81 protein-coding genes, 7 tRNA genes and 1 pseudogene are annotated in these 89130 nt (G+C 72.3%); 22 read left to right on the top strand and 67 right to left on the bottom strand.

From position 1 onward, the window contains the following. Positions 1-251 precede the first annotated feature (251 nt). The 14 genes from nusB to ACIQGV_RS27820 form a co-directional block, all read right to left on the bottom strand. Positions 252-680, bottom strand: coding sequence for a transcription antitermination factor NusB (nusB, locus tag ACIQGV_RS27885; protein ID WP_402498885.1), 429 nt, complete (start codon positions 678-680; stop codon positions 252-254). 2 nt (positions 681-682) lie between these two features. Then, a complete protein-coding gene (gene efp, locus ACIQGV_RS27880; protein ID WP_402498883.1) occupies positions 683-1249 on the bottom strand; it encodes an elongation factor P in 567 nt (188 codons plus the stop codon). A gap of 59 nt (positions 1250-1308) precedes the next feature. Continuing rightward, entirely contained in the window at positions 1309-2415 is a 1107-nt protein-coding gene (locus tag ACIQGV_RS27875; RefSeq protein ID WP_402498881.1) for an aminopeptidase P family protein, read from the bottom strand. Between the two features lie 157 nt (positions 2416-2572). Then, positions 2573-3379, bottom strand: coding sequence for a Pro-rich N-terminal domain-containing protein (locus ACIQGV_RS27870; RefSeq protein ID WP_402498879.1), 807 nt, complete (start codon positions 3377-3379; stop codon positions 2573-2575). Between the two features lie 151 nt (positions 3380-3530). Further along, positions 3531-4613, bottom strand: a complete 1083-nt coding sequence (aroB, locus tag ACIQGV_RS27865; RefSeq protein WP_402498877.1) for a 3-dehydroquinate synthase — start codon at positions 4611-4613, stop codon at positions 3531-3533. Then, positions 4610-5125 (bottom strand): shikimate kinase, encoded by a 516-nt coding sequence (locus tag ACIQGV_RS27860; RefSeq protein WP_402498875.1) that lies wholly within the window; start codon positions 5123-5125, stop codon positions 4610-4612. Before ACIQGV_RS27860 ends, aroB begins: the two co-directional genes overlap by 4 nt. Continuing rightward, positions 5122-6306, bottom strand: coding sequence for a chorismate synthase (gene aroC, locus ACIQGV_RS27855; protein WP_402498872.1), 1185 nt, complete (start codon positions 6304-6306; stop codon positions 5122-5124). Before aroC ends, ACIQGV_RS27860 begins: the two co-directional genes overlap by 4 nt. A 173-nt stretch (positions 6307-6479) precedes the next feature. Continuing rightward, positions 6480-6836 carry a hypothetical protein gene (locus ACIQGV_RS27850; protein WP_402498870.1) on the bottom strand — a complete coding sequence of 119 codons (357 nt, stop codon included), beginning with the start codon at positions 6834-6836 and terminating at the stop codon, positions 6480-6482. Positions 6837-6878: 42 nt separating this feature from the next. Then, positions 6879-7706 carry a shikimate dehydrogenase gene (locus ACIQGV_RS27845; RefSeq protein ID WP_402498868.1) on the bottom strand — a complete coding sequence of 276 codons (828 nt, stop codon included), beginning with the start codon at positions 7704-7706 and terminating at the stop codon, positions 6879-6881. Continuing rightward, positions 7706-9553 (bottom strand): endolytic transglycosylase MltG, encoded by a 1848-nt coding sequence (gene mltG, locus ACIQGV_RS27840; RefSeq protein WP_402498865.1) that lies wholly within the window; start codon positions 9551-9553, stop codon positions 7706-7708. Before mltG ends, ACIQGV_RS27845 begins: the two co-directional genes overlap by 1 nt. 122 nt (positions 9554-9675) lie before the next feature. Beyond that, complete coding sequence (ruvX, locus tag ACIQGV_RS27835) at positions 9676-10140, bottom strand: Holliday junction resolvase RuvX (protein ID WP_402498864.1); 465 nt, start codon at positions 10138-10140, stop codon at positions 9676-9678. Between the two features lie 15 nt (positions 10141-10155). After that, positions 10156-12828 carry an alanine--tRNA ligase gene (gene alaS, locus ACIQGV_RS27830; protein ID WP_402498862.1) on the bottom strand — a complete coding sequence of 891 codons (2673 nt, stop codon included), beginning with the start codon at positions 12826-12828 and terminating at the stop codon, positions 10156-10158. Further along, positions 12828-13172, bottom strand: a complete 345-nt coding sequence (locus ACIQGV_RS27825) for a hypothetical protein (RefSeq protein ID WP_402498860.1) — start codon at positions 13170-13172, stop codon at positions 12828-12830. The genes alaS and ACIQGV_RS27825 overlap by 1 nt, the downstream gene beginning before the upstream one ends. A gap of 9 nt (positions 13173-13181) precedes the next feature. Further along, on the bottom strand, positions 13182-13625 hold the full coding sequence (locus tag ACIQGV_RS27820; protein ID WP_402498858.1) for a DUF948 domain-containing protein: 444 nt from the start codon (positions 13623-13625) through the stop codon (positions 13182-13184). Positions 13626-13789: 164 nt separating this feature from the next. Between ACIQGV_RS27820 and ACIQGV_RS27815 the strand changes: the two genes are divergently transcribed. Continuing rightward, complete coding sequence (locus ACIQGV_RS27815; protein WP_402498856.1) at positions 13790-15982, top strand: ATP-binding protein; 2193 nt, start codon at positions 13790-13792, stop codon at positions 15980-15982. A gap of 31 nt (positions 15983-16013) precedes the next feature. Here the strand turns inward: ACIQGV_RS27815 and rpsD are convergent, their stop codons facing one another. From rpsD to ACIQGV_RS27790, 5 genes are all read right to left on the bottom strand, one after another. Then, positions 16014-16628 carry a 30S ribosomal protein S4 gene (gene rpsD, locus ACIQGV_RS27810; RefSeq protein ID WP_402498854.1) on the bottom strand — a complete coding sequence of 205 codons (615 nt, stop codon included), beginning with the start codon at positions 16626-16628 and terminating at the stop codon, positions 16014-16016. 290 nt (positions 16629-16918) lie between these two features. Further along, complete coding sequence (locus ACIQGV_RS27805; protein ID WP_402498852.1) at positions 16919-18274, bottom strand: replication-associated recombination protein A; 1356 nt, start codon at positions 18272-18274, stop codon at positions 16919-16921. Between the two features lie 44 nt (positions 18275-18318). After that, complete coding sequence (locus tag ACIQGV_RS27800; protein ID WP_402498850.1) at positions 18319-18975, bottom strand: vitamin K epoxide reductase family protein; 657 nt, start codon at positions 18973-18975, stop codon at positions 18319-18321. Positions 18976-19199: 224 nt separating this feature from the next. Next, complete coding sequence (gene hisS, locus ACIQGV_RS27795) at positions 19200-20462, bottom strand: histidine--tRNA ligase (RefSeq protein ID WP_402498848.1); 1263 nt, start codon at positions 20460-20462, stop codon at positions 19200-19202. A gap of 12 nt (positions 20463-20474) precedes the next feature. Next, a complete protein-coding gene (locus ACIQGV_RS27790) occupies positions 20475-21182 on the bottom strand; it encodes an MBL fold metallo-hydrolase (RefSeq protein WP_402498846.1) in 708 nt (235 codons plus the stop codon). Positions 21183-21323: 141 nt separating this feature from the next. On the opposite strand from ACIQGV_RS27790, the gene ACIQGV_RS27785 reads away from it, so the two are divergent. Together ACIQGV_RS27785 and ACIQGV_RS27780 are read left to right on the top strand one after the other, a co-directional pair. Beyond that, complete coding sequence (locus tag ACIQGV_RS27785) at positions 21324-22139, top strand: peptidylprolyl isomerase (RefSeq protein ID WP_402498844.1); 816 nt, start codon at positions 21324-21326, stop codon at positions 22137-22139. 135 nt (positions 22140-22274) lie between these two features. Then, complete coding sequence (locus ACIQGV_RS27780) at positions 22275-23504, top strand: DUF349 domain-containing protein (protein WP_402498842.1); 1230 nt, start codon at positions 22275-22277, stop codon at positions 23502-23504. Between the two features lie 163 nt (positions 23505-23667). Here ACIQGV_RS27780 and ACIQGV_RS27775 read toward each other — a convergent pair whose 3' ends face one another. The 15 genes from ACIQGV_RS27775 to pgsA all read right to left on the bottom strand — a co-directional run bounded on the left by ACIQGV_RS27775 (position 23668) and on the right by pgsA (position 39433). Next, positions 23668-26205, bottom strand: a complete 2538-nt coding sequence (locus ACIQGV_RS27775) for a RelA/SpoT family protein (RefSeq protein WP_402498839.1) — start codon at positions 26203-26205, stop codon at positions 23668-23670. Between the two features lie 238 nt (positions 26206-26443). Continuing rightward, complete coding sequence (locus ACIQGV_RS27770; protein ID WP_402498837.1) at positions 26444-26983, bottom strand: adenine phosphoribosyltransferase; 540 nt, start codon at positions 26981-26983, stop codon at positions 26444-26446. Beyond that, on the bottom strand, positions 26980-28089 hold the full coding sequence (secF, locus tag ACIQGV_RS27765; protein ID WP_402499089.1) for a protein translocase subunit SecF: 1110 nt from the start codon (positions 28087-28089) through the stop codon (positions 26980-26982). The genes ACIQGV_RS27770 and secF overlap by 4 nt, the downstream gene beginning before the upstream one ends. A gap of 2 nt (positions 28090-28091) precedes the next feature. Continuing rightward, positions 28092-29852 carry a protein translocase subunit SecD gene (gene secD, locus ACIQGV_RS27760; RefSeq protein ID WP_402498835.1) on the bottom strand — a complete coding sequence of 587 codons (1761 nt, stop codon included), beginning with the start codon at positions 29850-29852 and terminating at the stop codon, positions 28092-28094. Between the two features lie 131 nt (positions 29853-29983). Then, positions 29984-30466 (bottom strand): preprotein translocase subunit YajC, encoded by a 483-nt coding sequence (gene yajC / locus ACIQGV_RS27755; RefSeq protein WP_402498832.1) that lies wholly within the window; start codon positions 30464-30466, stop codon positions 29984-29986. Between the two features lie 164 nt (positions 30467-30630). After that, positions 30631-31701 (bottom strand): Holliday junction branch migration DNA helicase RuvB, encoded by a 1071-nt coding sequence (ruvB, locus tag ACIQGV_RS27750; RefSeq protein ID WP_402498830.1) that lies wholly within the window; start codon positions 31699-31701, stop codon positions 30631-30633. 25 nt (positions 31702-31726) lie between these two features. After that, positions 31727-32332, bottom strand: a complete 606-nt coding sequence (ruvA, locus tag ACIQGV_RS27745; protein ID WP_402498827.1) for a Holliday junction branch migration protein RuvA — start codon at positions 32330-32332, stop codon at positions 31727-31729. Then, positions 32329-32868: a crossover junction endodeoxyribonuclease RuvC gene (gene ruvC / locus ACIQGV_RS27740; RefSeq protein WP_402498825.1), complete on the bottom strand. Its 540-nt coding sequence runs from the start codon at positions 32866-32868 to the stop codon at positions 32329-32331. The genes ruvA and ruvC overlap by 4 nt, the downstream gene beginning before the upstream one ends. A gap of 108 nt (positions 32869-32976) precedes the next feature. Continuing rightward, positions 32977-33729 (bottom strand): YebC/PmpR family DNA-binding transcriptional regulator, encoded by a 753-nt coding sequence (locus ACIQGV_RS27735; RefSeq protein ID WP_402498823.1) that lies wholly within the window; start codon positions 33727-33729, stop codon positions 32977-32979. A gap of 48 nt (positions 33730-33777) precedes the next feature. Continuing rightward, complete coding sequence (gene pdxT / locus ACIQGV_RS27730; protein WP_402498821.1) at positions 33778-34386, bottom strand: pyridoxal 5'-phosphate synthase glutaminase subunit PdxT; 609 nt, start codon at positions 34384-34386, stop codon at positions 33778-33780. 6 nt (positions 34387-34392) lie between these two features. Beyond that, positions 34393-35298: a pyridoxal 5'-phosphate synthase lyase subunit PdxS gene (gene pdxS, locus ACIQGV_RS27725; protein WP_402498819.1), complete on the bottom strand. Its 906-nt coding sequence runs from the start codon at positions 35296-35298 to the stop codon at positions 34393-34395. Between the two features lie 165 nt (positions 35299-35463). Next, positions 35464-36006, bottom strand: coding sequence for a hypothetical protein (locus ACIQGV_RS27720; RefSeq protein ID WP_402498817.1), 543 nt, complete (start codon positions 36004-36006; stop codon positions 35464-35466). Positions 36007-36501: 495 nt separating this feature from the next. Continuing rightward, complete coding sequence (locus tag ACIQGV_RS27715) at positions 36502-37674, bottom strand: glycosyltransferase family 4 protein (RefSeq protein ID WP_402498815.1); 1173 nt, start codon at positions 37672-37674, stop codon at positions 36502-36504. Beyond that, complete coding sequence (locus ACIQGV_RS27710) at positions 37671-38615, bottom strand: phosphatidylinositol mannoside acyltransferase (protein ID WP_402498813.1); 945 nt, start codon at positions 38613-38615, stop codon at positions 37671-37673. The genes ACIQGV_RS27715 and ACIQGV_RS27710 overlap by 4 nt, the downstream gene beginning before the upstream one ends. After that, entirely contained in the window at positions 38612-39433 is an 822-nt protein-coding gene (pgsA, locus tag ACIQGV_RS27705; RefSeq protein WP_402498810.1) for a phosphatidylinositol phosphate synthase, read from the bottom strand. The genes ACIQGV_RS27710 and pgsA overlap by 4 nt, the downstream gene beginning before the upstream one ends. A 284-nt stretch (positions 39434-39717) precedes the next feature. Here pgsA and ACIQGV_RS27700 point away from each other — a divergent pair, with 284 nt between their 5' ends. Beyond that, positions 39718-41916 carry an elongation factor G-like protein EF-G2 gene (locus ACIQGV_RS27700; RefSeq protein ID WP_402498808.1) on the top strand — a complete coding sequence of 733 codons (2199 nt, stop codon included), beginning with the start codon at positions 39718-39720 and terminating at the stop codon, positions 41914-41916. 185 nt (positions 41917-42101) lie between these two features. Then, positions 42102-43763 carry a hypothetical protein gene (locus ACIQGV_RS27695; protein WP_402498806.1) on the top strand — a complete coding sequence of 554 codons (1662 nt, stop codon included), beginning with the start codon at positions 42102-42104 and terminating at the stop codon, positions 43761-43763. Positions 43764-43827: 64 nt separating this feature from the next. Here ACIQGV_RS27695 and ACIQGV_RS27690 read toward each other — a convergent pair whose 3' ends face one another. Then, positions 43828-44385, bottom strand: a complete 558-nt coding sequence (locus ACIQGV_RS27690; RefSeq protein ID WP_402498804.1) for an HIT family protein — start codon at positions 44383-44385, stop codon at positions 43828-43830. Positions 44386-44452: 67 nt separating this feature from the next. Here ACIQGV_RS27690 and ACIQGV_RS27685 point away from each other — a divergent pair, with 67 nt between their 5' ends. Continuing rightward, positions 44453-45112, top strand: coding sequence for a potassium channel family protein (locus ACIQGV_RS27685; RefSeq protein WP_402498801.1), 660 nt, complete (start codon positions 44453-44455; stop codon positions 45110-45112). A 100-nt stretch (positions 45113-45212) separates the two neighbouring features. Here the strand turns inward: ACIQGV_RS27685 and thrS are convergent, their stop codons facing one another. The 3 genes from thrS to ACIQGV_RS27670 form a co-directional block, all read right to left on the bottom strand. After that, positions 45213-47189, bottom strand: coding sequence for a threonine--tRNA ligase (gene thrS, locus ACIQGV_RS27680; protein ID WP_402498799.1), 1977 nt, complete (start codon positions 47187-47189; stop codon positions 45213-45215). Between the two features lie 91 nt (positions 47190-47280). Beyond that, complete coding sequence (locus tag ACIQGV_RS27675) at positions 47281-48492, bottom strand: hypothetical protein (protein WP_402498797.1); 1212 nt, start codon at positions 48490-48492, stop codon at positions 47281-47283. Then, positions 48489-49055, bottom strand: coding sequence for a DUF4365 domain-containing protein (locus tag ACIQGV_RS27670; RefSeq protein ID WP_402498795.1), 567 nt, complete (start codon positions 49053-49055; stop codon positions 48489-48491). Before ACIQGV_RS27670 ends, ACIQGV_RS27675 begins: the two co-directional genes overlap by 4 nt. A 168-nt stretch (positions 49056-49223) precedes the next feature. Here ACIQGV_RS27670 and ACIQGV_RS27665 point away from each other — a divergent pair, with 168 nt between their 5' ends. Further along, a complete protein-coding gene (locus tag ACIQGV_RS27665; protein ID WP_402499088.1) occupies positions 49224-49961 on the top strand; it encodes a 3'-5' exonuclease in 738 nt (245 codons plus the stop codon). A gap of 40 nt (positions 49962-50001) precedes the next feature. On the opposite strand, the gene ACIQGV_RS27660 is transcribed toward ACIQGV_RS27665, so the two are convergent. Together ACIQGV_RS27660 and ACIQGV_RS27655 are read right to left on the bottom strand one after the other, a co-directional pair. Further along, positions 50002-50073, bottom strand: a tRNA-Val gene (locus ACIQGV_RS27660). A 39-nt stretch (positions 50074-50112) separates the two neighbouring features. Further along, entirely contained in the window at positions 50113-50565 is a 453-nt protein-coding gene (locus ACIQGV_RS27655) for an SRPBCC family protein (protein ID WP_402498792.1), read from the bottom strand. A 96-nt stretch (positions 50566-50661) separates the two neighbouring features. Here ACIQGV_RS27655 and ACIQGV_RS27650 point away from each other — a divergent pair, with 96 nt between their 5' ends. Next, complete coding sequence (locus ACIQGV_RS27650; protein ID WP_402498790.1) at positions 50662-52992, top strand: SCO7613 C-terminal domain-containing membrane protein; 2331 nt, start codon at positions 50662-50664, stop codon at positions 52990-52992. Positions 52993-53073: 81 nt separating this feature from the next. Here the strand turns inward: ACIQGV_RS27650 and ACIQGV_RS27645 are convergent. Beyond that, positions 53074-53343: pseudogene (locus ACIQGV_RS27645) on the bottom strand (Tat pathway signal sequence domain protein); the annotation flags it as partial. A 62-nt stretch (positions 53344-53405) separates the two neighbouring features. Between ACIQGV_RS27645 and ACIQGV_RS27640 the strand changes: the two are divergent. Beyond that, positions 53406-53876, top strand: coding sequence for a hypothetical protein (locus ACIQGV_RS27640; protein WP_402498788.1), 471 nt, complete (start codon positions 53406-53408; stop codon positions 53874-53876). 735 nt (positions 53877-54611) lie between these two features. Here the strand turns inward: ACIQGV_RS27640 and ACIQGV_RS27635 are convergent. Both ACIQGV_RS27635 and ACIQGV_RS27630 read right to left on the bottom strand, forming a co-directional pair. Further along, positions 54612-54683 (bottom strand) — tRNA-Val (locus ACIQGV_RS27635). A 76-nt stretch (positions 54684-54759) separates the two neighbouring features. Further along, complete coding sequence (locus tag ACIQGV_RS27630; RefSeq protein ID WP_402498786.1) at positions 54760-55215, bottom strand: TIGR02611 family protein; 456 nt, start codon at positions 55213-55215, stop codon at positions 54760-54762. A 191-nt stretch (positions 55216-55406) separates the two neighbouring features. Between ACIQGV_RS27630 and ACIQGV_RS27625 the strand changes: the two genes are divergently transcribed. Beyond that, a complete protein-coding gene (locus ACIQGV_RS27625; protein WP_004002642.1) occupies positions 55407-55820 on the top strand; it encodes an SsgA family sporulation/cell division regulator in 414 nt (137 codons plus the stop codon). Between the two features lie 555 nt (positions 55821-56375). Next, positions 56376-56933, top strand: coding sequence for a CGNR zinc finger domain-containing protein (locus ACIQGV_RS27620; RefSeq protein WP_402498784.1), 558 nt, complete (start codon positions 56376-56378; stop codon positions 56931-56933). A 100-nt stretch (positions 56934-57033) separates the two neighbouring features. Here ACIQGV_RS27620 and ACIQGV_RS27615 read toward each other — a convergent pair whose 3' ends face one another. Beyond that, positions 57034-57186 (bottom strand): hypothetical protein, encoded by a 153-nt coding sequence (locus ACIQGV_RS27615; RefSeq protein ID WP_402498782.1) that lies wholly within the window; start codon positions 57184-57186, stop codon positions 57034-57036. Positions 57187-57353: 167 nt separating this feature from the next. Next, the gene (locus ACIQGV_RS27610) at positions 57354-57803 is read right to left on the bottom strand and encodes a hypothetical protein (RefSeq protein WP_402498779.1); all 450 of its coding nucleotides are present in this window, start codon (positions 57801-57803) and stop codon (positions 57354-57356) included. A 187-nt stretch (positions 57804-57990) separates the two neighbouring features. On the opposite strand from ACIQGV_RS27610, the gene ACIQGV_RS27605 reads away from it, so the two are divergent. After that, positions 57991-58518 carry a DsbA family protein gene (locus tag ACIQGV_RS27605; RefSeq protein WP_402498778.1) on the top strand — a complete coding sequence of 176 codons (528 nt, stop codon included), beginning with the start codon at positions 57991-57993 and terminating at the stop codon, positions 58516-58518. Positions 58519-58615: 97 nt separating this feature from the next. Here ACIQGV_RS27605 and ACIQGV_RS27600 read toward each other — a convergent pair whose 3' ends face one another. From ACIQGV_RS27600 to ACIQGV_RS27590, 3 genes are all read right to left on the bottom strand, one after another. Next, on the bottom strand, positions 58616-59440 hold the full coding sequence (locus tag ACIQGV_RS27600; protein WP_402498775.1) for a GNAT family N-acetyltransferase: 825 nt from the start codon (positions 59438-59440) through the stop codon (positions 58616-58618). A 62-nt stretch (positions 59441-59502) separates the two neighbouring features. Further along, entirely contained in the window at positions 59503-60324 is an 822-nt protein-coding gene (locus ACIQGV_RS27595) for an aminotransferase class IV (RefSeq protein WP_402498773.1), read from the bottom strand. Positions 60325-60327: 3 nt separating this feature from the next. Then, entirely contained in the window at positions 60328-61365 is a 1038-nt protein-coding gene (locus ACIQGV_RS27590) for a chorismate-binding protein (RefSeq protein WP_402498771.1), read from the bottom strand. 178 nt (positions 61366-61543) lie between these two features. Between ACIQGV_RS27590 and ACIQGV_RS27585 the strand changes: the two genes are divergently transcribed. The 5 genes from ACIQGV_RS27585 to ACIQGV_RS27565 all read left to right on the top strand — a co-directional run bounded on the left by ACIQGV_RS27585 (position 61544) and on the right by ACIQGV_RS27565 (position 62013). Beyond that, a tRNA-Gly gene (locus ACIQGV_RS27585) sits at positions 61544-61616 on the top strand. A gap of 37 nt (positions 61617-61653) precedes the next feature. Continuing rightward, positions 61654-61727, top strand: a tRNA-Cys gene (locus tag ACIQGV_RS27580). 1 nt (position 61728) lies between these two features. After that, positions 61729-61800: transfer RNA gene (locus ACIQGV_RS27575), tRNA-Val, on the top strand. A 34-nt stretch (positions 61801-61834) separates the two neighbouring features. Next, positions 61835-61906: transfer RNA gene (locus ACIQGV_RS27570), tRNA-Val, on the top strand. 35 nt (positions 61907-61941) lie between these two features. Then, positions 61942-62013 (top strand) — tRNA-Val (locus ACIQGV_RS27565). Positions 62014-62118: 105 nt separating this feature from the next. Here ACIQGV_RS27565 and ACIQGV_RS27560 read toward each other — a convergent pair. The 3 genes from ACIQGV_RS27560 to ACIQGV_RS27550 form a co-directional block, all read right to left on the bottom strand. After that, positions 62119-62406: a zf-TFIIB domain-containing protein gene (locus tag ACIQGV_RS27560; protein WP_402498769.1), complete on the bottom strand. Its 288-nt coding sequence runs from the start codon at positions 62404-62406 to the stop codon at positions 62119-62121. 80 nt (positions 62407-62486) lie between these two features. Further along, positions 62487-63464, bottom strand: a complete 978-nt coding sequence (locus tag ACIQGV_RS27555; protein WP_402498767.1) for a phosphotransferase family protein — start codon at positions 63462-63464, stop codon at positions 62487-62489. Positions 63465-63719: 255 nt separating this feature from the next. Continuing rightward, positions 63720-63926: a hypothetical protein gene (locus tag ACIQGV_RS27550; protein ID WP_402498765.1), complete on the bottom strand. Its 207-nt coding sequence runs from the start codon at positions 63924-63926 to the stop codon at positions 63720-63722. Between the two features lie 584 nt (positions 63927-64510). On the opposite strand from ACIQGV_RS27550, the gene ACIQGV_RS27545 reads away from it, so the two are divergent. Next, complete coding sequence (locus ACIQGV_RS27545) at positions 64511-65938, top strand: protein kinase (RefSeq protein ID WP_402498763.1); 1428 nt, start codon at positions 64511-64513, stop codon at positions 65936-65938. Between the two features lie 23 nt (positions 65939-65961). Here the strand turns inward: ACIQGV_RS27545 and ACIQGV_RS27540 are convergent, their stop codons facing one another. The 9 genes from ACIQGV_RS27540 to ACIQGV_RS27500 all read right to left on the bottom strand — a co-directional run bounded on the left by ACIQGV_RS27540 (position 65962) and on the right by ACIQGV_RS27500 (position 78708). Continuing rightward, on the bottom strand, positions 65962-66780 hold the full coding sequence (locus tag ACIQGV_RS27540; RefSeq protein WP_402498760.1) for a TrmH family RNA methyltransferase: 819 nt from the start codon (positions 66778-66780) through the stop codon (positions 65962-65964). Positions 66781-66859: 79 nt separating this feature from the next. Next, entirely contained in the window at positions 66860-68092 is a 1233-nt protein-coding gene (gene cobA, locus ACIQGV_RS27535; protein ID WP_402498758.1) for a uroporphyrinogen-III C-methyltransferase, read from the bottom strand. Between the two features lie 170 nt (positions 68093-68262). Next, positions 68263-72429: a nicotinate-nucleotide--dimethylbenzimidazole phosphoribosyltransferase gene (gene cobT / locus ACIQGV_RS27530; RefSeq protein WP_402498756.1), complete on the bottom strand. Its 4167-nt coding sequence runs from the start codon at positions 72427-72429 to the stop codon at positions 68263-68265. Positions 72430-72777: 348 nt separating this feature from the next. After that, positions 72778-73995, bottom strand: a complete 1218-nt coding sequence (cbiE, locus tag ACIQGV_RS27525; protein WP_402498754.1) for a precorrin-6y C5,15-methyltransferase (decarboxylating) subunit CbiE — start codon at positions 73993-73995, stop codon at positions 72778-72780. A gap of 118 nt (positions 73996-74113) precedes the next feature. Continuing rightward, entirely contained in the window at positions 74114-74752 is a 639-nt protein-coding gene (locus ACIQGV_RS27520) for a GNAT family N-acetyltransferase (protein ID WP_402498752.1), read from the bottom strand. A 149-nt stretch (positions 74753-74901) separates the two neighbouring features. Beyond that, entirely contained in the window at positions 74902-75732 is an 831-nt protein-coding gene (locus ACIQGV_RS27515; RefSeq protein ID WP_402498750.1) for a MetQ/NlpA family ABC transporter substrate-binding protein, read from the bottom strand. 130 nt (positions 75733-75862) lie between these two features. Beyond that, positions 75863-76600 carry a methionine ABC transporter permease gene (locus tag ACIQGV_RS27510; protein WP_402498748.1) on the bottom strand — a complete coding sequence of 246 codons (738 nt, stop codon included), beginning with the start codon at positions 76598-76600 and terminating at the stop codon, positions 75863-75865. Then, entirely contained in the window at positions 76597-77640 is a 1044-nt protein-coding gene (locus ACIQGV_RS27505) for a methionine ABC transporter ATP-binding protein (RefSeq protein ID WP_402498745.1), read from the bottom strand. Before ACIQGV_RS27505 ends, ACIQGV_RS27510 begins: the two co-directional genes overlap by 4 nt. A 420-nt stretch (positions 77641-78060) precedes the next feature. Beyond that, positions 78061-78708, bottom strand: coding sequence for an HAD-IA family hydrolase (locus tag ACIQGV_RS27500; RefSeq protein WP_402498743.1), 648 nt, complete (start codon positions 78706-78708; stop codon positions 78061-78063). A gap of 89 nt (positions 78709-78797) precedes the next feature. Here ACIQGV_RS27500 and ACIQGV_RS27495 point away from each other — a divergent pair, with 89 nt between their 5' ends. Both ACIQGV_RS27495 and ACIQGV_RS27490 read left to right on the top strand, forming a co-directional pair. Further along, on the top strand, positions 78798-79157 hold the full coding sequence (locus ACIQGV_RS27495) for a hypothetical protein (RefSeq protein WP_402498741.1): 360 nt from the start codon (positions 78798-78800) through the stop codon (positions 79155-79157). Position 79158: 1 nt separating this feature from the next. Beyond that, a complete protein-coding gene (locus ACIQGV_RS27490) occupies positions 79159-79578 on the top strand; it encodes a hypothetical protein (RefSeq protein WP_402499086.1) in 420 nt (139 codons plus the stop codon). Positions 79579-80054: 476 nt separating this feature from the next. On the opposite strand, the gene ACIQGV_RS27485 is transcribed toward ACIQGV_RS27490, so the two are convergent. The 3 genes from ACIQGV_RS27485 to ACIQGV_RS27475 form a co-directional block, all read right to left on the bottom strand. Beyond that, positions 80055-80552 (bottom strand): GNAT family N-acetyltransferase, encoded by a 498-nt coding sequence (locus ACIQGV_RS27485; protein ID WP_402498738.1) that lies wholly within the window; start codon positions 80550-80552, stop codon positions 80055-80057. Positions 80553-80596: 44 nt separating this feature from the next. Continuing rightward, the gene (locus ACIQGV_RS27480; protein ID WP_402498735.1) at positions 80597-81103 is read right to left on the bottom strand and encodes a sigma-70 family RNA polymerase sigma factor; all 507 of its coding nucleotides are present in this window, start codon (positions 81101-81103) and stop codon (positions 80597-80599) included. A gap of 75 nt (positions 81104-81178) precedes the next feature. Next, the gene (locus ACIQGV_RS27475; protein ID WP_402498732.1) at positions 81179-82345 is read right to left on the bottom strand and encodes a glycerophosphodiester phosphodiesterase; all 1167 of its coding nucleotides are present in this window, start codon (positions 82343-82345) and stop codon (positions 81179-81181) included. A gap of 363 nt (positions 82346-82708) precedes the next feature. Between ACIQGV_RS27475 and ACIQGV_RS27470 the strand changes: the two genes are divergently transcribed. Continuing rightward, on the top strand, positions 82709-83380 hold the full coding sequence (locus ACIQGV_RS27470) for a lysophospholipid acyltransferase family protein (RefSeq protein ID WP_402498730.1): 672 nt from the start codon (positions 82709-82711) through the stop codon (positions 83378-83380). Between the two features lie 119 nt (positions 83381-83499). Here the strand turns inward: ACIQGV_RS27470 and ACIQGV_RS27465 are convergent, their stop codons facing one another. The 4 genes from ACIQGV_RS27465 to argH form a co-directional block, all read right to left on the bottom strand. Beyond that, positions 83500-85023, bottom strand: coding sequence for an MFS transporter (locus ACIQGV_RS27465; RefSeq protein ID WP_402498728.1), 1524 nt, complete (start codon positions 85021-85023; stop codon positions 83500-83502). Further along, positions 85020-85571 carry a TetR/AcrR family transcriptional regulator gene (locus ACIQGV_RS27460; RefSeq protein ID WP_402498726.1) on the bottom strand — a complete coding sequence of 184 codons (552 nt, stop codon included), beginning with the start codon at positions 85569-85571 and terminating at the stop codon, positions 85020-85022. Before ACIQGV_RS27460 ends, ACIQGV_RS27465 begins: the two co-directional genes overlap by 4 nt. Positions 85572-85695: 124 nt before the next feature. After that, on the bottom strand, positions 85696-86667 hold the full coding sequence (locus tag ACIQGV_RS27455; protein WP_402498725.1) for an aldo/keto reductase: 972 nt from the start codon (positions 86665-86667) through the stop codon (positions 85696-85698). A gap of 156 nt (positions 86668-86823) precedes the next feature. Continuing rightward, on the bottom strand, positions 86824-88257 hold the full coding sequence (gene argH / locus ACIQGV_RS27450; RefSeq protein ID WP_402498723.1) for an argininosuccinate lyase: 1434 nt from the start codon (positions 88255-88257) through the stop codon (positions 86824-86826). Positions 88258-88425: 168 nt separating this feature from the next. Here argH and ACIQGV_RS27445 point away from each other — a divergent pair. Beyond that, the coding region (locus ACIQGV_RS27445; protein WP_402498721.1) for a hypothetical protein at positions 88426-89130 on the top strand (705 nt) is incomplete at its 3' end.

Genomic DNA, 89130 nt, shown 5'->3' with positions numbered 1-89130 from the left:
GGGGGTGCCCCGGCCGCCCCGCCCCCGCCGGGGCCCCCCCCGTCGTATTCGGGCGCGCCCCCCCCCCCCCCCACCCCCGGGCGGGGGGGGGGGGGCCCCCGCGGGGGCCCCCCCCCCCCCGGCGGTGTTTCGCCTGCTGTGCGCCGATCGGCGTGGTGCGCGAGGACGCCGAAGGGGCGCGGGGGACCGGGACCGGTGGGCGGCTGTGGGCCGTCCGTGGCCGGTCACGCAGTTCCCCGCGCCCCTTCTCGCTACGCGCGACGCAGTGTCGGCTTGAGCTCCTTGAAACGGCCCAGCAGGCCGTTGACGAACGCCGGCGACTCGTCCGTCGAGAACTCCTTCGCCAGCTGCACCATCTCGTCCAGCACGACCGCGTCCGGCGTCTCGTCGACCCAGATCAGCTCGTACGCGCCGAGGCGCAGGATGTTGCGGTCGACGACCGGCATCCGGTCGAGCGTCCAGCCGACCGAGTACTGGGCGATCAGCTCGTCGATCCGGGCCGCGTGCTCCGCGTACCCCTCGACCAGCTGCATCGTGTACTCGCTCACCGGCGGCTGCCGGGTGTCGGTCCGGGAGAGCCGGATCCAGTCCGCGAGGACCGTCAGGACGTCGGCGCCGCGCTGGTCGCCCTCGAAGAGAATCTGGAAGGCACGCTTGCGGGCCGTGTTGCGGGCAGCCACGGTTAGCTGTTCACCCGGCCGAGGTAGTCGCTGGTGCGGGTGTCGACCTTGATCTTCTCACCGGTGGTGATGAAGAGCGGGACCTGGATCTGGTGGCCGGTCTCCAGGGTGGCGGGCTTGGTGCCACCGGTGGAGCGGTCGCCCTGGACGCCGGGCTCGGTCTCCTGGATGACCAGCTCGACGGCGGCGGGAAGCTCGACGAAGAGCACCTCGCCCTCGTGCTGGGCGACGACGGCCGTGAAGCCCTCGATCAGGAAGTTCGCGGCGTCGCCGACGGTCTTCCGGTCGATGTGCAGCTGGTCGTACGTGTCCATGTCCATGAAGACGAAGTACTCGCCGTCCATGTACGAGAACTGCATGTCGCGCTTGTCGACAGTGGCCGTCTCGACCTTGACACCGGCGTTGAAGGTCTTGTCGACGACCTTGCCGGAGAGCACGTTCTTGAGCTTGGTGCGCACGAAGGCCGGGCCCTTGCCGGGCTTGACGTGCTGGAACTCGACGACGGACCACAGCTGGCCGCCATCGAGCTTGAGCACCATGCCGTTCTTGAGGTCGTTCGTGGAAGCCACGGTTGCGGAATCTCCTGGACTGACGTGGACGACCACGGGGCAGGCGCACAGCTCGAAGGCTAGAGCGCGAGCAGCTCCTTGGTCGTGATGGTGAGTAGCTCGGGTCCGCCGTCCGCCTCAGGGCGCACGACGAGCGTGTCATCGATCCGGACGCCGCCCCGGCCCGGGAGGTGGACCCCCGGTTCGACGGTGACCGGCACGCAAGCGTCCAGTTTACCCATGGCCGCGGGGGTCAACTGAGGGTCCTCGTCGATTTCGAGTCCCACACCGTGCCCGGTGAGCGGAGGAAGGCCCTCCGCGTACCCCGCGGAGTCCAGTACCTGGCGTGCCGCGCGGTCCACGTCCCGGTACGTGGCACCGGGGACGAGAGACTCCCTTCCGGCCCGCTGGGCGGCGAAGACGAGGTCGTACAGCTCGATCTGCCAGTCCGCCGGTGTGGTGCCGATGACGAAGGTGCGGCCGATCTCGCAGCGGTAGCCGCGGTAGGTCGCGCCCAGGCAGACCGAGAGGAAGTCCCCCTCCTCCACACGACGGTCGGTGGGGCGGTGGCCGCGGCGGCCGGCGTTCGGGCCGGTGGCGACGGAGGTGGGGAAGGCCGGGCCGTCGGCGCCGTGGTCGACGAGCCGGCGCTCCAGCTCCAGGGCGAGATGGCGCTCGGTGCGGCCGACGAGGATCGACTCCAGCAGCTCGCCGAGGGCCTGGTCGGTGATCTCCGCGCCGATGCGCAGACAGGAGATCTCCTCCTCGTCCTTCACGACCCTGAGCTGTTCGACCGTGCCGCCGAGGTCCGCGAGGCGGAGGCCGGGGGCGACGGAGCCGATCGCCCTGTGCCGGGCGACGGTGAGATGGTGCTCCTCGACGGCGAGGGAGCCCGCGCCCTGCGCTCCCGCGAGGTCGGCGGCGGCCACGGCGGCGTCGCCGGTCCGGCCGGGGAGCAGATGCGTGCGCAGCGACTCGTCGGGGCGGCCGTCGGCGGGACGGTCGTCCGGGGGGCCGGTGCAGACGAGGACGTCCTCCTGTCTTCCGAGCAGGAGTACGGCGCCTTGCGGGGCCGCGCCCGCGAGGTACCGCACGTTGGCCGGGCGGGAGATCAGCGCCGCCGCGCTGCCGGCCGCGTTGCAGCGTTCTTTGAGCCGCGATCGACGGAATGCGTGCACCTCGGACATGAACCGAGCGTACGAGGGGTGGCTGGATGTCGCCGGTCGGCAGCGCCATCCGGGGCGCGAGGAGGTCTCCGCGATGCCGGTGGACGGCCGCTCTGCCGGGGACGGCCGTCCCGTCACCGTGCCTGCGCGGCCGCCCTCGCGGACGGCGTGGCAGGTGTCACCACTTGGGCGGGCTCGCTATGGAGCGGGCCAGGACCTCGTCCAGGACCCGGGCCGTGGCGGGGACGTCCAGCTGGGAGTTGTCGATGATGGGCAGGCCCGAGCCGTACCAGCCGGCCATGCGGCCGTGGATGCGGGCGACCTCCTCGTCGGAGAGGCGGCGATTGCCGGAGCGTTCGGCGTTGCGCTCCAGGACGATCTCCAGGCCCGGCAGGAGGACCACGGGGAGGAGCCCCGGACCGACATGGCGTTTCCAGCCACCGAGGCCGACGACCGGGCGGTCGGGGAAGACGGCGTCGTCGAGGATGCAGGAGATGCCGTTGGCGAGGAAGTTGCGCGCGGCGAAGCCGCAGGTGCGGCGGGCGAGGCGGTACTGGGCCTCGGAGTGGTCGTTCCACCCGGACTGCGGGTCGGCGAACCCGGAGCGCACCCACTCGCGGACGTCGTCGAGGCTGATGTGGGCCGTGGGCACCCGGCGATGACCGGCCCAGTACTTGGCGACGCTGGTCTTGCCGGCCCCCGCGGGGCCGATGAGCAGCACGGCCATGGTGGTGGCGAGGGGGTCGGGCGCGCTGGTGGCCGGAGGCGGTGGGCCGGGCACGGGCACCGGGCCGCCGGGCGGCAGGGTGACATGACCGGTGACGTCCGTCGGGGGCGGAGGCATCTGTCCCGGGGGCGGCGCGGTGAAGCCCGGCGCCGGGGGGACCGGTTGGCCCTGGTGTTGTGCGGCCGGCGACCAGCCGGCGGCCGGTCCGTGCCCCGGCTGGTGGGGCGGCGGCAGCGGAGACCCCACTGCGTGCTGCATCCGGTGCCACTCCGTCTCGTACAGGCAATTGGCGGTTGCGGCGGGGCGGACCCGCTCCCTACCGAACGGTACCGCCCCCGGCCGTCCTTTGGTGAACGGCCGGGGGCGGTCCGAAGTGCCCGAGGCGGAAGGCGAATCGGGCGAAGGGCGCTTACTGGCCCACTTCGCCGTACGCGGCGAGCAGTACGGCGGGGTCCGGGCCCTCCAGGACGGTGGGTCTGGCCAGACCGTCCAGCACGATGAAGCGCAGCAGGTCGCCGCGGGACTTCTTGTCGACCTTCATGGCCTCCAGCAGCTTGGGCCACTGGTCGTAGCGGTAGTGCAGGGGCAGCCCGACCGCTTCCAGGATCGTGCGGTGGCGGTCGGCCGTCGCGTCGTCCAGCCGGCCCGCCACACGGCCGAGTTCGGCGGCGAAGTGCATGCCGACGGAGACGGCGGCGCCGTGACGCCACTTGTAGCGCTCGTTCTTCTCGATGGCGTGGGCGAGCGTGTGACCGTAGTTGAGGATCTCCCGCAGGCCCGACTCCTTCAGATCGGAGGAGACCACGTCCGCCTTGACCTTGATGGAGCGCTCGATCAGCTCCGCGGTGTGCGGGCCGGCCGGGGTACGGGCGGCTTCGGGGTCGGCCTCGATCAGGTCCAGGATCACCGGGTCGGCGATGAAACCGGCCTTGATGATCTCCGCGAGTCCGGAGACGTAGTCGTTGGCCGGGAGCGAGTCCAGCGCCGCCAGGTCGCACAGGACGCCGGCCGGGGGGTGGAAGGCCCCGACGAGGTTCTTGCCCTCGGCGGTGTTGATGCCGGTCTTGCCGCCGACGGCCGCGTCGACCATCGCCAGGACCGTGGTGGGGACGGCGATCCAGCGGACCCCGCGCAGCCAGGTGGCGGCCACGAAACCGGCGAGGTCCGTGGTGGCGCCGCCTCCGACACCGACGACGACGTCGGTGCGGGTGAAGCCGGACTGGCCGAGCGCCTTCCAGCAGTAGGCGGCGACCTCGGCGGTCTTGGCCTCCTCCGCGTTGGGCACCTGGATCGCGACCGCCTCGTAGCCCTGCTCCGCGAGGTCGGCGCAGAGCGCGTCCCCGGTCTCGGCCAGCGCCTCGGGGTGGACGACCGCGACCCGCTTGGCCTTCGGGCCGATCAGCCCGGCCAGCTCGCCCAGGAGCTGACGGCCCACCAGCACGTCGTACGGGTCGCTGCCGCCGACATGGATCGTCGTGACCGTCTCGCTCATGCTTCCTTCAACTCCAGTGCGTCCAGGGCGGCCCGGGTGACCTCTTGCGGCGTACGGCCGTCGGTCGCGACGACCGCCGTGGCGACCTCCTCGTACAGGTGCCGCCGTGCCTCCATCAGCTCGCGCCACTGCTTGCGCGGGTTCACCGCGAGCAGCGGCCGGGCCACGTTCAGCCCGGTGCGCCGGACCGCCTCCTCGACGTCCATGGAGAGGTAGACGACGGGGTGGCCGGCCAGCAGCGCGCGGGTGTCCGCGTCGAGGACGGCGCCGCCGCCGAGCGCGAGGACGCCCTCGTGCCCGGCGAGCGCGTCGGCCACGGCCTGCTTCTCCAGGGCGCGGAAGGCGGGCTCGCCCTCCTCGACGAAGATGTCGGAGATCTCGCGGCCCCGCGCGGCGACGATGTCGTCGTCGGTGTCCCGGTAGCCCACGCCGAGGCGCTCGGCGAGCAGCTGCCCGACGGTGGACTTGCCCACGCCCATCGGGCCGACCAGGACGACCAGCGGACCGGTCATCGGATGTGCAGGTTGTCGAGGTACGAGGTGACGTTGCGACGGGTCTCGGCCACGCTGTCGCCGCCGAACTTCTCCGCCACCGCGTCCGCGAGGACGAGGGCGACCATGGCCTCGGCGACGATGCCGGCGGCCGGGACCGCGGAGACGTCGGAGCGCTGGTGGTGGGCCTGGGCCGGCTCGCCCGTCTGGACGTCGACCGTCTGCAGGGCGCGCGGCACGGTCGCGATCGGCTTCATCGCGGCCCGCACCCGCAGCAGCTCACCGGTGGACAGGCCGCCCTCGGTGCCGCCCGCCCGGCCGGAGACGCGCTTGATGCCCTCGGGGGTGTTCACGATCTCGTCGTGGGCCTTGGAGCCGGGCACACGGGCCAGCTCGAAGCCGTCGCCGATCTCGACGCCCTTGATCGCCTGGATGCCCATGAGGGCGCCGGCCAGGCGGGCGTCCAGCTTGCGGTCCCAGTGGACGTGCGAGCCGAGACCCACGGGGACGCCGTAGGCGAGGACCTCGACGACGCCGCCGAGGGTGTCGCCGTCCTTGTGCGCCTGGTCGACCTCGGCGACCATCGCCTTCGAGGTGTCGGCGTCCAGGCAGCGCAGCGGGTCGGCGTCCAGCTTCTCCACGTCGGCCGGGGTCGGGTAGGTGCCCTGCGGCGCCTTCACGGAGCACAGCTCGACGACGTGCGAGACGATCTCGATGCCGGCCGTCTCCTTGAGGTAGGAGCGGGCGACGGCGCCGAGCGCGACCCGGGCCGCGGTCTCCCGGGCGGAGGCGCGCTCCAGGATCGGGCGGGCCTCGTCGAAGCCGTACTTCTGCATGCCCGCGAGGTCCGCGTGGCCGGGGCGGGGCCGGGTCAGCGGCGCGTTGCGGGCCAGCTGGGCGAGCTCGGCCGGGTCGACCGGGTCGGCCGCCATGACCTGCTCCCACTTGGGCCACTCGGTGTTGCCGACCATGACCGCGACCGGGGAGCCGAGGGTGAGGCCGTGCCGGACGCCGCCGAGGAAGGTGACCTCGTCCCGCTCGAACTTCATCCGGGCACCGCGTCCATAACCGAGCCGGCGCCGGGCCAGGTGGTCCGCCACCATCTCCGTGGTGATCGGCACGCCGGCGGGAAGGCCCTCCAGCGTCGCCACGAGTGCGGGACCGTGGGACTCCCCCGCGGTCAGCCAGCGCAACCTGCTCAACGGTGCTCCTCAGTGCTCGCGCCCCGGTACTGCCCTGCGTACGCGTGTGCGCGTTCGCAGACGGCGGGGCCAGGTGCGCGGCCTGGGGCCCGCCACCTCCGATCCTCCCATGTCCGCGGCCTTCCCCCGGCCGCCGGTCCATCAGGCGGACGGTTCGTGGACGGCGGCGGAGATCAGGCCGTGCCGTCCTGGCGGGTCTGCGGGGGCGCGTAGGAGCCCAGGAAATCCGCGCCGCTCGGCTGTCCCTGCGGAGCCGGGGCCTGCGGGGACTGCGGCTGAGGAGCCTGGGCCTGCGGGGCGTACGGGCCCAGGTGGTCGGCACCGCTGCGCTGCGCGGGGACCGGGACGGGAGCGCCCGAGCGCAGGGCGCGGCGGCGGTCGATCCTGCGCTTCAGCTTGACGGCCCAGGAGGCGAGGACAGCCAGGATCACCAGCGCCAGCACGGTGATCTGCACCCAGTCGGGCATGAACTTCAGCAGCGCCTCGAATATCTCGCTCTTGCCGGACGCCAGCGGCACACCCACGGACATGTCTCCCCTCCCGGCCCCGCCCCCTGCGGAGCCGAGGGGATCTTAGCGTTCCGCGAGGGCCCGCTCGCCCGCCCTGCGCATGGCGTCCAGCGGCGCCGGGGAGCGTCCCGTCATCCGCTCGACCTGGAGCACGGCCTGGTGCACGAGCAGGTCGAGTCCGCTGACCACGGCGCCGCCGTACGCCGACCAGCGGGCGGCGAGCTGGGTGGGCCAGGGGTCGTAGAGGACGTCGAAGAGGGCCGCCGGGCGTTCGGGCAGGTGCGGGGCGAGCGCGTCGGTGGCGCCGGCCGGGGTGGTGGCGACGACCAGCGGGGCGCGCAGCGCCTCCTCGGCGTCGGCCCAGTCGGCGATGCGCACCTCGACGTCCAGCCGTTCGGCCCACTCGCGCATCTCGGCGGCGCGGGCCTGGCTGCGGACGTAGACGGCCACCTCGCCGGTGCAGATGCGGGCCAGTGCCGCCAGTGCGGAGGAGGCGGTGGCGCCCGCGCCGAGGATCGCGGCGGTGTCGACCTTGTCGATGCCGTGCTCGCGCAGGGCGGCGACCATGCCGGGGATGTCGGTGTTGTCGCCGGTGCGGCTGCCGTCCGCGCCGAACACGACGGTGTTGACCGCGTCGACGGAGGCGGCGGTGTCGCTGACCGAGTCGAGCAGCGGGATGACGGCCCGTTTCAGCGGCATGGTCAGCGACAGCCCGGCCCACTCGGGGCCGAGGGTGCCGAAGAAGCCGGCGAGCCCGTCCTCGTCGACCTCGAAGCGGTCGTACGTCCACCCCTCCAGGCCCAGCTCGGTGTACGCGGCGCGGTGCAGCACCGGGGAGAGGGAGTGGGCGATCGGGGATCCGAGCACGGCGGCCCGGCGGGGTGCGGCCATCAGTTGTTCCTAGAGGCGTTGAACTGGTCGACCAGCTTCTGGTGCTCGGCGTTCGTCCTGGTGAACTTGCTGGTCTTGCCGTCGAGCGAGATGAAGTAGTACCAGCCGTCGTCGGTCGGGTTCAGCGCGCCCTTGAGCGCGTCCTCGCCCGGGTTGCTGATCGGTCCGGGCGGCAGACCCCGGTAGTAGTACGTGTTGTACGGGTTGTCGTAGTTGCGCAGCTCTTCGAGCGTGAGGTCGATCTTGCTCTGGTTCTTGATGTAGTTGTACGTGGAGTCGAACTCCAGCTTTCCGTACGTCTGCGGGTTGCCGGACTTCATGCGGTTGTAGACGACCTCGGCCATCTTGCGGAAGTCGTCGTGGCTGGTGCCCTCCGCCTGGACGAGGCTGGCTGCCGTGACCAGCTGCCAGGGGTCGTCGAGCCCGAGGCTCTCGGCCTTCTTCTCCACGCCCATCTTCTCGTACGTGGAGGCGGCCCGGGACACCATCTGCTTGAGGACGTCCTTGGGCTTCTGCCCCTTCGCGACCGCATAGCTGGAGGGGTACAGGAAGCCTTCGAGCGGGTCCTTGACGTCCTTGTGGTTCTGCGCCCACCCGGGCAGGCCGAGGCTCTTCCAGTCCTCCTTGGCGATCTTCGCCGTGGTGCCCTCGTCGAGCTCCAGGCGCTGGTCGATCAGCGCGTAGACGTCGACGTTGCGCTTGCCCTCGGCGATGATCAGGTTGCTGCGGCTCTCGTCGCTGAGCATCAGCTCGACCGCGCTGTCGGCCGACATCTCCAGCTGGAGCGTGTAGACGCCGTCCTGGATGCTCTTGCCGTCGGGGTTGCGCTGCTGGGCGGCGACGAAGGCGTCGACGCTCCTGACGACGCCGGCCCGCTTCAGCTCCTGGCCGATGACGGCGCCGGTCGCGCCCTTGGGGATGGTGACGGTGACCTGCTTGCCGTTGCCCCCGCCGGCAAAATCAGGCGCGCTGCCGAAACGATCCTGGTAGAACTGGTAGCCGAAGTAGCCGATACCCGCGAGGCCGCCGCCGAAGACGAGCACGACGACCAGGCAGGCCAGGCCGCTGCGGCTCTTCTTGTCCTTGCCGCCCTTGCCGTCCCGGCCCTTGCGTCCACGCCGGTCGTCCGGCTCGTCACCGAGGTCGTCTGCGCCCTCGGCGCCGTCTTCGTCGTCACCGTTCCCGCCCGCGAAGAAGTCGCCCTCGCCCCGGTCGGGACCGGGGTCCCAGTCGGTGTGCGGCTCGGGCTCCGGCTCGGGGCGCCGCCGGGCAGGCGGCTCGGGCGGAGGGTAGGCGTCCGGTGTCTGGTAGAAGTCGGGCTGCTGTCCGCCGTAGGCCGCGGTCTGCTGCCCGTAGGGGTCGGCGGCGTCGCCGGGGTAGGGGGCGTGCGGTTGGCCGCCGGTCTGCTGCCAGCCGCCGTTGCCGTAGCCCTGCTGACCGCCGTCGGTGCCGTACGCGTGCTGCTGCCCCGCGCTGCCGCCGTACCCCTGCTGCTGACCGGTGTTGCCGTAGCCCTGCTGACCGCCGTCGGTGCCGTACGCGTGCTGCTGCCCCGCGCTGCCGCCGTACCCCTGCTGCTGACCGCCGTTGCCGTAGCCCTGCTGACCGCCGTCGTACTGCTGCGGGTACTGCTGCTGCGGGTACTGCTGCTGTGACTGACCGTAGCCGTTCTGACCGGTGCCCCACTCACCGTAGTGCTGCTGCGGCTGCTGCGGATAGTGCTGCTGGCCGCCGTGGGCAGCGTCGTGGCCCGGCTGGGCCTGCTGCCCTTCCCATCCGCCGTCCCCGTACAACGGGTCCTGCGGATGCCACGGTTCGGAGCCGGGGCTCCGGCCATACTCAGTCATCGATCCCCTAGAGCCGCGAGGTGGAAGGGTCGGGGCTCGGGGGGCCCGGTTCCGTTCCGTCTCTTGTTGTGCGGTGGCTGTTCGAACGCCGCCACATCGCGCGGAACGTTACCGTATCGCGATCAGATGACCACTTCGACGCCCTCGCCGGGAGCTTTACCTGACACCCGTTCGGATTCGAGAGCCTGCTGAAGGATGATCACAGCGGCTGCCTGGTCGATGACGGAACGGCCCTTCTTGGACTTCACACCCGAGGCGCGCAGTCCCTGACTGGCTGTCACGGTCGTCATCCGCTCGTCCACGAGTCTCACCGGAATCGGCGCGATCATGCGTGCCAGTTCCTGTGCGAACCCGCGGACCTTGACCGCGGCGGGCCCCTCGCCCCCCTTGAGGGAGCGAGGGAGTCCGACGACGACCTCGATCGGCTCGTACTCCTCGGCGAGCTGCTTCAGCCGGCGCTGGGCTGCGGGGACGTCCCGGCCGGGGACGGTCTCCACCGGTGTGGCGAGGATCCCGTCGGGGTCGCACGAGGCGACCCCGATGCGGGCGTCCCCGACGTCGATCGAGAGCCGACGTCCTCTGCGCATCTTCTGACCGCTTCCCTACTTGGCGGTCTCGGCGACGAGCCGCTCGACGGCGTCGACGGCCTCGCCGACCGCGGCCGGGTTCTGGCCGCCGCCCTGGGCGACGTCCGGCTTGCCGCCACCGCCGCCGCCGAGGGTCTTGGCGGCCGTACGGACCAGGTCACCGGCCTTGAGACCGCGCTCGCGGGCGGCGTCGTTGGTGGCGATGACCGTCAGCGGCTTGCCGTTGTTGACCGTGAACAGGGCGACCACGGCGGCCCGGCCGCCCTGGATGCGGCCACGCACGTCGAGGACCAGCTTGCGCAGGTCGTCCGGCGTGGTGCCGTCCGGGACCTGACCGGTGACCAGGGCGACACCGTGGACGTCCTTGGCGGACCCGGCGAGACCGGCGGCGGCCTGGAGCACCTTCTCCGCGCGGAACTTCTCGATCTCCTTCTCGGCGTCCTTCAGCTTGCCGAGCATGGCGGAGACCTTCTCCGGCAGCTCCTCCGGACGCCCCTTGATCAGCTCCTGGAGCTGGGCGACGACCGTGTGCTCACGGGCGAGGAAGTTGTAGGCGTCCACCCCGACGAGGGCCTCGATACGGCGGACACCCGAGCCGATGGAGGACTCGCCGAGCAGCTTCACCAGACCCAGCTGGGAGGTGTTGTGCACGTGGGTGCCGCCGCACAGCTCCTTGGAGAAGTCGCCGATGGTGACCACGCGGACGCGCTCGCCGTACTTCTCGCCGAACTCGGCGATGGCGCCCTGCTTCTTGGCCTCGTCGATGCCCATGACCTCGGCGTGCACGTCCAGGTCGCGGGCGAGCACCTCGTTGATCTTCTGCTCGACGTCGGTCATCACGGCCGTCGGAACGGCGGACGGGGAGCCGAAGTCGAAGCGGAAGCGGCCGGGCTGGTTCTCGGAACCGGCCTGGGCGGCCGTCGGGCCGAGGGCGTCGCGCAGGGCCTGGTGGGTGAGGTGGGTGGCCGAGTGGGCGCGGGCGATGGCCGTGCGGCGGCGGGAGTCGATCGAGGCGTGGGCCTTGCCGCCCACGGTGACCTCGCCGAACTGGACGACGCCCTTGTGGACGTACACACCCGGGACCGGCTTCTGGCAGTCGCGGACCTCGATCACGGCACCGGAGTCGACCTTGATGCGGCCGGTGTCGCCGATCTGGCCGCCGCCCTCGGCGTAGAACGGGGTGCGGTCCAGGACGATCTCGACCTCGTCGCCCTCGGTGGCGGCCGGGGAGGAGACGCCGTCGACGAGGATGCCGACGATCGTGGACTCGCCCTCGGTGTCGCCGTAGCCGATGAAGTCGGTCTCGCCGACCTTGTCGGCGATCTCCCGGTAGGCGCCGGCACCGGCGTGCCCGGTCTTCTTGGCCTGGGCGTCGGCCTTGGCGCGCTCCCGCTGCTCCTTCATCAGACGGCGGAAGCCGTCCTCGTCCACGGAGAGGCCCTGCTCGGCGGCCATCTCCAGGGTGAGGTCGATCGGGAAGCCCCAGGTGTCGTGGAGCAGGAACGCCTTGTCGCCGGCCAGCACGGCCGAACCGGCGGCCTTGGTCTCGGTGACGGCGGTGTCGAGGATGTTGGTGCCGGCCTTCAGCGTCTTGAGGAAGGCGTTCTCCTCGGCGAGGGCGACCTTCTCGATGCGCTCGCGGTCGGTGATCAGCTCGGGGTACTGCCGGCCCATCATGCCGATCACGACGTCGATGAGGTCCATGACGACCGGACCGGTGGCACCGAGCAGACGCATGTTGCGGATGGCGCGGCGCATGATGCGGCGCAGGACGTAGCCGCGGCCCTCGTTGCCGGGGGTGACGCCGTCGCCGATGAGCATCACGGACGTCCGCATGTGGTCGGTGACCACGCGCAGGGAGACGTCCGAGCCGTGGGCGTCGCCGTAGGCGACACCGGTCAGCTCGGTGGCCTTCCTGATGACGGCCATGGAGGTGTCGATCTCGTACATGTTCTGCACGCCCTGCAGAATCATGGCGAGGCGCTCCAGGCCGAGGCCCGTGTCGATGTTCTTGCTGGGCAGCTCGCCGAGGATCTCGAAGTTGTCCTTGCCGATGCCCTCGCCACGCTCGTACTGCATGAAGACGAGGTTCCAGATCTCCACGTACCGCTCGTCGTTGACGGCGGGACCGCCCTCGACACCGAACTCGGGGCCGCGGTCGTAGTTGATCTCGGAACAGGGGCCGCAGGGTCCGGGGACGCCCATGGACCAGTAGTTGTCCTTCATGCCGAGGCGCTGGATGCGCTCCTTCGGCACACCGACGACCTCGTGCCAGATACGCTCGGCCTCGTCGTCGTCCTTGTAGACGGTGATCCAGAGCTTCTCCGGCTCCAGGCCGTAACCACCCTTGTCCTGGGGCGTGGTGAGCAGCTCCCAGGCGTACTTGATGGCGCCTTCCTTGAAGTAGTCGCCGAAGGAGAAGTTGCCGCACATCTGGAAGAACGTGCCGTGGCGCGTGGTCTTGCCGACCTCTTCGATGTCGGGCGTGCGCACGCACTTCTGCACGCTGGTGGCGCGGTCGAACGGCGGCTTGACCTCACCCAGGAAGTAGGGCTTGAAGGGGACCATGCCGGCGGGGACGAGGAGCAGAGTCGGGTCGTCCGCGATGAGCGACGCCGAAGGGACGACGGTGTGCCCGCGCTCCTCGAAGAAGCTCAGCCAGCGGCGGCGAATCTCGGCCGACTCCATCAGTGGTCCTCATTCCGGTTGTTCCAGTACACCGTGGGTTCGATGTACTTCGGCTTGCTGGTGTTCTCGATGGCGGTGTGGCGCCGGGGTGTGGGAAGTTCGGGGCTGTCCTGGATGCCGAGCGCCTCTTCGAGTTCGGCCTCCCGCCGGGCCATGTTGTCGCGGACGTCCACGGCGAACCCGACCGCGCGGTCCTTCAGACGGTGACCGGCCTCGATCGCCTTGTTCGTCGCGGCGACGGCGAGATGCTCGGGCGTGAGCTGCTTCAGCTTGCGGTTGACCTTGGTGGTGGCCCACACACCGGCGGCGACGCCCGTGCTGAACCAGAACGTACGGCGGAACATCGGTCGTTCTCAGCCCTTCTTCCGCTTGTTCCGCCGGACGGCCGGAACGGTGCGGCCCACGATCACGGTACGTCGGGGCGCGGTGGCGGGCACGTCGTGCTTGCGGCCGCCGAGGGCGCGGCGCACGCCGTAGCCGAAGGCGGCGACCTTCACCAGGGGGCCGCCGAAGGTGGAGGCGACGGTCGTCGAGAGCGCGGACGCGTTCGACGTGACCTCCTGGACGTCGGAGGCGATCGCGTCGACCCGGTCGATCTGGGTCTGCGCGGAACGCACCGCCGAGGAGGCGTCGGCCAGCAGCGGCACCGCCTGCTCGGTCACGTCCGCGACCAGCTTGGTGGTCGCCCTGAGCGTCTGGGCCAGCCTCGCGAGAGCCACCGCGAGGAAGGAGACCAGGATCGCCCAGAAGACGGCCACCAGGATCCCGGCCACCTCTCCACCGGACACCTTGCGCACCCGCTCCCTGAAACGTGCTCTGAACTTCGGAACCTTGAAAAAGCAGTGCCACCGAGCCTATCGCGCCGGGGGTACCGCACCGTACCCGATTAGGGCCCGGGGAGAACCGGAATCGAGCGGCGCGATTGTACGGAGTGATTACGCTTCAGTACGCTCCGTGTCCCATGCGACGGGAACAGTGCGACGACGGCCGCGGCGACGGCCCCGTGCGGGGCAACCTCCCCGCGGAGCTGGACGCGTTCGTCGGCCGCGCCACGGAACTGCGCGAGCTGGCGGCCGCACTCGACGTCTCGCGCCTGGTGACGGTCACCGGGGGCGGCGGGGTCGGCAAGTCGCGGCTCGCGGCGCACGCGGCCGCGCGGCGGCGGCCCCGGCACGGCGTGTGGCGGGTGGAGCTGGCCACGCTGCGCGATCCGGAGTTCGTCGAGTACGCGGTCGTGGAGGCGCTCCGGCTGACCGACCACACCACCCGGCTGCCCCGGCAGACCCTGCTCGGCCAGCTCGCGGAACGTGAACTCCTGCTGGTCGTCGACGGGTTCGAGCATCTGGTGGAGCCCTGCGCGGATCTGGTGGGCGATCTGCTGCGGCGGCTGCCGGGCCTGCGGGTGCTGGCGGTGGGGCGCAGGCCGCTGGGGGTGGCGGGCGAGCGGCTGTCACCGCTGGCGCCGCTCACCACGGACGAGGCGGTGGAGCTGTTCGTGGAGCGCGCGGGCGCGCAGGGACTCGCCGTGGAGAGCGGTCCGCAGGTGCGGGAGCTGTGTGTGCGCCTGGACGGGATCCCGCTGGCCGTGGAGCTGGCGGCGGGCAGGCTGCGGGCGCTGTCCCCGGCGCAGCTGCTGGACCGGCTGGACGACCGGTTCCGGCTGCTGACCGGCGGCGGCCGGGACTGTCTGCCGCGCCATCAGACCCTGCGCACGGCGATCGGCTGGAGCCACGAGCTGTGCACGCCGGAGGAGCGGCTGCTGTGGTCGCGTCTGTCGGTCTTCGCGGGGCAGTTCGACCTGGAGGCCGTGGAGTACGTGTGCAGCGGCGACGGACTGCACGCCGACGACGTCCTCGACGTGCTGTCCGCGCTGCTCGCCCAGTCCGTGGTGGCCCGCGAGGAGGGCCGGTCCGGGGTGCGCTACCGCATGCTCGACACGGTGCGGGCGTACGGCGCCGAGTGGCTGGAGGCGACGGGTGACGCCGAGCGGCTGCGACGCAGGCACCGCGACTGGTACCTGGGCCTGGCGACCTGGTGCGAGCTGGAGTGGTTCTCGCCGCGTCAGGACGAGGTGGCCGCCCGGGTCGACACGGAGCTGACGAACCTGCGGCTCGCCCTGGAGTTCAGTCTCTCCGATCCGGACGAGGCGCATCTGGGCCAGTACCTGGCGGGGGCGCTGTGGTTCTACTGGGCCGGGTGCGGGCGCCTCTCGGAGGGCCGGCGCTGGCTGGAACGCGGGGTGGAGCTGCCGCCGGCCGAGGAGACCGCCCAGGAGCAGTCGCGGCTGAAGGCCCTGTGGGTGCTCGGCTATGTGGCGATCCTCCAGGGCGACGCGGTGGCCGCGCTGGCGGCGCTGCACGAGTGCCGGGAGGAGGCCGAGCGTCTGGGCAGCGCGACCGCGGCGGCGTACGCCGAGCACCGCACGGGCTGTCTGGCGCTGGTCACGGACGACATGCCGCGGGCGGAGACGCTGCTGCGGTCGGCGCTGGAGCGCTACCGGGAGATCGGCGAACTCAACAGCAACGTCCTGATGGGTCAGGTGGAGCTGGCCATGGCACGGGCCTTCCAGGGCGATCTGGCCGACGCGATCCGGCTCAGCGAGGACGTGCGCCGGGTGTGCGAGGACCACGGTGAGCGCTGGGCCCGTTCCTACGCGCTGTACGTGCTGGCGTACGCGGCCTGGAGCGACGGCGATCTGGAGCGCGCCCGGTCCCTGCTGGCGGACTGCCTGGCCGCCGCGGACGGTTTCAACGACCTGCTGGGCTCGGTGCTGGTGGTGGAGCTGCTGGCGCTGGTGACGGCGGCGGAGGGCGACCTGGCCGAGGCGGCGGTGCTGCAGGGCGCGGCGGCCGGGATGTGGCCGTCGGTGGGGCTGCCCCTGTTCGGCTCCGCCCACTACAACCAGCCGCACGAACTGTGCGAGGCGGCGGCCCGTGAAGAGCTCGGCGACACGCGCTACGAGGAGTGCGTACGGCTCGGCGGACGTCTGGACCGGCGGGCGGCGGTGGCCCGGGCGCTGGGCCGGACCGCGCCCCGGCCCGGGGAGCCTGGGCCGTCGGCCTCCGGCGGGCCGGTGCCGTCGCCGCGGGGGGCCTCGGACACGCGGCAGCCCGCCGCCTCCCCCACCCGCGGGGGCGGGGAGACGACGGGCTGAGGTACCGCGGGTGGTACTGCGCCTGCTGGGATCAGCGGGCGTAGTACTCGACGACGAGCTGCTCGTCGCAGATCACCGGGATCTCCTTGCGGTTCGGCTCACGGTCCAGGCGGAAGGCCAGGGCGCGGAGGTTCACCTGGAGGTAGCGCGGGGTCTCGCCGTCGGGGGCGAAGCCACCCTCGCGGGAGATGGTGAAGAGGGTCTTCTCGCGGCTGCGCTCGCGGACCTGCACGACGTCGTCGGGACGGACGCGGAAGGACGGCTTGTCGACCTTCTGGCCGTTGACCTCGATGTGGCCGTGGACGACCATCTGGCGGGCCTGGTAGATCGTGCGGGCGATGCCCGAACGCAGGACCAGCGCGTCGAGACGGCGCTCGAGCTCGATGATCAGGGCCTCACCGGTCTTGCCCTGGACCTTGGAGGCACGCTCGTAGGCGCGGACGAGCTGACGCTCGGACACGTCGTACTGCGCGCGCAGACGCTGCTTCTCGAGCAGACGGACCTTGTAGTCCGAGTTCTGCTTGCGGCCGCGGCCGTGCTCACCCGGCGGGTAGGGACGGGCCTCGAAGTACTTGACGGCCTTCGGGGTCAGCGCGATGCCGAGGGCACGCGACTTCTTGACCTTGGGGCGGGACTGGTTCGCCACTGTTTCTCATTTCCTAGTTCGGCTCGTCAGAGTCGTGAGAGGTCGCATCCGCAGCCGGGGAAACCCGCCTGGTCCGTTGCCGGGCCGGGTGGGCAGCCGCTCCCCTGGTCTGGGCACATACGTGCAGCACGCGAGTGGCCCACCGGCCTTCCCGGGACTCCGGGTGGTGGTGGGCTGCCCGCGACACCGTTCGACGGTGCGCGACGCTCCTGGAACCCTCGGAGGGTTCCGGCTGGGTGTCCCGTTCTGACTGCGCGGGACTCAGCACTCCGAGCGAGTTTACAGGGTGGTCAGGACCGCCTGCGACCGAGGCGCTTCCTGGTCCACTCCACGGCGTCGGCGTACCGCGCCTCGGAGCCGTGCCGGGTCGGGGTGTAGTACTCGCGGTCCTTGAGGGCGTCCGGGGCGTACTGCTGCTCCGCGATGCCCTCGGCGAGGTCGTGCGGGTACACGTACCCCTGGGCGTGCCCCAGCTTGGCCGCGCCCTTGTAGTGCCCGTCCCGCAGGTGCGTCGGCACCGGACCGGCGTGGCCCTTGCGCACGTCGTCCAGGGCGGCGCCGATCGCGGTGGTCGCGGCGTTGGACTTGGGGGCGAGGGCGAGGGCGATGGTGGCGTGGCTGAGGGTGAGGGCGGCCTCGGGGAAGCCGATCATGGCGACGGCCTGGGCGGCGGCGACCGCGATCGGCAGGGCGCCCGGGTCGGCGAGGCCGATGTCCTCGCTGGCGGAGATCATCAGGCGGCGGGCGATGAAGCGGGGGTCCTCGCCGGCCTCGATCATCCGGGCCAGATAGTGCAGGGCCGCGTCCACGTCGGAACCGCGGATCGACTTGATCAGGGCGCTGGCCACGTCGTAGTGCTGGTCGCCGTCGCGGTCGTACTTCACCGCGGCCCGGTCGACGGTCTCCTCCAGGGTGGTGAGGGAGATCTCCCGCTCACCCTTGTCGAGGGCGGCCCCGGCGGCGGCCTCCAGGGCGGTCAGGGCGCGGCGGGCGTCGCCTCCGGCGATGCGCAGGAGGTGGTCCTCGGCCTCCTCGGGGAGGCCGACGGCGTCCCTCAGACCACGCTCGTCGGTGAGCGCCCGCTTCAGCAGGCCCCGTACGTCGTCGTCGGTGAGGGGCTCCAGGGTGAGCAGGAGGGAGCGGGAGAGCAGGGGCGAGATCACCGAGAAGTAGGGGTTCTCGGTGGTCGCGGCGATCAGGGTGACCCAGCGGTTCTCGACGGCCGGGAGGAGCGAGTCCTGCTGGGCCTTGCTGAAGCGGTGGATCTCGTCGAGGAAGAGGACGGTCTCCTTGCCGTAGCCGCCGGTGGCGCGGCGGGCGCCGTCGATGACCGCGCGGACCTCCTTGACGCCGGCGGTGATCGCGGAGAGCTCCACGAAACGCTTGTCGGTGGCCTTGGAGACGACGTAGGCGAGGGTGGTCTTGCCGGTGCCGGGCGGGCCCCACAGGATCACCGAGGAGGGACCGGCCGGTCCCCCGGCGCCCTCGCCGACGAGTCTGCGCAGGGGGGAGCCCGGCTTGAGCAGGTGCTGCTGGCCCACGACCTCGTCGAGGCCACGCGGGCGCATACGGACCGCCAGGGGACTGCTCGTCGGGTCCTTCTCCTGGCGTTCTTCGGCTGCGGCGGTGAACAGATCGGGCTCCACGACAGAAACCCTAAATCACCGCACTGACAAACCCCTCAGGGCTGTCAGCTGGTCCAGAAGTCCCACCAGCGGGTCAGGATCAGCATGCCGATGATGCCGATGTGCAGCACGGGCATCACCCAGGTGAACTCGCCGAAGAAGCTCTTGAGCCAGCCCGGGGCGGGCAGGTGGCCGGTGCGGACGTTGAACGAGGTCACGTACCAGAACATGATGATCGTGGCGACCCAGGCCAGGCAGCACCACAGGCACAAGGCGTTGATCCGGTACAGCGACTGGAACATCAGCCAGGCGCAGAAGCTCACGCCGAACAGGGTTCCGGCGTTGAAGGCGAGCCAGTACCAGCGCGGGAAGCGGGCGCGGGCGAGCAGGCTGACGCCGACGCAGATCACGATGCCGTAGGCGACGAGACCGAGCATCGGGTTGGGGAAGCCGAAGACGGACGCCTGGTCGCTCTCCATCACGCTGCCGCAGGAGACGACCGGGTTGAGGCTGCATCCGGGCGTGAAGGTCTTGCCCTCGGCCTTCGCCTCCAGCAGCTTGAACTTGTCGATCGTGATGACCCAGGCGGCCAGCAGGCCCGCCGCGCCCGTGATCACGAGCAGCAGGGCGAGAGCCCGGCTGCCGCCCGCCGCGCTCGGCTCCGCGGTGCCGCGCGGGGACTCGGGCTCGGTCGAGACGTCCTTCACTGTCGTCCTGCTCATCACGCCGATTCCGTCACTTGAGACCTGGAACATCTTCGGGCAGGGGCCATTGTGCCGCACTCGCCTGTGTGCGCACCGTTCGCTCCCCATAAGGAAGTACGTCCGTTCAGTCGGGAGCGTTCGGCGCGGGACAGATGTCCGAGCCCGGTCCGCGCCAGGTCGGGCGGGGAAACGAAAGGGCGTCCGACACCGACGGCATCGGACGCCCCCCGCGCTCCACGGGCTCAGCCGAGCCGCGCCTCCAGCTCGGCGACGATCTCGTTGACGCCGATCGCCGTCTGCTCGCCGGACTCCATGTCCTTGAGCTGGACGACGCCTTCGGCGAGGTCGCGCTCGCCGGCCACGATCGTGTACCGGGCTCCGCTGCGGTTGGCGTTCTTCATGGCGCCCTTCAGGCCCTTGGCGCCGTAGGAGAAGTCCGCCGCGACGCCCACCTTGCGCAGCTCGGTGACCTTGCCGAACAGCACCCGGCGGGCCTCCTCGCCGAGCGGGACGGCGAAGACGCTGGTGGCCGCGGGCAGGGCGAGCTCGACGCCCTCGGCCTCCAGGGCGAGCACCGTGCGGTCCACCCCGAGGGCCCAGCCGACGGACGGCAGGGCGGGGCCGCCGATCATCTCGGACAGACCGTCGTAGCGGCCGCCGCCGCCCACCGCGGACTGGGAGCCCAGGCCGTCGTGGACGAACTCGAACGTCGTACGGGTGTAGTAGTCCAGGCCGCGGACCAGCTTGGCGTCGTCCTCGAAGGCGACACCGGCGGCCGTGATCAGCTCACGGACCTCCTCGTGGTACGCCTTGCAGGCGTCGCACAGGTAGTCGCGCAGCAGCGGGGCCTCGGTGAGCTGCTTCTGGACGTCGGGGCGCTTGTCGTCGAGGACGCGCAGCGGGTTGATCTCCGCGCGGCGCAGGGTCTCCTCGTCGAGGTCGAGCCCGCGCAGGAAGTCCTGGAGGGCGGCCCGGTAGACGGGGCGGCACTCCTTGTCGCCGAGGCTGTTGAGCAGGATGCGGAAGTTCCTCAGGCCCAGCGAGCGGTACGCCTGGTCGGCCAGGATGATCAGCTCGGCGTCCAGCGCCGGGTCCTCGGCGCCGATCGCCTCGGCGCCGACCTGGGAGAAGTGGCGGTAGCGGCCCTTCTGGGGGCGCTCGTAGCGGTAGTACGAGCCGGAGTACCAGAGCTTGACCGGGAGGTTGCCCGCCTTGTGCAGGTTGGCCTCCAGGGCGGCGCGCAGCACGGACGCGGTGCCCTCGGGGCGCAGGGCGAGCCGGTCGCCGCCCTTGGTCTCGAAGGCGTACATCTCCTTGGTGACGATGTCGGTCGACTCACCGACACCGCGCGCGAACAGTTCGACGCTCTCGAAGCCGGGCGTCTCGATGTAGCCGTAGCCGGAGTTGCGCAGCGGGGCGGCGATGGCCTCGCGCACGGCGAGGTACTTGGCGCTGTCCGGGGGAATCAGGTCGTACGTGCCCTTGGGGGCCTTGAAGGTGCTCACGGAAGTCTCTCGTCACATTCCTCGTCGGGGAGCCTCGGTCGCTCCCTGGCCGGCCGCCACCTGCCGCAGGTACGGGTTGGTGGCGCGCTCGTGGCCGATGGTCGTCTGGGGGCCGTGGCCGGACAGCACCACGGTCGAGTCGTCGAGCGGCAGGCACACGCGGGCCAGCGAGTCGAGCATCTCGGCCATGTCGCCGCCGGGCAGGTCGGTGCGTCCGACGGAGCCGGCGAACAGCAGGTCGCCCGAGAACAGGATCGGCGGGATGTCCGCCGCCTCGGGCACACCGAAGGTCACCGACCCCTTGGTATGGCCGGGCGCGTGCGCCACGGTCAGCTCCATACCGGCCAGTGCCAGCTTCGCGCCGTCGGTGAGCTCCTTGACGTCGTCCGGCTCCCCCACGGTCAGCTCTCCCATCAGCGGCATGCCGATGGACCGGCCGAGCGCCTTCTCGGGGTCGCTCATCATGTACCGGTCCTCGGGGTGGATCCAGGCCGGTACGTCGTGCGCTCCGCAGACCGGGACGACCGAGGCCACATGGTCGATGTGGCCGTGGGTGAGGACGACGGCGACGGGCTTGAGCCGATGCTTCTTCAGTGCTTCCTCGACTCCGGGGGCCGCCTGATGGCCCGGGTCGATGATCACGCACTCCTCACCGGCGGCGGGGGCGACGAGGTAGCAGTTCGTCCCCCAGGCCCCGGCGGGGAACCCGGCAATGAGCACGATCGTCCTTCGTTGTGTCGGTTCGCGTGGCTTGCGAATGGGCTACGCCTGAGGTCAGAGCCTACCGGCGCTGCCGATTCCTCAGCGAACCCATATACGGTACGGGGCACACGACGGACGGACGTACGAGGAGACAACCCGGTGGTCACCCAGGAACAGCGGCGGCGCCAGCTCGCCCGGGAGAAGTTCTTGCGGCAGCAGCAGCGGCGCACCGAGACGCGACGCAAGGCGAAGATGCGCAACTCGGTGATCGCGTCGGTTCTCGGCGTGGTCGTGGTGGGCAGCCTCGCGCTGTACACGACCGGGACCCTCAAGGGCGACGGCGACGACAAGTCGAACGCGAGCAAGTCCGTGGACGCGACGCCCACCCCGCCGAAGGACCCCTGCGACAAGCCCGCCGAGGGCAAGGTCGAGACGCAGACGTGGAAGAAGGAGCCGGCGCTCAAGATCGACAAGTCGGCGAAGTACACGATGAAGCTCGCCACGACGTGCGGTGACATAGACGTCGCCCTGAAGGCGTCGGCGGCGCCGCACACGGCGAACTCTTTCGAGTTCCTCGCCGGCAAGGGCTACTTCGACCACACCAAGTGCCACCGGCTCACCACCAACGGCATCTACGTGCTGCAGTGCGGCGACCCGACGGGCAGCGGCAGCGGCGGTCCGGGCTACACCATCCCGGACGAGAACCTGAAGGACAAGAGCCTCAAGAACAACCTGTACCCGGCGGGCACGGTGGCGATGGCGAACACCGGCCAGCCGCACTCCGGCGGCAGTCAGTTCTTCCTGGTCTACCAGGACAGCCAGCTGCCCCCGAGCTACACCCCGTTCGGTACCGTTTCCGAAGCGGGCATGGCGGTCCTGAAGAAGATCGCCGCGGCCGGCGAGAACACGGGCGCCGGTGACGGCGCGCCGAACGCGACCGTTGTGATCGACAAGGCGACGGTCACGAAATCCTGACCCCCAACTGCGGAATTTCGGTCGCGCGGGATGCGGACAGGCGCCCCGCCGGTCGCCTATGTTGGCCGTGACGAAACTGTGGACGATGCCCGGGGGCACCGAGAGCCCTCGCAGGCATCATGTGGAGGAGGCGCTGTGAGCAGCGACCCGTGGGGCCGCGTCGACGAGACGGGGACCGTGTACGTGCGTACGGCCGAGGGCGAGCAGGTCGTCGGTTCCTGGCAGGCCGGCACTCCTGAGGAGGCGCTGGCCTACTTCGAGCGCAAGTACGAGGGCCTGGTGGTCGAGATCGGCCTCCTCGAGAAGCGGGTGAAGACCACCGACCTGTCGGCGAAGGACGCCCAGACCGCCATCGGCCATCTGCGCGAGCAGGTGGAGGCGCATCACGCGGTCGGTGACCTGGACGTGCTGCGGACCCGGCTGGACAAGCTCACCGAGCAGGTCGAGACGCGCCGTGAGGAGCGCAAGGCGCAGCGGGCCCGGCAGACCGACGAGGCCCGTCACGCCAAGGAGGACCTGGTCACCGAGGCGGAGCAGCTGGCGCAGTCGGACCAGTGGCGGGCGGCCGGTGAGCGGCTGCGCGCGCTGGTGGACACCTGGAAGGGGCTGCCGCGGCTCGACCGCAAGTCGGACGACGAGCTGTGGCACCGCTTCTCGCACGCGCGGTCGGCGTTCTCCAAGCGTCGCAAGGCGCACTTCGCGCAGCTGGACGCGCAGCGCGAGGAGGCCCGCCGGACCAAGGAGCGGCTGGTCGCGGAGGCCGAGGCCCTGTCGAGCTCGACCGACTGGGGTCCCACGGCCGCCCGCTACCGCGAGCTGATGACCGAGTGGAAGGCCGCCGGCCGTGCCCAGCGTGAGCACGAGGACGACCTGTGGAACCGCTTCCGCAGCGCCCAGGACGTGTTCTTCGGGGCCCGCGGCTCGGTGTTCGCCGAGCGCGACGCCGAGCAGTCGGAGAACCTCAAGCTCAAGGAGGAGCTGGCGGAGGAGGCCGAGAAGATCCTTCCGGTCACCGACCTGAAGGCCGCGCGGGCCGCGTTCCGCTCGGTCAACGAGCGCTGGGAGGCCATCGGCCATGTGCCGCGGGACGCCCGGCCGAAGGTCGAGGGGCGCATGCACGCGGTCGAGCGGGCCATCCAGGAGGCCGAGGAGGCCGAGTGGCGCCGCACCAACCCGGAGGCACGCGCGCGTGCCGAGGGGCTGACGGGCCAGCTCCAGGCGGCCGTGGACAAGCTCCGCGGCCAGATCGACCAGGCGCGTGCCCAGGGCAACAACTCCAGGGCCGACAAGCTGGAGCGGGAGCTGGAGGGCCGTCAGGCGCTGCTGGACCAGGCGCTGAAGGGTCTGCAGGAGTTCGGCGGCTGAGCCGCGCGCGTTCCTGAGGGCGGGGGCTTCGTGGGCGTGGATCGCCCGCGGGGCCCCCGCTCCGTCTTACCGCCCTTGGGGGCGGCGGGCCGACGGCATGGGCGTGCCCGGTCCACCCGCTGTGCGGGTGGACCGGGCACGCCCATGGTCCTCCGGGAGGCGGCTACGCCCTGCTGCGCGCCGACGTCACGCGGTACACGTCGTAGACGCCCTCCACCCCCCGTACGGCCTTCAGGACGTGACCGAGGTGCTTGGGGTCGCCCATCTCGAAGGTGAAGCGGGAGGTGGCCACCCGGTCGCGTGAGGTCTGGACGGCGGCGGAGAGGATGTTGACGTGCTGGTCGGACAGGACCCGGGTGACGTCCGACAGCAGCCGCGAGCGGTCGAGCGCCTCGACCTGGATGGCGACCAGGAACACCGAGGACTGGGTGGGGGCCCACTCGACGTCGAGGATGCGCTCCGGCTCGCGCGACAGTGACTCCACGTTGACGCAGTCGCTGCGGTGAACCGATACGCCACTACCGCGGGTGACGAAGCCGATGATCGGGTCGCCGGGGACGGGCGTGCAGCAGCGGGCCAGCTTGACCCACACGTCGTCGACGCCCTTGACCACCACACCCGGGTCGGCGCTGGAGCGGCGCTTGCGGCCGCGCCCGCGGGCGGGCGGCACGCTCTCGTCGATCTCCTCGGTGGCCGCCTCCTCGCCGCCGAACGCCTGGACGAGCTTCTGCACGATGTGCTGCGCGGAGACATGGCCCTCGCCGATCGCCGCGTACAGCGCGGAGATGTCCGAGTAGCGCATCTCGTGCGCGAGCGTGACCAGGGAGTCGCCGGTGAGGATGCGCTGGATCGGCAGGTTCTGCTTGCGCATCGCACGGACGATGGCGTCCTTGCCCTGCTCGATGGCCTCGTCGCGGCGCTCCTTGGAGAACCACGCCCGGATCTTGTTGCGGGCCCGGGGCGACTTGACGAAGCCCAGCCAGTCGCGGGAGGGCCCCGCGCCCGCGGCCTTGGAGGTGAAGACCTCCACCAGGTCGCCGTTGTCCAGCGTGGACTCCAGCGGCACCAGACGGCCGTTGACCCGTGCTCCTATCGTGCGGTGACCGACCTCGGTGTGGACGGCGTAGGCGAAGTCGACCGGTGTGGCACCCGCGGGCAGCGCTATGACGTCGCCCTTGGGGGTGAAGACGAAGACCTCGTTGCGGGAGAGGTCGAAGCGCAGCGACTCCAGGAACTCGCCGGGGTCCTCGGTCTCCTTCTGCCAGTCCAGGAGCTGCCGCAGCCACGCCATGTCGTTGATGGCGTCCTTGTCCTTGCCGGAGGACTTCGGCGCGTCGGTGCGGACCTTGGAGGCGCCCGCGACGGCCTCCTGCTTGTACTTCCAGTGCGCGGCGATGCCGTACTCGGCGCGGCGGTGCATGTCGAACGTGCGGATCTGGAGCTCGACCGGCTTGCCGTTGGGGCCGATGACCGTCGTGTGCAGCGACTGGTACATGTTGAACTTCGGCATCGCGATGTAGTCCTTGAACCGGCCGGGGACCGGGTTCCAGCGCGCGTGCACGGTGCCGAGGGCCGCGTAGCAGTCGCGGACGGTGTCCACGAGGACGCGGATGCCCACCAGGTCGTAGATCTCCGCGAAGTCACGGCCGCGGACGATCATCTTCTGGTAGACGCTGTAGTAGTGCTTGGGCCGGCCGGTGACGGTGGCCTTGATACGGGCCGCGCGCAGGTCCTGCTGGACCTCGTCGGTCACTATGGCCAGGTACTCGTCACGCTTGGGTGCCCTTTCGGCCACCAGCCGGACGATCTCGTCGTACATCTTGGGATAGAGGATCGCGAACGCGAGGTCCTCCAGCTCCCACTTGATGGTGTTCATGCCCAGGCGATGGGCGAGGGGCGCGTAGATCTCCAGGGTCTCGCGCGCCTTCTTCTCCTGCTTCTCGCGCTTGAGGTAGCGCATGGTGCGCATGTTGTGCAGGCGGTCGGCGAGCTTGATGACCAGCACACGGGGGTCCTTGGCCATGGCCACGACCATCTTGCGCACGGTCTCGGCCTGGGCGGCCTCGCCGAACTTGACCTTGTCGAGCTTGGTGACGCCGTCGACCAGCAGGGCGACGACATCGCCGAAGTCGCGGCGCAGATCCTCCAGGCCGTACTCGGTGTCCTCGACGGTGTCGTGCAGCAGGCCCGCCATCAGGGTGGCCGGATCCATGCCCAGCTCGGCGAGGATCGTGGTCACCGCGAGCGGGTGGGTGATGTACGGGTCACCGCTCTTGCGCTTCTGGCCCCGGTGCCAGCGCTCGGCGACCTGGTACGCCTTCTCGATCTGGCGCAGTGTCGACGTCTCGATCTTGGGGTCGTTGCTGCGCACTATCCGCAGCAGCGGCTCCAGGACCGGGTTGTACGGGTTGGCGCGCTGCACGCCGAGGCGGGCGAGCCGGGCCCGGACACGGTTGGACGAGCCGGAGCGGGCGGACGGCTGCGGCGCCGCGGGACGGATCGGGGGCGCGGGCGTGGGCGCGGGGCGCTCTGCGGGAGCCGGCTTGGGACGGGCGGCCTCCGCGGGGCGCTCGACGGGCGCGGACTGGGCGTGCTCGGCCGTCCCGCGGGTGTCGTTCGTCGCGTTCGCCGCGGGCGGGGCGGCCTGCTCCGAGGCGCGCTCGGGCTTGGCAGCGGTCAGGTGCTGGGCCTCGTCTGGCAAGAGGGCTCCTCGTGCGCTTTCCGGGTCCCCCGGTCAGGCTCCGGAAACCCCATGGTAGCGATCCCGGGCTCCGGGATCGCCTTCGGACCGGAGTGCGGGACGTATCCGGGGAACGCCAGGGACGGACTCCGGATCCCTCCGGGTCCGCCTCTTCACGCCCCCACCTGCGCCGCTGTACGCCGAAGGGCGCCCGGGCCGAAGCCCCGGGCGCCCTTCGAGCCGGTTCGCACCGGTCCGTTCACACGGTGAGCAGCGCCTCCAGCGGCGCCCCGTCGAGGGCCGCCCCCAGACGGGCACGGCCGGGGAGGAAGCTCAGCTCCATCAGCACGGCGACACCCGCGACCTGGGCACCCGCGCGCCGGATCAGCTGGAGCGACGCCTCGGCGGTCCCGCCGGTGGCGAGGACGTCGTCGACGACCAGGACCCGGTCGCCGGCCGACAGGTCCTCGGCGTGCACCTCGATCTCGGCCGAGCCGTACTCCAGGTCGTACGCCTGGCTCAGGGTGGCTCCGGGGAGCTTGCCCGCCTTGCGTACGGGGATGAAGCCGACGCCCGCGCGGACGGCGACGGGGGCACCGAGGATGAAGCCACGCGCCTCCAGGCCGACGACCTTGGTGGCACCGGTGCGTTCGACGATCCGGGCGAACGCGTCGGTCAGCGCGGTGAAGGCCGCCGGGTCCGCGAGCAGCGGGGTGATGTCCTTGAACATCACCCCGGGCTCGGGGTAGTCGGCCACGTCACGGATGCGGCTGAGCAGCAGGTCCCTGATCTCGGTCATCGACGCTTCCCCGAGGGACGGCCCCGGCCTCCGCGGCTGCGGGACGCCTGGCCCCGGGGTCCGACGACGGCGGGGGTGGCGTCGTCGTCGCCGTCGTACGCCTCACCGACGCCGGCGACCGACGGCTCGGCCTGGTCGCCGCCCTGGGCGCGCTTGGCCAGGACGCGCTTGCGCAGCGCCCTCATCTGCGGCTCGCGCTCCTTGAGGTCGGCGACGAGCGGCGTGGCGATGAAGATCGACGAGTACGCGCCCGCCGCGAGACCGACGAACAGCGACAGCGAGATGTCGTTGAGCGTGCCGGCGCCGAGGACGCCGCCGCCGATGAACAGCAGGCCCGCGACCGGCAGCAGCGCGACGACCGTGGTGTTGATCGACCGCACCAGGGTGCCGTTGATCGACCGGTTGGCGATGTCGCTGTAGGTGAAGCGGGTCTGCTTGGTGATGTCCTTCGTCTGCTCCTTGAGACTGTCGAAGACGACGACCGTGTCGTAGAGCGAGTAACCGAGGATCGTGAGCAGACCGATCACCGTGCCGGGCGTGACCTCGAAGCCCACCAGGGCGTAGATGCCGACGGTGATGGTGATGTCGTGGATCAGGGCGACGAGCGCGGCGATGGCCATGCGCCACTCGAACGCGATCGCCAGATAGATCACGACGAGGACCATGAAGATCGCCAGGCCCTGCCATGCCTTGTCGGCGATCTGGTCGCCCCAGCTCGGGCCGACGAGGTCGGCCGCGATCCGCTCGGAGTCGACCTTGAAGTCCTCGGCCAGCTTGTCCTTGATCTGGTCGGACTGCTGGGTGTCCATGCCGGCGATCTGGATGCGCATGGTGCCGTTGCCGAGCTTCTGCACGACCGCGGTGTGGCCGGACGCCTCCTCCGCGAAGTCCTCGGCCTGGGAGACCGAGACGCTGGTCTTCGGAGTGGTGAAGACCGCGCCGCCCTGGAAGTCGATGCCCATGTTCAGACCCCGCACCGCCAGGCCGAGGATGGCCGTGATGGTGATCAGGATCGAGATGCCGTACCAGAGCTTGCGGTGGCCGATGAAGTCGTAGCTGACCTCACCACGGTGCAGTCGGGCGCCGAGGTTGCCGAGCTTCGACATACTCACGCCTCCTTCGGGTCGACGGGGGCGGAGGTGCGGCGGGTACGGCGCAGCGGGGGCTGGACACCGAGGCTCTTCGGGTCGAGGCCGGACCACTTGTGGCCCTGTCCGAAGAACTTCGTGCGGGCGACGATCGTCATCAGCGGCTTGGTGAAGAAGAAGACGACGACCACGTCGAGCACGGTGGTCAGACCCAGGGTGAACGCGAAGCCCTGCACCTTGCCGACCGTGACGACGAACAGCACCGCGGCGGCCAGGAACGACACGAAGTCGGAGACCAGGATGGTGCGCCGGGCCCGCGGCCAGGCGCGCTCGACGGCGGGACGCAGGGTGCGGCCCTCACGGATCTCGTCCCGGATGCGTTCGAAGTACACGATGAACGAGTCCGCTGTGATGCCGATCGCGACGATGGCACCGCAGACCGCGGGCAGGTTCAGCGCGAAGCCGATGGCCGGGCCGAGCAGCGACATGATCACGTAGGTGAGCGCGGCGGACACCAGCAGCGAGGCGACGGCGATCAGCGACAGACCGCGGTAGTACAGGACCAGGTAGATCACGACCAGGGCGAGGCCGATGGCGCCGGCCAGCAGACCCGCGTGCAGCTGGTCGGTGCCCAGCGCGGCGGTGACGGTGGTGACGCTGGCTTCCTTGAAGGTCAGCGGGAGCGCGCCGTACGACAGCATGTTGGAGAGGTCCTGCGCCTCCTGCTGCGTGAAGTTGCCGGAGATCTCCGCGTTGCCGCCGCTGATGGCCTGGCGGACGTAGGGGTGCGAGATGACCTTGTCGTCCAGGACGATGGCGAACTCGTTCTGCGGGGACTGCTTGGTGGCCAGGTCACCGGTGATCTTCGCGAACTTCTTGCCGCCGGCACCGGTGAAGTCCATCGTGACCTTCCAGCCGGCACCACTCTGGGTGTCGAGGATGGCCCGTGCCTTGTCGACGTCGGTGCCGTCCACGGCGACCGGGCCGAGCACGAACTTCGTCCACTGCTCGCCGTCCTGGCCGCAGGCGACGGTCGGCACCGCGGGCTTGGCGTTCTTGCCGGCCGCGTCGCGCTGCTTGGGGTCGGTGCAGTCCAGGGCCGCGAACTGGGCCTGGAGCTTGCTGTCGTCGGCTGCGGCGGCGTCCGCCGGGGCGGAGGCGCTCGGTGTGGCGGAGGGCTTGGCGCTCGCGGAGGGCGAGGAGTCGGCCTTCAGAGCCTCGCTGACCGCGCGGCCCTGCGAGGTGGCGGAGGCCGACGGGGTGGCCTCACCCTCGCTCGCGGAGGCCGACGCGCCCGGGGAGGCGGTGGCGCTGCCGCTGGGCTTGGGCGACGCGCTGCCGCTGGGGGTGGCGCTGGGGCTGGGGACGGCCGCGCCGCCGGAGGGCGCGCTCTGCAGCACGGGGCGGAAGTACAGCTTGGCGGTGGTACCGACCTGATCCCGGGCCTGCTTGGAGTTGGTGCCCTTGGGGATGTTGACGATGATGTTGCGGTCGCCCTGGGTCTGGACCTCCGCCTCGGACACACCCAGACCGTTGACACGGCGGTTCATGATGTCGACCGCGGTGTTCATATTGGTCTTGTTGATCGCGGACTCTTGGCCGCTCTTCGCCTCGAGCGTGATGCTTGTGCCGCCGGCGAGATCGATACCCAGGCGCGGGGTCGTGTGACCGGCCGCGAACATGCCGCCGGTGAGCGCCACGATGGCGATCAGGATCAGGGCCAGCGAGCGCCCCGGCTTGCTCTGGGCGCTCGCGGTCCGGCCCTTTTTAGGTGCTGCCACCTTCTCGTACTCCCTCTCGGGCCGCCTCGCGCCGGGTCGGCGGGCGGACGGCCATGACATGGTGTCGGGATCCCCTGCGAGAGACGCGTGTCCCGAGGCGCCGGGGCAGGCCCGTGCGCCCCGGTCCCGGGCTACTTCGCGTCGGAGTCGCCGTCGGTCTTCTTCGGCTCTTCCGTCTTCGCCTCGGCGGCGTCCTCGGACGGCTCCTCGTCCGCGTCCTTCTTGCCGAGGTCGACGGGCGTCTCGTCGGAGGCGGCGGAACCGGCGGACTCGTCGGTCTCGGTGAGGGAGGAGGCGTCGTCCGGGACGACGTCGGACTTCAGGTCGTGCTCCACGCCGTGGACGATGCGGTTGTACTCGTCGTCCGTCAGGACGGCGCCGATGGCGTTCTTGGCGAACAGCAGGTCGACGCCCGGCCCGGCGTCGAGGAGGACGGTGTCCTCGTTGACTTCCTTGACCGTGGCGTACATGCCCCCGATCGTGCGGACGCCGGAACCGGGCTGCATCTGGTCCCGCATCTGCACGGCCTGCTGCTGCTTCTTCTTGGCCGACCGGGTCATCAGGATCATGGCCCCGATGAGCACGATGAACGGGAGGAGGGTCACGAGACTCACGGGTCGGAACTTCCTTCATTCGACCGCGGTGGTGTGCGGCCTGATGGATGGGGGTATGCATGCCGTCCGGCACGGGCGGCATCGGCGGAGTCTAAGCGAGTCCCCGCGCATGGAACAACGCTCAGCATGGCACCTGGGTTCCTGACGTCGCCAATCCCGCGCCGTCACGCCCCGAACAGGTCCTGTTGTCCGTTTCCGGCAGCCAGCGCCCCGGGCGGAGTGAGGCCGAGATGCGCCCATGCGGCGGGTGTCGCGACCCGGCCGCGAGGGGTTCGCGCCAGCAGACCCTCCCGTACGAGGAAGGGTTCGGCGACCTCCTCCACGGTCTCGCGCTCCTCCCCCACCGCGACGGCGAGCGTCGACAGACCGACCGGGCCGCCGCCGAACAGCTTCAGCAGAGCCTCCAGGACGGCCCGGTCGAGACGGTCGAGGCCGCGGGCGTCGACCTCGTAGACGGACAGGGCCGCCGACGCGATGTCCCTGGTGATCACGCCGTCGGCCTTGACCTGGGCGTAGTCGCGCACCCGGCGCAGCAGACGGTTGGCGATGCGGGGCGTGCCGCGGGAGCGGCCGGCGATCTCGGCGGCTCCGGCACTGTCGATCTCGACGTCGAGGAGGTTCGCCGAGCGGTGGACGACGCGCTGGAGCTCGCGGGGTTCGTAGAACTCCATGTGCGCGGTGAAGCCGAAGCGGTCGCGCAGCGGGGGCGGCAGCAGGCCCGCGCGGGTGGTGGCGCCGACGAGGGTGAAGGGCGGCAGTTCGAGCGGGATGGCCGTGGCCCCGGGGCCCTTGCCGACGATGACGTCGACCCGGAAGTCCTCCATCGCCATGTACAGCATCTCCTCGGCGGGCCGGGACATGCGGTGGATCTCGTCGAGGAAGAGGACCTCTCCCTCCTGGAGGGAGGACAGGATCGCCGCGAGGTCGCCGGCGTGCTGGATGGCGGGGCCGGAGGTGATGCGGATCGGGGCGCCCATCTCGGCCGCGATGATCATCGACAGGGTCGTCTTGCCGAGACCGGGGGCGCCGGACAGCAGCACGTGGTCGGCGGTGGCGCCGCGCGCGCGGGCGGCGCGCAGGACGAGGTCGAGCTGCTCGCGGACCTTCTCCTGGCCGATGAACTCGCCCAGGTCCTTCGGGCGCAGGGCGGCCTCCACGGCCTGGTCCTCGTGGTCGGCGGACCCGCCGACGAGCCGCTCGGCGGCGGGGGTGTCGGCCGTGTCGTCCCAGTTCATGTGGTGTGCCTCAACAAAGGTGTGGTCAGCGGGCTCGGTTCAGCGTCTGCAGGGCCGCCTTCAGCAGCTGCCCCACCTGGGGCGTGCCCGCGGCGGCCTCGGCCTGCGGGGCGACGGCGGTGACGGCCTCGTCGGCCTCGCGGGTGGCGTAGCCGAGTCCGATCAGGGCGGCGTGCAGCTGGTCGCGCCAGCCCTGGGTGACCGGGGCGCCGATCGCGGGGGCGCCGACGGGTTCGCCGAGGCGGTCCTTCAGCTCCAGCAGCAGCTTCTGCGCGCCCTTCCTGCCGATGCCGGGGACGGCGATGAGGGCCTTCTCGTCGCTGGTGGCGACCGCGCGGCGCAGGGCGTCGGGGCTGTGCACGGCGAGCATCGCCTGGGCGAGTCTCGGGCCGACGCCGCTGGCGGTCTGGAGCAGCACGAAGACCTGGCGCTCGTCGTCGTCGGCGAAGCCGTAGAGGGTGAGCGAGTCCTCCCGGACGACGAGGGAGGTGTGCAGCTTGGCGGGCTGTCCGACGCGCAGTGCGGACAGGGTGTTCGGCGTGCACTGGACGGCCATGCCGACGCCGCCGACCTCGACGACCGCGGCGTCCGGGGCGAGGGCGGCGACCGTGCCGCTGACGAAGGCGATCATGCCGTACGGCCTTTCGGTGCTCTGGCGGCGTGCAGGGCCACGGCCTGCTGGAGCCGGTTCTGGGCGGGGGCTCGCCAGATGTGGCAGATGGCGAGCGCGAGGGCGTCGGCGGCGTCGGCGGGCTTGGGCGGGGCGTCCAGCCTGAGCAGCCGGGTGACCATGGCCCCGACCTGTGCCTTGTCGGCGCGGCCGCTGCCGGTGACGGCGGCCTTGACCTCGCTGGGGGTGTGCAGGGCGACGGGGATGCCGCGGCGGGTGGCGCACAGCAGGGCGACGGCGCTGGCCTGGGCGGTGCCCATGACGGTCCGGACGTTGTGCTGGCTGAAGACGCGCTCCACCGCCACGAACTCCGGCCGGTACCGGTCGAGCCACTCCTCGATGCCCTGCTCGACGGCGACGAGACGGTGGCCGAGGTCGGCGTCGGGGGGCGTGCGGACGACGCCGACGCCGACCATGGTGAGCGGCCGGCCGGCGACCCCCTCGACCACGCCGACACCGCATCGCGTCAGTCCAGGGTCCACCCCGAGTACGCGCACGCGCTTCTCCCTTTTCGATCTCCTGTTTGTGCAGGCTATCGGGTGCCACTGACAACGCGACGGGCCGACGGGGTGTGTTCCCGTCGGCCCGTTCGTCCCGCGCGCGGGTCAGGCGTCGACCTTCTCCATGACCTCGTCGCTGACGTCGAAGTTGGCGAAGACGTTCTGCACGTCGTCGCTGTCCTCCAGGGCGTCGATCAGCTTGAAGATCTTCTTGGCGCCCTCCTCGTCCAGTTCGACCTGGACGGACGGCACGAAGCTGGACTCGGCGGAGTCGTAGTCGATGCCGGCCTCCTGGAGGGCGGTGCGGACCGCGACCAGGTCGGTGGCCTCGCTGATCACCTCGAAGGTCTCACCGAGGTCGTTGACCTCCTCGGCGCCCGCCTCCAGGACGGCGGTGAGGACGTCGTCCTCGGACAGCTCGCCCTTGGGAACGATGATCACGCCCTTGCGGCTGAACATGTACGAGACCGATCCCGGGTCGGCCATGTTGCCGCCGTTGCGGGTCATGGCCACGCGGACGTCGGAGGCGGCGCGGTTGCGGTTGTCGGTGAGGCACTCGATGAGCACCGCGACACCGTTCGGGCCGTAACCCTCGTACATGATCGTTTCGTAGTCGGCGCCGCCGGCCTCGAGACCACCGCCGCGCTTGACCGCGGAGTCGATGTTCTTGTTGGGGACCGACTGCTTCTTCGCCTTCTGGATGGCGTCGTAGAGAGTCGGGTTGCCCTCGATGTCGACGCCGCCCATACGGGCCGCGACCTCGATGTTCTTGATCAGCTTCGCGAAGAGCTTGCCGCGCTTGGCATCGATCACGGCCTTCTTGTGCTTCGTCGTAGCCCATTTAGAGTGGCCGGACATCTGCCTGTCTCCTTCGCGTAACCATCCACATAACGAACGCCAGAGATCCTACAAGGACTCGGCCGTCCTGTCGGCGCGCACCATGTCGACAAAGAGCGCGTGCACGCGGTGGTCGCCGGTCAGTTCGGGGTGGAACGACGTGGCCAGCGCGTTGCCCTGGCGGACCGCGACGATGTGGCCGTCGTGCTCGGCGAGCACCTCGGCGCGGGCTCCCACGGACTCGACCCAGGGGGCGCGGATGAAGACGCCCTCCACAGGATCGCCCGATATGCCCTTGACGTCGACCGTGGCCTCGAAGGACTCGTTCTGGCGGCCGAAGGCGTTGCGGCGCACGATCATGTCGATGCCGCCGACGGTCTCCTGGCCCGAGCGCGGGTCGAGGATCTTGTCGGCGAGCATGATCATGCCCGCGCAGGTGCCGTAGACGGGCAGGCCCTCACGCACACGTGCGCGCAGGGGCTCCATCACGCCGAAGAGGACGGCCAGCTTGGAGATCGTGGTGGACTCCCCGCCGGGGAGAACCAGTCCGTCCACCTCGGCGAGCTCCTCGGGGCGCCTGACCGGCCTGGCCACGGCGTCGGCCGCGGCCAGGGCGATGAGGTGCTCCCGTACGTCGCCCTGAAGGGCCAGGACGCCGATGACGGGGGTGTGGCCCATGGGTGCTTACCAGCCCCGGTTCGCGTAGCGCTCGGCCTCGGGGAGGGTGTCGCAGTTGATGCCGACCATGGCCTCGCCCAGGTTGCGGGACGCGTCGGCGATGATCTTCGGGTCGTCGTAGAAGGTGGTGGCCTTCACGATGGCGGCGGCGCGCTTGGCCGGGTCGCCGGACTTGAAGATGCCGGAGCCGACGAAGACGCCCTCGGCGCCGAGCTGGCGCATCAGCGCGGCGTCGGCCGGGGTGGCGACACCACCGGCGGAGAACAGCACGACCGGGAGCTTGCCCAGCTCGGCGACCTCCTTGACCAGCTCGTACGGGGCGCGCAGGTCCTTGGCGGCGGCGTACAGCTCGTTGTTGTCGAAGCCGCGCAGCTTGGCGATCTCGTTCTTGATCTGGCGCAGGTGGCGGACCGCCTCGACGACGTTGCCGGTGCCGGCCTCGCCCTTGGAACGGATCATCGCGGCGCCCTCGGCGATACGGCGCAGGGCCTCACCGAGGTTGGTGGCACCGCAGACGAAGGGGGTGGTGAAGGCGAACTTGTCGCTGTGGTTGACCTCATCGGCCGGGGTGAGGACCTCGGACTCGTCGATGTAGTCGACACCGAGGGACTGCAGGACCTGGGCCTCGACGAAGTGGCCGATGCGGGACTTGGCCATCACCGGGATGGAGACCGCCTCGATGATGCCCTCGATCATGTCCGGGTCGGACATCCGGGCCACGCCGCCGTCCTTGCGGATGTCGGCCGGGACCCGCTCCAGGGCCATGACGGCGACGGCGCCCGCGTCCTCGGCGATCTTCGCCTGCTCCGGCGTGACGACGTCCATGATCACGCCGCCCTTGAGCTGCTCGGCCATGCCGCGCTTGACGCGAGCGGTGCCGGTGGCGGGGGCCTGGTTCTCGATGATGGACACGGATTGACCTCACTGAAGGTGAAAAGAGGGTTTCTGCAGCACTGAGGAAACGTGAAGGGTCCAGTCCACAGCAAGGGCCAATGGGAAGGCGGTGGATCGTTTTCGCGTCGGCCGGTGCCCCGGAACACGCCACCCGCTTTTCGCCAGGGATATGGAAAGCCCTGGTCAGACGGCTCGCTCGACCAGGGCCACCGGGGGCTCGTCGTCCATCTCGAAGGCCATCGGGAAGGGGGCGTGGCCTGCCAGGCGGAACCAGCGGACCTTGCGGTGCTCACGCAGGCGGCGGGCCGCGCCGACGGCGTCGTTGTGGAACCGGCGGGCCATCGGCACACGCCGCACAGCCTCGGTGAGCTCGCGGGCGGCCTCCTCTCCCCCGGGCGCCTCGCGCACCGCCTCCACCTGTCCGGCGTCCTCGAAGACGGCCCGCAGGGCCTGGCTCAGCTCGCTCTCGGCGACCTCCCGCTGCTCGTCCTCGGCCTGCCGGGCGGCGTGCGCGGACTCGTACAGGACGATCGAGGCGGCCGGATCGAGCACGCCGGACGTGGCCAGTTCCTGGGTCACGGAGGCCCGCCGCAGCAACTGCGCGTCCAGCGCGGCCCGGGCGGCGTCGATCCGGGAGTGCAGACGGTCCAGCCGTCCCGCCGTCCAGCTCAGGTACAAGCCGATCGCGACGAGGGCGACGAGGATCCAGATCAGGGTTGCGGTCACGGGCGGCAAGGCTATCGCGGCCCCTCACCCGCCCAGGCCCACCGCCCCGGCTCCGGCGGCCCCGCCGGAGCGGCCGCCCCGGGGACGGCCGCCGCACCGGAACGGCGGCCCCGGCCCGGTCGGGTCCTGTCCGTGAAGAACCGGTCCCGCATGCCGCGAGGGCGGACCGTGATGCCGGTGAAGGCGGGTCCCATGCCCGTGAAGGCGGATCCCATGCCTGTGGGGGCGGATCCCATGCCTGTGGGGGCTGGCCGCACACGGCCGTGGGGTTCCGGCCGCATATGGCCACGCATGCCCGTGGCTGTCCCGGCCGCAGATGCCCGTGGCTGTCCCGGCCGCAGATGCCCGTGGAGGCCGCGGCGCAGGCCCGTAGAGGCCCGCCACACAGGCCCGTAGAGGCCGGCCACGCAGGTCCGAGGCCACCGCCCATCCCCGTGGAGGCCCGCCGCCCAGGCCCGTGGAGACCGGCCCCGGAGCGCGACCGTTCCCGGGGCGTCAGTCCCTGGCCAGGCCGAATCGTGCGCGCAGGCCCGTGCCCGGCTCGCGGTCGTCCGCCGCCGCCACCGCGGCCGCGCCCGCCGTGACCGTCTCGTAGACGGAGAGGATGTCCGCGCCGACCGTGGACCAGTCGAAGCGGCGTACGTGCGCGCTGCCGCGCTCGCTCAGCTCGGTGCGGCGGCCCTCGTCGGCCAGGAGCCGCACGGCCGCCTCGGCGAGGGCGTCGGCGTCCTCGTTGGCGAAGAGCTCCCCGGCCGCGCCCTTGTCGAGGACCTGGGCGAAGGCGTCGAGGTCGGAGGCGAGGACGGGGGCGCCCGCGGACATCGCCTCGACCAGGATGATGCCGAAGCTCTCCCCTCCGGTGTTGGGCGCGACGTACAGGTCGACGCTGCGCAGGAAGCGCGCCTTGTCCTCGTCGCTGATCATGCCGAGGAACTCCACGCGCGCGTGCAGCTCGGGCGGCAGCTGGGCCAGGGCCGCCGCCTCGTCACCGCGCCCGGCGATCAGCAGCCGTGCGCCCGGGTGCTCGGCGAAGATCCGCGGCAGCGCCTTCATCAGCACGGGCAGCCCCTTGCGGGGCTCGTCGATGCGGCCCATGAAGCCGATCGTCTCCCCCTGCCACTCCGGCTTGGGCTCGGCCTCGGCGAAGAAGTCGACGTCGACACCGTTGGGGATCACCACCGCGTCCCCGCCGAGGTGCTCGACCAGGGTGCGGCGGGCGTACTCGCTGACCGCGATCCGGGCGCTGATCTTCTCCAGGGCGGCCTGGAGGATCGAGTACGCGGCGATCATCGCCTTGGAGCGCGGGTTGGAGGTGTGGAAGGTCGCCACCATCGGGCCCTGCGCGGCCCAGCAGGTCAGCAGTCCCAGGGACGGCGAGGTCGGTTCATGGATGTGGACCACGTCGAACGCGCCCTCGTGCAGCCAGCGGCGGACCCGGGCGGCCGACAGGAAACCGAAGTTCAGACGGGCCACCGAGCCGTTGTACGGCACCGGGACCGCGCGGCCCGCGGAGACGACGTACGGCGGCAGCGGGGTGTCGTCGTCGGCGGGCGCCAGGACGGACACCTCGTGGCCGAGGCGGATGAAGTACTCGGCGAGGTCGCGGATGTGGAACTGGACGCCGCCCGGCACGTCCCAGGAGTACGGGCAGACGATGCCGATCCTCACGGGGATCCCTTCGCCGGGCCGGCGGCCGGGCCCGCGGCCCTGTCTGCGGCGGGATCGAGGTCGGCGAGCCACAGCCGTTGCAGCATGTGCCAGTCCTCCGGATGGTCGGCGATGCCCGTGGCGAAGGCGTCGGCCAGGGCCTGTGTCATGACAGACGTCTTCTCGGCGCGCGTGCCTGACGCGGGCACCTCGACCGGCGGGTGCACCCGCCCCCGCATGACGGGCGAGTCGTCGTACCAGAGCGTGACGGGGAGCAGCAGGGCGCCGGTCTGCTGGGCCAGCAGGGCGGGACCGGCCGGCATGCGGGCCGTCTCGCCGAAGAACTCCACCTCGACCCCGGAGGCCGACAGGTCGCGGTCGGCGACCAGGCAGACCAGACCGCCCTCGCGCAGCCGGCGGGCCAGCGTGCCGAAGGCGGAGCCGCCGCTGTGCGGCAGGACCTCCATGCCCAGGCCCTCGCGGTAGGCGACGAAGCGGTCGTAGAGCGTCTCGGGCTTCAGCCGCTCGGCGACGGTCGTGAAAGGGGTCTCCAGCTCGGTGGTGACCCAGGCGCCGGCCAGGTCCCAGTTGGCCAGGTGCGGCAGCGCGAGGATGACGCCGTTGCCCGCGGCGAGCCCGTCGGTCAGATGGTGCACGTCCTTGGGGTCGAAGCCGCCCCGGACCCGGTCGGCGCTCCAGGCGGGCAGCCGGAAGGACTCCATCCAGTAGCGCAGGTAGGAGCGCATGCCCGCGCGGGACAGTTCGGCCAGCCGCTCGGGGCTCGCGCCCGGCACCACGCGCGCGTAGTTGCCCTCCAGCCTGAGCACGCCCTTGCCGCGCCGCTTCCAGGCCAGGTCGGCGACGGCGCGGCCGAGGCGCACGGCGGCCGGCTCGGGGAGCTTCCTGACCGTGCTCCAGCCGATCCCGTACAGGGCGTCCGTCAGACGCTCGGCTGCGCTCACTTCGCCGCCTCGCTCCCCTGGGAGGCGTTCCGGGCCCCGAAGGAGCCGTTCTCGGCCTTGCGGGCGCCGTTCTCGACCGTGCGGGCGCCGTTCTCGGCCGTATGAGAGCCGTCCTCGGCCGCCGGGGAGCCGTTCTCGGCCGCGCGAGAGGCGTTCTCGGCGTTCTCGCCCGCGGCGGCCGCGGCCGCCGCCTCGACCTCGGCGGACTCCCGGCGCACGGTCACCACACGCTGGATCAGCGTGACCAGGCTGCCCGCCGCGACCAGCCACAGGGCGATCGGCAGCAGCACGTCGACGCCGGGCACACCGAAGGCGTGCAGACCCGCGAGACCGGCAGCGACCAGGGAGATCACCAGCCGCTCGGCACGCTCCACGAGCCCGTTGACCGCCACCGGCAGACCGATCGACTCGCCGCGGGCCTTGGTGTACGACACCACCTGGCCGCTGGCGAGACAGAAGATCGACACCGCGCACAGCGCGTTGTCGTCGCCGCTGCCGGCGTACCAGAGGGCGAAACCGCCGAAGATGGCGCCGTCCGCGACCCGGTCCAGCGTGGAGTCGAGGAACGCGCCCCAGCGGCTGGAGCGGCCCAGCTGGCGTGCCATGTTGCCGTCGACGAGGTCGGAGAACACGAACGCGGTGATCACGATCGTGCCCCAGAAGAACTCGCCCCGGGGGAAGAAGACCAGCGCGCCCACGACCACGCCGGCGGTGCCGATCAGCGTGACCGTGTCGGGGCTGACGCCCCGGCGGATCAGAAACGCGGCGAACGGTGTGAGGACACGCGTGAAGAATGCACGCGCGTACTTGTTCAGCATGGCCTTCCCGAGGGTCGCTGTCGCCGCGGCCCCTGCTGGCCTCCGGCTGGCCCATCGTAGTCACGCGCACGGGTGCGCGACTGCCGGGCACCCACACCCCGTCCCGGGATGAGGCGGATGGCCCGCACCGGGTGCCCGGCGGCCGGTTCGCGTCGCCCGTATGGACGCACCGTGACGGGAGTGGAAAGCTCGAAGGACCGCGGGCGTCGCCGGAGCCGCCGCAGCACGCGGGTCCCGCGCGTCCGCGCCCACAAGGACCTCACCCGTGCACGGGAGGCAAGGCCATGGGCGACAAGGCACATACACACCCCGGGGCCGCCGGCAGGGCAACGGCGGCCGACCATCCCGCGTCCGTACGGAATGTGGTGCTGGTCGGCCACTCCGGATCGGGCAAGACCACCTTGGTGGAAGCCCTCGCGCTGACGGCAGGGGCGGTGAACCGGGCCGGCCGCGTGGAGGACGGCGGCACCGTCTCCGACTACGACGACATGGAGCACCGGCAGCAGCGCTCGGTGCAGCTCTCCCTGGTGCCGGTCGAATGGGACGGCATCAAGATCAACCTGTTGGACACCCCCGGATACGCCGACTTCGTCGGGGAACTGCGGGCCGGTCTGCGAGCGGCGGACGCGGCCCTTTTCGTCGTCTCGGCGTCGGACGGCGTGGACGGCTCCACCCGCATGGTGTGGGAGGAGTGCGCGGCGGTCGGCATGCCGCGGGCCATCGTCGTCACGCACCTGGAGTCGGCGCGCGCCGACTTCGAGGAGATGACCCGGGTCTGCGCCGAGGCGTTCGGCGGGGACGATCCGGACGCCGTGCTGCCGCTGTACCTGCCGCTGCACGGCCCGCAGGCCCCGGACGGGCACGCGCCCGTGACCGGCCTGATCGGACTGCTGTCGCAGAAGCTGTTCGACTACTCCGGCGGGCAGCGCGCGGAGCGGGAACCCGGCGAGGACGAGCTGCCGCTGATCGAGGAGGCCCGCAACCGGCTCATCGAGGGCATCATCGCCGAGAGCGAGGACGAGACCCTCATGGACCGCTACGTCGGCGGGGAGCCGATCGACGTCAAGACGCTGATCCAGGACCTGGAACGGGCCGTGGCACAGGGCGTCTTCTTCCCCGTCCTGGCCGCCGCCCCCGCCGCCGAGGGCTCCCGGCAGGGCCTCGGCACGGTGGAACTGCTGGAACTGGTCACCCGCGGCTTCCCGACCCCGCTGGAACGCGAGGCGCCCTCGGTCACCACGCCCGACGGCAGTCCGCGTGAGGTCATGGCCTGCGACCCGGCCGGACCGCTCGTCGCCGAGGTCGTCAAGACCGCCTCGGACCCCTACGTCGGACGGGTCTCCCTGGTCCGTGTGTTCTCCGGCACCCTGCGGCCCGACGAGACGGTGCACGTCTCCGGGCACGGTCTCGCCGACCGCGGGCACGAGGACCACGACGTGGACGAGCGCGTCGGCGCCCTGTCCACGCCGTTCGGCAAGCAGCAGCGCCCGGTCGCCCACGTCGTGGCCGGCGATCTGGCCTGTGTGGCCAAACTGAACCGCGCGGAGACCGGCGACACGCTCTCCGCCAAGGACGACCCGCTGCTGATGGAACCCTGGCAGATGCCCGACCCGCTGCTCCCGCTGGCCATCCAGGCGCACAGCAAGGCCGACGAGGACAAGCTCTCCCAGGGGCTGTCCCGGCTCGCCGCCGAGGACCCCACCATGCGGCTGGAGCAGAACCCGGACACCCACCAGGTCGTCCTGTGGTGCCTGGGCGAGGCGCACGCCGACGTGGCGCTGGAGCGGCTGCGCAGCCGCTACGGCGTCCAGGTCGACGTCGTACAGCACCGGGTGCCGTTGCGGGAGACCTTCGCGGACCGGTCGGCGGGGCGCGGCCGGCATGTGAAGCAGTCCGGCGGGCACGGGCAGTACGCCATCTGCGAGATCGAGGTGGAGCCGCTGCCGGGCGGTTCGGGCATCGAGTTCGTGGACAAGGTGGTCGGCGGCGCGGTGCCCCGGCAGTTCATCCCCTCGGTCGAGAAGGGGGTGCGCGCCCAGGCGGCCCGGGGCATCGCCGCGGGTCATCCCCTGGTCGACGTGCGCATCACGCTGCTGGACGGCAAGGCCCACTCGGTGGACTCCTCCGACGCCGCGTTCCAGACGGCCGGCGCGCTCGCGCTGCGGGAGGCCGCGGCGGAGGCCAGGATCCATCTGCTGGAGCCGGTGGCCGAGGTGAGCGTCCTGGTCGGCGACGAGTACGTGGGCGCCGTGATGAGCGACCTGTCCGGCCGGCGCGGACGTGTCCTGGGCACCGAGCAGACCAGCGGCGGACGCACCGTGGTGCGCGCCGAGGTGCCGGAGATCGAGATCGGCCGCTACGCGGTCGACCTGCGTTCCCTCTCCCACGGCACGGCCCGCTTCGACCGCTCCTACGCCCGGCACGAGCCCATGCCTCCCCAAGTCGCCGAACGGCTGCGCCAGATGGAGAAGGAGGCGTCGTAGCCGGAGAGTTCCCCGGTCGGCCGGTCTGGTGCGGAACGGGTTCCTCCGCGTCGGCGGGCGGCTTCGGCCGTCCGCCGACGCGATGCCGGTGCCTGCGGATACGCTGATGGCCTGATCAACAGGTGTGCACGGCAAGGAAGTCGGGAAGGCCGCAGAAGCGGACACGGCGGCGATCGGGGGCGGGAATGACCGTTGACAGCGGTTACGCGGACATCTTCGGACCACAGGTCCCGCGCACGGGCGACGAGAGCCAGACGGCGACGTACGCGCTGGCCTCGGCGGCCTACCGGGACAGCCCGATGGAGGACATCAAGAAGGCCGACAACGACTGGCACCAGACCACCGTCAACGACGGCCGCTCCTGGGCGGCGATCTTCCGGCCCAACCTCGGCGAGGCGTTCTCCCGCGCGGTCGTCGACCGCATGCTCGGCAGCGGACGCAGTCCGCTGATCCAGTCCTTCGGCACCGAGCCCCAGGTCGTCGTCGAGCACTGCCTGGCGGCCAACCGCATCCGCCGGGAGCGCGACAACAAACTCACCGCGATCAGCGTGGTGTGCGGACTGCTGTTCCTGCCCGGCTTCCTGCTGTGGCTGCTGGTGTTCCAGCTGCGCGCCACCATCGACAAGCGCGACGACAGGCGTGCCTCCGCGCTCGCCACCACCCTGCTCGTCGCCGTCGGCGCGCTCGCCGTCGTCGCCCTGCTCCGGATGCCGTTCACCGGCTTCTGGGCGTGGTACGCCCGCGCGGCCGTCGTCATGCCCGTCATCGGCTGGTTCGGGGCCCGCCGGATCTGCGAGGCGACCGCGCGGGATCTGCGGGAGCGCTGGGACAGCCTGCTGTCGGGCAGCAGCGTCGGCGCCAAGGTGCCCGAGGCCGTCCCCAGCAGCCCCGGCGAGACCGCCGCCGAGCAGTTGCGCCAGTCCCTGGCCCGGCTGAGCGCCGAGCAGCAGTCCAACTCCGTCTTCTACGCCGGTCCCAAGGGCATCCTCGGCATGGGCACCCGCTGGGGCGCCTGGCAGCTCGCCGAGGAGCTGGTCGCCGCCGACGCGGACCGCGAGATCCACCCGTTCCGCAGCTGGGACGTCGTGCGGGCCGTCCACGACCAGCTGCGCATGCTGGAACGCGGCCCGCTGAACACCGGCGGTTTCCCCACCCCGTCCATACGGCACTGGATCGTCACCCCGGTCGGGGAGAACGCCAAGGCCGTCTCCCGGCCGGACGGCACCGACGTCGAGGCGTACCAGATCAAGCCGCACGCGATACAGGAGATCTGCAACCGGCAGCAGTTCGGCGCCGGCGACCGCCACTACCTCGGCGTCCAGTGGACCCTGTGGGACGGCCAGCTGGTCATCACCATGCTGATCACCGTCACGGTGCTGCACGCGACCCTGCGCATCGAGGTCACCGGCCATGCCCTGGGCCCGGTCAACCCGCTGTTCATGGCCAAGCCGCAGGCCCCGACCAAGCAGGTCACCAAACAGTTCAAGCCATGGGAGAGCCGTACGGTCAAGCTCCCGCTGGTCACCACCAACGAGGTCGTACGGCTCGCCGTGCGGGCCCCGCTGACCTGGTACCCGCCGCTGCTGAAATGGCTCGGCGGCTCCATGGGCCTGCCGGAGCCCTTCGGTCTGCGGCATGCCTGGGCGGACCAGCCCTGGCGGCACCGCTTCATGGCCGACGACGCCCTGCGCGCGGCGACCCCGGTCCTGCGGGTGGTGCACTCGGCGGCCATCCGGGTCCTGGAGGAGAACGGCGTGGACACCGACAAGTTCGGCTCGCGTTCGGCCTTCCTCAGCACGGCCGTGCAGGACCCGTCACCGCGGAAGGCCGATCTCTACGACGCGTAGACGACGCATGGACGACGCGGGGACGCCGGACGACGCGGGGACGCCGGCGCCCGGAGCGGTCCGCTCACGCGGGCCAGGCGTCCGCCAGCATCTTCCGGGTGTCGGCGAGAAGCTGCGGCAGCACCTTGGTGTGGCCGACGACCGGCATGAAGTTGGTGTCGCCGCCCCAGCGCGGCACGATGTGCTGGTGCAGATGGGCGGCGATGCCGGCGCCGGCCACCGTGCCCTGGTTCATGCCGATGTTGAAGCCGTGCGCGCCGGACGCGGTGCGCAGGGCCGTCATCGCCTGCTTGGTCAGCGCGGCCAGCTCGGCGGTCTCCGCGTCGGTCAGATCGGTGTAGTCGGCGACATGCCGGTAGGGCACGGTCATCAGGTGCCCGCCGTTGTACGGGTACAGGTTCAGCACCGCGTACACCTGGGCGCCGCGTTTGACGATCAGGCCGTCCTCGTCCGACTTGGCCGGGATCGAGCAGAAGGGACAGCCGTCGTCGGCCCCGGGGCCGGTCGGCTTGTTCTCTCCCTGGATGTAGGCCATCCGGTGGGGGGTCCACAGGCGCTGGAACGCGTCCTGCGTCCCCACTCCGATCTGCTGCTCCGGCTCACTCGTCATGCAGTGCAGCATATGGCTTCGCCCGTTCGGGGCGTGTCGCCGGGGCGACGCGGGGGCCTCCACCGGCCAAGCTGGGCCGGTGGACGACGACAGCCCCTCCGCCCGCTGGGAGCAGCGCACCGAGATCCCGCTGTTCCTGGCGTCGCTGCTCTTCCTGGCCGCCTACGCCGCACGCGTCCTTGCCGTGAGCATGCCTTCCTTCTGGAAGGACATGTGCGCCTACACGATGCTCGCGCTGTGGCTGCTGTTCGGCCTGGACTACGTGGTGCGCTGGCGCCTCAGCGGGCAGCGCTTCCTTCACTTCGTCAGGACGCACTTCCTGCACACGGTCGTGGTGCTCCTGCCGCTGCTGCGGCCGCTGCGGATCGTGCCGCTCTACGACGTCATCCAGCACCGGCAGGGGGAGCCCCGGCTCTCCCTGCACGCGCGTGTGATCTCCTACGCCAGTCTGTCGACGCTGCTCCTCGGCTTCGCCGGTGCCCTTGCCGTCTACCAGCTGGAGCGCGGCGCTCCCGGGGCGACCATGAAGTCGTTCGGGGACGCCCTGTGGTGGGCCGCCGAGACCCTCAGCACGGTCGGCTACGGCGACATCGTGCCGGTGACCACGGGCGGCCGGGCGATCGCGATGGGGATGATGGCCGGCGGGCTGGCCCTGCTCGGGGCGGTGACGGGATCGTTCTCGTCGTGGCTGCTGCAGATCTTCTCCCGCGAGAGCGACAGGAGGCCCCCGGAAGGCTGAGCCTTCCGGGGGCCTGGATCCCGCGTGTGCGGGAGCACGTCGACATCTGTCAGGTCCGACCGATGGCGTCGGGAACACCCCCGCTCGCGCGGGGAACACATCACACCTGAACGCGACGCTCCACGACATCGACGAGCTTCGCCAGCGCCTCGTCCCGCGGGATGCCGTTCTCCTGCGAGCCGTCGCGGTAGCGGAACGACACCGTGCCCGCGTTCATGTCCTCGTCACCGACGATGATCATGAACGGCGTCTTCTGCTTCTGGGCGTTCCTGATCTTCTTCTGCATACGGTCCGAGGACGAGTCCACCTCGACCCGCAGCCCCTTCTTCTTCGCCTCGGCGGCGAACTCCTCCAGGTACTCCACGTGCCCGTCGCCGATCGGGATGCCGATCGCCTGGACGGGCGCGAGCCACGCCGGGAAGGCGCCCGCGTAGTGCTCCAGGAGCACCGCGAAGAAGCGCTCGATGGAGCCGAACAGCGCGCGGTGGATCATGACCGGACGCTGCTTGGAGCCGTCGGCGGAGGTGTACTCCAGGTCGAACCGCTCGGGCAGGTTGAAGTCGAGCTGGATGGTCGACATCTGCCAGGTGCGGCCGATGGCGTCGCGGGTCTGGACGGAGATCTTCGGCCCGTAGAACGCGGCGCCGCCCGGGTCGGGCACGAGCGGGAGGCCCTGCTTCTCGGCGACCTGGCGGAGCGTCTCGGTCGCCTCCTCCCAGACCTCGTCGGAGCCGACGAACTTCTCCGGGTCCTTGGTGGACAGCTCCAGGTAGAAGTCGGTCAGACCGTAGTCCCGCAGCAGCCCGAGGACGAAGGTGAGCGTCTTGTCGAGCTCCTCCGACATCTGCTCGCGGGTGCAGTAGATGTGCGCGTCGTCCTGCGTGAAGCCGCGCGCGCGGGTGAGGCCGTGCACCACGCCGGACTTCTCGTACCGGTACACGGTCCCGAACTCGAACAGGCGCAGCGGCAGTTCACGGTACGACCGTCCGCGCGCGTCGAAGATCAGGTTGTGCATCGGGCAGTTCATGGGCTTGAGGTAGTAGTCCACGCCCTCGTCGAGCTGCATGGGCGGGTACATGCCGTCGGCGTACCAGTCCAGGTGGCCCGAGGTCTCGAAGAGCTTCCCCTTCGTCGCGTGCGGGGTGTAGACGAACTCGTAGCCCTCCTCCTCGTGACGGCGGCGCGAGTAGTCCTCCATCACACGGCGGACGATGCCGCCCTTGGGGTGGAAGACGGCGAGGCCGGAGCCGATCTGCTCCGGGACGGAGAACAGGTCGAGCTCGCTGCCCAGCTTGCGGTGGTCGCGCTTCTCGGCCTCGGCGAGGAAGTCGAGGTGGGCCTTCAGCTCGTCCTTGGACGGCCAGGCGGTGCCGTAGATGCGCTGGAGCATGGGGTTCTTCTCGCTGCCGCGCCAGTAGGCGGCCGCGTTGCGCATCAGCTTGAACGCCGGGATGAGCCGGGTGGAGGGCAGGTGCGGACCGCGGCAGAGGTCCTTCCAGCACAGCTCGCCGGTCTTGGCGTCCAGGTTGTCGTAGATCGTCAGCTCGCCGGCGCCGACCTCGACGTCCGCGCCGTCGTCGCTGGAGGCGGAGCCCTTGAGGCCGATCAGCTCCAGCTTGTACGGCTCGTCCGCGAGCTCCTCGCGGGCGGCCTCGTCGGAGACCACGCGGCGGGAGAACTTCTGCCCGCGCTTCTGGATCTCCTGCATCTTCTTCTCGATGGCCTTGAGGTCATCGGGGTGGAAAGGCTTCTCGACGTCGAAGTCGTAGTAGAAGCCGTCCTTGACGGGCGGGCCGATGCCGAGCTTGGCCTCGGGGAAGAGCTCCTGCACGGCCTGGGCCATCACGTGCGCGGTGGAGTGGCGCAGGATGTCGAGGCCGTCCTGGGAGGAGATCTCGACGCCCTCGACGGTCTCGCCGTCCTGCAGGACGTGGGCGAGGTCCTTGAGCTCGCCGCCCACGCGGGCCGCGACGATCGAGCGCTCGCCGGCGAAGAGGTCGGCGGCCGTGGTGCCCGTCGTCACCGCGCGCTCTTCCCGCTCGGAATCGCGTTGGATGATCACACGGACGTCTGACACCGGTCTCTCCTGACTGCAGGTGGGGTGCGGCGCCATACCGGGAGCGCGCGCATTGAAGGATCGTACCGACCCCCACCCGTCCAGGGCGAAATCAATCCCCTCCGCATGCCTCCTCGAAGAAGTCCAGATTCTCCTGGAGGGACTTCAGCAGCCGGTCCCGTTCGGCCTCGTCGACCTGCACGGGGACCACTCCCGAGGCTCCGGTGAGCCGCCGGAAGCCGCCTCTGCTCTCCAGGCGTCCGCGCACCCGCACCGGCAGCCCGACGAGGTGGGCGTGGCCGGCGATGCGGTAGTCCTCCTCGTCGAGGACGACCCGGACGTGCGGGATCTCGGCGCCGGCGAGGACGCGGAGGCGGACGCCGCCCTCGCCGCGCGGCTGCGAGCGGCGCATCCGGACGACGGCCCCGGTGATCGTCACGGGTACGGAGGGCTCGGCACGCAGATAGCGGGCACCGGCCGCGCGCAGCGCGGGCAGGTCGCCGGGCGAGAACTCGACGGGCTCGGACGCGCAGCCGTCGGGCACGCCCGCGGCGGGGGCCCAGGCGACGGCGATCCGGGCGCCCTCGCTGCCGCGGACCAGGGCGATCAGCGCCTCGGTGAGCTCGCGGCTCACGCCCGCCCCGACCGCGCCGTCGAAGGCGTCCATGCCGCCGGTGGCGCGCTGGTAGTCGACGGCCTCCCGGGCGGCGTGCAGCGCCTGGTGCAGGCGTACGGCGAGGGGGCGGCCGCCGGTGACGGGCACGAAGGCGGTCAGCCGGTCGCCCGAGGCGTCGGCGCCGACGAGGACGCTGTCGAGCAGCGCGGCGGCGGGGCGCCGGTGCCGGGCTCCGTGGTAGCCGGCCGGGGCGCGGGTGGCGAGGGCGCCGGCGAGCAGGATCTGGCGGGCGGCGGCGCGCAGCTGCTCCTCGACGGTCCAGGGGGCCGCTCCCTGGGGGCCGCCGGGCGCGTCGCGCCACCAGCGGATCTCGTCGCTCGGCACGGTGAGCCCGAGGAGGACCTCACGGGCGGAGGGCGTGCCGCTGCGGGCGAGGGCGACGAGGGCCTCGCCGAGCAGGTCGTCGCTGTCGGGGAAGGCGCGGCTCTCGGGCACGAGCAGGCTGGTGCCCGCGCCGGCCGGTCCGGGCGGGGTCCAGCGGCCGTAGCGTCCGGCGGCCCCGCCGCGCCGCTGCCAGCCGTGCCGGTGCAGCAGGGCGCCGAGCACGGCGGGGTCGATGTCGCCGGGCTCGGGCGGGCGGTTCCAGCGGGCGTCCTCGGGGTGCGGCCGCACCGGCCGCAGGGGCTCGTCGAACGGGCGGTGGGTCATGGTCTGCCTCCCGTTCCGACCCGGCTCATGATCTCGCACAGCGCCCGGTCGTCGAAGATCCGTGCGGTGGGGATGCGCACGGTGGTGCGGTACCGGCCGGTGACCGGGTGCCCGGCGAGGTTGGTCCAGTAGCAGCAGTGCCTGAGGTCGAGCCGGTCGTGGCTCGCGCGCAGCCAGTCGTCCTGGGACCGGGGCACGAGCATCACGACGAGGATCTTGTGCACGGAGACCGGGGTGCGGGCGAGTTTCCTCAGGTGGTCGTTGTCGAGCGTGAAGGAGAAGGAGGGGCCCGCCGGGTTCGGTGCGACCTGGTACGTCGCCTTCAGCTGGACCTTGATGGTGACCTCGTCGTCGACGGTGTGCCCGGGGGCGCTGTGGCTGACGTGCCAGTCGATGCCGTTGTCCGGGAACGGCTGGGACAGCGAGCAGCCGGCCGCGGCGGCGACCGCGTGCAGATAGCCCACCTGCAGTGTCTCCATGCACGCGGTGGTGGCGAGGGTGCCGCGCTGGGGGCTCGTGCGCTCGGGCAGCAGCCCGCCCCGCTCGGGCTGCGCTATCGCCATGTCCGACAGCCTTCCAGGCAAGGTGTTTTCCCCGTACCGGGTCGCTGAACTGCAAAGACCCGTACTCCTGTTGTCTCCTTCCGGCGTAGCGCGCAAACAGCCCGGGTATCACCGAACGGGCGGAAGACGGCGCGTCAGCTGCCGCGGGTGAACAAGGAGTTGCGGGTGATGAAGAACTGGTACGAGGGTCCCCTGGCGGCATTCGACACGGAGACCACGGGAGTGGACGTCGAGACCGACCGGATCGTGTCGGCCGCTCTCGTCGTCCAGGACGCGCCGGGCACCCGGCCGCGGGTGAGCCGCTGGCTGGTGAACCCCGGTGTGCCGGTGCCGGAGGGCGCGACGGCGGTGCACGGACTGACGGACGACCACCTCCGGCGCAACGGCCGGTGGCCGGCGCCGGTGATGCACGAGATAGCCGACGAACTGCGCGGACAGGCGCGCGCGGGCCGCCCTCTGGTGGTGATGAACGCGCCGTTCGACCTGACCCTGCTGGACCGTGAGCTGCGCCGGCACCGTGCCTCGTCGCTCGGCCGCTGGTTCGAGTCGACGCCGCTGCTGGTGCTGGACCCGAGGGTGCTGGACAAGCATCTGGACCGCTACCGCAAGGGCCGGCGCACGCTGACGGACCTGTGCGCGCACTACGGGGTGCCGCTGGACGACGCGCACGACGCGGGCGCCGACGCGCTGGCCGCGATGGAGGTCGTACGGGCGGTGGGGCGCAGGTTCGCCTCCCGGCTGGAGCGTCTGTCCCCCGCCGAACTGCACACTCTTCAGGCGGTGTGGCACGCGGCGCAGGCGAGGGGGCTGCAGACGTGGTTCGCGCGCAACGGCAGCGAGGAGGTGGTCGACCCGGCGTGGCCGATGCGCCCGGAGGCACGGGCGGTGCAGGAGGGCGCGGCATGAGGAAGGCCGGTCCGCGCTGGGCGGACCGGCCTTTTCCCGGTGGGCGATACTGGGTTCGAACCAGTGACCTCTTCGGTGTGAACGAAGCGCTCTCCCACTGAGCTAATCGCCCGGGAACGCACTGAACCATACAGGTCTTCGCGGGGTTCGTTCAAACCGTCCGCAGGTGCGCGAGAAGTCCGCGGTGCCCGGCGCGCATCATCAGCCGGTGGTTGACGCGGAAGAGGGGACGCCCGGGCAGGGCGAGGCGTCTGAGCAGCGGCTTGGTGACCTCGACCTCCTGGTCGTAGCGGGCGAGGCTGCCGGTGCCGTGCGCGGTGACGGTCCAGCGGGCCCAGCCCTCGATGTCTCCGCTCATGGCGATCTCCAGCACCCCGGCAGCGGGGTCTCGGCGCACCGCGCGCGCGGTGAACGTCATGCCGTACGGCAGGACGGAACGGATGCGGACGACGCCGGTGGTGTCGTCGAGGCGTTCGACGGCGCGGACCTGCGGCCACCAGCGCGGATAGTCCTCGGCCCGCTCCAGGGCGGCGTAGACGGCCGCGGGCGGCGCGGGCAGCGGCCACAGGCTGAGGAAGCGGTAGCGGTTGCGGTTGCGGTCCATGGGCGCAGTGTGCCCGGCCGCGGGGCGGGTTCTGAGTACGTCGTCTGAGTACGCGCACTCATGCCGTGCGCCGTGACGCCGGACACACTCACCGGTATGACGCACATACCGCCTCCGTCCGAGGAGTTGCGGCTCCTCGACGCCGAGCTGTTCCGGCTGGACGCCCGCCGGACCCAGTTGCTGGCCCGCCGCGCCTGGCTGGTGTCCCAGCTGACTCCCGTACGGCCGCTGCCGACGGGCACGCCGCCGCGTGCGGAGACGTCGGCGCCGAGCGTGCAGAACGTGCTGCTGGTGCTGGGCGGGGTGCTGCTGACCGTCGCGGCGACGGCGTTCACGGTGGTGAGCTGGGGCAGCCTCGGCATCGCCGGGCGGGCGCTGGTCCTCGGCGTGGTGACCGCGGCCGCGCTCGCGGCGCCGCTGCCGCTGCTGCGGCGGGGGCTGCGCTCGACGGCCGAGTCGGTGGCGGGTCTCGCGCTGGCGCTGACGGTCCTGGACGCGTACGCGGTGCACCGGGTCGCGCTCACGGGCACGGACGGCACCGCCTACGCGGCCGCCGCGTCGGCGGTGCTGGCGGCGGTGTGGGCCGGGTACGGCCTGGCGGTCGACCGGTGGTCCGCGACGGCGCTGCGGTTGCCGGTGCCGGCCGCGGTGGCCGTGGCCCAACTGCCGCTGCTGCTGTGGGCGGTGGCCGCGGGCGCGGACCCGTACGTGATCACGGCGGCCCTGCTGGTGACGGCGGCCTGCGACACGCTTGGGGCGCTGCGGCCGGGCACGGGGGCCGTACGCCCGGTGGCGGTCGTCGGCGCGTTCGGCATGGGCGGCTGGGGTGTGCTGGCGGCCGGCTGGCTGTCGGCGTCGGCCTCCGGTCCGGGTGCCGCGGCCCGTGCGGCCGTGCTGCTGCTGTTCGCCGCGGCGATCGCGCTGGGCGCGGCCTGGCGCTGCGCGCACCGGGGTCTCGCGGTGGGTACGACGGTGACGGCGGGGCTGCTGGTGGTGGCCGCGCTGGGCGGTGTGCCGCGGGCGGTGCTGGCGGAGCTGTGGACGGTGCCGGTGCATCTGGTGCCGGGTGTCGCCCTGCTGGCGGTCCTGCGGGTCTCCCGTGTGCCGGAGCCGGTGCGGCAGGGGGCCGCCTGGGCGTCGGGGGCCGTGCAGGCGCTGGCCGTGGTGTGGGCACTGCCGGTGGTGGCGGTGGCGCTGCTGGGTCCGCTGGGCCGGGTGGCCGCGGTGTGGTCGGGCGCGCCCTCGGACGCCCGGACGGCGGTGACGGCCGATGTGCCGTGGCCGGCCGACGCGGCGCTGGTTCCGCTGGTGCTGGTCACGGTCGCCGGGGTGGTGGCGCTCATGGCCCGGGACGCCGGGTGGCGGCCGCAGGCCCTCGACACGGCCCTGGGCCTGGTGTGGGCGGCGGTGCTCGTGCTGCCCGCGACGCTGGAACTGCCGTACCTCATGGCGCTGTTCGTCCCGGCTGCGGTGACCGTCGGTCTGCTGCTGTCGCGCCGGCTGGTCGCGACGGTGCTCGCCCTGGTCACCTCGGTGGTCCTGGCGCTGCTCTCGCTGGCGACGGAGGCGGCCACGCTCACGGTCCTCGCGCTGCTGACCGTCGTCTGCGCGGCCCTCGTCCGCCGGACGCTGCCGGCCGTGGCCGCGACGGGGTACGCGACCGCGCTGGCGTGTGCGGCCGGTGCCTCGCTGGGCTGGGCGCCGCAGTACACGGCGCTGCTGGTGCTCGTGGTCCCCGCCGCGGTCGTCGGGTACGCCCCGCGCGCCGAGGGCGCGGCCCGGCTCGCGACGGAGGTGACGGGAGCCGTGTCGGGGCTGGTGGCCGTGGCTCTGGCGGTGGCCGACCCGGCGATGCTGTCCCTGGTCCTCGCGCTGTGCGGGGTGCTCGCGGCGGCCTCGGCCGTACGTCCCGAGCGGCGCCCGGTCGGCTACGCCGCCGTCGCCCTGTTCGTACTGGCGTCCTGGGTGCGGCTCGCGGTCTGGGAGGTCACCGACCCGGAGGCGTACACGCTGCCGGTGACGGTCCCGGCGCTGCTCGTCGGCCATCTGCGCCGGCGCCGGGATCCGCAGGCATCGTCCTGGACGGCGTACGGGCCCGGTCTGGCCGTCACACTGCTGCCGAGCCTGTCGGCGGCCTGGGCGGACCAGGACTGGCAGCGTCCGCTGCTGCTGGGCATGGGCGCGCTGGCGGTGACGCTGCTGGGCGCCGGGAGCAACCTCCAGGCCCCGCTGGTGCTGGGCGGCTCGGTGCTGGCGCTGGACGCCCTGCACGAACTGGCCCCCTACCTGGTCCAGGTCGCCGACGCCCTCCCCCGCTGGGTGCCGCCCGCCCTGGCCGGCCTTCTCCTCCTCGCCCTGGGGGCGACGTACGAACAGCGCCTGAGGAACGTGCGCAGCATGCGGGACAGGCTCCAGAGCATGCACTGACCCTCCCCGGGGGCAACGCCCTCAGGGGCGAGGGGAACCGCACGACCGGCGTGCGGTTCCCCGGCCCGCTCCGGCGGAGCGCTACGGCATCCTGTCTCCCGGCAGCGCCAGGTTCTCGATCGCGGCGAGCCCGTACGGCGCGGTGCCGTCGGTGGACACCCGGGCCGCCTCGCTGCCGGGCGCCAGGGAGACCGGGCCGCTCAGCGGCTCGGTCCTCCAGGGCGCGGACTCCCGGTGGCCGCCGGAGTCGCAGAACTTGTCCCACACCCGCGCGGCGAGCTTCCCGTCGCCGGTCCGGACGGCCGCGCAGGCGCCCAGGCGCGAGTGGCCCTGGAGCAGGACGAGGCTGCCGACGTGAAGAACTCCTTGCCGTTCCGCCGGAGACAGAGGTCGTACAGGTGCATGATGGCGTGGTGGCCGCTGTCGCCGGAGACCCCGGCCCTGTCGTGGATCGTCTCCGGAACCCCGAAGCAGTCGTCCCAGGTCCAGTCCGACTCCGTTGTCGCACGGGCTTTCTGACAGACCTTCTTGTCGACGACCGGCGCCATGGTGTCGGAGCCGACGGGAATGCCGAGCTGCTTTCCGTCCGCCTCACCAACGGAAGTGACGCCGGATCGGAAGTTGTCGGGACTCGGATTGCCCGCGTCTATCTGCGACTTGAGGTCGAGAAGGATGCCACGCTTGTCATACTTGCGAAGAAATCCGACAGCGTTCCGGAAAACGTCCGGGGGATTTCCACCGGCGCCCGGGTCCGGAACTTCTCCCAGAAAGACACATGGTCCTGGAAGTCCGCCTCCACCTTGACCTTCGGGAACTTCTTCTCGAAGAGCTCGACGGACTCGTCGGTCCGCCTGGCCCGCTCCTCGGCACCCCACCACGAGTAACGGATCGTCACCGTACCGTCGGCCGAGGCCCCTCCCCCTCTCCACATCCCCTGTGCCCACAGCGGACCCCTCCCCGCAGCATCCTCACCGCCTCGTGAATCGTTTTGAGCAATCGCTTGCTGGCGCAAGGCACGGGGGTCGGGAGTGCGTCGATGACCCGTGCGGGAATTCCTTCCGGCCGAAGCCGCCGGCCCGGCGGAGGTCCGCCGGGCCGCACGGCCGGCGGCGGCGCGCGATTCCACAGGCGGGCGAAACGGGTTCGACGAACCGAACGGTGAACGGCCTGCCGGACGGAAGCACGGAGCGGCCCGAAGCCGTCCCGGGGTACGGACGGGTACGCGCAGGCAGGAAGAACCCTTGCGGAGAGGCCCGGGGCGACCGGCGCGGCGCGCGGGGAGAAAGGGCGGCCCGGAGGGCGACGCGCTCTCGCGGAAGCGGGACGGCTTCGAGGAAGTGGTGCACCTGCGGGACGGGCGAGACCGCTCCGAGCGGCGGCACCCCGGGGAGGCAGGACCGCCCCGCAGGACGCCAAGCTCCCGGGGAAGCGAAACCGCCACCGGGGACGACCCCCGCGAGAGAGGCCGGACGGCCCGGGAGGGCTGCGCGCCCTCCGCCGGGCGGCACGTCCTCCGGGAGGCGGACGCAGCCGTGACACCGCACGTCACCGCACGTCACCGCAGGGCACGCACGACGACGGCCCGTCTGCTGTGCAGCAGACGGGCCGTCGTTTCCGGGTGGGCGATACTGGGTTCGAACCAGTGACCTCTTCGGTGTGAACGAAGCGCTCTCCCACTGAGCTAATCGCCCGGGCGCAGGAAGAACATTACCCCATGTCAGGGAGTACCCGTGACCGGCCTCGGCCGGTACCGCGCCCGCTCCCGGCTCACTGGTCCTTGATCTTCCAGGGCATCACAAGGCCGAACTTCCACAGGTAGAAGCCCATCAGCGCGGCCACGATCACCAGGCCGATCACCGTCAGGGCGATGTTGCGCCGCCGCACCTTGGGGTCGAGGGCCCGCTGGGCGGCCTCGGTCACCTTGCGCTTGGTCCAGCGCAGCACGAGCTGGGCCCACACGAACTCGGTCGCCCAGATCGCCATGCCGCCGAAGATCACGACCCAGCCCGGACCCGGCAGCGGCAGCATCACGATGCCGGCCCCCACCACCGCCAGGCCGACCACGAAGACGCCCACCTGCCAGCTCAGGTGCAGCGCGCGGCGCGCCTTGATGAACTCCGGAGCCCTCGAACCGAGCTCCCGCTCGGCCGGTGCGCCGTCCGACTTCGACCTGTCCGCCGCCATGGCAACTGCCTCGCCCGGCTCGTCACTCCCCGTATTCATACGGCCAAACCCTACCGGACCGATTCAGGTCACTGTAATGGTCGTACCCGTTGAAGCCTCTCTCGGCCGGAAGAGTTACGTAAAGACATGCAAAACACGCAGAGGGGTTTACAACGGCACCGTAGGTGGCATGTCGATTTCGCCGACGTGCGAATCCCCGAGCGCACACTGAGCGAAAGGCCCTGGCGCTTATGAACACCACGGTCAGCTGCGAGCTGCACCTGCGCCTCGTTGTGTCGAGCGAGTCCTCCCTGCCTGTCCCCGCAGGCCTGCGGTACGACACGGCCGACCCCTACGCCGTGCACGCCACCTTCCACACCGGAGCCGAGGAGACCGTCGAGTGGGTGTTCGCCCGCGACCTCCTCGCCGAGGGCCTCCATCGGCCCACGGGAACCGGCGACGTCCGAGTCTGGCCGTCGCGCAGTCACGGCCAGGGCGTCGTGTGCATCGCCCTGAGCTCCCCGGAGGGGGAGGCGCTGCTGGAGGCCCCCGCGCGGGCCCTGGAATCGTTCCTGAAGCGGACGGACGCCGCCGTACCGCCCGGCACGGAACACCGGCACTTCGATCTGGATCAGGAGTTGTCGCACATCCTGGCGGAGAGCTAACCGACCACCTCACAGACTGCCCGGAGCCGTCCACTCGGGGAGACGGCTCGGGCCAGGACAACCGCATACGGCACACACCGGCGTGGGGGGGGGGGGGGCCCCCCGCCCCGCCCCGCCGGGGGGGGGGGGGGGGGGGGCCCCCCCCCCCCGGGGGGGGGCGGCCCCGCCCCCCCCCCGGGGGCCCCCCCCGCCCCCCCCCCCCCCCCCCCCGCGGCGGCCCCGCGCCCCCCCCCCCCCCCCCCCCCCACGCCGGTGTGTGCGGGCGGGAGCGCCCCCGCATGCGTCGGGAAGGCCGGCCAGAGCCCCTGACGGTGACCGTGCGTGACGGAAGGGGCGGCCGGAGCGGTGGCTGCCGGGCGGGGCCGCTCCCGGCCCGCCCGGCAGGGGGTCGGCGGGAACCCGCGCGAAGCGGGAACGCCGGAGGGCCGGTGTGCGTTGTAACGGCATCGCGAGCGGATGTGCGGATGCGAGGCCCTTTCGGTGCGGCCGGAAGCCACTACCATCGGCCAGCATCGACGGGCGCCCGCCCGACCCTCAGGCCAGGGAGAGCGAAACGTGCTGATCACCCACGACACCCGGTGCGCCCTCGACACTGTGGTGGATCTGGTGAACACCGCACCGGAGGACGAGACCCCCGAGGCGCTGCCCGACGTGGCGGCGCTGGAGGAGTTCGTGCGGGGCCACAACGTCAGTGACATCGGGACGCTCTCCGAGTTCGACCTCGCCGCGGTGCGCAAGATCCGCGGGCGGTTCGCGTCGATCTTCGCGGCCCCCGACGCCCGCGCCGCCGCCGGGCTGATCAACGAGCTGGTCGCCGCCGCAGGCACCACCCCCCGGCTGACCGACCACGACGGCTACGACTGGCATGTGCACTACTTCGCCCCCGGTGCCTCCCTCTCCGACCATCTCGCCGCCGACTGCGGCATGGCGCTCGCCTTCTTCGTGGTCGCCGGCGAGGAGGAACGGCTGCGGCGCTGCGAGGCCCCCGACTGCCGGCGTGCCTTCGTCGATCTCTCCCGCAATCGCTCCCGCCGGTACTGCGACAGCCGCACCTGCGGCAACCGTCTGCATGTGGCCGCGTACCGGGCGCGCCGCAAGGAGGCGACGGGCTGAGCGAAGCTCTCCGGGCGGGCACAGCCCTCGGGGCGCTTCGGTGAGGTGTCCGATGCCGACGTGGCCCCCGGCGGGTGGCGCCGGGGAGCACGGGTACGGCTCAGAGCAGCAGCAGGTCGTGCAGCGCAGCGATGAGCAGCAGACTCCCGATCACCGCAAGGAAGATCATCAACGGTGGCTGGGAAAGGGCGAAGAGGCATCCGCGCGGCTCTTCCTGCGGCGGCGCGGCATCGCTCTGTGTCGTGTCGAGCATCTCGCGGCGATGATGGCGCAATCGGCGCTCTTGACGCGATCAACACGCCCGAAAGCGGGGGGAGTTCGCCGGAATCCGTGACAGGGGGGCGCGGGTGGGGTAGACGGCCGCCCGGGCGGCGGTCAGGCCGTCACCCGTCCGTCATGGTCAGGGCGTCGCGGCGCGGATCATATGCCGTGCTTCTTCAGGATCGCCTCGATGTCGCTGAAGTCGTCGGAGTCGCCCCGCGAGGTGCCCGGGGAGGTGGACTGCGGCCGGGACGCGGCGCGCGGGCCCGCGCCGAGCGAGGGGGCCGACGCCTGGGGGGCGACGGCCTCACGCTGGGCGGCGGCGGCCGCACGGCGCTCCTTGCGGGTGCCGCCCCGGCGCCTCTCGACCGCGCGCGTGCTCGCGAACAGCACCCAGGCCAGGCCGAGCACGCCGAAGCCGGCCCAGGCCGTCGGGCTGAAGGCGGTGTCGGCGAGCCAGTCGATCACGCCGGTCATGACCAGGCCGAGCGGCACCAGGGCGTAGGCGGCGGTACGGGCGGCGGCCAGGTAGCGCTTGCGGTACGCGGTGACCGCGGCGATGCCGAGGCCGGCCGCGGCGACGGCGGAACACACGGTCTCGGCAATCATCCGGTCCTCCAGGCAGGGCGTGCACGGACAAAGCGGTTCGCCCCTCCATCCTGCACCTGCCGCCCCGCGTCCGGCCATGTTCCGGCCGGACATCAGGGACATCTCCGGGTCGTCTCCTCCGGGAGCGGGGGGCGCCGGGCAGGGGCGCCGGTGCGGGGCGCGCGCGCCGGGCTGGGAGACTGGGCGCATGAGCGACTCCTCCTCCGTGTCCGCGGGATCCGCGGCCCCCGTTCTCGACGTCTGGTGCGAACTGCAGTGCGTGGACTGCCGTACCGCGCTGGACGACCTCCGTGCCCTGCGTGCGCGGTACGGCGACCGGCTGGAGGTGCGGCTCCGGCATTTCCCGCTGGAGAAGCACAAGCACGCCTTCGCCGCGGCGCAGGCCGCCGAGGAGGCCGCGGAACAGGGGCAGGGGTGGCCGTACGTCGAGGCGGTACTGGGCCGGGTCGAGGAGCTGGACCGCAGGGGTGAGGCCCTCCTCGTCGAGGTGGCCGGCGAACTCGGGCTGGACGCCGAGGAGTTCGACACGGCGCTGATCGACGGCCGGCACATCCTGATCGTCGACGCCGACCAGGCCGAGGGCAAGGCCATCGGAGTGACCGGCACGCCGACCTATGTCATCGGCGGGGAGCGGCTCGACGGCGGCAAGAGCCAGGAGGGTCTGCGCGAGCGCATCGAGGAGATCGCGGACCGGCTTCTCGCCGGCCAGGGCTGACCGGAGGACCGGTGGCGGAACCGCCGACACCCGGACACCGGCGGTGCCGGGGCCGCGGGCACCGGCACCGGGGCCGCCCCGTCCTCCCGGAGCGCGCTCAGAGCAGCTGCTTGTACATCGAGTACCCGACGGGCCGGTATCCCAGCGACTCGTAGAGCCGCTCCGCGGGGGTGTTGCCCGCGAAGACGTTGAGGCCGATGACGGGCCGCCCCGCGGCGACGGCCTGGGACTCGGCCAGCAGCATCAGGGAACGCCCGTGGCCCCGGCCCCTGAAACGGGCGTCGGTCTCCACGTCGTAGACGTACGCGCGGTCCGTGTCGAGGGCGAGCCAGAGCGTGCCGACGGGGGTCCCCTCGTGCTCGAGGACGCTCAGCAGCACGTCGGGGGTGTCCAGGCCCCGCGGGAGCAGATGGACGTTGTCGCTGAGTGCCTTCTCCCGGGCCTCGGCCTCGGGGACGCCCCGGTCGATCCAGTTGCGGGCGTAGTCGGCCATGCCCTTGTCGTTCCAGGGGCCGAACTCGGCCGGTGTCATCGGACGGGCCCGGCTGCCCTCGGGCAGGGCGGGCGCGGTCGTACCGAGCCGTTTCTCCATACCGCGGTTGCGCTGGACGTAGCCGAGGACGGTGACCAGCCGCAGGGCGGGCCCGGCGTCGGCGGGGACGCTGATCTCGATGCGGGAGCAGCCCCAGCCGCGGGCGGCTTCCTCGGCGGCGAGGGCGGCGACGGTGCCGCGGCCGCGCCGGCGGTCGGGTTCCTCGATGCGCAGATCGCGGATCTGGGCGACGGCCGGCCCGAACACGGGATGGGTGGCCAGGTGCACCGCGCCCACGGGGCGGCTGTTCACGCACACGTTGAAGTGGCGCGACAGCGCCCCGCCGGCGGCACGCTGAAGCGGCTCGGTCGGCCGCAGGGTCGTGGTCATCACCCGTGTTCTACCCGCCGACGGGCCCCGTGGCAGCCGGTTTTCGCGGCGCTGTCCGCGTTCTACGGGTCGAGGTCGTCGCCGGAGCGCTCGTCGAAGACACGCATGGCCTTGGCGGTCACCGGTCCGGGCGTGCCCGGCAGCAGGCGGTCGTCGACCCGGTGGACGGCCTGGACGTCGCGGAGGGTGGAGGTGAGGAAGACCTCCTCGGCCCGCTCCAGGACGTCCAGCGGGAGGTCGGTCTCCTTGGCGCCGGTCCACTCCACCGTCAGTTCGCGGGTGATGCCGGCGAGGCAGCCGGAGGCGAGCGGCGGGGTGTGGATCTCCCCGTCCAGGACGACGAAGACGTTGGAGCCGGTGCCCTCGCAGAGCTGTCCGACGGTGTTGGCGAACAGGGCCTCGGATCCGCCCCGCTCGTGGGCGCGGGCGAGGGCGACGACGTTCTCGGCGTAGGAGGTGGTCTTCAGGCCGGTGAGGGCGCCGCGCTCGTTACGGGTCCAGGGGACGGTGATCACGGCGGTGGAGTCGGGGCGGCGGCCGGTCTCGCCGAGGGCCACGACGAGGGTCGGGCCGTGTTCGCCGCGGTCGGAGCCGAGGGGGCCGTGGCCGCCGGTGTAGGTGATGCGCAGCCGGCCGAGCGGCATCGGGTTGGCCTCGACGACGGCGGCGCAGGCGCGGCGCACCTCGTCGAGGTCGGGGTCGGGCAGGCCGAGGCCGCGGGCGGAGCGGGTGAGCCGGTCCAGGTGGCGGGTCGGCGCGAAGAGACGGCCGTCCACCGCCTTCACCGTCTCGAAGATGCCGTCGCCGACCGTCAGCCCGTGGTCGAAGACGGATACGCGGGCGGACTCGATGTCCTGCAGCCCGCCGTCGAGCCAGATCTTCACTTCCTAGAGCCCCTCTCCGTTCACGTACGTTCCCGACGCTACCGCGAGCAGCCGGGACGCCTTCAGTTCGGTCTCGCGCCACTCCCCCTCCGGGTCGGAGCCCCAGGTGATGCCGGCTCCGGTGCCGAAGCGCAGCATCCCCTCGTCCCGGTCGATCCAGAAGGTGCGGATGCCGACGGCCAGCTCGGCCGTGCCGCGGTCGGCGTCGACCCAGCCGACTCCTCCGCAGTAGGGGCCGCGGGGTGCCGTCTCCAGGGCGTCGATGATGCGCAGCGCGCTGGACTTGGGGGCGCCGGTCACCGAGCCGGGCGGGAACGCGGCGGCCAGCAGTTCGGGCCAGCCGGCGTCGGCGCGCAGCTCACCGTGCACGGTGGAGACGAGGTGGACCAGTCCGGGGTGCTTCTCCACCGCGCACAGGTCGGGCACGGTCACGCTGCCGGTGGCGCAGACACGTCCGATGTCGTTGCGGACCAGGTCGACGATCATGACGTTCTCGGCGTAGTCCTTCTCCAGGAGGTCCGCCTCGGTGCGGCCGGTGCCCTTGATCGGCCCGGACTCCACGGTCCGGCCCTCCCGGCGCAGGAAGAGCTCGGGGGACGCGGTGGCCATCTCCACCCCGTGCCCGGGCAGCCGGATCGTTCCTGCGTACGGTGCCGGGTTGCCGCGGGCGAGCAGGGCGGTCAGCGCGTCGACGTCGGCGCCGGGGCCGACGGGCGCCGACAGCACGCGGCAGAGGTTCGCCTGGTAGACCTCGCCCGCCGCGATGTGCTCGCGGATCCGGCGTACGCCCGCGGTGTAGGCGGCGTGGTCGAGGGAGGACGTCCAGTCGCCCGGGGCGGGGCCCCGCCAGGCGCCCGGCACGGGGGCGGGCACCGGCGCCGGGCGCACGTCGGCGAAGCGGGCGCAGGTCAGCGAGCCCTCGAAGCCGGCGCAGACGGCCCAGAAGCCGGTGGAGTCGAGTGCCTCGGGGTCGTCGGTGACATCGAGGAGGCCGGTGGCGACGCGGTCGCCGAAGCGGGCCAGAGGAGCGAGGTCGAGCACGGTGTCGAGTCTAGGGCGGGTGTCCCGCGGGTGGCTCCGGTGCGACCTGCGGGGCGGCCCGCGCGGACCCCCGGGCGACCGCAGGGCAGCACGCTGCGCAAACGCGTTTTTGTGCTGGCCCGGGAATCCGCTAGAGTTCAACACGTCGCCGGGACGCGCAAGCGGACCGAAACGACAGGCGGACGTAGCTCAGTTGGTAGAGCGCAACCTTGCCAAGGTTGAGGTCGCGAGTTCGAGCCTCGTCGTCCGCTCGAAGGTAGCGGGGGTTTCCCGATCCCCTACACTCCTGGTGGAGTGGCCGAGAGGCGAGGCAACGGCCTGCAAAGCCGTCTACACGGGTTCAAATCCCGTCTCCACCTCCAAGGACGATTAGCTCAGCGGGAGAGCGCTTCCCTGACACGGAAGAGGTCACTGGTTCAATCCCAGTATCGTCCACTGGTCCGCAAGGACCCGATCCGCAAGGATCCCCGCGCGATTAGCTCAGCGGGAGAGCGCTTCCCTGACACGGAAGAGGTCACTGGTTCAATCCCAGTATCGCGCACGCAGTGTCCCTGACCTTCGGGTTCGGGATCCCGAGGACGATTAGCTCAGCGGGAGAGCGCTTCCCTGACACGGAAGAGGTCACTGGTTCAATCCCAGTATCGTCCACACATCGAAGCCCCCGGTCGGAAGACCGGGGGCTTCTTCGTGCCCGGATCGGCCCGGCAGGGCCGGGACCGGTCGGCCGGTGCACCCGGCCGGAGACCGGTGCGCTCAGCTGGAGAAGAGCATGCGGCCGAAGCTCTTGTGCCGGTAGTGACCGCCGCCGTGGTGTCCGCCCTGGTGCTGGGCGCCCCAGGCGGGAGCCTGCGGAGCCGGGTACGCCTGCGGGGCGGCGGGCGGGGCCGGCGGGGCGGGCTGGCCCCACTGGGACTCCAGACGCGTCAGCGCCTCCAGCTCGCCGTAGTCCAGGAAGATCCCCCGGCAGTTGCTGCACTGCTCGATCTGGACGCCGTTGCGGTTGTAGGTGTGCATCGCCCCGTGACACTTCGGACACTGCATGCTCGGCTCAACTCCTCGCCGGTCGGTCCTGCTTCGTCTATCTCCAGGACAGACTCCGCCCCGTCGCCGCCGGTTGCACACTACTTCGCGAAACTCGTCGCCAACTGCGGTGATACGGAACACATGCGGGCACAGGCGTCGACCAGCGCCTCCTCCACCTCGTCCAGGGGGCGGCCCGCCGCGGCGGCCTTGGTGATCGCGAGGGCCGCCGTCTGCACGGTCAGGGCGCGGGCCGGGACGTCCAGGGCAGGCCAGGGGTCGCCCTCGGCGGGCACGGCCGGACCGCCCGCGGCCCGGTAGGAGGCCAGGAAACGGGTCCACTCGTCGGGCGGAAGCAGTCCGCAGGCGTACCAGGCGGCGGGGCGGGCCAGGTCCCAGGCCGGCACACCGGTGCCGAGGTCGTCGATGTCGATCAGGCGCCAGGGGCCGTCGGGTGCCGGGTGGCGCACGAGCTGGCCGAGGTGGAGGTCGCCGTGGCACAGGGTCGTGGTGTCCGGCATGGGGCTCTCGTCGCGGGCCCAGGCGGGGAGGGTGGCCCAGGCGCGCAGGACGGGCGCGGTGGCCGGGTGCTCCGGGGCGCCGTCTCGCACCCGGGCGACCGCCCGGGCGGCTTTGGCCGGGCCCCGCATCGGGGGCAGGGCGGCGGGCGCGGGGCTGCGGTGCAGTCCGGCGAGGAGGGCGGCGGCCGCTTCCCAGGGGGCCGCGTCCGGGTCGTCGGGGTCCACGGGGACGCCGTAGGGCCAGAAGGTGACCACGCGGCCGTGCAGGGTGGCCGGCCCCGGGGTCCTTGGGGCCGTGCGCGGTCCGGGCCCGGCCGGCGGGCCGAGCGGCGGCAGGAGGAGTCCGGGCAGCGCGGCGGCGGCCGAGAGGCGGGCGGCCAGCCCGTCGGGGGGCGTGCCGGGGGCGTGGGCCTTGGCGACCGTGGCGGCGTGGCGCACGACGGTGGCGTCGGGCCGGTCGGCGAGGGTGACGTCCGCCCCGCAGGCGCAGCTCTCGGCGGCGGGGTGGGCGGCGCGGCGGGCCCGCGCGGCGAGCTCGGACAACAGGTCTGCGGTCACTTCTCCCCCAGTCGGTCTGGCCGAGAGGGTACGTGAGGGACCGCGCCCGGCGGCAAGGAGAATCCGGGGACGAGGGGGATCCGGGAACGAGGGGGCCGGGATCCGGGTCCAAGGGCAGAGGGGATCCGGGCAGAGCAATGCCGGCGCAGCTCCCCAGCTGCGCCGGCATCTGTGCCGTCCGCCGCACCCCCGTCCCCACGGGGTTATGGGCTGATGTCCCCGCCCGGACCGCTCTTCCGGGCCTGGGGTCGCCGCTCAGCGCCCCAGCATCACTCCCACGGACGACGCCTGTGTGGCCACTGTCTCCCAGCCGTCGAAGACGACGAGGAGCAGGACCGCCAGAGGAAGGGCCATGGCCGTGGCCACCAGCGGATGGCGGCGCCCGGTACGGCGGGGGCGGAAGGCGGCGTACGCCCTGGTTCCCTGCGTGCGGAGCGTCGTCCGCGGTGCCGTGTGGGCCATGGTCCCTCTCCTGACCGTGCTCGGTTGTCGTTGACAGCGGCGGGTGTCTGACCTCGGGGGACGAGTGCTGCACCCGCCGCTTGCCCTTAAATCTAGGCTTGCGGTGAACTCCGGGCGTCATGCCCTCGTACCGATTGGCGGGCCTCCCGGAGGATGAGCTCCTCACCGGGGAGTACTCCCCTGGGTGGAGACGCTGTCGTGCGTCTCGGGGTCTTCCCGGAAGGGGCGCCCGGTCTGTCCGGGCTTCTCCCCGGCCGGGCGGACCCGGGGTGACTTCGCTCACTTCCTTCCCCGCGGACGCGCCGCCGCCCGTCCTGTACACCGCCGGCCCGTCCGTACAGGCCGGGACCCCGGCCTCGGGGGCCGTCCGGGGACGGCTGTCCTGCGCGATTCCAATCTCCTTTGCCCGGCGGGCCGTTGGGATCACCGCCGGCTCAAGGGCGCTTGATCCGCTGGGGGGCTGACCGCCTTTCAGGTCGTGCGGCGGGCGCCGACAATCGATCGGACCGAGAGGGCGCGGCCTCTGCGCGGACACGGCCGTGGAAACGTAAGCTGTGCCACGTCAAAGGGACCGGGCAGCGGGGATGAACATGGCGATGATGCGCCTGAGGCGCGAGGACCCGCGCGTCGTCGGCTCCTTCAAGCTGCACCGGAGGCTCGGCGCGGGCGGCATGGGTGTGGTCTACCTGGGCTCCGACAAGAAGGGGCAGCGGGTCGCGCTGAAGGTGATCAGGCCCGATCTGGCCGAGGACCAGGAGTTCCGGTCGCGGTTCGCCCGTGAGGTCTCCGCCGCGCGGCGTATCCGGGGCGGGTGCACGGCCCGGCTGGTGGCGGCGGACCTGGACGCCGACCGGCCGTGGTTCGCCACCCAGTACGTGCCCGGCCCGTCCCTGCACGACAAGGTCGCCGAGGAGGGTTCGCTGATCGCGGCGGACGTCGCCGCCGTCGGGGCCGCTCTGTCCGAGGGGCTGGTCGCGGTGCACGAGGCCGGTGTGGTGCACCGGGACCTCAAGCCGTCCAACATCCTGCTGTCCCCCAAGGGGCCGCGGATCATCGACTTCGGCATCGCGTGGGCGACGGGCGCCTCGACCCTCACGCATGTGGGCACGGCCGTCGGCTCGCCCGGATTCCTCGCTCCCGAGCAGGTGCGCGGCGCGGCGGTCACGCCCGCCACCGACGTGTTCTCGCTGGGTGCCACGCTCGCCTACGCCTGCACCGGCGACTCTCCCTTCGGGCACGGCAGTTCGGAGGTGATGCTGTACCGCGTGGTGCACGAGGAGCCCCAGCTGCACGGTGTCCCCGACGCACTGGCGCCCCTGGTGCGGGCCTGTCTGGCGAAGGACCCCGAGGAGCGGCCCAGCACGCTCGACCTGTCGCTGCGGCTGAAGGAGATCGCGGCGCGCGAGGCCCAGATCCTGCTCGACGGAAGGCCGCCCGCGCCGCGTGCGGCGGAGCCTGACCGGCCCACCGACACCTACCCCGACCAGCAGCGCGCCCCGCAGCGCCGGCCGCGCCCGCAGGGCACGCAGGGGACGCCCCCGCCGCGTGGTGCGGCGCCCTCACGGGGTTCCGGCGCGGCCCGGGGCGCGACGCCGTCGCGCGGCGGCAGCGCCTCGCGGGGCGGCACGGCCCCGCGCTCCGGGCAGTCCCGGCCCACGCCCCCGCCCCGGAACACCGCCGGCCGCAGTTCGACGCGCGGGGGCAGCGGCACCCGGCCCGTGCCGCGCGGCGGCCGTCCGGCTCCCCGGAGCACCGGGACCAAGCTGCGTCCGGCCAACCCGCGGCTGCTGCGGCAGCGGCTGTTCGTGTTCGTCGTGGTCACGCTGCTCGTGGCCCTGGGCATCGCCCTGGTGCAGGGCTGCCAGAGCTCGACGCGCGGTCTCGGCGACGACGGGAACGGCGGGCGGCAGCGGCAGGAGCGGGTGCTGCCCTCGTACGTGCCCCTGGAGAAGGGGGACACGATGGCGGAGCGGTACGAGTCGGTGCTGGAGACGCGGCCCGGGCCCGAATAGGCCCGGGGTCTGCCGGAACGGCCCTACGCCGCCGGCCGGCCGGTGGCCACCGCGTAGAACGCGACGGCCGCGGCCGCTCCGACGTTGAGCGAGTCGACACCGTGCGCCATGGGGATGCGCACCCATTCGTCCGCGGCGACGAGGGCCTGCCGGGACAGGCCGTCACCCTCGGCGCCGAGCATCAGGGCCACCCGGTCCATCGTGTGCGGGGCGGCCTCGTCGAGGCTCCTGGCCTTCTCGTCCGGGGTGAGGGCGAGCAGCGTGAAGCCGGCCTCGCGGACCGACTCCAGGCCCTTGGGCCAGGTGTCGAGACGGGCGTACGGCACGGAGAAGACCGCGCCCATGGAGACCTTGACGCTACGGCGGTACAGCGGGTCGGCGCAGTCCGGGGACAGCAGGACGGCGTCCATGCCGAGCGCGGCCGCGGAACGGAAGATCGCGCCGATGTTGGTGTGGTCGTTGACCGACTCCATCACGACCACCCGGCGTGCGGTGCGCAGGAGCTCACCGGCCGACGGCAGCGGTCTGCGCTGCATGGAGGCGAGCGCGCCGCGGTGCACGTGGTAGCCGGTGACGCGCTCGGCGAGCTCCGGGCTCACGGCGTACACCGGGGCCGGGAGCTCGTCGATGACGTCCCGCATGACGTCGACCCACTTCGCCGACAGCAGCATCGAGCGCATCTCGTACCCTGCGTCCTTGGCCCGGCGGATGACCTTCTCGCCCTCGGCGATGAACAGGCCCTCGGCGGGCTCGCGCCTGCGGCGCAGCTCGACGTCGGTCAGGCCCGTGTAGTCGCGCAGGCGCGGGTCGTCGGGGTCCTCAACGGTGATGAGATCGGCCACAGGGTGATACTGCCTTGTCGTACGTGCGGTGCCAACGGCCCGGGAGCGGGTGAGTTACCTCGGGTTACCTCAAGGTGGGTCAGCCCGGGATCACCGGACCGACCCGGACGACGTCGCCGATGACGATGACCGCCGGGGGCTTGACGGCCTCGGCGACGACGGTCTCGGCGACGGTCGCGAGGGTCGCGTCGACCCTGCGCTGGGCGGCGGTGGTGCCCTCCTGGACCAGGGCGACCGGGGTGTCCGGCGACTTGCCGTGGGCGACGAGGGTCTCGGCGATCTTCCCGATCTTGTCGACGCCCATGAGGACCACGAGCGTGCCGGTCAGCTTCGCCAGGGACGGCCAGTCGACCAGGGAGCGCTCGTCGTCGGGGGCGACGTGGCCGCTGACGACGGTGAACTCGTGGGCGACGCCCCGGTGCGTGACCGGGATGCCTGCCGCGCCCGGGACGGAGACGGAACTGGAGATGCCCGGGACCACCGTGCAGGGAATGCCGGCCTCGGCGAGGGCCTGGAGCTCCTCCATGCCGCGGCCGAAGACGTAGGGGTCGCCGCCCTTGAGGCGGACGACCGACCTGCCCTTCCTGGCGTGCTCGATCAGGGCGTTGTTGATGGCCTCCTGGGCCATGAAACGGCCGTACGGGATCTTCGCCGCGTCGATCACCTCGACGTGCGGCGGCAGCTCGGCGAGCAGGTCGCGCGGGCCGAGGCGGTCGGCGATGACGACGTCGGCCTCGGCGAGCAGCCGACGGCCGCGCACGGTGATCAGGTCCGGGTCACCGGGCCCGCCGCCGACCAGGGCGACGCCGGCGGTACGGGTGCGGTGGTGCGGGGCGACCAGGGTGCCGTCGCGCAGGCCCTCGACGACCGCGTCACGGACGGCGGCGGTGTGGCGGGGGTCGCGGGACTTGGTGTCGGTGGTGAGGACCGCGACCGTGACGCCCTCGCTGTGGCCGGTCGCCGGGGTCCAGGCCGTGGCCGCCTCGGCGTCGTCGGAGCGGACGCACCACACACGGTGCCGCTCGGCCTCGGCGGAGGCCCGGGTGTTGGCGTCCGGGTCGCTGGTGGCGATCAGGGCGTACCAGGCGTCGGCCAGATCGCCGTCCTCGTAGCGCCGCTTCTGCCAGGTGATCTCGCCCGCGTCGGCCATGGCGTCCACCGACGGGGTGGCCTCCGGGGACACGAGGTGGATGTCCGCGCCCGCCGCGATCAGCGCGGGCAGGCGGCGCTGGGCCACCTGGCCGCCGCCGAGGACGACGACCTTGCGGCCGGTGAGGCGGAGACCTACCGGGTAGGCGGGGTTTTCGGCCATGAGGGGCGGCTCCTCGTGCAGGCGGTGCGGTGGGCGCTACGGCGTCGGAGCGGCCCTGACGTGCGGATTTTAGGACGGCGGCGGGGCAGGCGGCAGGGGCGGTCCGATGGCTGGGCACCGGACCGCCCCGGGGGGTGACGCGTGGGTCCGTGTCTCCCCCGGGGTGTCGCCTACTTCTCCGTCACTCCCGCCGAGTCGAACGTCGCCACCTCGTGCATCGCGCGGGCCGTGCTCTGCACCAGCGGGAGGGCGAGGAGGGCGCCGGTGCCCTCTCCGAGGCGGAGGTCGAGGTCGACCAGCGGGCGCAGGCCCAGCTTGTTCAGGGCGGCCACATGGCCGGGCTCGGCGCTGCGGTGGCCCGCGATGCAGGCCGCGAGGACCTCGGGGGCGATGGCGCGGGCCACCAGGGCGGCGGCGCCGGCGCTGACGCCGTCGAGGATCACCGGCGTGCGCAGGGACGCGCCGCCGAGGAGGAGGCCGACGATCGCGGCGTGCTCGAAGCCGCCGATCGCGGCCAGTACGCCGATGGGGTCGGCCGGGTCGGGCTGGTGCAGCTCGACGGCCCGGCGCACGACCTCGGTCTTGCGGGCGAGGGTCTCGTCGTTGATGCCGGTGCCGCGGCCCGTCACCTCGGCCGGGTCGGTGCCGGTGAACACCGAGATCAGGGCGGCGGACGCGGTGGTGTTCGCGATGCCCATCTCGCCCGTCAGCAGGGCCTTGTTGCCGGCCGCCACCAGGTCGCGGGCCGTCTCGATGCCCACCTCGATGGCCTGCTTGGCCTCCTCGCGGGTCATCGCGGGGCCGGTGGTCATGTCGGACGTACCGGCGCGGACCTTGCGCGGCAGCAGGCCCGGGGTGGCGGGCAGGTCGCCGGCCACGCCCACGTCGATCACGCAGACCTCGGCGCCGACCTGGCCGGCGAAGGCGTTGCAGACCGCGCCGCCGCCCAGGAAGTTGGCCACCATCTGGGCGGTGACCTCCTGGGGCCAGGGGGTGACTCCCTGGGCGTGCACCCCGTGGTCACCGGCGAAGATCGCGACGGCCGCGGGCTCCGGGATCGGCGGCGGGCACTGCCGGGACAGGCCGGACAGCTGCGCGGAGATGATCTCCAGCATGCCGAGCGCGCCGGCCGGCTTGGTCATCCGCTTCTGCCGCTCCCACGCCTCGCCGAGCGCCTTGGCGTCCAGCGGGCGGATCTGGGCGACGGTCTCGGCGAGCAGGTCGTGCGGCTCCTCGCCGGGCAGGGCGCGGCGGCCGTACGTCTCCTCGTGCACGACCCAGGACAGCGGGCGGCGCTTGGACCAGCCCGCCTGCAGCAGCTCGGGCTCGTCCGGGAACTCGTCGACGTACCCGACGCACAGGTAGGCGATGACCTCCAGGTGGTCGGGCAGGCCCAGGGAGCGGACCATCTCGCGCTCGTCGAAGAAGCTGACCCAGCCGACGCCGAGGCCCTCGGCGCGCGCGGCGAGCCAGAGGTTCTCCACCGCGAGGGCGGCCGAGTACGGCGCCATCTGCGGCTGGGTGTGACGGCCGAGGGTGTGGCGGCCGCCGCGGGTCGGGTCGGCGGTGACGACGATGTTCACCGGGGTGTCGAGGATGGCCTCGATCTTCAGTTCCTTGAACTGCTTGGCCCGGCCCTTGGGCAGCGACTTGGCGTACGCCTCGCGCTGGCGCATGGCCAGCTCGTGCATGGTGCGGCGGGTCTCGGCGGACCGGATGACCACGAAGTCCCAGGGCTGCGAGTGGCCCACGGAGGGCGCCGTGTGGGCCGCCTCCAGGACCCGGAGCAGCACCTCGTGCGGGATGGGGTCGCTGCGGAAGCCGTTGCGGATGTCGCGGCGCTCGCGCATGACCTTCAGCACGGCCGCGCGCTCGGCCTCGTCGTAGCCGGGCGCGGCCGGACCGGTGGACTGCCGTGCCTCCGCCGCTGCGGCCGGGTCCTCCGCGTCCTGGGCCTGCTGGTCCTCCTGCTCGGCGCCCCGGGTGTCCAGGTCGTCCGCGCTCTGCACGAGTTCCGGGTCGCCTTCCGCGCCGGACAGCGCCTCCCGCTGCGCCGGTACGGGGATCGGGTGCGGCGGGGTGGGAGCGAGGTGCGGCGTGGTCGGTACGGTCCCGCCCTCGACCGGCACGAACTCGCCGAGCGGCTGCGCGACCGGCTCCTGCGGGGCGATCGACTGGGGGCCCGCGGGGGCGGCGAGGACCTCCGGCAGGACGGTCTCCGGCGCGGCGGCCTCCGCCCCGGGAACCGGGACGCCGGCCGGCTCGACGGACAGGGCGTCCGGGATCCGGGCGGCGGGGTCCGCGAGGGGGGCGGCGGCCGGGGCGGGAACGAGCGCGGAGCCGCCGTCGGCGTCCACGGGAACGCCGGGGTGCGGCGGGACCACGGCCAGGGGCACCTGCTCGGGCACGAGGGGCTGCGGGGCCTGTTCCGGTGCCGCGCCCTGGACGTCCGGCGCGGCCTGCTCCGCCTGCGGCGCCTCGGCGGCGACCGCCGCCACGAGGGGCTCGCCGGCGTCACCGGCCGGTTCGGCGGCGGGGACGGCGACGGGCACGGGCTGCGGGACCGCGTGGCCGGCGGCGACGGGCTGCGGGGCCGGCGGGACGGACTCGGCCGGCTGCGGGGCGGCCACGGCCGCGGCGTCCGCCGGCGGCTCGATCGGCTGCGCGGGCACGACCGGGGCCTCGGCCTGCTGCGGGACCTGCTGGTCGGCGGGGCCGTCGGCCACGGCGGCGGGGCCGTCGGCCGGCTCGGCCACCGGCTCGGCGGCGGGCTGCGCGGGGACGGCCTCGGGCGCCTCGGCCACCGGCTCCGGCTCCGGCTCCGGCTGGACCGGCTCCAGGGGTGCTTCGGCGGCGTCCGCGGGCTGCGGCTGGGCGGCCTCGGGCACGGCGACGGCTTCGGGCACGGCGACGGCCTCGACGAGCGGCTGGACCACGTCGGCGTCCGCGGGCTGCGCGGGGGCGGCGACGGCCTCGGCGGGCGGAGCGGCCTGGAGCGGGCCGGCCTCCGCGGGCTGCGGCGCGGCCGTCTCCGGGACGGCGTCCGGGCCCGGCCCGGCATCCGCCGCGGCGGCGTCGGCCGTCTGCCGGGGCGCCTCGGCCGGGGCTGCGGCCGGGACCTCCACGGGCTCCGCCCCGGGAGCTCCGGCGGCAGCGGGGTCGCCGGACCGCGGGAGGGCCTCGGCGGCCTCGGCAGGCTCGACGGGCTCGGCGGGGGCGTCCACGGCCTCCGGCCGGGCCGGCTCGGCCTCGGCGACGGGGCTCTCCCCGGCCTGTTCGGACACCTGCTCGGCGTCGGGCTCCACCGGCGCCTGCGCGGCGTCGGCGGGGACCGCCGCGGACGTCTCGGCGCCCGCGGCGGGCTCGGCCGGGGCAGGCTCGGCCGGGGCAGGCTCGGCGGCGACGCCCTCCGGGGCCGGGCCGGGCTCGGCGGCGCCCTGCGCGGGCACGCCGTCCTGCGGCGCGGCCGCGGCGGCATCCTCGGCGGGAACGGGCTCCTCGGCCGGCTGCCCGCCCCCGGTGCCGGGCGCGGCGGAGGCGTCCTGGCCGGCCGGGGAGTCCTGCGCGTCGGCGGGCGCGTTCCCGTCCTGCGCGTCGGGACCCGGCACGGCCTCGGCGGTCACGGCCTCGGCAGCCACGGCCTGCGGTGCCTCGGCATCGGGTGCGGCGGCGTCCTGGGCCGTCGCCGTCGCGGCGACCGCCTCCGTGGTGAGGCGGGCCACAGCGGCCTGGGCCGCGCCCACCGGCTCGGTCTGCGGGTGAGTGGCCGGGGCAACCGTTTCCGCGGTCCGGGCCGTCGCGGCGACCGGAGCCGGGGCCGTCGTACCCGCCGGGGCCGGGGCCCCCCACGGCACCGCGCCCTGCGGCACCGCGCCCTGGGCCGGCGTCTCGCGCACGCGCGTCGCGTCGGGGTGCTCGGGCGCGGCGGCCGACGGGCCGGACTGGCGTACGGGCACGCCGGCCGGGCCGCGGTCGGCCAGGGAGCGGACGGGGCTCGCGGAGGTGTCGGGGATCGGCGGCCCGAGGTGCAGCGGACGGCGCAGGGCCGCCGGCGCCGGGTTGGGCAGGCGTACGCCGGTGAGGTCGACGGAGCCGCTGTCGCGGCCGCCCGTCTCGTGCGGGTCCGGCTCGTGCACGGCCTCGACGACCGGCTCGGGCACGGGCGGGGCCACTTCGTTGCCCCAGGCGCTCTGGGCGCCCGGGAGCAGCATGTCCTCGTCCTCGGCGGGGGTCTCGGAGAGGTAGGTGAACGCGCCGTGCTCGGGAACGCCCGGCTGTTCCACCGTGCCTGCGTTCTCCGGCAGTCCCTCGCCCGGGACCTGGCCGGTGTCGGTCATGCGTACCCCTCGCCCATCGGTTAGTGCCTCTACGACCAGCTCGCCCGGAACGGCGCACCGACCGCCCCGCAGTGAAGAACGAGCGTGCGTGTCCAGCGGCACGAACGACCCGCCCGGAAAAGGCGACAAAGCCATACGGTGGCATTGTCCCGGTCATTCCCCCGTCGCGACAGCTTGATCCGCGACGGTCCACTGTGGACTGCGCCACGTTGCGCGTCCTCCGGCTTCTGCCGTACCACACTCACCCCAAAACGGGTGTGCTTTCCGGACATTGACCGACGAGGTGCCGGGCGACCGAGTTGCGGTACAACGGTCGGCCAGCCTACCGCGCGCGGTACGACAACAGGATCACGGGGAGCGATCCGGCAGAACCCCGCTGAGCAGGAACGCAACGCTCCGCTCCGTCTCGGTCCAGGCACGTGTGTCGAGTTCCACGGACTGCAGGAGAGCGCACTCCACGTCGTACCCGTGTTCGGTCAGATCGCGGCCCAGGACCTCCGCCTCGTCGCGGGTGGCGGCGTGGGTGACGATGCGCTGCGGGCGGCGGTCGGCGACCGCGGAGACCACGGCCGCTCCCCCGCCGCCGACCCGGACGACGTCCGGTTCGGGCAGGTCCTCCAGGACGTGCGGGGCGGCGCCGCGCACGATCTGCATCTGCACCCCGAAGCGGCGCGCGGCGGCGTCGGTGCGGGCGCATGCCTCGATGTCGCGGTCGACGGCGAGGACGGCGGCGCCCGCGCGGGCGGCCTCGGTGGCGAAGGCGCCGGATCCGCAGCCGATGTCCCAGACGAGGTCGCCGGTCCTGGGGCCCAGCCGGGCGAGCTGGGCGGCGCGCAGCAGATCCGCCTCGCCCTCGCCCAGGGCGCCCCGGTAGGCCGCGGCGGGCTGGGTCCAGCCGCGCGGCCCGACGCCCGGATCGCGTCCGGTGGTCCAGGCGTCCTCGGCGGGGGCGCCCGCGCGCGCGGGGCCGCCGATCACGATCACGACGTTGGGGTCGCGCCAGCTGTGGTCGGGGGCCTTGTCGGAGGTGACGACGGTGACCTGTTCCCGCTCGGTGCCCAGTTCCTCGCAGATGACGAAGGTGCGGTGGACGCCTTCCAGCAGCAGGCCGAGCTCCGCGGGTCCGGCGCCGGGCGAGGTGAGGACGGCGACCTTGGTGTGGGCGCGGCACACGTTCACCGCGCGCCGCAGGGTGCGGCGGTGCGCGACGACCACCTGGGCGTCGTCCCAGGGCATCCCGGCACGGGCGAACGCGGTGGCGACCGAGGAGACTCCGGGCACGACCTCGACCTCCAGGCCGAACTCGGGCGCGCGCAGCGTGCGGACGACGCCGAAGAACCCGGGGTCGCCGTCGGCGAACACCACGGCGGTGCCACGGTGGGCGGCGATACGGCGGGCGGCGAGGGAGACGCTGCCGAGCCGGATGCGCTCGGCAGCGGGAGGCACCTCGGGCAGGTCCAGATGGTGTGCTGCTCCGGCCACCAGGGTGGCGGCCCCCAGCGCGGCGCGTGCCGCCGCGGTCAGGGGGGATCCGTCCCAGCCGATCACCGTGACCCGGTCGGCCATCGTCGTCAGTCTCCAGGGGTCGTCGCAGGTCGTCGTGGGGATCGGCCCGCGGCGGGGCGGGCTTGGTGAGCGTACCTGTTCGGGCTGTGCGACGGCGGCCGACGGGGTTTCGCGCCGGTCAGTTCCAGTCGGCGTACGACGTGAAACCGCCGGTGTCGGCGAGCTGCTCGCCGGCGCCCTCCAGGTCCTCGGGCAGCAGGCTCCAGACGATGAAGTCGGTGCGCGCGTCGGTCCAGGTGCCGTCGTCCGTGCGGACGTGCACTATGCAGGCGTTGCGCAGGACGCCCTCGCTGATGCAGCCGATCTTCTGGGCCACCTGCTGGGAGGCGGTGTTGTCGGCGGCGGTGCGCAGCTCGATGCGTTCGAACTTCTGGTCGCCGAACAGCCATTGGGCGGTGGCGAGGGCGGCTTCGGAGGCGTAGCCCTCGCCGCGGGCCCAGGGGGCGATGACGTACGACAGTTCGGTCGAGCGGATGTGCCAGTTGGTCTTGCCCAGCTGGACGATGCCGACGAGTCGCTGGGTGAGGAACTCGGTGACGGCGAGGTCGAGTCCGCGGCCGGCCTCGCGCTCGGTGGGGGCGTACTCGCCGATCCAGGTGCGGGCGCCGGCCTCGGTGAAGGGCTGCGGGACGTCGGTCCAGGCCGCGACCTGCTCGTCGTTCATCATCTCGGCGAGGGCGGGGACGTCGTCCTCGTCGAGGGGACGCAGCACCAACCGCTCCGTGCTGATGGAGATGTTGGGGAAGGTGCTCGTCATGCGCCGCTCCGTAGCCGTGGAAAACCTTCGAGACCCTGAGGTCTGCTGAACTGCCCAGCATGCAGCATGAAAGCACCGAACGGCACCCGGGGTCCCCCCAGTTCGAACGAGGGGACCCCGGGTGCGGTGAGCGCTTGCTGCCCGGCGGATCAGAAGGAGGCGATGACGGAGCCGTCGTACTCGTCCTCGATGAACTTCTTGACCTCGGGCGAGGTGAGCAGCTCGGCGAGCTTCTTCACGCGCGGGTCGTCCTCGTTGCCCTCCTTGACGGCGAGGAAGTTGCCGTAGGGGTTGTCCTTCGCGGACTCCAGGACGAGGGCTTCCTCGGCGGGGTTGAGGTCGGCCTCGATGGCGTAGTTGCCGTTGACGACCGCGGCGTCGACGTCCTGGAGGGAGCGCGGGGTCTGGGCCGCCTCCAGCTCCTTGAACTTGAAGTTCCTGGGGTTCTTCGTGATGTCCGCGGGGGTCGCCTCGTTGCCCACGCCGTCCTTGAGGGTGATCAGGCCGTTGTCGGCGAGCAGCTTCAGGGCGCGCGCCTCGTTCACGGTGTCGTTGGGGACGGCGATGGTGGCACCGCTCTTGAGGGCGTCGGCGCTCTTGGCCTTCTGGGAGTAGAGGCCGAGCGGCTCCAGGTGGACCGTGACGACGGGCACGATGTGGGTGCCGTTCTTCTTGTTGAAGTCGTCGAGGTACGGCTGGTTCTGGAAGTAGTTCGCGCCCACGGAGCCGTCCTCGGTCGCCGTGTTCGGCAGGACGTAGTCGGTGAACTCCTTGACCTCCAGGTCGAGACCCGCCTTCTTCGCCAGGTTGTCCTTGACGAAATTCAGGATCGCGGCGTGCGGGGTCGGGCTGGCTGCGACGACCAGGGGGCCGTCGGTGCCTGCGCCGGAGTCGGAGGTGCCGGAGCCGCAGGCGGTGAGCCCGAAGGTGAGGGCTCCGGCGGCGAGGACGGCGGTCGTGATCTTGGCGGTGTTACGCACGAAAAGTGCCTTTCCTTATGGGTGGTGCGACCCCGTCGTGGGTGGACGGGGAGTCGGTGGGGTGCGGGGCGCCCCGGCGCCGGGTGTGTCCCGGAGCCGGCTGCGTCCCGGTGTCAGGGGTGTCCCGGTGTCAGGCGGCCTTGCGGACGTCCGCCGCGGCGGGCCCCTTCGCCTTGAGCAGACGGAGCCTGGGCCCGGGGCCGGAGCGGCCGCCGCGGCGGTGCAGCGAGCGGGCGGCGTGGTCGCCGGCGAACTGGATGACGGAGATGACGACGGCGAGGACCGCCACGGTGATCCACATCAGGCCGGTCTCGAAGCGCTGGAAGCCGTAGCGGACGGCGAGGTCGCCGAGGCCGCCGCCGCCGACGGTGCCGGCCATGGCGGAGTAGCCGATGAGGGCGATGACCGTGGTGGTGGTGCTCGCGATCAGGGAGGGCAGGGCCTCGGGGACGAGAACCTTGCGGACGATCGTCCAGGTGTTGCCGCCCATCGACTGCACGGCCTCGACCAGTCCGCCGTCCACCTCGCGGACCGCCGTCTCGACGAGCCGGGCGAAGAAGGGGATGCCGCCGATGGCGAGCGGCACGATCGCGGCGTAGCTGCCGATGGTCGTGCCGGTGACCCAGCGGGTGAAGTCCATCAGGGCGACCATGAGGATGATGAACGGCATCGAGCGGCCGATGTTCACGATCTGCCCGAGGACCTTGTTCACCACGGTGTTCTGGACCAGTCCGCCCCGGTCGGTGAGGACCAGCAGGACACCGATCGGCAGGCCGAGGGCGACCGCGATCAGGGTGGACCAGCCGACCATGACGAGCGTCTCGGTACACGCCTGCTCCAGCAGGGGCTGCATCTCCGACCAGGTCACCGGGCACCGTCCTTCACCAGCAGGGGCGCGTCGTCCGAGGCGCCCAGCACGTCGATCTGCAGGCCCTGTTCGCGCAGGAACCCGAGGGGCACCACGTTGTCCTCGTAGCGGCCGGGCAGCTCGATGCGCATCCGGCCGATCTGGAGGCCGCCGACGGTGTCGACGGCCGCGCCGAGGATGGAGATGTCGATGTTGTAGGTGCGGGCCAGCTGGGAGATGACCGGCTGGGTCGCGGCCTCGCCGTGGAAGGTGACGTCGACGACGGTGCGGTCGGTGCCGGACGCCTCGCCACCCACCGGGAAGAGGGCGGAGGCGAGTTCGGAGCCGGGTGTGGCGAGCAGCTCGCTGACGGTGCCGGACTCGACGATGCGGCCCCTGTCCATCAGGGCGGCCGAGTCGCAGATCTGCTTCACGACGTCCATCTCGTGCGTGATGAGCAGCACGGTCAGGCCCAGCTGCCGGTTCAGATCGCGCAGCAGCTGGAGGATCGAGCGGGTGGTCTCCGGGTCGAGGGCGCTGGTGGCCTCGTCGGACAGCAGCACCTTGGGGTCGCCGGCCAGGGCGCGGGCGATGCCGACGCGCTGCTTCTGGCCGCCCGAGAGCTGTGCGGGGTAGGCGCCGGCCTTGTCGGCGAGCCCGACGAGGTCGAGCAGTTCGAGCGCCTTGCGGGAGCGCTCCTTGCCGGACCTGCCGAGGATCTCCAGCGGCAGCTCGACGTTGTCCTGCACGGTGCGCGAGGACAGCAGGTTGAAGTGCTGGAAGACCATGCCGATGCGGCTGCGTGCCTGCCGCAGCTCCCTGCCGGCGCGGGGCCCGCGGCCGGCGAGGGCGGTGAGGTCCTGGCCGGCGACGGTGACCGTGCCGGAGGTGGGGCGCTCCAGGAGGTTGACGCAGCGGATGAGGGAGGACTTGCCGGCACCGGACTGGCCGATGACGCCGTACACCTCCCCTTCGCGGACGTGAAGATCGACGCCGTCGAGGGCGGTGACCTCGCGGCCGCGGGAGCGGTAGACCTTGGTCAGGCCCGTTGTGGTGATCACTGGGGTTTCCGTCACTGTCGAGTGCGCGGCGCGCTGGTGGGCGCCGGGCACGTGGCATGCATGGTTCGGGAACGGCCGGATCGCGGCACGGTTCTCGCTGACGCGGTGGAACCGGGGAGAAACTGTGCGCGGGGGCGTGCTCGGTCCTGGCGCGCGGGCGCTGTGGAACACGAGCGGGCACTCGCTTCGGGGCGCGAGGCTCAGATGGTGCGGGGGCCCTCTAGAAGGCGCACATTCGGCACATGTGGCGACACATGGCCGTGGGGAGACACAGACAACGAGCACCGGGCGTCATGGTCGCCTCGGTCGCAAGGATGCGGCTGCTCGTCGTGGTCATGCGATCAGTAAACCAGACGGACACTCCTGACCGGCCACGACTGTCCGGATAGTGGACAGTCGTGGACGCCGCCGGAGTCGTTCTCAATCGCGTACGGCAATCTCCACACCGGCGCCGGTGACCAGTACCGACAGGGCCGACAGGTCCCTGACGACCAGATCGGCGTCGAGCTGTTCGGCGCGGTGGGTTGTGGCCAACGCCACGGTCCGCATCCCGGCAGCGCGGCCCGCGGCGAGCCCGGCGGGGGCGTCCTCGAAGACGACGCATGCGGCGGGGTCCACGCCCAGCTGCCGGGCGGCGAGCAGATAGGGCTCCGGGTCGGGCTTGCCGCGGGTGACCTCGTCGGCGGTGATCAGCGTCTTGGGCAGGATGCCGACGGCGTCCAGGCGGGCCTCGGCCAGTCGGCGGGTCGCGGAGGTGACGACCGCCCACCGGTCGGCGGGCAGGGCGTCCAGGAACACCCGGGTGCCGGGCAGCAGTTCCACGCCGCCGGGCACGTCGTCCACCTCCAGCTGTTCGATCCGGGCGACGGCCTGCGGCACGACGTCGGCGGGCAGCAGGTCGCCGGCGACGGCGACGGCGGTCCGGCCGTGCAGCGGGACCCGGGCGAGGTCCTCGGCGGCGATCCCGTACTCCCCCGCCCACCGGGCCCAGCAGCGGTCCACCGAGGCGAGGGAGGACACCAGGGTGCCGTCGTTGTCGAAGAGCAGGGCGTGTGCGTGGATCGTCATGCCCCGACCCTACGCCGATGTGGTCTAGACCCTTACCGGTGCCCCGCCCCGGGCGCCGGCGCCCGTTTGCCCCGTAATAGGGTCACGGCATGCTTGATGCCCTGACGCTGGTGACCGCTGTCGCCGCGCTGCTGCTCGCCGCCTGGTGCGGCTGGGCCGCCTACCGTGATCAGCCGACCAAGGACTGGCACTTCATCGGCATGGCCGTGGTGTCGGTGCTGGCGCTGGTGCAGCTGGTGGTCGGGATCGTGCAGCTGGCACGGGGCGAGAAGCCGGAACAGGGCACGACGATCTTCGTGGCGTACCTGCTGGGCGCGTTCGCGTGCGTGCCGGTGACGGGCTTCATGTCGCTGGCCGAGCGCACCCGCTGGGGCTCGGTCACGGTCGCCGCGGGCGGCGTCGTCCTCGCGGTGCTGGAAGTACGGCTCTACGACATCTGGGGTGGCTGAGATGACGGCGGTCGAGGAGAAGCCGGCACGGCTGATCAGCGGGCCCGGGATGCTGCTGGTGTGGCTGTACGGCGTGATGGTGGTCGGCGCGGTGTCGCGCTCGGCCGTGCAGATCTCGACCGACTTCGGCCGGGCTCCGCTCGCGTACTCCCTCTCCGCGGCGGCCGGTGTGGTCTACGGCTTCATCACGTACTCGCTGGTGCGCGGCGGGGAGACGGCGCGCCGGGCGGCACAGGTGTGCTGCGCCGCCGAACTCGTGGGTGTGCTGGTCGTGGGCACCTGGACGCTGGCCGACCCCGGTGCGTTCCCCGACGCGACCGTGTGGTCGGACTACGGGATGGGATACCTGTTCATCCCCGTGCTGCTGCCGGTGTCCGCGATGTACTGGCTGCGGCGGGCGCGGACCCGGCGGGGTGACTGAGGAGCGGCCGCGGCCGGCCGTGACCGGGGGGTGATCGCGCAGTTCCCCGCGCCCCCCAGGGCATCAGACCCGGGCCCGCCATGTGCTGAACGCGGCGGGCGCGGACCCGGCGGGGTGACTGAGGAGCGGCCGCGGCCGGCCGTGACCGGGGGGTGATCGCGCGGTTTCCCGCGCCCCCAGGGCATCAGGCCCCGGCCCGCCATGCGCCGACCCGGCGGGCGCGGACCCGGCGGGGTGACCGAGGAGCGGCCGCGGCCGACCGCGGCCGAAGGGTGATCGCGCGGTTTCCCGCGCCCCCAGGGCATCAGGCCCCGGCCCGCCATGCGCCGACCCGGCGGGCGCGGACCCGGCGGGCGCGGACCCGGCGGGCGCGGACCCGCCATGCGCCGACCCGGCGGGCGCGGACCCGGCGGGGTGACCGAGGAGCGTCCGCGGCCGGCCGTGACCGGGGGGTGATCGCGCGGTTTCCCGCGTTTCTAGGCGGTTGCCGCGTAGGACGTCGCTTCCTTCTCCAGGACGATCATCGGTACGCCGTCCTGCCCCTGGGCCGTGCCCACGGCGACGTAGCCCACGCGGCGGTAGAGGCGCAGGCCGCCCTCGCTGCGGTGGCCCGCGCTGAGGCGGAAGCGGGTGGCGCCGCGCTGTCCGGCGAGAGCGGACTCGGCGGCGCTCAGGAGGCGGGCGCCGATGCCGTGGCCCTGGAGGCGGGGGTGCACGCAGAGCTTGCCGATGGCGGCGGCGCCGTCCTCGGTGAGGGTGCCGCGGACCGAGCCGACCACCTCGTCACCGAGCCGCGCGACGAAGACGCAGTCGGAGGCGACCTCCCGGCGCACGGACTCCAGGCTCTGCACGAGCGGGTCGATGCGGTAGTTGCCGTACAGCGCGGCCTCGCTCTGGAAGCACAGGTACTGCAGCCTGAAGATCTGCTCGACGTCCTGGTCGGTCGCCCCGGAGATGATCACGCTCATGCCCATGTGTGCACGCCTCCCGCTCACCTGTTGCCTGTCGTCCCTCACTCCTATCCCCGCGCTCTCCGAGCCGCAACCTCCGGTGTGAGCAAACGACGCAGACATCCCAGACATCTGGAACGTTCCGGCCCCAGGCTGCCCTGTGAGATACCCAACTCCCCCGCGATCTCGCGGTAGGTGAGGTCCCTCGGGGAGAGCAGGGCGGCCAGCAGCCGGGGGCAGCGGCCGGGCAGCCGGCTCACGGCATCGCGCAGAACCCTTTGGCGCGCGGCGGAGAGGGCGTGCTGCTCGGGGTCGTGGGCCGCCTCGTCGGCCGGCTCCCTCTCGTACGGCTGCTCGAAGACGGTCGTACGGCGGCTGCGGCGGGCCTCGGCCCGCACGGCGGAGCGCAGCCAGCGCTCGGGGTCGTGCGGCGGGCCGTCCGCGTCGAGGCGCTCCAGCAGCCGCAGCCACACCGACTGTTCGAGGTCGCCCGGCTCGGCGCCGGCGGCATGGGCCTCGGCACGGGCCTCGGCGGCGAGCAGGGGGCGCAGGGCGGTGAGCAGGTCGTGCGTCATATGCGGCACGACGCGGCCGCCCGGGGCGGGGTTGCCCGGACGGCCGCGGGTTCACCGGGACCGGTGGCGGGCCGCTCAGCCGTTGACGAAGTCCTCGCGGGCGAGCACGCCGGTGTCGGGCTGGTCGGTGAAGACGCCGTCGATGCCGGTGGCGAAGTACACCCGGTAGGCGCCGAAGACATCGCCGTAGGCGTCGGCGTCGGTGCCCTTGCGGAACTCCGCCGGGAGGAAGGGGTTCTCGTTGCGCAGGGTCCAGGGGTGCAGGATCAGGCCGACCTTGTGGGCGTCGGCCACCAGCGTGGTCGGCCGGGTCAGTCTGCCGCTCGCGTCCTTCGGGACGATCAGGTCCAGGGTGGGACCGATGCCCTGGGCGTAGGAGGCGATCTCCCTCAGTCCGGCCGGCCGGACCAGGTCGGCGACCGTGCGCGGGTCACCGGTCTCCACGAAGTCCCAGGGACGGGTGGCGGGCCCGGACAGCAGGACGACGAGGGGGTTGTCCACGAGCCGGTTCAGCCGCTGGACGCTGGTCGGCTCGAAGGACTGCACGATCACCGGCGAGGTACGGCGGTCCTTGCCGTGCCGGTGGAGCAGCTCGGCGACGCGCTCCTCCAGGCCGAGGCCCAGCTTGCGGAAGTAGGTGGGGTGCTTCATCTCGGGGTAGATCCACACCTGCCGCCCGCGCGCCCGGGTCTGCTCGTCCTGCCAGCGCAGCACCTCCTCGAAGGTGGGGATCTCCCAGCGGCCGTCGTAGAGGGTGTTGTGCGGGCGGTTGGCCGGGATGCGCTCGGTCGCGCGCAGGGTCTTCAGCTCGGCGAGGGTGAAGTCCTCGGTGAACCAGCCGGTGACGGAGACGCCGTCCAGCACCTTGGTGGTCCTGCGGCCGGCGAACCCGGGCCGGCTCGCGACGTCCGTGGTGCCGCCTATCTCGGGCTCGTGCCGGCAGACGAGATGGCCGTCCCTGGTGGGCACCAGGTCACCGGCCTCGACGATGTCGGCGCCCAGGTCGAGGGCCAGCTGGTAGGAGGCCAGGGTGTGCTCGGGGCGGTGGCCGCTGGCGCCCCGGTGGCCGATGATCGTCGGCTTCGGCAGGCTCCGCAGGCCGCCCGCGCGGCCGGCCGCGCCGGGCCCGTCGGCCGCCCGCGCCGTGCCGGACAGACCCAGGGCCCCCGCGCCCAGCACGGCCGCGCCGAGGAGCGCCCGCCGTCCGGTGCCCTGCGGCTCGTTCGACTCCTGCGTTCCCATGGGGCGGCCTCCTCGCCGTCGGTGCTCGGTGTGTGCGCGCCGATCGTAGGGGCGCCCGCATGACCGCCGGGAGACCGCGGCTCAAACGTATGGATGACGCTGAATGTCGTACACGAGGACGTAGATGACGGATCGTCGGACTGATCCGCGCACTCCTGGGACACTCGGAGGGCGGGTGCCCGCGATGTCCGTCACACCGTCACGGCGAGGCCACGGGCGCCCTGGGCGAGGACACCGCAGGTAAACCCCGGTCAACTCTGTGTAAGACCTCGGTGAACCCGATGTGCGCAACCCCCTGGGCCGCGAGTATCGTCCTCACCTGCACAGACTCAGACAGAATCGCCCTCGACACCGGAGGACCCGTTGTCCCGCTTCGCGCTCATCAAGGCAGTGCTCGGTCCGATCATGCGCCTGATGTTCCGCCCCCGGGTGGAGGGTGTGGAGAACATTCCGGGCGACGGTCCGGTCATCCTCGCCGGCAACCACGTGACCTTCATCGACTCGATGATCCTTCCGCTGGTCTGCGACCGCCAGGTGTGCTTCATCGGCAAGGACGAGTACGTCACCGGCAAGGGCCTCAAGGGCCGGGCGATGGCGTGGTTCTTCACCGGCGTCGGCATGATCCCGGTCGACCGGGACGGCGGCAAGGGCGGCGTCGCGGCGCTGATGACCGGCCGGCGGATCCTGGAGGAGGGCCGGGTCTTCGGCATCTACCCCGAGGGCACGCGGTCGCCCGACGGACGGCTGTACCGGGGGCGCACCGGCATCGCCCGGCTCACCCTGATGACCGGGGCGCCGGTGGTGCCCTTCGCGATGATCGGCACCGACAAGATCCAGCCGGGCGGGGCGGGCATGCCCCGGCCCAGCCGGGTCACGGTGCGGTTCGGTGAGCCCCTGGAGTTCTCCCGGTACGAGGGGATGGACCGGGACCGGTATGTGCTGCGAGCCGTGACGGACTCGGTGATGACCGAGGTCATGCGGCTGTCGGGGCAGGAGTACGTCGACATGTACGCCACGAAGGCGAAGGCGGCGTAGGGCTCCCGACTCGCCGCCGCAGGGCTCCCGACTCGCCGCCGTAGGGGTTCTCCCGTACGGCGGCCGTCGCGTTCGTGGTGGTTTCCCGCGCGGTTCCCCGCGCCCCTCGGGCGGGTTCCCTAGGCCCCGCTCTCCAGCTTCTGGCCCTTCAGGAGGAACCAGGCTCCCGCCGCCGTCGCCAGGAGCACGGCGGCGCCCACTCCCGCCGCCAGGGCGAGGCCGTCGACGAAGGAGTCGCGGGCGGAGTCGAGCAGGGCTTCCGCGGTGCGGGGCGGGAGGCCCCTCGCCGTGTCCACCGCGCCGCCGAGGGACTCATGGGCCTGCTCCGGGGTGCCGGCGGGGGCCGCGAAGCCCCGGTAGACGCCCGTGACGATCGAGCCCAGGACGGCGATGCCGAGGGCCGCGCCGAGTTCGTACGCCGTCTCCGACACCGCGGAGGCGGCGCCCGCCTGGTCCTTGGGGACGGAGCCGAGGATCACGTCGGCGGTCACCGTGAAGGAGAAGCCCGCGCCGACGCCGACGACCAGCAGGGCGGTACCGAGGAACGGGTAGCCGGTGGTGCGGTCGAGCAGGGTCAGCGAGCCCAGGGCGAGACCGATCGCGGCGAGACCGCCGGAGACGACCGCCCGCACCGACAGACGCCGGGCCGCGCGGCCCGCGACGAGACCGGCCGCCACCGCGCCGACCGCGGCGGGCAGCTCGGCCAGGCCCGCCTCCAGCGGCGGCCGGTCCTGGACGAGTTGCAGATACTGCGACAGGAAGAACACCAGGCCGGACAGGCCGAGGATGGTCAGCAGGTCGGCCAGCACCGCACCGCTGAAGCCGCGGTGGGCGAACAGGCGCATGTCCAGCAGCGGGGCCGGCAGGGTGAGCTGGCGGCGGACGAAGCCGTACAGCGCGGCCGCTCCCAGCGCGCCCGCGGCGAACGCCTCCCAGGACGCGCCGTGCGAGGCGGCCTCCTTGACCGCGTAGACCACGCCGATCATGCCGACCAGGGACATCAGCACGCTGGGCACGTCCCACGGGCCGGGCTTCGGGGTGCGTGACTCGGGCAGCAGCCTGATGCCGACCAGGACCAGGACGGCCATCACCGGCAGGTTGATCAGGAAGACCGAGCCCCACCAGAAGTGCTCCAGGAGGAAGCCGCCCACGATCGGACCGACGGCGGTGCCCGCGGAGGCGGTGGCGCCCCAGATGCCGACGGCGAGGCTGCGCTCACGCGGGTCGTGGAAGAGATTGCGGATCAGGGCGAGGGTGGCCGGCATCAGGGTGGCGCCGGCGACGCCGAGGAGCGCGCGGGCCGCGATCATCATCTCGGGGCTGGTCGCGTAGGCGTTGAGCACGGATATCGCGCCGAAGGCGGTGGCGCCGACGAGCAGGATGCGCTTGCGGCCGATGCGGTCGCCGAGGCTGCCCATGGAGACGAGCAGACCGGCGATGACGAAGGAGTAGACGTCACCGATCCACAGCAGCTGGGTGCCGGTGGGGTTCAGGTCCTCGCTGATGTAGGGAGTGGCGAGACCGAGGACCGTCGCGTCGACGGCCACCAGCAGCACGGCGAGCACGAGGACGGACAGCGCGAGCCAGCGGCCCGGGCGCCTCACCGCCTCGGTCGTGGACGCCGGCTGCAGGGTGCTGGTCATGGTTCCTCTCTCCGGAGTGCGCCGCCGAGCATCAGCTCGACGATCATGAACTGGAAGTCGTTGCGGGCGACCTTGCCGTCCTGGACCGCCCACGCCCCGGCCGCGACCAGGCCGTAGAGCGCCTCCGTCAGCCAGGTCGGGCTGAGGTCGATGCGGAACTCGCCGCTGTCCTGGCCGCGCCGGAACAGGGCCGCGACCCGGGCGTCGAGACGGGCCCAGCCCTCGTTCTGCCCCTCGCCCTCGAACAGCTGGTTCTCGCTGTACAGGAAGGACAGCAGTCCGGTCGCGGGCTCTATCTCGCGCACGAACCGCCGTACGGCGCCGGCCGCGTCGCCCTCGTCCAGCCGGGCGGCGTCCAGCGCCGCCTCGCACTCCGCGATGCCGAGCGACTCCAGCGCCCGGACGAGCGCGTCGCGCCCCGCGAAGTGACGGTGCAGGGTCGCCCGGCTGATCCCGGCGGCCTTGGCGACCTCGTCCATGGTCGCGGTGGATCTGCGGGTGAGCAGGGCTGCGGCGCTGCGCAGTACGTGGTCACGGTCGACGGCCATGAGACAAAGATAGCCCATGTGAGACATTCATGTCTCACCATAGGCATGTGTGACTCATGACCGTCGCCCGGTCGCCCGGTCGCCGGAGGAGATCACGGGAGCCCGCCGCCCGGCGGGGTGCGGGTCAGTGCCAGGGCAGCTCGCCGCGCCGCTGCCAGTAGGCGCGGGGGTCCTCGGCCAGTGCGGCGAGCCGCGACAGCTGTTCCTCGTCCAGGTCCACGACGGGGGCGTGCAGATTGGAGGCGAGCTGGGCGGTGGTCGCCGCGCCGGAGAGGATCACCCCGGCCCAGGGCATGCGGAGGATCACCGCGAGCGCCACGGCGTCGCACCCCAGGGACGCCTCCCCGGCGACCGTCCGCAGCGCGTCCGGCGCATGGGGGTCCGCGAGGCGTCCGTTCGCCATGCCCTCCTTGACGATCACGGTCAGCCCCGCGTCGTGGGCCTCGGCCAGGGCGGGGCCGGCGGAGGGCTCCAGGACGTTGTAGGTGGACTGCACCGTACGGAAGAGGGGCTCGCCGTCCACCGTCACGGCGAGCGCGGCGCGGATGGCGTCGGCCTGCGCGGGACCGCTGGTGGAGAAGCCGACGGAGACGCCCTGCGCGGCGGCCTCCGCGAGCTTCGCGTGGAGTTCCTTGTCGGTGAGGGCGGGACTGTCCGGGGTCACCGAGTGGATCTGGTAGAGGTCGAGGCGGTCGCCGAGCAGCTCGGCCGTCTCGGCGCGCTGGCGGTCGTACGTGCGGACGCTGTGGTCCTTGACCTCGTGCCGCTCCGCGTCGGTGGTCCAGCCGGCGGTGTAGGTGTAGCCCCACTTGCTGCCGACGACCACGTCGTCCGCACCGGGGTTGGCCCGCAGCCAGCCCGCGAGGAACTCCTCGGAACGGCCGTAGGAGCGGGCCGCGTCGAAGTAGCGGACGCCCTGGGCGTAGGCGGCGTCGAGGAGTTGGTGCGTGCGGCGTTCGAGGGCCTCGACCGTGCGGTCCTCGGGGAGGTCGTCGTCGCGGCCGAGGTTGATGTAGCCGGGGCGGCCGACCGCGGCGAGACCCAGTCCGATGTGGCAGGTGGGGGTTGTCGCTGCGGCCAGTCGGGCGAAGGGCATCGCGGGCTCCGTTCGGTCGGTCCGGTACGGCTTCGACCAACGTAACCCGTGACGGCCTTCGCCCCGGGACTCGACGTGTTCGGTTGTCCGTCCGGCGGGGGCGGGTGCCCCGCGCCCCGCGCCCCGCGCCCCGCGCCCCGCGAGGAGCGTGGCCGCTCAGCCCCGCTTCTCGGCGGAGGCCCACGCGTGCTGGGCCGCGACGTCCGCCCTCAGCTCGCCCAGCTGGATCGCGACCGCGCTCGGGGCCGTGCCGCCCCGGCCGTTGCGGGAGGCGAGGGCGCCGGGGACGTCGAGGACCGTGCGCACCTCGGGGGTGAGGTGCTCGGAGATCTTGGCGAACTGCTCGTCCGTGAGCTCGTCCAGCTCCTTGCCCTCGGACTCGGCGACCTTCACGCACTCACCGGCGACCTCGTGCGCCACCCGGAACGGGACGCCCTGCCTGACCAGCCACTCGGCGATGTCGGTGGCGAGGGAGAACCCGGCCGGGGCCAGCTCCTCCATGCGCTCGCGGTGGACGGTGAGGGTGGCCATCATGCCGGTGAAGGCCGGCAGCAGGACCTCCAGCTGGTCGATGGAGTCGAAGACCGGCTCCTTGTCCTCCTGGAGGTCGCGGTTGTACGCGAGCGGGAGGGCCTTGAGGGTCGCCATCAGACCGGTGAGGTTGCCGATCAGGCGGCCGGACTTGCCCCGGGCCAGCTCGGCGATGTCCGGGTTCTTCTTCTGCGGCATGATCGACGAGCCCGTGGAGAAGGCGTCGTGCAGGGTCACGAAGGAGAACTCCTTCGTGTTCCAGATGATGACCTCCTCGGCGATCCGGGAGAGGTTGACCCCGATCATCGCGGCGACGAAGGCGAACTCGGCGACGAAGTCGCGGGAGGCCGTGCCGTCGATGGAGTTGCCCGCGCTGCCGCGCTCGAAGCCGAGGTCCGCCGCGACGGCCTCGGGGTCCAGACCGAGGCTGCTGCCGGCGAGCGCGCCGGAGCCGTACGGGGAGACGGCCGTGCGCTCGTCCCACTGGCGCAGCCGCTCGGCGTCCCGGGAGAGCGCCTGGACATGGGCGAGGACATGGTGGGCGAACAGCACCGGCTGGGCGTGCTGGAGGTGGGTGCGGCCGGGCATGGCCGTGTCCGGGTGGGCCTCGGCGAGGCCGATCAGGGCGTCCTGGAGGTCGGCGATCAGACCGGCGACGACGCGCGCGTGGTCGCGCAGGTACATCCGGAAGAGGGTCGCGACCTGGTCGTTGCGGGAGCGGCCGGCCCGCAGCTTGCCGCCGAGGTCCGGGCCGAGGCGCTCCAGCAGGCCGCGCTCCAGCGCGGTGTGGACGTCCTCGTCGGCGACGGTGCCGGTGAAGGAGCCGTCGGCGACGTCCGCCTCCAGCCGGTCGAGGCCCGCGATCATCCGGGTCAGCTCGTCCTCGGTGAGCAGGCCCGCCTTGTGGAGCACGCGCGCGTGGGCGCGCGAACCGGCGATGTCGTAGGGCGCGAGCCGCCAGTCGAAGTGGACGGAGGCGGACAGTTTCGCGAGGGCCTCGGCGGGACCGTCGGCGAAACGGCCGCCCCAGAGCCGGACGTCACCGCTGTTGCTGCTCACTGCGCTGCTCCTCAGGAGATGCGATTCTGATGTGCATGATTATGCAGAGCCTTGCATGATTCGTCAATTTCATAGGAGGCTGAACGGGGGAAACCGCTTTCCCGTACTTCCTGCCGGACGCAGGCGCCGCGGCCGTCGGACCTCTTTCTACTCAAGTGAGGCATACGCATGTCCAGGGCTCTTCCGAAGTACGACAAGCGCCGTGTGGTTGTCGCCGGCGGGGTCGCCGCCGTGCTGCTCTCCGGCGCGGTGATCGCCGGGTCCGCCCTCGCGGGCGAGCCGCGGGCCGAGGGCCGTACGACCGCCGCGCCGGGGAGGATCTCCTGCCCCGACGTGAGAGCGAAGCTCCCCGCCGTACCCGCCTCCGCCCGCGCCGAGGTCGAACGCAACCTCACCCTCCTCGACACCCAGATCACCGAAGCCGGCAAGCGCCTCGTCGACACCGTCGGACAAGGCGGACCCGACTTCGTGGACAACGCCATCCTCGGACCCCTCAAGTCCAAGCGCGCCGCCGCCATCGACCGCATCGCCATCTCCATCGACCGCACCACCGCCCGGCCCCAGGGACTGGAGGCATTGGCCGGGTGCGTGCTGGGCTCCGGCGGAGCCGCACCCGCCGCGCCGCAGGCGCCGGGCGCCCCGGCCGCCCCCCAGGGACAGGCCGCCGCCGCGCCGGGGAGGATCTCCTGCCCCGACGTGAGAGCGAAGCTCCCCGCCGTACCCGCCTCCGCCCGCGCCGAGGTCGAACGCAACCTCACCCTCCTCGACACCCAGATCGCCGAAGCCGGCAAGCGCCTCGTCGACACCGTCGGACAAGGCGGACCCGACTTCGTGGACAACGCCATCCTCGGACCCCTCAAGTCCAAGCGCGCC

It is taken from the genome of Streptomyces sp. NPDC093094 (genome assembly GCF_044754345.1).
Classification (GTDB): Bacteria; Actinomycetota; Actinomycetes; order Streptomycetales; family Streptomycetaceae; genus Streptomyces.
The sequence above is the reverse complement of the archived record's forward strand: the minus strand, read 5'-3'. Positions and strand labels throughout refer to the sequence as shown.

Coding starts and splice junctions, on each gene's coding strand:
- ACIQGV_RS27825 (WP_402498860.1), bottom strand. CDS start 13,172: ATGTTCCGCCGTACGTTCTGGTTCAGCACGGGCGTCGCCGCCGGTGTG.
- ruvB (WP_402498830.1), bottom strand. CDS start 31,701: ATGAACTGGGACGACACGGCCGACACCCCCGCCGCCGAGCGGCTCGTC.
- ruvX (WP_402498864.1), bottom strand. CDS start 10,140: ATGCGCAGAGGACGTCGGCTCTCGATCGACGTCGGGGACGCCCGCATC.
- ACIQGV_RS27630 (WP_402498786.1), bottom strand. CDS start 55,215: ATGAATACGGGGAGTGACGAGCCGGGCGAGGCAGTTGCCATGGCGGCG.
- secF (WP_402499089.1), bottom strand. CDS start 28,089: ATGTCGAAGCTCGGCAACCTCGGCGCCCGACTGCACCGTGGTGAGGTC.
- ACIQGV_RS27860 (WP_402498875.1), bottom strand. CDS start 5,125: ATGACCGGTCCGCTGGTCGTCCTGGTCGGCCCGATGGGCGTGGGCAAG.
- ACIQGV_RS27545 (WP_402498763.1), top strand. CDS start 64,511: ATGAACATGGCGATGATGCGCCTGAGGCGCGAGGACCCGCGCGTCGTC.
- ACIQGV_RS27695 (WP_402498806.1), top strand. CDS start 42,102: ATGACCGTTGACAGCGGTTACGCGGACATCTTCGGACCACAGGTCCCG.
- ACIQGV_RS27550 (WP_402498765.1), bottom strand. CDS start 63,926: ATGGCCCACACGGCACCGCGGACGACGCTCCGCACGCAGGGAACCAGG.
- ACIQGV_RS27610 (WP_402498779.1), bottom strand. CDS start 57,803: ATGATTGCCGAGACCGTGTGTTCCGCCGTCGCCGCGGCCGGCCTCGGC.
- aroB (WP_402498877.1), bottom strand. CDS start 4,613: ATGAGCGAGACGGTCACGACGATCCATGTCGGCGGCAGCGACCCGTAC.
- ACIQGV_RS27735 (WP_402498823.1), bottom strand. CDS start 33,729: ATGTCCGGCCACTCTAAATGGGCTACGACGAAGCACAAGAAGGCCGTG.
- ACIQGV_RS27675 (WP_402498797.1), bottom strand. CDS start 48,492: ATGACCCACCGCCCGTTCGACGAGCCCCTGCGGCCGGTGCGGCCGCAC.
- ACIQGV_RS27655 (WP_402498792.1), bottom strand. CDS start 50,565: ATGGACCGCAACCGCAACCGCTACCGCTTCCTCAGCCTGTGGCCGCTG.
- cobT (WP_402498756.1), bottom strand. CDS start 72,429: ATGACCGACACCGGCCAGGTCCCGGGCGAGGGACTGCCGGAGAACGCA.
- ACIQGV_RS27490 (WP_402499086.1), top strand. CDS start 79,159: ATGACGGCGGTCGAGGAGAAGCCGGCACGGCTGATCAGCGGGCCCGGG.
- ACIQGV_RS27605 (WP_402498778.1), top strand. CDS start 57,991: ATGAGCGACTCCTCCTCCGTGTCCGCGGGATCCGCGGCCCCCGTTCTC.
- ACIQGV_RS27700 (WP_402498808.1), top strand. CDS start 39,718: ATGGGCGACAAGGCACATACACACCCCGGGGCCGCCGGCAGGGCAACG.
- ACIQGV_RS27845 (WP_402498868.1), bottom strand. CDS start 7,706: ATGGCCGCACCCCGCCGGGCCGCCGTGCTCGGATCCCCGATCGCCCAC.
- ruvA (WP_402498827.1), bottom strand. CDS start 32,332: ATGATCGCCTTCGTCAGCGGCACGGTCGCCGCCCTCGCCCCGGACGCC.
- ACIQGV_RS27480 (WP_402498735.1), bottom strand. CDS start 81,103: ATGACGCACGACCTGCTCACCGCCCTGCGCCCCCTGCTCGCCGCCGAG.
- ACIQGV_RS27650 (WP_402498790.1), top strand. CDS start 50,662: ATGACGCACATACCGCCTCCGTCCGAGGAGTTGCGGCTCCTCGACGCC.
- ACIQGV_RS27455 (WP_402498725.1), bottom strand. CDS start 86,667: ATGCCCTTCGCCCGACTGGCCGCAGCGACAACCCCCACCTGCCACATC.
- ACIQGV_RS27875 (WP_402498881.1), bottom strand. CDS start 2,415: ATGTCCGAGGTGCACGCATTCCGTCGATCGCGGCTCAAAGAACGCTGC.
- ACIQGV_RS27460 (WP_402498726.1), bottom strand. CDS start 85,571: ATGGCCGTCGACCGTGACCACGTACTGCGCAGCGCCGCAGCCCTGCTC.
- ACIQGV_RS27600 (WP_402498775.1), bottom strand. CDS start 59,440: ATGACCACGACCCTGCGGCCGACCGAGCCGCTTCAGCGTGCCGCCGGC.
- ACIQGV_RS27800 (WP_402498850.1), bottom strand. CDS start 18,975: ATGAGCAGGACGACAGTGAAGGACGTCTCGACCGAGCCCGAGTCCCCG.
- mltG (WP_402498865.1), bottom strand. CDS start 9,553: ATGACTGAGTATGGCCGGAGCCCCGGCTCCGAACCGTGGCATCCGCAG.
- ACIQGV_RS27495 (WP_402498741.1), top strand. CDS start 78,798: ATGCTTGATGCCCTGACGCTGGTGACCGCTGTCGCCGCGCTGCTGCTC.
- ACIQGV_RS27500 (WP_402498743.1), bottom strand. CDS start 78,708: ATGACGATCCACGCACACGCCCTGCTCTTCGACAACGACGGCACCCTG.
- pgsA (WP_402498810.1), bottom strand. CDS start 39,433: ATGCTGAACAAGTACGCGCGTGCATTCTTCACGCGTGTCCTCACACCG.
- ACIQGV_RS27560 (WP_402498769.1), bottom strand. CDS start 62,406: ATGCAGTGTCCGAAGTGTCACGGGGCGATGCACACCTACAACCGCAAC.
- ACIQGV_RS27520 (WP_402498752.1), bottom strand. CDS start 74,752: ATGACGAGCACCTTCCCCAACATCTCCATCAGCACGGAGCGGTTGGTG.
- ACIQGV_RS27475 (WP_402498732.1), bottom strand. CDS start 82,345: ATGGGAACGCAGGAGTCGAACGAGCCGCAGGGCACCGGACGGCGGGCG.
- pdxT (WP_402498821.1), bottom strand. CDS start 34,386: ATGGGCCACACCCCCGTCATCGGCGTCCTGGCCCTTCAGGGCGACGTA.
- cbiE (WP_402498754.1), bottom strand. CDS start 73,995: ATGGCCGACCGGGTCACGGTGATCGGCTGGGACGGATCCCCCCTGACC.
- ACIQGV_RS27850 (WP_402498870.1), bottom strand. CDS start 6,836: ATGTCCGTGGGTGTGCCGCTGGCGTCCGGCAAGAGCGAGATATTCGAG.
- ACIQGV_RS27815 (WP_402498856.1), top strand. CDS start 13,790: ATGCGACGGGAACAGTGCGACGACGGCCGCGGCGACGGCCCCGTGCGG.
- ACIQGV_RS27485 (WP_402498738.1), bottom strand. CDS start 80,552: ATGGGCATGAGCGTGATCATCTCCGGGGCGACCGACCAGGACGTCGAG.
- ACIQGV_RS27465 (WP_402498728.1), bottom strand. CDS start 85,023: ATGACCAGCACCCTGCAGCCGGCGTCCACGACCGAGGCGGTGAGGCGC.
- ACIQGV_RS27615 (WP_402498782.1), bottom strand. CDS start 57,186: ATGCTCGACACGACACAGAGCGATGCCGCGCCGCCGCAGGAAGAGCCG.
- ACIQGV_RS27670 (WP_402498795.1), bottom strand. CDS start 49,055: ATGGCGATAGCGCAGCCCGAGCGGGGCGGGCTGCTGCCCGAGCGCACG.
- ACIQGV_RS27665 (WP_402499088.1), top strand. CDS start 49,224: ATGAAGAACTGGTACGAGGGTCCCCTGGCGGCATTCGACACGGAGACC.
- cobA (WP_402498758.1), bottom strand. CDS start 68,092: ATGGCCGAAAACCCCGCCTACCCGGTAGGTCTCCGCCTCACCGGCCGC.
- ACIQGV_RS27625 (WP_004002642.1), top strand. CDS start 55,407: ATGAACACCACGGTCAGCTGCGAGCTGCACCTGCGCCTCGTTGTGTCG.
- ACIQGV_RS27870 (WP_402498879.1), bottom strand. CDS start 3,379: ATGCAGCACGCAGTGGGGTCTCCGCTGCCGCCGCCCCACCAGCCGGGG.
- ACIQGV_RS27690 (WP_402498804.1), bottom strand. CDS start 44,385: ATGCTGCACTGCATGACGAGTGAGCCGGAGCAGCAGATCGGAGTGGGG.
- alaS (WP_402498862.1), bottom strand. CDS start 12,828: ATGGAGTCGGCCGAGATTCGCCGCCGCTGGCTGAGCTTCTTCGAGGAG.
- ACIQGV_RS27770 (WP_402498837.1), bottom strand. CDS start 26,983: ATGACCGAGATCAGGGACCTGCTGCTCAGCCGCATCCGTGACGTGGCC.